The 114,816-nt window shown below is 72.0% G+C and carries 104 protein-coding genes (2 of these 104 cut by a window edge); 70 read left to right on the top strand and 34 right to left on the bottom strand.

Features of this window, described 5'->3' with window-relative positions:
• Both AB0F58_RS02410 and AB0F58_RS02405 read right to left on the bottom strand, forming a co-directional pair.
• Positions 1–306 carry the 5' portion of a Crp/Fnr family transcriptional regulator gene (locus AB0F58_RS02410; protein ID WP_357136753.1) on the bottom strand. It extends 396 nt beyond the left edge of the window, so 306 of the gene's 702 nt are visible here — the first part of the coding sequence; its start codon is at positions 304–306; the stop codon falls past the left edge of the window.
• Positions 307–379: 73 nt separating this feature from the next.
• Positions 380–853, bottom strand: a complete 474-nt coding sequence (locus tag AB0F58_RS02405; protein WP_357136750.1) for a hypothetical protein — start codon at positions 851–853, stop codon at positions 380–382.
• 270 nt (positions 854–1,123) lie between these two features.
• Between AB0F58_RS02405 and AB0F58_RS02400 the strand changes: the two genes are divergently transcribed.
• The 3 genes from AB0F58_RS02400 (at position 1,124) to AB0F58_RS02390 (ending at position 4,894) form a co-directional block, all read left to right on the top strand.
• A complete protein-coding gene (locus AB0F58_RS02400; protein WP_357136825.1) occupies positions 1,124–1,888 on the top strand; it encodes a hypothetical protein in 765 nt (254 codons plus the stop codon).
• 92 nt (positions 1,889–1,980) lie between these two features.
• Positions 1,981–4,071 carry a hypothetical protein gene (locus AB0F58_RS02395; protein WP_357136747.1) on the top strand — a complete coding sequence of 697 codons (2,091 nt, stop codon included), beginning with the start codon at positions 1,981–1,983 and terminating at the stop codon, positions 4,069–4,071.
• Position 4,072: 1 nt separating this feature from the next.
• A complete protein-coding gene (locus tag AB0F58_RS02390) occupies positions 4,073–4,894 on the top strand; it encodes a hypothetical protein (RefSeq protein WP_357136744.1) in 822 nt (273 codons plus the stop codon).
• 171 nt (positions 4,895–5,065) lie between these two features.
• Here AB0F58_RS02390 and AB0F58_RS02385 read toward each other — a convergent pair whose 3' ends face one another.
• Both AB0F58_RS02385 and AB0F58_RS02380 read right to left on the bottom strand, forming a co-directional pair.
• Positions 5,066–8,545 carry an AAA family ATPase gene (locus AB0F58_RS02385; protein WP_357136741.1) on the bottom strand — a complete coding sequence of 1,160 codons (3,480 nt, stop codon included), beginning with the start codon at positions 8,543–8,545 and terminating at the stop codon, positions 5,066–5,068.
• 134 nt (positions 8,546–8,679) lie between these two features.
• Entirely contained in the window at positions 8,680–9,972 is a 1,293-nt protein-coding gene (locus tag AB0F58_RS02380) for a serpin family protein (protein WP_357136739.1), read from the bottom strand.
• A 439-nt stretch (positions 9,973–10,411) separates the two neighbouring features.
• Here AB0F58_RS02380 and AB0F58_RS02375 point away from each other — a divergent pair, with 439 nt between their 5' ends.
• From AB0F58_RS02375 to AB0F58_RS02345, 7 genes are read left to right on the top strand one after another with little or no spacing between them, the layout of a single operon-like run.
• Positions 10,412–11,650, top strand: a complete 1,239-nt coding sequence (locus AB0F58_RS02375; RefSeq protein ID WP_357136736.1) for a hypothetical protein — start codon at positions 10,412–10,414, stop codon at positions 11,648–11,650.
• Between the two features lie 19 nt (positions 11,651–11,669).
• Positions 11,670–12,824 (top strand): hypothetical protein, encoded by a 1,155-nt coding sequence (locus AB0F58_RS02370; RefSeq protein WP_357136734.1) that lies wholly within the window; start codon positions 11,670–11,672, stop codon positions 12,822–12,824.
• Between the two features lie 45 nt (positions 12,825–12,869).
• On the top strand, positions 12,870–14,009 hold the full coding sequence (locus AB0F58_RS02365) for a hypothetical protein (RefSeq protein WP_357136732.1): 1,140 nt from the start codon (positions 12,870–12,872) through the stop codon (positions 14,007–14,009).
• Positions 14,006–14,947 carry an NAD-dependent epimerase/dehydratase family protein gene (locus tag AB0F58_RS02360; protein ID WP_357136731.1) on the top strand — a complete coding sequence of 314 codons (942 nt, stop codon included), beginning with the start codon at positions 14,006–14,008 and terminating at the stop codon, positions 14,945–14,947. The genes AB0F58_RS02365 and AB0F58_RS02360 overlap by 4 nt, the downstream gene beginning before the upstream one ends.
• A gap of 1 nt (position 14,948) precedes the next feature.
• Complete coding sequence (locus tag AB0F58_RS02355) at positions 14,949–16,322, top strand: NDP-hexose 2,3-dehydratase family protein (protein ID WP_357136728.1); 1,374 nt, start codon at positions 14,949–14,951, stop codon at positions 16,320–16,322.
• A gap of 30 nt (positions 16,323–16,352) precedes the next feature.
• Positions 16,353–17,327: a clavaminate synthase Cs1 gene (gene cs1 / locus AB0F58_RS02350; RefSeq protein WP_357136725.1), complete on the top strand. Its 975-nt coding sequence runs from the start codon at positions 16,353–16,355 to the stop codon at positions 17,325–17,327.
• 12 nt (positions 17,328–17,339) lie between these two features.
• A complete protein-coding gene (locus AB0F58_RS02345; RefSeq protein ID WP_357136723.1) occupies positions 17,340–18,287 on the top strand; it encodes a Gfo/Idh/MocA family oxidoreductase in 948 nt (315 codons plus the stop codon).
• Here the strand turns inward: AB0F58_RS02345 and AB0F58_RS02340 are convergent.
• Positions 18,238–19,665 carry a hypothetical protein gene (locus AB0F58_RS02340; protein WP_357136721.1) on the bottom strand — a complete coding sequence of 476 codons (1,428 nt, stop codon included), beginning with the start codon at positions 19,663–19,665 and terminating at the stop codon, positions 18,238–18,240. The genes AB0F58_RS02345 and AB0F58_RS02340 overlap by 50 nt on opposite strands.
• A gap of 19 nt (positions 19,666–19,684) precedes the next feature.
• Positions 19,685–21,094 carry a radical SAM protein gene (locus AB0F58_RS02335; protein ID WP_357136717.1) on the bottom strand — a complete coding sequence of 470 codons (1,410 nt, stop codon included), beginning with the start codon at positions 21,092–21,094 and terminating at the stop codon, positions 19,685–19,687.
• A 357-nt stretch (positions 21,095–21,451) separates the two neighbouring features.
• Here AB0F58_RS02335 and AB0F58_RS02330 point away from each other — a divergent pair, with 357 nt between their 5' ends.
• On the top strand, positions 21,452–22,051 hold the full coding sequence (locus tag AB0F58_RS02330; RefSeq protein WP_357136716.1) for an acyl-CoA dehydrogenase family protein: 600 nt from the start codon (positions 21,452–21,454) through the stop codon (positions 22,049–22,051).
• The gene (locus AB0F58_RS02325) at positions 22,039–23,193 is read left to right on the top strand and encodes an acyl-CoA dehydrogenase (protein WP_357136714.1); all 1,155 of its coding nucleotides are present in this window, start codon (positions 22,039–22,041) and stop codon (positions 23,191–23,193) included. The genes AB0F58_RS02330 and AB0F58_RS02325 overlap by 13 nt, the downstream gene beginning before the upstream one ends.
• On the opposite strand, the gene AB0F58_RS02320 is transcribed toward AB0F58_RS02325, so the two are convergent.
• From AB0F58_RS02320 to AB0F58_RS02310, 3 genes are all read right to left on the bottom strand, one after another.
• Positions 23,181–24,971 carry an ABC transporter ATP-binding protein gene (locus AB0F58_RS02320; RefSeq protein ID WP_357136713.1) on the bottom strand — a complete coding sequence of 597 codons (1,791 nt, stop codon included), beginning with the start codon at positions 24,969–24,971 and terminating at the stop codon, positions 23,181–23,183. The two genes, AB0F58_RS02325 and AB0F58_RS02320, sit on opposite strands and share 13 nt — an antisense overlap.
• Complete coding sequence (locus AB0F58_RS02315) at positions 24,968–26,803, bottom strand: ABC transporter ATP-binding protein (protein ID WP_357136711.1); 1,836 nt, start codon at positions 26,801–26,803, stop codon at positions 24,968–24,970. The genes AB0F58_RS02320 and AB0F58_RS02315 overlap by 4 nt, the downstream gene beginning before the upstream one ends.
• Positions 26,804–26,888: 85 nt before the next feature.
• Complete coding sequence (locus AB0F58_RS02310) at positions 26,889–27,716, bottom strand: TauD/TfdA family dioxygenase (protein WP_357136708.1); 828 nt, start codon at positions 27,714–27,716, stop codon at positions 26,889–26,891.
• Positions 27,717–28,036: 320 nt separating this feature from the next.
• Between AB0F58_RS02310 and AB0F58_RS02305 the strand changes: the two genes are divergently transcribed.
• The 3 genes from AB0F58_RS02305 (at position 28,037) to AB0F58_RS02295 (ending at position 31,835) form a co-directional block, all read left to right on the top strand.
• Positions 28,037–28,741, top strand: coding sequence for a 3-oxoacyl-ACP reductase family protein (locus AB0F58_RS02305; protein ID WP_357136823.1), 705 nt, complete (start codon positions 28,037–28,039; stop codon positions 28,739–28,741).
• 100 nt (positions 28,742–28,841) lie between these two features.
• Positions 28,842–30,788: a condensation domain-containing protein gene (locus AB0F58_RS02300; protein ID WP_357136705.1), complete on the top strand. Its 1,947-nt coding sequence runs from the start codon at positions 28,842–28,844 to the stop codon at positions 30,786–30,788.
• A gap of 126 nt (positions 30,789–30,914) precedes the next feature.
• Complete coding sequence (locus AB0F58_RS02295; RefSeq protein WP_357136702.1) at positions 30,915–31,835, top strand: aminoglycoside phosphotransferase family protein; 921 nt, start codon at positions 30,915–30,917, stop codon at positions 31,833–31,835.
• Here AB0F58_RS02295 and AB0F58_RS02290 read toward each other — a convergent pair.
• A complete protein-coding gene (locus AB0F58_RS02290; RefSeq protein ID WP_357136699.1) occupies positions 31,813–33,459 on the bottom strand; it encodes an acyl-CoA ligase (AMP-forming), exosortase A system-associated in 1,647 nt (548 codons plus the stop codon). The genes AB0F58_RS02295 and AB0F58_RS02290 overlap by 23 nt on opposite strands.
• A gap of 434 nt (positions 33,460–33,893) precedes the next feature.
• Between AB0F58_RS02290 and AB0F58_RS02285 the strand changes: the two genes are divergently transcribed.
• The 11 genes from AB0F58_RS02285 (at position 33,894) to AB0F58_RS02235 (ending at position 44,570) form a co-directional block, all read left to right on the top strand.
• Entirely contained in the window at positions 33,894–34,148 is a 255-nt protein-coding gene (locus AB0F58_RS02285; protein ID WP_357136697.1) for an acyl carrier protein, read from the top strand.
• Positions 34,145–34,270 carry a hypothetical protein gene (locus tag AB0F58_RS02280; RefSeq protein WP_357136695.1) on the top strand — a complete coding sequence of 42 codons (126 nt, stop codon included), beginning with the start codon at positions 34,145–34,147 and terminating at the stop codon, positions 34,268–34,270. Before AB0F58_RS02285 ends, AB0F58_RS02280 begins: the two co-directional genes overlap by 4 nt.
• Entirely contained in the window at positions 34,263–35,540 is a 1,278-nt protein-coding gene (locus AB0F58_RS02275; RefSeq protein WP_357136693.1) for a type III PLP-dependent enzyme, read from the top strand. Before AB0F58_RS02280 ends, AB0F58_RS02275 begins: the two co-directional genes overlap by 8 nt.
• 40 nt (positions 35,541–35,580) lie before the next feature.
• Complete coding sequence (locus tag AB0F58_RS02270; protein WP_357136691.1) at positions 35,581–36,525, top strand: transglutaminase domain-containing protein; 945 nt, start codon at positions 35,581–35,583, stop codon at positions 36,523–36,525.
• A gap of 67 nt (positions 36,526–36,592) precedes the next feature.
• The gene (locus AB0F58_RS02265; protein ID WP_357136688.1) at positions 36,593–37,780 is read left to right on the top strand and encodes a serine hydrolase domain-containing protein; all 1,188 of its coding nucleotides are present in this window, start codon (positions 36,593–36,595) and stop codon (positions 37,778–37,780) included.
• Positions 37,781–37,913: 133 nt separating this feature from the next.
• Complete coding sequence (locus AB0F58_RS02260; protein ID WP_357136685.1) at positions 37,914–38,177, top strand: MazG nucleotide pyrophosphohydrolase domain-containing protein; 264 nt, start codon at positions 37,914–37,916, stop codon at positions 38,175–38,177.
• A gap of 29 nt (positions 38,178–38,206) precedes the next feature.
• The gene (locus AB0F58_RS02255) at positions 38,207–38,989 is read left to right on the top strand and encodes a class I SAM-dependent methyltransferase (protein ID WP_357136684.1); all 783 of its coding nucleotides are present in this window, start codon (positions 38,207–38,209) and stop codon (positions 38,987–38,989) included.
• A gap of 26 nt (positions 38,990–39,015) precedes the next feature.
• Positions 39,016–42,015: an FkbM family methyltransferase gene (locus AB0F58_RS02250; protein ID WP_357136820.1), complete on the top strand. Its 3,000-nt coding sequence runs from the start codon at positions 39,016–39,018 to the stop codon at positions 42,013–42,015.
• Complete coding sequence (locus AB0F58_RS02245; RefSeq protein ID WP_357136681.1) at positions 42,012–42,488, top strand: (2Fe-2S)-binding protein; 477 nt, start codon at positions 42,012–42,014, stop codon at positions 42,486–42,488. Before AB0F58_RS02250 ends, AB0F58_RS02245 begins: the two co-directional genes overlap by 4 nt.
• Positions 42,489–42,555: 67 nt before the next feature.
• Positions 42,556–43,473, top strand: a complete 918-nt coding sequence (locus AB0F58_RS02240; RefSeq protein WP_357136679.1) for an FAD binding domain-containing protein — start codon at positions 42,556–42,558, stop codon at positions 43,471–43,473.
• Positions 43,470–44,570 carry a MupA/Atu3671 family FMN-dependent luciferase-like monooxygenase gene (locus tag AB0F58_RS02235; RefSeq protein WP_357136676.1) on the top strand — a complete coding sequence of 367 codons (1,101 nt, stop codon included), beginning with the start codon at positions 43,470–43,472 and terminating at the stop codon, positions 44,568–44,570. The genes AB0F58_RS02240 and AB0F58_RS02235 overlap by 4 nt, the downstream gene beginning before the upstream one ends.
• Here the strand turns inward: AB0F58_RS02235 and AB0F58_RS02230 are convergent.
• The 7 genes from AB0F58_RS02230 to rfbB form a co-directional block, all read right to left on the bottom strand.
• Entirely contained in the window at positions 44,561–44,854 is a 294-nt protein-coding gene (locus tag AB0F58_RS02230; RefSeq protein ID WP_357136674.1) for a helix-turn-helix transcriptional regulator, read from the bottom strand. The genes AB0F58_RS02235 and AB0F58_RS02230 overlap by 10 nt on opposite strands.
• A gap of 240 nt (positions 44,855–45,094) precedes the next feature.
• A complete protein-coding gene (gene pabB / locus AB0F58_RS02225; protein ID WP_357136672.1) occupies positions 45,095–47,179 on the bottom strand; it encodes an aminodeoxychorismate synthase component I in 2,085 nt (694 codons plus the stop codon).
• On the bottom strand, positions 47,160–48,560 hold the full coding sequence (locus tag AB0F58_RS02220) for a class I adenylate-forming enzyme family protein (protein WP_357136669.1): 1,401 nt from the start codon (positions 48,558–48,560) through the stop codon (positions 47,160–47,162). The genes pabB and AB0F58_RS02220 overlap by 20 nt, the downstream gene beginning before the upstream one ends.
• Positions 48,560–48,814: a hypothetical protein gene (locus AB0F58_RS02215; protein WP_357136668.1), complete on the bottom strand. Its 255-nt coding sequence runs from the start codon at positions 48,812–48,814 to the stop codon at positions 48,560–48,562. The genes AB0F58_RS02220 and AB0F58_RS02215 overlap by 1 nt, the downstream gene beginning before the upstream one ends.
• Positions 48,815–48,841: 27 nt before the next feature.
• Positions 48,842–49,618 (bottom strand): hypothetical protein, encoded by a 777-nt coding sequence (locus AB0F58_RS02210; protein WP_357136666.1) that lies wholly within the window; start codon positions 49,616–49,618, stop codon positions 48,842–48,844.
• Positions 49,619–49,664: 46 nt separating this feature from the next.
• Positions 49,665–50,825, bottom strand: a complete 1,161-nt coding sequence (locus tag AB0F58_RS02205) for a beta-ketoacyl-[acyl-carrier-protein] synthase family protein (RefSeq protein WP_357136663.1) — start codon at positions 50,823–50,825, stop codon at positions 49,665–49,667.
• A 179-nt stretch (positions 50,826–51,004) separates the two neighbouring features.
• A complete protein-coding gene (gene rfbB, locus AB0F58_RS02200) occupies positions 51,005–52,006 on the bottom strand; it encodes a dTDP-glucose 4,6-dehydratase (RefSeq protein WP_357136661.1) in 1,002 nt (333 codons plus the stop codon).
• An 84-nt stretch (positions 52,007–52,090) separates the two neighbouring features.
• On the opposite strand from rfbB, the gene rfbA reads away from it, so the two are divergent.
• Positions 52,091–52,969: a glucose-1-phosphate thymidylyltransferase RfbA gene (gene rfbA, locus AB0F58_RS02195; protein WP_357136658.1), complete on the top strand. Its 879-nt coding sequence runs from the start codon at positions 52,091–52,093 to the stop codon at positions 52,967–52,969.
• Positions 52,970–53,010: 41 nt separating this feature from the next.
• Here rfbA and AB0F58_RS02190 read toward each other — a convergent pair whose 3' ends face one another.
• The 3 genes from AB0F58_RS02190 to AB0F58_RS02180 form a co-directional block, all read right to left on the bottom strand.
• Entirely contained in the window at positions 53,011–54,120 is a 1,110-nt protein-coding gene (locus tag AB0F58_RS02190; protein ID WP_357136656.1) for an XdhC/CoxI family protein, read from the bottom strand.
• Positions 54,113–54,727, bottom strand: coding sequence for an NTP transferase domain-containing protein (locus AB0F58_RS02185; RefSeq protein WP_357136653.1), 615 nt, complete (start codon positions 54,725–54,727; stop codon positions 54,113–54,115). The genes AB0F58_RS02190 and AB0F58_RS02185 overlap by 8 nt, the downstream gene beginning before the upstream one ends.
• Positions 54,728–54,812: 85 nt before the next feature.
• On the bottom strand, positions 54,813–55,826 hold the full coding sequence (locus AB0F58_RS02180) for a glycosyltransferase (protein WP_357136652.1): 1,014 nt from the start codon (positions 55,824–55,826) through the stop codon (positions 54,813–54,815).
• Positions 55,827–56,232: 406 nt separating this feature from the next.
• Here AB0F58_RS02180 and AB0F58_RS02175 point away from each other — a divergent pair, with 406 nt between their 5' ends.
• The gene (locus AB0F58_RS02175; protein WP_357136650.1) at positions 56,233–57,552 is read left to right on the top strand and encodes a hypothetical protein; all 1,320 of its coding nucleotides are present in this window, start codon (positions 56,233–56,235) and stop codon (positions 57,550–57,552) included.
• A 93-nt stretch (positions 57,553–57,645) separates the two neighbouring features.
• On the opposite strand, the gene AB0F58_RS02170 is transcribed toward AB0F58_RS02175, so the two are convergent.
• A complete protein-coding gene (locus tag AB0F58_RS02170; protein WP_357136648.1) occupies positions 57,646–58,293 on the bottom strand; it encodes a formylglycine-generating enzyme family protein in 648 nt (215 codons plus the stop codon).
• Between the two features lie 175 nt (positions 58,294–58,468).
• Between AB0F58_RS02170 and AB0F58_RS02165 the strand changes: the two genes are divergently transcribed.
• From AB0F58_RS02165 to AB0F58_RS02155, 3 genes are read left to right on the top strand one after another with little or no spacing between them, the layout of a single operon-like run.
• Complete coding sequence (locus tag AB0F58_RS02165; RefSeq protein WP_357136645.1) at positions 58,469–59,392, top strand: NAD(P)-dependent oxidoreductase; 924 nt, start codon at positions 58,469–58,471, stop codon at positions 59,390–59,392.
• Complete coding sequence (locus AB0F58_RS02160; protein WP_357136644.1) at positions 59,389–59,865, top strand: nuclear transport factor 2 family protein; 477 nt, start codon at positions 59,389–59,391, stop codon at positions 59,863–59,865. Before AB0F58_RS02165 ends, AB0F58_RS02160 begins: the two co-directional genes overlap by 4 nt.
• A complete protein-coding gene (locus tag AB0F58_RS02155) occupies positions 59,862–60,692 on the top strand; it encodes an SDR family oxidoreductase (RefSeq protein ID WP_357136642.1) in 831 nt (276 codons plus the stop codon). Before AB0F58_RS02160 ends, AB0F58_RS02155 begins: the two co-directional genes overlap by 4 nt.
• A 145-nt stretch (positions 60,693–60,837) precedes the next feature.
• Here the strand turns inward: AB0F58_RS02155 and AB0F58_RS02150 are convergent, their stop codons facing one another.
• Genes AB0F58_RS02150 through AB0F58_RS02130 form a run of 5 tightly spaced genes read right to left on the bottom strand, consistent with a single transcriptional unit; the run spans position 60,838 to position 64,954 of the window.
• A complete protein-coding gene (locus tag AB0F58_RS02150) occupies positions 60,838–61,356 on the bottom strand; it encodes a nuclear transport factor 2 family protein (protein WP_357136639.1) in 519 nt (172 codons plus the stop codon).
• Between the two features lie 52 nt (positions 61,357–61,408).
• Entirely contained in the window at positions 61,409–62,305 is an 897-nt protein-coding gene (locus AB0F58_RS02145) for an LLM class F420-dependent oxidoreductase (protein WP_357136638.1), read from the bottom strand.
• Positions 62,302–63,438, bottom strand: coding sequence for a TIGR03617 family F420-dependent LLM class oxidoreductase (locus AB0F58_RS02140; RefSeq protein WP_357136636.1), 1,137 nt, complete (start codon positions 63,436–63,438; stop codon positions 62,302–62,304). Before AB0F58_RS02140 ends, AB0F58_RS02145 begins: the two co-directional genes overlap by 4 nt.
• Positions 63,435–64,310 (bottom strand): SDR family oxidoreductase, encoded by an 876-nt coding sequence (locus AB0F58_RS02135; protein WP_357136635.1) that lies wholly within the window; start codon positions 64,308–64,310, stop codon positions 63,435–63,437. Before AB0F58_RS02135 ends, AB0F58_RS02140 begins: the two co-directional genes overlap by 4 nt.
• Positions 64,307–64,954 (bottom strand): PaaI family thioesterase, encoded by a 648-nt coding sequence (locus AB0F58_RS02130; RefSeq protein WP_357136632.1) that lies wholly within the window; start codon positions 64,952–64,954, stop codon positions 64,307–64,309. Before AB0F58_RS02130 ends, AB0F58_RS02135 begins: the two co-directional genes overlap by 4 nt.
• A gap of 481 nt (positions 64,955–65,435) precedes the next feature.
• Here AB0F58_RS02130 and AB0F58_RS02125 point away from each other — a divergent pair, with 481 nt between their 5' ends.
• The 16 genes from AB0F58_RS02125 to AB0F58_RS02050 all read left to right on the top strand — a co-directional run bounded on the left by AB0F58_RS02125 (position 65,436) and on the right by AB0F58_RS02050 (position 84,366).
• Entirely contained in the window at positions 65,436–67,013 is a 1,578-nt protein-coding gene (locus tag AB0F58_RS02125; protein ID WP_357136629.1) for an ABC transporter substrate-binding protein, read from the top strand.
• A 74-nt stretch (positions 67,014–67,087) separates the two neighbouring features.
• Entirely contained in the window at positions 67,088–68,728 is a 1,641-nt protein-coding gene (locus tag AB0F58_RS02120) for an AMP-binding protein (RefSeq protein ID WP_357136627.1), read from the top strand.
• A complete protein-coding gene (locus AB0F58_RS02115) occupies positions 68,725–69,885 on the top strand; it encodes a CaiB/BaiF CoA-transferase family protein (RefSeq protein WP_357136625.1) in 1,161 nt (386 codons plus the stop codon). The genes AB0F58_RS02120 and AB0F58_RS02115 overlap by 4 nt, the downstream gene beginning before the upstream one ends.
• 91 nt (positions 69,886–69,976) lie before the next feature.
• A complete protein-coding gene (locus AB0F58_RS02110; protein ID WP_357136621.1) occupies positions 69,977–71,674 on the top strand; it encodes an AMP-binding protein in 1,698 nt (565 codons plus the stop codon).
• Positions 71,675–71,720: 46 nt separating this feature from the next.
• The gene (locus tag AB0F58_RS02105; RefSeq protein WP_357136618.1) at positions 71,721–72,905 is read left to right on the top strand and encodes an acyl-CoA dehydrogenase family protein; all 1,185 of its coding nucleotides are present in this window, start codon (positions 71,721–71,723) and stop codon (positions 72,903–72,905) included.
• On the top strand, positions 72,902–73,927 hold the full coding sequence (locus AB0F58_RS02100; RefSeq protein ID WP_357136616.1) for a MaoC family dehydratase N-terminal domain-containing protein: 1,026 nt from the start codon (positions 72,902–72,904) through the stop codon (positions 73,925–73,927). The genes AB0F58_RS02105 and AB0F58_RS02100 overlap by 4 nt, the downstream gene beginning before the upstream one ends.
• A complete protein-coding gene (locus tag AB0F58_RS02095; RefSeq protein WP_357136613.1) occupies positions 73,927–75,054 on the top strand; it encodes an acyl-CoA dehydrogenase family protein in 1,128 nt (375 codons plus the stop codon). The genes AB0F58_RS02100 and AB0F58_RS02095 overlap by 1 nt, the downstream gene beginning before the upstream one ends.
• The gene (locus tag AB0F58_RS02090) at positions 75,051–75,482 is read left to right on the top strand and encodes a MaoC/PaaZ C-terminal domain-containing protein (RefSeq protein ID WP_357136611.1); all 432 of its coding nucleotides are present in this window, start codon (positions 75,051–75,053) and stop codon (positions 75,480–75,482) included. The genes AB0F58_RS02095 and AB0F58_RS02090 overlap by 4 nt, the downstream gene beginning before the upstream one ends.
• Entirely contained in the window at positions 75,479–76,660 is a 1,182-nt protein-coding gene (locus AB0F58_RS02085; protein ID WP_357136608.1) for a lipid-transfer protein, read from the top strand. Before AB0F58_RS02090 ends, AB0F58_RS02085 begins: the two co-directional genes overlap by 4 nt.
• A gap of 142 nt (positions 76,661–76,802) precedes the next feature.
• Positions 76,803–78,380: an ABC transporter substrate-binding protein gene (locus tag AB0F58_RS02080; protein ID WP_357136606.1), complete on the top strand. Its 1,578-nt coding sequence runs from the start codon at positions 76,803–76,805 to the stop codon at positions 78,378–78,380.
• 145 nt (positions 78,381–78,525) lie between these two features.
• Positions 78,526–79,467 carry an ABC transporter permease gene (locus AB0F58_RS02075; RefSeq protein WP_357136602.1) on the top strand — a complete coding sequence of 314 codons (942 nt, stop codon included), beginning with the start codon at positions 78,526–78,528 and terminating at the stop codon, positions 79,465–79,467.
• Entirely contained in the window at positions 79,464–80,441 is a 978-nt protein-coding gene (locus tag AB0F58_RS02070; protein WP_357136599.1) for an ABC transporter permease, read from the top strand. The genes AB0F58_RS02075 and AB0F58_RS02070 overlap by 4 nt, the downstream gene beginning before the upstream one ends.
• Positions 80,442–80,468: 27 nt before the next feature.
• Positions 80,469–81,536 (top strand): ABC transporter ATP-binding protein, encoded by a 1,068-nt coding sequence (locus AB0F58_RS02065; RefSeq protein ID WP_357136597.1) that lies wholly within the window; start codon positions 80,469–80,471, stop codon positions 81,534–81,536.
• A complete protein-coding gene (locus AB0F58_RS02060) occupies positions 81,536–82,363 on the top strand; it encodes an ATP-binding cassette domain-containing protein (protein ID WP_357136595.1) in 828 nt (275 codons plus the stop codon). The genes AB0F58_RS02065 and AB0F58_RS02060 overlap by 1 nt, the downstream gene beginning before the upstream one ends.
• A 3-nt stretch (positions 82,364–82,366) precedes the next feature.
• The gene (locus tag AB0F58_RS02055) at positions 82,367–83,839 is read left to right on the top strand and encodes an MmgE/PrpD family protein (RefSeq protein ID WP_357136592.1); all 1,473 of its coding nucleotides are present in this window, start codon (positions 82,367–82,369) and stop codon (positions 83,837–83,839) included.
• A complete protein-coding gene (locus tag AB0F58_RS02050; RefSeq protein WP_357136590.1) occupies positions 83,836–84,366 on the top strand; it encodes a nitroreductase/quinone reductase family protein in 531 nt (176 codons plus the stop codon). Before AB0F58_RS02055 ends, AB0F58_RS02050 begins: the two co-directional genes overlap by 4 nt.
• Positions 84,367–84,415: 49 nt before the next feature.
• Here AB0F58_RS02050 and AB0F58_RS02045 read toward each other — a convergent pair whose 3' ends face one another.
• Positions 84,416–85,369 (bottom strand): zinc-binding dehydrogenase, encoded by a 954-nt coding sequence (locus AB0F58_RS02045; protein WP_357136588.1) that lies wholly within the window; start codon positions 85,367–85,369, stop codon positions 84,416–84,418.
• 28 nt (positions 85,370–85,397) lie between these two features.
• Entirely contained in the window at positions 85,398–86,663 is a 1,266-nt protein-coding gene (locus AB0F58_RS02040; protein ID WP_357136585.1) for a MaoC family dehydratase N-terminal domain-containing protein, read from the bottom strand.
• 230 nt (positions 86,664–86,893) lie between these two features.
• Between AB0F58_RS02040 and AB0F58_RS02035 the strand changes: the two genes are divergently transcribed.
• Both AB0F58_RS02035 and AB0F58_RS02030 read left to right on the top strand, forming a co-directional pair.
• Positions 86,894–87,691, top strand: a complete 798-nt coding sequence (locus tag AB0F58_RS02035) for a hypothetical protein (RefSeq protein WP_357136583.1) — start codon at positions 86,894–86,896, stop codon at positions 87,689–87,691.
• Positions 87,688–88,512, top strand: coding sequence for an SDR family NAD(P)-dependent oxidoreductase (locus AB0F58_RS02030; RefSeq protein WP_357136581.1), 825 nt, complete (start codon positions 87,688–87,690; stop codon positions 88,510–88,512). The genes AB0F58_RS02035 and AB0F58_RS02030 overlap by 4 nt, the downstream gene beginning before the upstream one ends.
• A gap of 73 nt (positions 88,513–88,585) precedes the next feature.
• On the opposite strand, the gene AB0F58_RS02025 is transcribed toward AB0F58_RS02030, so the two are convergent.
• Positions 88,586–89,800 carry an MFS transporter gene (locus tag AB0F58_RS02025; RefSeq protein ID WP_357136817.1) on the bottom strand — a complete coding sequence of 405 codons (1,215 nt, stop codon included), beginning with the start codon at positions 89,798–89,800 and terminating at the stop codon, positions 88,586–88,588.
• 113 nt (positions 89,801–89,913) lie between these two features.
• Here AB0F58_RS02025 and AB0F58_RS02020 point away from each other — a divergent pair, with 113 nt between their 5' ends.
• Genes AB0F58_RS02020 through AB0F58_RS02010 form a run of 3 tightly spaced genes read left to right on the top strand, consistent with a single transcriptional unit; the run spans position 89,914 to position 93,143 of the window.
• Positions 89,914–90,798, top strand: a complete 885-nt coding sequence (locus AB0F58_RS02020) for an SDR family oxidoreductase (protein WP_357136579.1) — start codon at positions 89,914–89,916, stop codon at positions 90,796–90,798.
• A 1-nt stretch (position 90,799) separates the two neighbouring features.
• Positions 90,800–91,984, top strand: a complete 1,185-nt coding sequence (locus AB0F58_RS02015) for an acyl-CoA dehydrogenase family protein (RefSeq protein ID WP_357136577.1) — start codon at positions 90,800–90,802, stop codon at positions 91,982–91,984.
• 10 nt (positions 91,985–91,994) lie between these two features.
• Positions 91,995–93,143 (top strand): acyl-CoA dehydrogenase family protein, encoded by a 1,149-nt coding sequence (locus AB0F58_RS02010; RefSeq protein ID WP_357136575.1) that lies wholly within the window; start codon positions 91,995–91,997, stop codon positions 93,141–93,143.
• Positions 93,144–93,231: 88 nt separating this feature from the next.
• Here the strand turns inward: AB0F58_RS02010 and AB0F58_RS02005 are convergent, their stop codons facing one another.
• Together AB0F58_RS02005 and AB0F58_RS02000 are read right to left on the bottom strand one after the other, a co-directional pair.
• Positions 93,232–94,038: an SDR family oxidoreductase gene (locus AB0F58_RS02005; RefSeq protein ID WP_357136571.1), complete on the bottom strand. Its 807-nt coding sequence runs from the start codon at positions 94,036–94,038 to the stop codon at positions 93,232–93,234.
• Positions 94,038–95,189: an acetyl-CoA C-acetyltransferase gene (locus AB0F58_RS02000; RefSeq protein ID WP_357136568.1), complete on the bottom strand. Its 1,152-nt coding sequence runs from the start codon at positions 95,187–95,189 to the stop codon at positions 94,038–94,040. The genes AB0F58_RS02005 and AB0F58_RS02000 overlap by 1 nt, the downstream gene beginning before the upstream one ends.
• Before the next feature lie 182 nt (positions 95,190–95,371).
• On the opposite strand from AB0F58_RS02000, the gene AB0F58_RS01995 reads away from it, so the two are divergent.
• Positions 95,372–96,976, top strand: coding sequence for an AMP-binding protein (locus tag AB0F58_RS01995; protein ID WP_357136814.1), 1,605 nt, complete (start codon positions 95,372–95,374; stop codon positions 96,974–96,976).
• A gap of 208 nt (positions 96,977–97,184) precedes the next feature.
• On the opposite strand, the gene AB0F58_RS01990 is transcribed toward AB0F58_RS01995, so the two are convergent.
• Entirely contained in the window at positions 97,185–98,261 is a 1,077-nt protein-coding gene (locus AB0F58_RS01990; RefSeq protein ID WP_357136566.1) for a phosphotransferase family protein, read from the bottom strand.
• Positions 98,262–98,366: 105 nt separating this feature from the next.
• Positions 98,367–98,954 (bottom strand): TetR/AcrR family transcriptional regulator, encoded by a 588-nt coding sequence (locus AB0F58_RS01985; RefSeq protein ID WP_357136563.1) that lies wholly within the window; start codon positions 98,952–98,954, stop codon positions 98,367–98,369.
• A gap of 198 nt (positions 98,955–99,152) precedes the next feature.
• Here AB0F58_RS01985 and AB0F58_RS01980 point away from each other — a divergent pair, with 198 nt between their 5' ends.
• The gene (locus AB0F58_RS01980; RefSeq protein ID WP_357136561.1) at positions 99,153–100,106 is read left to right on the top strand and encodes an SDR family NAD(P)-dependent oxidoreductase; all 954 of its coding nucleotides are present in this window, start codon (positions 99,153–99,155) and stop codon (positions 100,104–100,106) included.
• A gap of 33 nt (positions 100,107–100,139) precedes the next feature.
• Complete coding sequence (locus AB0F58_RS01975) at positions 100,140–100,952, top strand: TIM barrel protein (protein ID WP_357136557.1); 813 nt, start codon at positions 100,140–100,142, stop codon at positions 100,950–100,952.
• 4 nt (positions 100,953–100,956) lie between these two features.
• On the opposite strand, the gene AB0F58_RS01970 is transcribed toward AB0F58_RS01975, so the two are convergent.
• A complete protein-coding gene (locus AB0F58_RS01970) occupies positions 100,957–101,718 on the bottom strand; it encodes an enoyl-CoA hydratase-related protein (RefSeq protein WP_357136554.1) in 762 nt (253 codons plus the stop codon).
• Between the two features lie 176 nt (positions 101,719–101,894).
• Between AB0F58_RS01970 and AB0F58_RS01965 the strand changes: the two genes are divergently transcribed.
• From AB0F58_RS01965 to AB0F58_RS01895, 15 genes are all read left to right on the top strand, one after another.
• Entirely contained in the window at positions 101,895–102,755 is an 861-nt protein-coding gene (locus AB0F58_RS01965; RefSeq protein WP_357136551.1) for a CoA-transferase, read from the top strand.
• Entirely contained in the window at positions 102,752–103,579 is an 828-nt protein-coding gene (locus tag AB0F58_RS01960) for a CoA-transferase (protein WP_357136548.1), read from the top strand. The genes AB0F58_RS01965 and AB0F58_RS01960 overlap by 4 nt, the downstream gene beginning before the upstream one ends.
• Positions 103,576–104,691 (top strand): nitronate monooxygenase, encoded by a 1,116-nt coding sequence (locus AB0F58_RS01955; protein WP_357136546.1) that lies wholly within the window; start codon positions 103,576–103,578, stop codon positions 104,689–104,691. The genes AB0F58_RS01960 and AB0F58_RS01955 overlap by 4 nt, the downstream gene beginning before the upstream one ends.
• Positions 104,692–104,693: 2 nt before the next feature.
• Positions 104,694–105,569 carry an SDR family NAD(P)-dependent oxidoreductase gene (locus AB0F58_RS01950; RefSeq protein WP_357136543.1) on the top strand — a complete coding sequence of 292 codons (876 nt, stop codon included), beginning with the start codon at positions 104,694–104,696 and terminating at the stop codon, positions 105,567–105,569.
• Positions 105,562–106,359 carry an SDR family oxidoreductase gene (locus tag AB0F58_RS01945; RefSeq protein WP_357136540.1) on the top strand — a complete coding sequence of 266 codons (798 nt, stop codon included), beginning with the start codon at positions 105,562–105,564 and terminating at the stop codon, positions 106,357–106,359. The genes AB0F58_RS01950 and AB0F58_RS01945 overlap by 8 nt, the downstream gene beginning before the upstream one ends.
• 60 nt (positions 106,360–106,419) lie before the next feature.
• On the top strand, positions 106,420–106,893 hold the full coding sequence (locus tag AB0F58_RS01940) for a MaoC family dehydratase N-terminal domain-containing protein (protein ID WP_357136537.1): 474 nt from the start codon (positions 106,420–106,422) through the stop codon (positions 106,891–106,893).
• Positions 106,890–107,423, top strand: coding sequence for a MaoC/PaaZ C-terminal domain-containing protein (locus tag AB0F58_RS01935; RefSeq protein WP_357136534.1), 534 nt, complete (start codon positions 106,890–106,892; stop codon positions 107,421–107,423). The genes AB0F58_RS01940 and AB0F58_RS01935 overlap by 4 nt, the downstream gene beginning before the upstream one ends.
• Positions 107,420–108,208: an enoyl-CoA hydratase family protein gene (locus AB0F58_RS01930; protein ID WP_357136531.1), complete on the top strand. Its 789-nt coding sequence runs from the start codon at positions 107,420–107,422 to the stop codon at positions 108,206–108,208. Before AB0F58_RS01935 ends, AB0F58_RS01930 begins: the two co-directional genes overlap by 4 nt.
• 12 nt (positions 108,209–108,220) lie before the next feature.
• Positions 108,221–109,201: an NADPH:quinone oxidoreductase family protein gene (locus AB0F58_RS01925; protein ID WP_357136811.1), complete on the top strand. Its 981-nt coding sequence runs from the start codon at positions 108,221–108,223 to the stop codon at positions 109,199–109,201.
• A 19-nt stretch (positions 109,202–109,220) separates the two neighbouring features.
• Positions 109,221–110,471: an acyl-CoA dehydrogenase family protein gene (locus tag AB0F58_RS01920; protein ID WP_357136808.1), complete on the top strand. Its 1,251-nt coding sequence runs from the start codon at positions 109,221–109,223 to the stop codon at positions 110,469–110,471.
• 1 nt (position 110,472) lies between these two features.
• Complete coding sequence (locus AB0F58_RS01915; RefSeq protein WP_357136528.1) at positions 110,473–111,612, top strand: acyl-CoA dehydrogenase family protein; 1,140 nt, start codon at positions 110,473–110,475, stop codon at positions 111,610–111,612.
• A gap of 6 nt (positions 111,613–111,618) precedes the next feature.
• Positions 111,619–112,635 (top strand): acyl-CoA dehydrogenase, encoded by a 1,017-nt coding sequence (locus AB0F58_RS01910; RefSeq protein WP_357136525.1) that lies wholly within the window; start codon positions 111,619–111,621, stop codon positions 112,633–112,635.
• 90 nt (positions 112,636–112,725) lie between these two features.
• The gene (locus tag AB0F58_RS01905; protein WP_357136522.1) at positions 112,726–113,610 is read left to right on the top strand and encodes an enoyl-CoA hydratase; all 885 of its coding nucleotides are present in this window, start codon (positions 112,726–112,728) and stop codon (positions 113,608–113,610) included.
• Complete coding sequence (locus AB0F58_RS01900; protein ID WP_357136521.1) at positions 113,607–114,386, top strand: electron transfer flavoprotein subunit beta/FixA family protein; 780 nt, start codon at positions 113,607–113,609, stop codon at positions 114,384–114,386. The genes AB0F58_RS01905 and AB0F58_RS01900 overlap by 4 nt, the downstream gene beginning before the upstream one ends.
• 12 nt (positions 114,387–114,398) lie before the next feature.
• On the top strand, positions 114,399–114,816 hold the 5' end (the start) of the coding sequence (locus AB0F58_RS01895) for an electron transfer flavoprotein subunit alpha/FixB family protein (protein WP_357136518.1). It continues 542 nt past the right edge of the window; 418 of the gene's 960 nt are visible here — the first part of the coding sequence; it begins with the start codon at positions 114,399–114,401; the stop codon falls past the right edge of the window.

The raw sequence follows: 114,816 nt of genomic DNA, 5'->3' as shown, positions 1-114,816 counted from the left end.
GATCATGGATGGCCTGCACGCCGTGACCGTCGCGGTTCGCGGTGTGCCGTTGAGGGCGGAAATCTCGCCGACGATGTCACCGGGCACGCGGATGGCCAGGAGAGCGTGGCGGCCGTCTGTCATGGCGACGGTGACCTTCGCGAGAGCATCGTCGAGCAGGACAATGTGGGACTCGACGGCTCCTTCATGGAGGACGACCTGTGATGCGTCGACCGAGCGTCGGACGCTGATGGACAGCAGTCGACTGCGTGCCGCCGTGTCGAGGCGGCCGAGCAGGGTCCCGGGCAGCCACTGCTGGTCTGGCACGTGCGACCTCCTACTGGTGCGGCTCGGCGCTCACGGATGGCGCGGGTTTCGCTACAGGATGCTCTCACTCCGGTCATGACACCACGGACAGCACCAGTCTCATCAGGATCACCAGGCCAGCTGTTGTCAGGGACAGGACGAGCCACGGCAGACTCCTGCGGACCCGGGTGTGTTTGCCCATCGCGATCCGGGCAAGTGTCGAGACGAACTCCCACGCCTCGTTCCGTTGCTGACGCGCGCTGACTGCAGCTGGTCGCCGGCCGGCCCGCGCGAGATTGGGGAAGCCGAACCGGTTGTCACCGGCCACGCCGCCCACCTGCGGACGCATCGCACGGATGAGGTGCCAAGAGGCGATCGACAGCCCGGTCACCAGGCCGACCAGTAGCACCGTGCCCGCAACCGACCCGGTGGTCCCGGCGGACAGTAGCGACGCGGCGGGTTCGGTCACCGCAGTCGCCACCGCGCCTTCCGTCGCCAGGAGCGTGGCGGCCTTGGTGTCGGCGTGCCGGATGGACGTCTGTAGCGACGTGGCGGTGGCCAGCCCCACCTGAAGGTCACGCCAGGGGTCGAGGGCCGATGGTCTGCGCGGTTGACAAGAAGCTCCCATGTCCCCAGGGAACGGGACCACGACGGTGCGGAGGGCGTCCAAGTATCGGTTCTCCTTCCGCGGCCGGGAACGCGACAACCCGTACTTGTATGGGGTCTGCTCGTTGTGCGGCCGGTAGAGATGGACGTGACTGTTCGAGTTACTGACTGAAGGGTTGAACGGGTGGCCGACCTAGCAGATCCGCACCGGCGGGTTCTTGTCGCCGTGGACATGGAGAGTTACAGCATCCGAGACAACGTCCTGCAGTACCGGGCACAGCAGGCATTGCAGGAGATCATGTGGAACGCCTGCGACGAGGTGGGGCTCGACCGCGCCAAGTGGCACGTCCAGCAGGGCGGCGACGGTCAACTCGCGATCCTGCCCGCCGGGACCAGCGAGAGAGTCGTAGCTACCCGGCTCGCACCGCTCGTCGACCGGCTGCTCCGGGAGCACAACCGTGGCCTGGCGCCCGAGGCGCGGGTCCGGTTGCGTCTTGCCGTGCACGAGGGCCCGGTCCACCTCGACGGCGCCAACGGCTATCCCGGTGACGCCGTCGTTCACGTCTGCCGGCTGGTGGACTCGCCTCAACTCAAGAGCGCGTTGCAGCGCTTTCCCGGTTCGGAGGCGGCGCTGATCGTCTCCGACCGCATCTACCACGACGTCGTCCGGCAGTACCAGGACCTACGGCCGGAGCACTTTCTTCGGGTGACAGCCAGCCTGCCCGGCAAGAAGTTCGAAGCGGCCGCCTGGATCTACGTCCCTGGCGAGAACGCGGCTGGCCGGCCGCCGCTGGACCACGAACGTCGGGGAGCGACCGAAGACCAGCTCGACGACGGAGGCGTCGACCGTGAGGACCGTCCTGTGCCGCGCTCGACCGGCGGCGGTCAGGTGTTCCACCACATCACCTCCCACGGACCGACGGCCTACGGCAACGGCAACACCGTTTCCACGAACAGGCCTGACGATGTCGTCGATCCGCGGCGGCCCCGTCGATGAACGAGGAACCGCGGGCGTCAAACGCGGCTCCCGCCACGTCAGCCGGTGCGGGGGCTGAGCCCCCGGACGGTCTGGTCCCACAGTCCGCGGTCGTGCCGGAGCCTCCAGCCCCGCCACCGGATGACCGCGACACGGCAGGCGGCGATCCGGACGAGGCGATCGAGCCTGACTCGCTCTGGATGGATCCACAGGTCGGCGAGGAGTTGTACGGTGACCAGTTCGCCGGAAGTTCCTACGCTGACATCAACGCGCACGGGCCAACGGCGTTCGGAAACAACAACACCGTTTACGTGAGCTACGAGGGTCAACCAGCGGCCAAACCGATCATACGGCACCTTCCCGGAGTGCCCCACCTGCTGAGGGTGTACGCGTACAGCGCCGCTGACGAGCACCTCGACGCGGTCCTGAGCCACCGCTCCACGGCCTGCCTGACGGGAGTGTCGAACACCGGCAGATTCAGTACGGCGTGTGCCGCCCTGGCGAGACACCACAGTGCCGAGCGGGTTCGCGAGGTGCTGCTGCCCGCAGACATCGAGCCTGACGTCATCATTCGTGACCCGGACTGCATCGACAAGGATCACGGCTACGTCCTCCGCCTGGCCGGTGACAGACACGTCACCGTCATGCGCCGTCTCGCCGACGCCTTCCGCCAGCGCTCGGCTTCGCTCCTGCTGATCAGGGACGACGACTTTCGGGTGAAGGTACGACACAGCGCCGAGGTGCGCCACCAGCGACCCCTGCCCCGTGAGGTCTTCCGTCACCACCTGCGACACCTGTTGTCCGAGCGCTGGCGCCTGACCGGCGCGCAAGGCGATCAGCGGATCGACCGGTACCTCCAGGTCGCAGAGCTGGGCGAGGCCCTGGATGCGACCTACGGACCACGGGAAGCCGTCGCGATCGCCAGGGCCATCGCGGAGCGTCCTCTCGTCGACAGGTCCGCGATGGAGGAGATCCTGGCTCTGTCCCAGCCGAGGCGCCGCGAACAGGCGGCAGACATCCTGCAGTCGAGGCGTGCCGAGACAGACCGACGACATCGACGTGCCGACCAACACGAGCGCGCGTTCCGGATGTCGTACGCCGTCTTCCACCGCCTGCCGCTGCACTGCGTCTTCGAGGCGGCCGATCTGCTGCTGGAGCACGTCGACGGCGAAGCCAACCGGCCGGAGTGGGGCCGGATGGCATTGCAGCACCCGGTGTTCGAACTCCTCGGGCCGCTCGGGGAGGACTGGCAGGAAGGCCAAGAGAAGGCCCAGTCGCGCGGAGGCGCCTCCCGGGTGGCGTGGCTACGGGACCCCAAGATGCGCGGTGCCATCATCGACGTCGCCTGGCACGACTTCGACAGCACTCGACCTGCTCTCCTCAAGTGGCTGAACACCATGGCGGCATCCGACGACGACCTGGTGCGTCGGGCAACCGCCCAGGTGGCCGGTCTCCTCGCTCACCACGACTTCGATCGGGTGTGCAGCGATCTGATCGACGGGTGGGCGGCGTCGCCTCGCCCACGGTTACGTCAGGCCGCAGCCTGGGCCATCGTCACGGCGGACTTCGGCGGCCACGTCACCCACCGGGTACGGAGGAAAGTACGTCAGTGGGCCAACGGCCGACTCAACCACCACCGTGACGTCGCCGCGCTCGTCTACGCGAGCGGCCTGCAACAGCCCGACCTCAGCTGGAGCCTGGCGGATCTTCGCCGTATCGCCGAAGACCGGATGCAGCAGAACACGGGCTCGGTAGCCGAGGCCATCAGCCAGCTCTACGCCACCGATCGGACGCACCAGATCATCTCCGAGCTTGTCGACTGGGCACAGGCACCGCCGCTGCAGAGGCACGCCGCCAACGCCCTGCTCGCCCTGGCCGGCAAGAGCACCGGCGAGAGTACAGGTACCCCCGATCTGCTGGTACGGCTCGCCGCGAGCGATGTCGACGGCACGGCACTCGCCCGGCTCTGGCGGGTGGCACTGCTGATCCGCCAAACCTCCCCGGCCGGCTGGACGGTCCTCGGCGAGTGGGTGGCCCATGCGGACCTCGACGACAACCTCCGCAAAGCGGTAGGCGAGCTGGTCAGCGAGCTGGCGGGCGACGCCGCCGTCCGCCGTCGAATGCGCTTTCACGTGGCCCGACACCCCACGTTTCGCAACGGGGGCCTACCCGGCTGGATCGAACCCGCGATGAGGGACCGGTGACATGACAGACAACTTCCCTACGAACACCCTGTCCGTTGGCCTGTGGCACCGGCTCCGACGGTGGCTGTCGGCGTTCTGGCAGCGGCTCTTCCCCCCGCTGGCGCCACCGGACCCGGCGTTCGCTCCCATCACGCCTCCGCCTCCGGCACCGCCTGGTCGGTTGACCGAACGACGTCGCCTTGCACAACCCATCGTGGTGCCAGCCCGGGGCTACGTCTTCACCTTCCACCTCCACGTGACCTTCGTCTGGGCATCCGACGGCCTGCCCCGGGAGCTGCTGGGCAGCCTGGCGCAGTACTTCATGCCCTACGCCGTCCGGGCGATCACTCAGTTCGTCGCAGCCCGCGCCCGCAACCATCCCGCGCACCGGGCACGTGAGCTGGAGGCCGAGATCCAACGAGCGCTGGCCGACGGGGAGCCCTGGCGGTACGAACGCGGCGGCATGGAGGTCACCTGCCGACCCCACGTCTGGGTGGAGCTCGACGAACACGTCAAGCAGACCGTCCGCCCGTACTGGGAAGAGCTGATCAAAATCGATTGCGAACACGACGTGGATGTCAAACGGGCGCAGTACGCCGATCGGCTCAGTCGACAGTGGCTCACCGTCCTGGAGAAGCTCGTCGGTAGCCCCATCGCCGACGGGGCAGCCCAGATGACCAGCGAGAAACTCGCGAAGGTGGTCGAGAGGCTCGTGGCGGAGCAGAAGGCGGAGGCGCAGCGTGTACATGACCTCCTGAATGAGAAGATCCGTAACGGGGACCCCTTCGAACAGGCGACGGCGTTCGATGCCCTGATCGAGAGACATCGAGACGCATCTCGATAGAAAGTAGGCCGGGACGGCATCCGCGTCGGCCGAGCGCGGTTCGACCGGCTGCCGTCGCGGGCCAGATCGTCGAGGTCGCGGTTTCGGTGGTCGGTGACTACCGGCTGGGTACGCCTGGGCAGGTCCTGCCCACGAGGCACCGCCGATCGCGCCGCAGGGGACTCCTGGCGGTCACAGGTACTGGCCGACCGCGGGCGACCTGTCCTGGTCGCCGAACTCGGTCGGCAGATCCTCCGCCAGCAGCTTCCGAATGACCTCCGTAGGCGCGTCGGTCAGCTCGATGATCCGGGCCGCCTGCCGGGCGATGGTCGCCTCCAGCAGGTTGCGCACGGTGCGGCCGTTGCCGAACGACGACCCTCGGGAAAGCTGGGCCAGCGCCGTCCGCACCCGATCCCGCACGTTGTCGGCGAGCTGATAGCCGGCGTCGTCGGCGAGGACGGTGAAGATCTGCACCAGTTCGTCGAGGTCGTAGTCGGGGAACTCGAGGATCTTCGGGAAGCGCGATGCCAGACCGCTGTTCGCCTCGAGGAACTGCCGCATCTCACGGTCGTAGCCGGCCGCGATCACCACCAGGTCGTCGCGGTGGTCCTCCATCAGCTTGAGCAGCGTGGCGATCGCCTCGTGGCCGTAGTCCCTCGGCGAGTCGGACATCGACAAGGAGTACGCCTCGTCGATGAAGAGCACACCACCGAGCGCTCGCTCGAACGCCGCGTGGACGCGCGGACCGGTCTGTCCGATGTACTGGCCGATCAGGTCTGCCCGGGTCACCTCGACCAGGTGGCCGGAACCGAGCAACCCGAGGTCGGCGTAGATCCGGGCGATCATCCGGGCCACCGTGGTCTTCGCGGTGCCCGGATTGCCGACGAACACCATGTGCCGGGACCCGCCGCCCACCGCGAGCCCGGCCCGGGTCCGCAGGCTCTCCGCCCGAGCCTCCGCGACCAGCAGCCGCACCTGCGCCTTGACGTCGCGCAGCCCGATGAGCGCGTCCAGCTCCACCATCGGGTCGCCGCTGCGGGCGGGCGCGAGCACGATGGACGCCGGTGCTGTGATGTCCTCCACGAGCAGCTCGGCCAGCTGCTCGACCGTGGGTCTGGCCGACCGACTGATCCGCATCGCCTGGTGCGACGCGGATTCGTCGACGAGGTTGCGGACCACCCGGGCGTTGTCGAAGCCCGCGGCGCGCGGCATGCGGGTGACCAGGTTCCGGACCCGGTCGAGCACCCCGTCGGCGGGCCTGAACCCGGACGCGGTGGCCTCCAGCTCGAAGAGCCGCACCAGCTCGTCGTCAGTGAAGTCGACGAAGTTGAAGGTGTTGGGAAAACGCGCCGCCAGGCCGACCTCGCTGGACAGGAAGTCCGCGACGTCCCTGGGGTGACCGGCGATGACGACCACCAGATCCTCGCGGTGCTCCTCGATCATCCTGGTCAGCGTGGCGACAGCCTCGCGGGAGGCAGCGCTCTCCTGGACCGCCCGGCCGACGTTGATCATCAGGATGCCGCCGAGCGCGTTGAGTACGGCAGCGGTCACCTTGGCGCCGTTGAGCAGCTCTGCCCGGGCCACCTCGACCAGGTGCCCGGAGGCCAGCACGCCGTTCGCGGCATAGATCTGGCCGATGATCGTGGCGATGGTGGTCTTCCCGGTACCCGGATTCCCGGCGAACACCATGTGCCGCCGGTTGCGGGCTGGCGGCAGACCGGACTCGCGGCGTAACGCCTCGACTCTGGCCTCGGCACTCAGCCGGGCGACGCGCTGCTTGACCGGGGACAACCCGACCAGGTCGTCGAGGAGGCCGACGGCAACCTGCTCCGCCTGAACGCTCGGGGCGCCGCCGGGCCCGGCCGGCCGGGGGAGGGCGGGGGCGGGCCGCGTCGGCTTGGGAGCATCGGCGAGGGCGGACACGAGCGGGTTGATGACGGCGGGCCGCGGCTGGCCGAGCGTGCGCAGGCTACGTAGGTATCTCAGGCAGAAGAAGAGTCCGCTCGTCACGTCCTTGTGCGGGCCCGGCCAGCCGTTCAGCGCGGTGGCGCAGCTCCACTCCAGGCCCACCCAGATGCGCGCGGTCTCCGCCTCGCCCGCGATGATCGCGCGGTCCAGCCACGCGAAGACTCCCCGGTACCAGACCTCGTAGTCGAAGCGGGGCTTGAGCCTGTCGAACGCACGGAGGATGGCGTGGAAACCGTCCTGCCCCAGCCCGGTCGTGGCGATGACCGCGGGCACCGGTTTGCCGAGCTTCAGCAGCATGGCGGCGACCACCTCGTCGAAGCTGCCGGCCTCGGCGCCCACGGTGTCCACCAACCGCTGGTGGGCGGCGCGGAGGCCGGTCAGGGTCCAGGAAAGGTAGTCGGCCGGTCCGGCGTGGTCGGGAAGGGCGGCGCGCTCCGCGTCACCGAGCAGGGTGGACCGCCACTGGGCGGCGAGGTGCTTCCGTGACCCCGTCCGGTGCTGTTCCCGCAGCGCCGGGTCCTCGGCTATCCGGGTGTACAGCGCGGCCAGTGCGCTCCCCCGGTCCGCGAACGGTGGCGCCTCGACGAGGACCCCGAGGCAGTCGCGGTAGTAGCGGAGGATGCGTTCCCGGCGCTCCGGGCTGTCGGAGTCCGCGAAGAGGCGTCCGGGCGGGGCCGGCACGACCTGGGTCTGCCAGGTCGTCTCGGGGTCCGTCGTCGGCGTGAGTGGCGCTTGCAGGTGGTCGGCTACCAGCAGGTCGCCGAGCCGCCAGAGCGAGCCCGACGCGCTGGTGGACGCGCCGAGCGCGCCCTGCGCGAGCCACTTCACCTCCTCGACCGCCATCGACGTGCCGGGCTTGAGGCGTGGCGCCCGGGCGGGCAGGTCGGTGAGCCCTTCGCGCGAGGCGATGGCCATCAGTCGTGCGCGGGTGTCCTCGAGCCATCCCCGGGGCGGCACCCATGGGCGGATCGGCCCGAACACGTTGAGGTGCGGCGATCCGGTCAGCAACGGCACCAGGTCGTCGGGCAGATCGATCCGGCCACTGGTGGGCCGCGAGGCGACCGGGGCGGGAGCGGGCCTGCTCGGCGGCGACGCCTGATGGCGGTCCGGGTTCTGCCGCCGGAGCGCGGTCAGCAGCGTGTCGCCCTTGCCGATCTCCACCTGGCCCGAGTCGGAGATGCTCACCCGGCCGGAACGGATCAGCTGGGCGACGCGGGCGACGAAGTCCGCCACCGACACCGCGACCACGGCCCGGACGTCGCCCTCGGGACCCACGTTGATCACCTGGCCGACGGTGCCACCGGGCTCGGGTGCCAGGTCCACCGCGAAGCCGTTGCCGCCGCCGTCCCTGGTGAACTGCACCCAGCCGGATTTCCAGTGCCTGGCCGACACCGCGTCCGGGTCCAGCGACGTGACGGCCCGGTGGTGGTCGTGGTCAGGGTCGTCCGACCCGGCGACGGTTGCGTCCCACGACCGGCGAGCCGAGATGACGTGCTCGATGCTGAGCAGTTCGTTGTCCAGCAACGGCCCGCTGCCGATCACGGCGTACACCGCAGCCAGTTCGGCGGGGACATCCTCGCCGAATGCGGCACGGTAGCTGGCGAAGTGCCGCGCGGGGGCGGGTGGGGCGAACCGGGCCGGCGAGGCGCTCGCCCGGCCGTGGAAGGCGATGAGTGTCGACAGGTGCTGGTCCATCTCCGACATCCACATACCTCCCGATCCCGGGCGCAGCGTACCGTGGGACGTCGAGCCGCCCGGGCCCTCGGGGCGACGCCTGCGGGCCGTCGACCCGCCCGATGACGCTGCGGGATCTGCTGACCTACACCCGCGGGGCGGGATCAGGCCGGGCCGGTGAGCAGCGGGTCGTGGACCCGGCCGAGGAACAGCGGTACGCCGGTGAGCCGGTCGTGGATGACGTACAGGAACGGCCGGTCGGCGAAGAACTGCGGCCCCTGCGGGACCGACGGCGGCCGGATGATGACGGCCGACGCGGCTGCGGCCTCGGTGCCCTTCTCGTCCACCGCGATGAACGTCTCGTGCACCACGTCGTCGATGTGCAGGGCCGGGTCGGTGCTCATGGCGGTGAAGTCGGCCTGTGCGGTGAATGCCGTGGGCATGCCGAGGCTGCCCAGCGCGGCGCCCAGCTCGACGGGCAGGCGGAACGTCCACCGGGGCAGGCGCAGTTGGACGTCGGTGGGCCGGAACCCGGTCAGCAGCGCGGCGAGCCACGTCGCGTCGAGCTTCGCCTCGACCGCCGCGAGGTCGTCCCGGGTCGGCATGACGATGGCCATGGCGAGCCCATCGCCCGCGTACGGCACGTCGACCGCACGCCATCCGTCACCCTCGAGGTAGCCCATCCGGTCGAACGGCCCGCGCATCATCGGGACGGTGACGACGGTGCCGTCGTCCCGGGTGAACGGCGCCGTGGCGGTGGCCGTCGCGGTGAAGGGGTACTTCCAGGCCGCCTTGAGGTAGGTCGTGTTGGTGAGGATCAGGGTGGTGTCGGGGCTCACGGCGTCGGACCGCAGCAACTCCGGGATCTTCGCGTTGGTCCGGTCGGACACCCAGGTGTTGATCTCCTGGCGGGCCGCCTCCGGCGCGTTGCGGAAGTCGACCGGGTGCGGCGCGGCGCCGTAGTAGCCGGCGAGGGTGTCCCGGAACCCGGGTCGCAGGCCCAGGTCGAGGTGTGTCCACAGGGCGTTGGCCGTGGTCAGCCGGGGCTGTTTGACGCCGTCGCCGTCCTGGTACCGGCCGGCGAGCGTCTGGTCGACGGTGTTGAGTCCACTGTCGAGCGCGCCGGGTCGCGGATGCGGCGCGTGGAGTACCGCGTCCATCTCGTCCGCGGTGGTCGAGCCGGCGCCCGCCCTGGTCATCGCGAGCGCGAGCCCGACCGAGTACGGCGCGCACACCACGTTGCCGCCCGTGCGGGTCGACGCCACCGTGCCGTAGAGGTCGGCCGTGAAACCACGTACGGCGGTCACGGCGGCCTGCATCGTGGCCGGATCGGGCGGTACGCGTACCGTGTCCGTCGACGTGGACGTCGCGCCGAGCCGACGGGGATGACCTGGGGCGGCGGTGAGGGCAGCGGCCGCGAGCGGTACCGCCCGCAGGACAGATCGACGCGAGACCATGCGGCGACGGTAGAGCAGTCCTATGGGGAATCACCAGGCACAGGGTCGATAATTGTCGAAGCCTGACAATGTTGGCCAGGTATGAGGGGCAGGACGTCGTGCCCGGGAGGGCGGCCGGCACCGTGCCGCGCGCCCCCGACCGCGAGCCCGTGGTGATCCGCCGCGCCCCTCGCCGGAGGCGACGACGAGCGGCCGGTGCGCGTCGACCGGGTCCGGCGGCGCAGTCCAGTCGGTCGGGCTCCGGCCGTGCGTTCCGGGTCCCGCGACCGTCGACCGCGCGGGTCGGCCGATCCGCCGACGACGAAGAGTCGGTGGACAGCCTGTCGGGCGCCCAGAAGACTGGGCGGGCGCGCACAGAGCACGCGTGGATGTGCGGTTACCGATAGATGACGAGCAATCCCGAGATGGCCGTCGGACAAGCGACTCGCGAGGTTCGGAGATGACTGACATCAAGGACCTTCGCGTTGTCCTGGACCGATTCCGGGCCCAGCAGAGACGGTCGGATGTCGCCGTCAACCTCGTGCCGAGCGAGAACAGGCTGTCACCGCTGGCGCAGATGCCACTGAGCACCGACTACTACAACCGGTACTTCTTCAACGACGCGTTGGATCCGGGGTTCTGGCAGTTCCGGGGCGGCCAGGACGTTGCCGACGTCGAGACCGACCTGACCATCGGCCACCTGAGCCGACTCGCCGACGCTCCGTACGTCAACCCGCGACCCATCTCCGGGCTGTCGGCGATGATGATCGCGATGGCCGGCCTCGGTGGGGAACCGGGCGGAACGGTGGTGTCCGTCGAGGCCGCGTCCGGTGGGCACTACGCCACCGCCGGCATGGCCCGCCGGTTCGGCTTCGATTCCGCGACCGTTCCCGTCCTCCGGGGACAGGTGAACGAGGAACGGTTCAGCGAGATCCTCCGCGAGCGCCAACCCGATCTTGTCTATCTGGACCTCCAGAACAGCCGTCACGAGCTGGAGGTGTCCCGGGTCGCGGAACTCGTCCGGGCCCACTCGCCCCGGACCCTCCTGCACGTCGACTGTAGTCACACGCTGGGACTGGTCCTCGGCGGCGCGTTGGGCAACCCGCTCGATGCCGGCGCCGACACGATGGGCGGTTCCACCCACAAGAGTTTCCCCGGGCCGCACAAGGGCGTCCTGTTCACCCGGAGCGCGGAGCTGCACCAGCGGTTGAAGGACGCGCAGTTCACGATGCTCAGCAGTCACCACTTCGCCGAGACGCTCGCGCTGGGGCTCGCCGCTGCGGAGTTCCGCCACTTCGGCCCCGCCTACGCCGAACAGGTCCTGGCCAACGCGCGGCTGTTCAGCAAGCTGCTCGCGGCGGACGGGTTCGACGTCGCCGCGGACGAGGACGGTCACACCACGAGCACCCACCAGGTCTGGGTGACGATCGGGGACGCGGAGCGGACCGACCGCTTCTCGGCGTCCCTGTACGACCACGGAATCCGGGTCAACGTCCAGGTCGACCTCCCCGGGCTGCCGGGCCCGGTACTCCGCCTCGGAGTCAACGAGCTCACCTTCATCGGGGGACGTGAGCCCGCCGTGCACGCGCTGGCCCGGGAGTTCAGCAACGCGCGGGCCGGCGTCCGCCGGGACGGCGGCGGAAGCCGGCGCGTTCGCGAGCAGTGCGGCCCGCCGTTCCACTTCGTCGAGTTCTCCTGACTGGATGGTGCTCAGCGCGATGACCGACCAACCCATCGTCGTCGTCGACGCCGGTTCGTACTCCCTGTCCGAGACCTCCATCGCCGGTACGGGCCAGCGGCTCGTGGAGATCGCCCAGACCCTCGGCGAGCGGTACACCGTGCGAGTGATCGCCGCACCCGCCCCGGACACCGTCGACCTCGGTGCGGCGGAGCAGGTCGCGTTGGGCGACGAGGCGACCCGAGCCATCACGACGGCCGCCGCCGTCATCTTCTTCGACACCCCGGACCGGGACCGGATCGAGCTCGCCGTCGCCCACCGCAAGCTGATCGTCGCGGAATGCCGGGCCCCCATCGAGCACATGAGCTACCCCTCGGTGCTCGCCTGCGCCGACCCGACGGGCGAGCACCAGCGGTTCCTCGGCACCTTCCGGCGCCTGCTCCAGGTGACACACCACTTCCTCTGCCGCTCCCGGGTCGAGCGGGCGGCGCTCCTGTCGACGCTGTGCGCGTCCGGCCGGATGACTCCCGCCGACATCGCGCGGTCCTCGACGCTGGACCACCTGATCACCACCGTCCCGGTCGGGTTCAGCCGGCGCGGTCTCGAGGCGGCGGAGGCTGCCGAGCCGGTCCACCTGGCCGACTTCCTGTGGACCGGCGGCCTCTGGGCCTTCTTCGAGCCGCTCATGCTGGTGGAGGCCGTGAAGATCCTCCGCGATCGCGGCGTGGACGCCAGTGCCGCCTTCCTGCACGCCGCACCGACCGAGGACACCCGGTCCACCATCGTCGAGGTCGGCAGGGCGATCGACGCCCTTGCGCTCGGCGACCGCGTCCACCTGCACACGCAGCCCCTGGCGCTGTCCGAGCGCGACCAGTACGTCAAGGCCGCCCAGGCGTACGTCTGCATCGCCCGGCCGGGAGCGGAGAACGAGACCGGCACCCGGCTGCGCCTGCGCGACACCTGGTTGCACGGGATACCCACGATCATCGACCCGCACGGGATCTCCGGCGACCTGGTCGCCCGCGAGAACCTGGGAGTCGTCCTGCGGGAGCCCAGCGCCGACAGCCTGGCCGACGCGATGCAGCAGGTGACGTCCGGCGCGGTCGGCCGGCCCGGCCGGCGCATGGAGCGGCTCTACGAGACCAGCATGGCCACCTTCATGGACTGGTTCGACGAGGAACTGCGCCGTGGATGAGTCGCGCCTCCGCCCGAATGTCGTCAGGGGAACGGAAAACCACTCATGGAGTACCAGGATCTCGGTGTCACACCCGTCATCAGCGCCCAGGCCAACTCGACACCACTGGGTGGTTGCACGCTCAGTGAGGGCGTCATCGCGGCGATGGGGAACGCGGCACGGTTCCACGTCGACCTGGACCAGCTCTGGCGGGCTGCGGGCGACTTCCTCGCCGAGGTCACCGGCAGCGCGGACGCGTGCCCGGTCACCGGCGCGGCAGCGGGTATGGCCATCGCGGTGGCCGCCTGTGTCGCCGGGACGGACGTCCGGCGCGTCCAGCGCCTGCCCGACCCCGGTGACCAGCCCAACGAGGTCGTGGTGCAGAAAGGCCACTCCATCAGCTACGGGGGTGCCCCCATCACCCAGATGATCGCGCTGGGCGGCGGCCGGACCGTCGAGGTGGGCGCCGTGAACGAGACCCTGCGGAGCCACGTCGCCAGCGCCGTCACCCGGAACACCGCGGCCCTGGTGTACGTCACCTCCCACACCCACGCCGTCCAGAAGAAGAGCGTGTCGCTCGACGAGATGGTCGCCATCGGCCGGGAGCACGGGGTCCCCGTGATCGTGGACGCCGCGGGCGAGAGCGACCTGCGGGGCTGGGTGGCGACCGGGGCCGATCTGGTGATCTACAGCGGGACCAAGATGCTCGGCGCGCCCACCTCCGGGTTCATCTGCGGGAGCAGCGAGCTGGTCGCGGCGTGCCGGGCGCAGTACGCCGGTATCGCCCGGCCCATGAAGGTCGGCAAGGAGAACCTGCTCGGGCTGCTCCAGGCCGTCCGGGAGTACACCGCCGTCCCGGAGGCGGAGCGGGCGGCGGCGCAGCGCGCGCGGATGACCGACCTCGCGGCCCGGCTGGACAGGCTGCCCGGCCTCTCCGCCCGCCTTGTCGAGGACGAGTCCGGGCGTCTGATCTATCGCGTGCTGCTGACCGTCGATCCAACCGCGACCGGGCGGAGCGCCGCCAGCCTCGCCGAGGAGATGACATCGGGCACTCCTGCCATCTATCTCCGTGACTTCAAGTTGCACCTGGGTCATCTCGAGGTCGACCCGCGCGCGCTGAGCGCCGACGGTGAGGAGGCGGTCGTGCGGCGGCTGGAGCAGGTGTTGTCGAACGGCGCGTCGACCGACGTCACGGCAGCACGATGACCCGGATCACGGTGGTCGGGGCGGGATTCCTGGGGAACGCACTGGCCCTGGGTGCGGCGCGCCGGGGGTGGAGCACCACCGTGCTCAGCCGTTCCGACCCCTTCGCCACGCGGGACGCGGATCCCGGGCCGGGTCGGATCCGACTGCTGCGCGGCGACGGTGTCGAGACTCTGCCACAGACGTTCGACCAGCACGTGGACGCGATCGTCATCGCCGCCGGCGGTCGCTTTCCGGTGCCGTCGGCGGCGGCACCCGCAGCCGACGCGGTCGGGACACTCACGCTGGTGATCGGTGTCTGTGAGACGGTCCGTTCGGTCAGCCCCGGTACGAAGATCTTCTTCCTGTCCTCCGCCGGTGCCGTGTACTCGCCCGGGGAGGAGCTCAAGCGCGAGTCGGACCCCGGGGAACCCACGTCTCCCTACGGGATGTCACGACGCGTGGGCGAAGAGTACCTGGAGTACTACCGCAGGGTGCACGGCCTCTCCACCCACTCGCTGCGCTGCGCGAACGTCTACGGTCGCCTCCTGCCGCAGTCCCGGGGGCAGGGCGTCGTGTCGGCCGCGTTCTGGAGCGCGCTGACCGGGAAGCCCTTCACGCTGCACGGCGACGGGCGGCAGACCAGGGACTTCATCCACGTGGACGACGTCGTGACGGCGACGCTCGACCTGCTCGCCACCGGCCGGGCCCTGCCCGAGAGGATCAACATCGGCACCGGCGTGGGCAACTCCATCGTCGACGTGCTCGACGCGGTCGCCGCCGCCACGGGTTCCGTGGTCACGACCACCCCGGGCCCCACCGCGCACACCGACACCGGCAACCTGGCCGTCGACCTGTCGCTGCTCCGCAGCGTCGTCGACTTCCAACCGCTCGACCTCGTCTCCGGCATCACGCTCATGGCCCGCGCCATCGAGGCCGACGGTTTCCCCCGAGGGCGGTGACATGTCGTACCCGGAGGACTTCCTGACCTCGGCCACGACCGTGAACACCGCGCGGTCACCGGACCCCGACTCCTTCCTCCGGAAACGCTCGGCCTCCCACGACTTCCGCGTCGAAGAGGTGCCGCTGGACTCGCTGTCCGACTGGCGGATCGACGAGCGCCTCTCGCACAGGTCCGGCCGGTTCTTCACCGTGGAGGGGCTGTCGGTACACACGAACTTCGGGCCGACGCCCCGGTGGTGCCAGCCGATCATCGTGCAACCGGAGATCGGCATCCTCGGCATCCTCGTCAAGCGGATCGACGGTGTGCTGCACTTCCTGATGCAGGCGAAGATGGAACCGGGCAACAGCGAGCTGGTCCAGTACGCCGCGACCGTCCAGGCGACCCCCAGCAACTACCAACGCGTACACGGCGGCAGGCCCACCCCGTACCTGGAGTACTTCCAGGAGCACGCCGGACGACGCATCCTCTTCGACCAACTCCTGTCGGAGCACGCGTCCTGGTACCTGTACAAGCGCAACCGGAACATGATCGTCGAGGTCCCCGAGGACGAGGACGTCGCGGTGGCTGACGACTTCGCGTGGTTGACGCTCGGGCAGCTACGGCATCAGCTCGTGCGGGGCAGCCGCGTGAACATGAACGCGCGGACGGTGTTGTCAGGCATCTCGTACGCCACGGCGGACGACCCCACCTCCTGCGGCGACATCCGGGACGCGTTCCACCGCCAGCTGGTCGAGTCGCACCGCGCAGACCGCTCGTACGCCGACGTCTCCGCCGCGATGACCTGGCTCATCGACCAGAAGGCGACGTTCGGTCTGCACGTGCGGCGGATCAGCCTTCACGACATGGACAGCTGGGTGTGCGGCGCGGACAGCATCCGTCACCGCGACGACCGCTACTTCCGGATCGTCGGGCTGTCCGTCGCGGCGACGAGCCGGGAGGTCGACCGGTGGTATCAACCGATGCTCGAGCCGACGAGCGGCAACGTCGTGGCGATGATCTGCCAGCGCCGGTCGGGACTGCTCAGGTTCCTCGTCCAGGCGATGATCCAGCCGGGCCTCACGGACCGGCTGGAACTCGCCCCGACGGTGCAGCTCACCCCGGGAAGCTACCGCGGGCCGGAGGACGTCCCACCGCTCGCGGAGTACCTCGACGCACCCGACTCCTGGCTCCGTCTGAAGGTGTCACAGTCGGAGGACGGCGGACGGTTCCTGCGCGCGGACACCACGCACGTCGTCGTCAACGTCCCGGACGGGCACCACGTCGAGGCGCCGGACAACTACCGATGGATGACCCTGGGCCTGCTCAACCGCCTGATCCACGCCGGCTACTACGTCAACGTCGAGGCCCGCAGCCTCATCGCCTGCCTGCTCTGACGCACACCGCACCGAAGGGAGCCGCGTACCGTGTCCTCATCCACCATCGACTGCGCCCCGTACCGGGCGGAGCTGCTCGCTCTCGCCTCGACCCTGCCGAGAGTGCCGCGAGCCGACCCGTACGCCTTCTTCGAGGACGCGATGCGGCTGGCGGACCGCCTGCCGCACGAGCTGCGCGACGGTCTGGACGACTTCAACGCCAACGGCAACGTCACCGGTTACCTGCTCCTGCGGGGCCTCCCCGTCGAACCGGACGACGAGCTGCCGCCCACTCCTACGGTGAGTCCGCCGCCGGAGGACCGGCCACTGCTGAACATGGAGGCCATGCTCTGCATCGTCGGCGGGGCGTTGGGCCTGCTCACCGCCTACGACCAGGGCTATGGGAACCGCCGATCCATCACCGTCCTGCACGAGCTGTTCCCGACGCCCGAGGCGCATCCCCTGTCCGGGGCGACCTCCACGACCCAGCTCGAGTTCCACACGGACCTCTCGCACCACGCCCACCAGCCGAACTACATTCTCCTGTCCTGCTCCCGTGGCGACCACGAGGGCCGGGCCGCGACCCTCATCGGCTCGATCCGTAAGGCGTTGCCGCTGCTCAGCGACGAGGTACGGGACCACCTGTTCGACCGGGTGTTCACCCGACGGTTCGACGCCGCGGACCCGGGCGCCATCGCGCGCGTCAAGCCCCTGTACGGCGACAGGGACGACCCGTACGTCAGCTTCAACCGGTCGTTCCTCAGCGCCGAGACCCCGCAGGACGTCGCCGCCCTCGACGCGCTGTCGGCGGCCCTGACCGCTGTCACCGAGCCGGTCCTGCTGACCCCGGGAGACCTGCTGATCATCGACAATTTCCGGATCGCCCACGGACGCGCGCCGTTCACCGCGCGCTGGGACGGCAAGGACCGTTGGCTGCACCGGGCGTACGTCCGTACCGACCGCAACGGCCAACTGTCGGAGGCCGACCGCGCGGGCGACGTCGTTCCCTTCGTCCCCCGTCGCTGACCCCGCACGCCCATGGAACTGTTGCTGATAGGCATGTCGCGGTTCGCCCAGCGGCGGGTGCTGCCGGCCGCCGCCGCCCTCGCCGAGATCGAGACGATCAACGTGGTCAGCTCGCACGCCGGTCCCGGAACTCTCGGCCGGGTGGCGAAGCTCGGCAGGGTGTCCACCGACTGGCGCGAGGCGTTGGCCGTCGCCCGGCCCGGCCTGGTCTACGTCTCGCTGGTCAACAGCGACCACGCGCGGGTGGTCCGCCGTGCGCTCGAGCACGGGCACCACGTGGTAGTCGACAAGCCGGGCCTACCGGACCCGGACACCGCCGAGGAGATGGTGGCGTTGGCCCGGTCGTCGTCGCTCGTCATCGCCGAGGCCACCTGCTACTCGTTCCACCCGGTGTTCGCAGCGGTCAGGTCGGTTCTCGCGGACCTCGGCGCGGAGGTGACCAAGGCGCTGGCGGTCTTCACCCCGCCCGTCCCCGCCGACGACTGGCGGTACGACCGGGCCAGGGGCGGCGGGGCGCTGCGGGACACCGGACCCTACGCGGCGTCCCTGGGGCGGGTGCTGTGGGGCGAGGAGCCCGAACGCGTGCACGTCATCGTGGGCGACCGCACCGCCGACGCGCTCGAGACGTCCTACAGCGTGCTCGCGGGCTACCCGGGTGGCCGGACCGTGGTCGGTCAGTTCGGCTTCACGACCGGCTACCAGAACATCGTCCGGCTGATGGGAAAGGGGTTCAGCATCGAGGTCGAACGGCCCTTCTCCGCTCCGCCGGGGATGACCGTCGACCTGCGGGTCCAGACCGGCGACCAGGTGTACGTGCAGACCGTCGAGCCCGCCGACAGCATGCGGACGTTCCTGTCCGACGTCCTGGCCGCGACCGTGGAGGGATCGCGGGACTTCGACGTCGCCCTGCTCAGCGACGCCCGGACGCTCGCCCGTCTGACGCGGGCGGCCTCGGTCTGACGTCCCGCCCACGGTCGCGGGCCAGCGGAGGCGTCGCCCCGGCGGCGTAGCCGACCGTGCCCGGGTCGGCCGCGAGCACCTCGGTGAGCCGGTCGGCGAGGTCCACCTCGCGGACCAGTGCGCGGGCCTCCTCCAACCGGGACGCGTCGACCAGCGCGCGGATCTTCGCCCCGAGCAGGACCGGGCTGGCCGAGGCCGGTTCCGGGGCGAGCGACTCGAGCCACCGCAGGACGGTGTTCCCGTCGCCCCGGCCGAGGACGGCCGGTACCGCCTTCTCCACCACGCCCGTGGCGACGTCCGTGTCACCGACGGAGAGCAGCAGCTCGGTGGCTTCCTCGAACTCGCCGGCGGCGACGAGCAGGTCGGCGTGCCGGCGCTGCAGGTCGGCGAGGCGATCCGGCTCGTCCGCCGCCAACCGGTTGCGCAGGAAGTCGCGGAAACAGGAGTGGAGCACGACCGTACCGTCGGCCATCGTCGTCGCGGGCAGGTGGCGGAGCCGGACGGCCCGAAGGACGCTGCCCGCCTCCGGACCACAGAGTTCGGTGGCGGCCCTCGGTGAGATGCGGCCGAGGACCGCCGTGTCCAGGAGGAAACGACGCTCGGCCCCGGTGAGGCCGCCGAGGATCTCCGCGCCGAGGATCGCGAAGAAGTCGCGGCTCCCGGCCGCCCGGCTGCGACGACCGGACCCGACGAAGGCGACTGCCGCCATCCAGCCGTTGGTGCGGCGGCACCGCTCGGCGGCGTTGGCCGGGTCGTGACCCTGCGCCCGTGCGAGCGCGGTCGCCTCGTCCTCGGTCAACGCGAGGTCCTCCTGCGACACGCGCCCCAGGCGGCCGTACGCGAACAGCCGGCCCGCCGAGCCCGCATGCTCGGTCCGCCCCAGCAGGATCGCGTGCACCCCACCGGGAAGGTGGTCCAGGAAGCTCGCGAGCGATGCTTCCGCGGCGGCGTCGTCGACGAGCACCTCGCACTGGTCGATCACGACGAGAGCCCGGTCGGCGCTCACCTCCTCGGCGAGCAGCGCGGCGGTCTCCTCGGGCGGAAGCCTGCGGGCGAACCCCTCCTCGACGACGCGCCGCGCCCCCGGGGCGGCCGGTTCCAGCGCCTCGGCCAGCCAGGAGAGCATGCGGGACGCCGAGCGGTCGCGCGGATCCAGCGTCAGCCAGACGAGCGGCCAGCGGAGTCGCCTGGCGATCAACTGCGCCTGGACGGTCTTGCCGGATCCGGTCACGGCGGAGGCCCCGACGACACGGTGCTCCTCGAACAGGCTGGTGAAGATCGCGTCGACGCGCGGGCGCTCGACGACGATCGACGGTAGCCCGGGGGCCATCAGCTTGCCCCGAACCAGTGCGTCCTGACGGACATCCTCCACTGTCATGCGACCCACGTCCTTCGATCTACGGCGCGGGGCGGGCCGCGCGCAGCGTGGACGAGTGCGCCGCGGCGCGGGTGATCTGGGCGAGCAGTTCCCGCCAGGACGGATCACCCGCGCGATGGGCGATGAACACGCGATCGGCCAGGGACGCCGCGAGCCGGACCTCGGACTCGGTCATCGCCTCGCAGGTCGGATAGCGGTAGAAATTGACGTGGGGCTCGATGTCCTCCACCCGGACGGTGTCCCTGGTGCCGAACGACTCCCCGGGGAGCGGCGAGTAGACACTGAAATGGGCTGCGTGCAGGGGCAGGTCCAGCGCGTCGCGTACGGTGGCTGCCAAGCGCTCCCAGTCATCCTCGGGCAGTCCGACGATGAAGAGTCCACGGACGTTCAGTCCGGACTCCACCACCGCGCTGATTCGTTCCGCGAGGTCGGCCAGGGTCCGGCGGCGGGCCGCCCGCAGGACCTTCGGGTCGGTGGACTCGATGCCAATGATGATCTCGTCGCAACCGCCGGTGCGCAGTGCTTCCAGCACGGGTGCGGTGAAGCGGTCGAGATTGCCTTCGACCGCCCAGCGCATCCGGTTCTGGCTCGCCTCGGCGACGACGTGCGCCGCCTCGATCGCGTGCCCGGGATCCGACGGGAAATCTTGATCCCGGAATTGGATCCGGTGGACGCCCAGGTCGTCGAGGCGCCGGATGTCGTCGGCGAGTTCGTCGAGTCGACGGCCGGACCAGCGGCCGTGGATCCTGATGTAGGGACAGTATCGACAGGTCCGGTCACACCCTCGGCTCGCCTGAAGATGGAGCAGGGGCCTGCCTCGTTCGTCGCAGTAGAGGTCCACCGGGAACAATCGATAGGCCGCGCCCACCAACAGTCTTTCGCTACCCAGCACGTCACTGACCGCTCGCGTCGCGTCGCCGCGCACGGCGAGGCCGGGATCGATGCCGGGCAGGTAGGTGACGACAGCGCCGAACATCAGCACGGGCACGTCCGGCTCGGCCGCCCGCAGTTGCTCGACGTACCGTACGTCGTCGCGCCAGGTCGCCAGTTGCATCTTCACCATGCGCAGGTCGGGTGGACGCGCGGCGGCCGGAGCCGGACCCGCGTGCGCGTTCTCGTCGCGCACCCGTACCGTTCGACCGGCAGCCTCCAGCGCCGCGGCCACGCTCACCATCGTGAGGTCCGGTCGCGGGGCGCCGCCCGACACGGCGATGCCCAGGTCGCCGTTCATGTCCCCGTGCACGAGGACGCCGTGGTACGGGCGGATCAGTTCGACCACCGCCGCCGCGGCGAGGAGGTCGGCGGCGGCGGGACCGACCGTCGGTTCGACCGCCAGGACCCCGGGAGCGGTGTGGTGGCGAAGCGGATCGTAGCCGCCATGGGGAATCGGCGGACCCAGCGGTATCTGTGCGGAACGGGAGTGTGCCATCGGCCCTCTTTCGGCGTGAGATCAACGTCGACGGTTGCATCTCGCGGGCGTTGCTGATCGCCCGGCGCGTGGCTCGTTCGCTGGAGCGGCCCTACTGCGGACCACCACGACCCTGTTCCCTGAACAGCGCCGGCATCCATCGATGAACGACAGAGTGTGGCGGGCCTGTCGGGGGAGCGTGGGAGTGCCTAACATATACATGTTGATCGAAGCGACGCAACCCGGCGGCGAGATCGGAACGCATTTTCATCGATCGGAATGTCGCATCTTGTTCCGGGCGGCGAGCCTTGACACAACCATTATTGACGCGCAAACCTCGTGGCACGTCGATACGTCGACCGGCAGGACGGAGATGCGATGCGGGACACCATCCGAGAGTGCGAGCACGCAGGCCACACCGACGGTCTCGCCGTCGGCCTCGGGAAGGCGCTGAGCGGGACGGCGATCAGTGCCGCCCCGGGCGGTATCGCGGCCGTGCCGTCCATTCTGGTCGCGGAGGGCGCACCGGTGATCCCGCACGAGATGGCGTCCCGCGAGGGAATCAGCTTCGTCCGGTCCGGCCCGTCGCCGGCGGCGCCGGCCGAACTGACCGCGCTCGGCGCCCGGCTGGGCGCGGTCCGGTTGGGCGTCACCCGCCGCCTGGTCGAGCGGGTGGTCGAGCACCTTGCCCACCGGATCGTCGGCGGGGAACCGACGCTGCGCAAGCAACTCGTCCAGGGCACCCTGGCCGACGCGCGGCTCGGCATCGAAGCGGCGCGCCGGTGCCTGCTGGTCGCGGGCCACCTCGGTGTGGCCGTCGCCGACGTGCACGACCGGCTGACCGCCCTGGACTGGGAGCTGGCGAAGCTGCTGGGCGCCAGCGGGTACGTCGGCCAGGGGCCGGCGTCCAGCGCCTACGTGTCCCGGCTGACCGCGAACTGCTGGATCCGCCGGGAAGGGGTGTCGTGCCCGAGCTGAGCACCGCGTTACGGCAGCTACGCGACCTGGGCCGCGAACTCGGCACCGAGCTGCGCTCCCTGGCCCTGGCGGTGGACGCCGATCCGTTCGACCGCGCCCGGTTGGAGCGTTCCGCTGCCCTCGACCTGGTCCGGGTCATGGCCACGCCCCACCGGTTCCGGCCGCGGGACGTGCCGTCCCGCGCCCGGCCGTACACCGAGAGTTGCCTGGCCCGCACCGTGGCCAACCTCGAGCTCGCCCACGGCGACGCCGGGGTGCTGAACGCCTGCGCCGCCCCCGGCCTGGCCGGTCTCGCCGTGGACGTGCTCGGCAGCCGGGAGCAGCAGGAGCTGTTCTACCGCGAGCTGGCCGAGCACCGGCTCTGGACCTTCTTCGGCATGACCGAACCGATGCACGGCAGCGACGCGACCGCCATGTCGACCCGACTCGATCCGGACCCGGACACCGGCCTGCGCCTGAGCGGGGTCAAACGGTACGTCGCGAACGCCGCGCGCGGCGGGATCGGAGTGGTGTTCGCCCGCACCGGCCGCAGCGCCCTGTCGATCCGGGCCGTCCTGCTGCTCCGCCGGACCTCCTCCTTCCGGAGCAGCACCTTGGAGATGATCGGCCTGCGCGGGGCCTGCATCGGCGAGATGTCCTTCGACGCGGTGCCGGTCGGTGCGGACCTGCTGCTCGGCAGCCACCTGCCGGCGTCTCGGCGGGGCATCTGGGGAGCCGGCCGGGCCTTCAACATCATGCGGCTACAGATCGGGGCCCAGGCGCTCGGCGTGGCGTTCGCGATCCGCGACTACGTGTGCGCCGAGCGGACGGGGTGGTCCGGGCACGAGGTGGTGTCGGCGCGGCTCGACGCGGCGCGGGAGCTGCTGTACGACAGCTCGGTCGAGGTGGACCACCACCCCGACGACCGCCGGGCACCGTGTGTCGCCAAGGTGCACGCCACCGCCCTGGCGGTCGAGGTCTCCCGGTGGGCGGAGTCCTCGCTCGGCCCGGGTGGCCTGCTGGCACACCCGCTGCTCGAGAAGTGGTGCCGCGACGTCTACGCCTTCGAGTTCATGGACGGCACCTCCAACTTCCTGCGGTTGGCCATCGCGGCGGACCAGGCGCCCCGCCAGGGGTCGGGGCGTCCTCCTCAGGCGCGGTAGGCTGCCGCCTGGATCCCGTACAGGGCGGCGTAGCGGCCCCCGTCCAGGGCGCCCAGGTGGGCGTGGGTGCCGGATTCGACGAGCCGGCCCTGGTCGAGGACGAGGATCAGGTCGGCGCCGGCCACCGTGGAGAACCGGTGCGAGACGATCACGGTGATCGCCCCGGTCCGCTCGGCGAGCTGCCGGGCGCGTTCCATCTGGCGCTGGAAGATGGCGTGCTCGCTGGGGGCGTCGAGGGAGGCGGTGGGTTCGTCCAGGACGAACAGCAGGGGGCCGTCGCGCATGACGGCGCGTGCGAGCGCGACGCGTTGCCACTGGCCCTCGGAGAGGTCGACGCCGCCGAGATCGCGCCCGAGTCGGGTGTCCATGCCGTGCGGCAGCCGCTCCACCAGGGTGGTGGCGTCGGCCTCCCGCACCGCACGGGTGATCCGCTCGCGGTCGGCCAGGTACGGCAGGTCGCCGAGGCCGACCCCCTCGGCGAAGGTGGTCCTCAGGCGTCCGAAATCCTGGAAAGCGGCACTGACGTGTGAGCGCCAGTCGGCGGTGTCGAGGTCGGCGAGGTCCGTGTCGTCGACCACGATCCGGCCCTCGTCCGGCCGGTGGAACTTGGCGAGGAGCTTCACCAGGGTGGTCTTGCCCGACCCGTACTCGCCGACGATCGCGACCACGGTCCCCGCCGGGAGGTGGACGCTGACGTCGTCGAGGGCGAGGCGGTCCGTGCCGGGGTAGCGGTAGGAGACGTGCTCGAAGGTGATGCCCCTGTCCAGCCGGGCGGGCGCGGGGGTCCTGCCGACCGTGCGGGCCGCCTCGGCGGCGGCGTACTCCCGCAGCCAGAAGTACGACTCGATGGCCGTCCTCGTGGCGAGCGTGCTGGCCGTGCGGCCCACCGCCTGCTGCACGGTCTGCCGGAGGCCGGACGCGACGGTGACGGCCATCACCACGTCACCGGGGGTGCTCCGGCCGTGCGCCGCCTGGTAGGCGACCAGGGCGAGCGCTCCGACGAACCCGCAGGCGAACACCGCCCAGCCGCCGAACTTCCACCCCGCCGCACGCATCCGTGCCCGGTAGCGCAGGTGCACCGCCTCGTCCCAGGCGGCGGCCTGCCTCCGGGCGATCTCCTCGCCGGCGCCCGCCACGCGGATGTCCTTGCCGCTGTCGGCCTGGGTACCCAGGTGAAAGAGATGACGCTGTAGCCGGAACACCTCGGCGGTCGCCATCTCGGTGTCGACCACCGCCTGCTTCCCGCGGTGGTCGAACCACAGCGGAAGCGCGGCGATCGGCAGGAGGAACAGCAGCCAGGGGCTGACGGTGCCCAGGATGACCAGGGTGACGGCCAGTTGCAGGCCGGAGCGCACCGCCATCACCATGTGCCACAGGCTGACGGAGATCTGCCAGCCGTTGTCGCGTGCTCCCTCCAGTCTGTCCAGGAAATCGGTGCGCTCCAGGTGGTCCAGGCCCTCGATCCCGGCGATCCACCCCTGGATCCTCGGTCGCAGCTCGAGGTTGACCGTGTCCGACAGCAGGGGGAGCAGATCCCAGATCGTCTGGTGGAACGCCACGGACACGGCGTAACAGACAGCCGCGACGCAGGCCGCCGCGACGGCCGTGCCCAGTGCGCGGTGGGCGCTGGCGTCGATCACCGTACGCAGGGACAGGGCGATCCCGGCGGCGGCCGCGATGGTCACCGCGCAGACCCCGAACATCGCCGCCGTGGCGACCGGATCCCGCCGCCAGGAGATCCTCAGCATCTCGGCCCAGAGTGCCAGGTAGCGCCTCACCGCAATTCGTCCTCCTCGGTCGCGTGCCGGTAGCCCTGCTGGAAGCGCCTCGCCTGGGTCCGGAACATCGTGGCATAGCTGCCGTTCGATGCGATCAGCTCGTCGTGCGTGCCGGACTCGGTGATCCGGCCGCCGTCGAGCAGCACGATCCGGTCCGCCTGACGCACCGTCGACAGACGATGCGAGATCAGGACCACCCCGGCCTCGTCGCGCCGTTCGGCCAGCCGCTGGAAGACCTCGAGTTCGGTACGGACGTCCAGGTGGGCGGTCGGCTCGTCGAGGACGAGGAGTTCCGCCCCGGTGCGCAGCGCGTACAGTGCTCGGGCCAGCACGACCTGCTGCCACTGGCCACCGGACAGGTCCACGCCACCCGTGCGGGAGCGTGCCAGCGGTGTTTCCCAGCCGTCGGGGAGGCGGTCGAGGACCGGTTGCAGCCCCGCCTCCCGGGCCACCGCCGCCAGTGCGCCCGGCTCCGGTACCCCGCCGGGACGGCCGAGAGTGACGTTGTCGGCGGCGGACAGCTCGTACTTGACGAAGTCCTGGAAGACGACGGCTATCCGCTCCCGCCAGGCGTCGGCCCTCAGGTCGGACAGGTCCTGGCCGTCGCGGACGAGAACGCGCCCACGGGTCGGCTCGTACAGTCCGGCGAGCAGCTTGATGAGCGTCGACTTGCCCGCTCCGTTCAGCCCGACGATCGCGAGCAGCTCGCCGGGGCGGATCTCCAGGTCGAGTCCGTCGAGCACGGCGCGCGTCGTTCCGGGGTAGCTGAAGCCGACCTGCTCGAAACGGACAAGAGCCGAGGAGTCGGCCGGGGCCGGGGCCGGGGCCGGGGGACGACGTCGGGCGCCCCTCCCGATGAACTCGGTCAACTCGTCGTACGCCCGGACGGCTTCGAGTCCCGCCAGCCGGGTCAGTGCGGTCTCGCCCGGACCCATCATCGTGAACAGTGCCGCCGCGGCCGTCACCACCGCGGTCTCCGTCGCGATCGAGACCTGCCCCCGGACCGCGCCCGCCGCCACGGCCGTGATCGCGATCAGCAACGGCGGGGCCACCAGCAGCAGGATCCACGACTGGCCGCGGATGCTGCGCTTCCACAGGGCGAACATGGGCTCACAGCGGACCACGTGCTGCGCCAGCAGTCGACGTACGGCCCAGTCGCCGAAACCGAAGACCCGCAGGTCCTTGCCCACTCCCGGCGAGGTGAGCATGCCCTGCCAGCGATCCGCTCTCAGCAGGTCGTCGAGCTGCGCCCGCCAGAGCCGGATGAACGTCCGTCGCTGCCGGTAGCGCAGCCGGAGGCAGAGCAGCGCGGGAACCAGCAGCAACGGCACCAGCCACCAGGCGAACTGGGCGACCACGAGGCAGGCGGCGGCCACCCCGACGGCATCCGCCGTCTGGTCGAGCTCGGCCAGGGCGGCCTGCCCCGGCGTGCGTTGCGTGTACTCGTCCGGGTCCGCCTTGGCCAGCCGGATCAGGCGCTGCGCCTCGGGCTGCTCCAGGACGTCGATGGTCGGGCTGCCCGCCACCAGGCGGGTCACCGCCGCGCGGTGTGCCCCGTCGATCCGCTGCTGGGTGAGATAGGCCAGCGGCTCCACCACCGCCTCCGCGGCGTGGCTCACGAACAGCACCACACCGAACGCCACCAGCGGCACCAGCACGATGCCGAGACTTCCGGTGCCGTCCAGCGCCGTCACCCGGCTCACGAACAGCCCCACCACCATGGCGGTCGCCGCCGGAACCAGCCTCTCCACCAGCCGGATGACGGTGATGGCGACCGTGGTCCCTTTCCCCGCGGACCACAGCGCCCGCCACAGACGGAGCGTGTTTCCCATGCGCTGTCCTCTCGCCGGTGCGTGTCCCGGAGCGGCTCGCCGGTCCCGACCCGGTCGCGGGCCCCGGCTGGTGCGGGCGGACCGGTCAGGTGGGTGCGGTGGGGCCCTCGGTGTAGAGCGCTCTGACCAGGTGGCGACGCCCGTTCGGCCCGTCCTCGTAGGACTGCCGGCCGTGGGAGAGACGGTCGTTACGGAAGACCAGAGCCTGGCCGGCTGCCAGGCGCAACGCCAGTCGGTACCGCGGGTCGTCGGTCGCCGCGCGGAGGAAGGCCAGTGCCCTGCGGAGGCCGCCGGGTGGGCCGGCCGAGAAGTTCCACGTACAGGTCTCGTTGTCCGTGTACCGGGTGACGAGGTCACCGCGTCCGTCCACCGAGAACACCGGGCCGGTGGTGCTGACGTCGATGGCGGGGATGGTGGATCGGCGACTCAGCGCGTCGGGGGAGCAGAGTGCGTCCGCTGCGGCCGGGTCCTTGTCGCGCAGCTCGGCGAAGGCGGCCACCGCGTTGAAGAGCAGGGTGTCCCCGCCCCGGTGGGCGGGGCGGACGCAGTACAGGATGGTCGTCCTGATGTGGCCGATGGCGTCGAGCAGGCCGTCCACGTGCCAGGACTGGCCAGCCGTGGTGCTGAAGGCGGGGTGTCGGTCCTTCGGGTCGCTGCGGATGTCGCTGTAGGAGGCGGAGTGTTCCTTCGTCTCCGCGAAGCGGTAGAGAGCCGGAACGTAGGGACTGCCCAGCCGGAGTGCCGCGGACAGTGCTGCGAGTTTGGCCTCGGGCGGACCCGGCTCCGCCATCGCGACCACGGCGAAGCCGCGTTCGTCGAGACTGCCCACGACCCGGTACGGGGCGTCGGGCTCTGCGAAATCTACCGGCCGGGCGCACCGTGGATCCCGGAAGTCGGCTTGCAACTGCTGCACGGACGCCTCCCGTGGGCTCGTGCCGGCGAGTGTCTCCGGCTGCTCTCTGCGTGGCGGTTCGGGCGATCGAGGGACGCTGTGTGATCTACCGTTCTGCGAGCTCATCGGCATGATCCGTGCGGAGTTCCGGTCAGCAAGAAAACTGTCGACGTCGATGTTACGTGCTACGTCCCGGCCGAGCGATCACGTGTCGGGTCCGGTGTGGTCGGTTGCGGCGCGCGGGCCGGTCGACGAGGTCCGGTGCGGGTTGCCACGCCCACGGGTAGCTGGGAGCATGCGGTCGACCCGTGACCGTCGGTGCTGACAACGGAGGGTGTCTCGTGCGGCGTTCGGTACTGGTGACTGGTGGCAGCCGAGGCATCGGTGCGGCGATCACCCGGGCATTCCTCGCCCAGGGGGACCGGGTCGCGGTCGCCCAGCGAGGCTCCGACGTTCCGGACGGTGCGCACGCGATCAGGTGCGACGTGTCCGTTCCCCAGGACGTGTCCGCCGCTTTCAAGAAGGCGCGCGAACTCCACGGCCCCGTCGAAGTCCTGGTGAACAACGCGGGCATCGCCGACAACATGCTTCTCATGGGAATGCGCGACGAGCAGTTCTTCCGTGTCCTGGAGACCAATCTGGGCGGTTCCTTCTACGCCACCCGCTGCGCGTACCCGGACATGGTGAGGATGGGCCGGGGGCGGATCGTCTTCATCTCGTCGGTAGCGGCCCTCCGTGGTTTCGAGGGCATGGCCAACTACGCGGCGAGCAAGGCGGCGCTGGTCGGTCTCGCCAGATCGCTGGCCAGGGAGATGGGCCCCCACAACGTCACCGTGAACGTCGTGGCCCCGGGGCTGATCTCCACCGACCTGGCGAAGGACCTCCCCGAGCGACGACGGGACCGGATCGTCGGCGAGGCGGCCCTGCGCAGGTTCGGCACTCCCGAGGAAGTGGCCTCGGCCGTCACCTGGCTCGCGTCGGAGGGCGCGGGCTTCGTCACGGGAGCGGTCATACCCGTGGACGGCGGTGTCGGGATGGGGCACTGAGGTGTCCACCGGCCGGTGACCATGGGGCGTCGCCCGGTCGCCGGTGGTTCCGCACCGATCGGGGCCGTCACCCGGTCCGACTCGACGGAAGGGGCGCGACATGGAGGATCCGGACGGGGGCCGACTCACGCCGGTCGTCAGGGACGGCCCCCTGACCTGGAGCCAGGAGTTCCTCTGGTTCGGGTACAACTCACCACCACCTGCGGACCGGTCCGCCCTCAATCTGCCCGTGCTCGTCCGGGTGCCGACGCGGACGGACGTGGCGGCAGCCGAGGCCGTGCTGGCGGCGCTGGTTGCCCGGCACGAATCGCTCCGCACCACCTACACCCTGGACACCGACGGCCGTCCCCGCCAACTGGTCCGAGCGCCCTACCGGCCGGCGGTGCGGCTGGTCCCGGTCGGCGGCACGGCGGAGATCTACCGCGCCAGTCTCGACTTCCAGCGGGTCGCCATCGACGTCGAGCGGGAGTGGCCGGTCCGGGCCTATCTTCTCGCCGGCCGGGACGTGCGGATGCTGCTCCTGGTGTGCAGCCACCTCGCCACCGACGGAACGGGACTGACGGTACTCGCGGAGGCCATTTCGCGGGGTGTCGCCGGCACGCTCGACCCGGACGAGGAGACGCCGGTCAGCCAGCCCCTCGACCAGGTCGCCTTCCAGGAATCCGCGGCGGGGCAGCGCGTCCTCCGGGCCGGGCTCGCGTACGGCGAGGAGGTCTACTCCCGCTCCGCGGCGTGGACGTTCGCCGGCCTGGCCCAGGGGCGCTCCCTGTCGGCAGGTGGCCACGTCAGGGCGACGCTGCACTCGGAGCGGCTGCCGACAGCCACGTCGGGCCTGGCCGACCGGCTCGGGGTGACGCGGTCGGTGGTGTACCTGGCCGCGTTCGCCGCGTTGCTGCGCGACCTCTCGGGCGGATACGGGCTGACCCTCCACTCGGACTTCAGCAACCGCCTCGACCCGGCGACCCGACGCTCGGCCGCCTGCCTGTTCCAGCCGGCCCTCCTGTGGTTGCCCCTTCCGGCCGGGACCACGGCACGCGAAGCCGTCCTCGTGGTGCGCCGGGCCATGCTGGCCGGCTTCCGCCGCGCCCGCTGCTCCTTCATGGACAGCCGGGACATGATCGCGCGAACGCAGGTACGACGCGGTCTGCTGATCCGGATCTGCGTCAACTTCGACTTCAACGAGTCCCAGCAGACGCAGAGCACGGCACCGGGGGACCGGCCGGCGGCGCGCGCGGTGACGGTCAAGCCGCTCGACATCGGGCACTCGAACCTGGACGTCCGCCTCGACGTGCGACCCGGCTCCGGGGTGGACGAACTCGTACTGGTCGCCCACGGGGTCCTGGTGCCCCCCGAGCAAGCTCGCTGTCTCGTCACCGGGATCGAGGCGATCCTGCTCATGCTCGCCGGGGATCGGACGGCCATCGACCGTGATCTCACGGATCTCGTCGAGGCGGCGGGCATCTCCCGCCCGGAGTACGGTCCGCAGTGGTCGTGGGTCGACGGATGTCTCGTCAACCGCGATCAGGTGGCAGCCGTGCTGGAGACCCACCCGGCCGTGGAGCGGTGCGTCGTGACCGTGGAGCAGGCGGACGGGCGGGACGTCCTGGCGGCGTATCTGGAGTGCCGTCGAGGGACACCGTCGCTGGCAGGTCTTCGCCGACACGTTCTCGACCGGCTCGACACCGAGGCTGCCGTCATCGTCCCGCACCGGTTCGTGGTCTGCCGCCAGCTTCCCGCCGAGCCGGGAGGCGTGGACGCGTGGCGTGACGTGCCCGTCCTCGCCAGCGGCGACGGGGTCGGCCCGATGCACGACACGCCACGCACGCCAGCGGAGGTCGCGCTGTGGCGGGCGATCACGCGGTACGCGGACGACCTGGTGCCCGACATGTCGTCGAGCTACGTCTCGGTGGGCGGCCGAGCGGCGACTGCGACCGCCGTGGTCCGCGCGCTGGCCGACCGAGGGTACGGCGGCATCGGCCCGCACGACCTGCTGCGGCCCGTCTCGCTCACGCACCTGGCGACCCACCTCACCCGACGCCGTCGGTGAGACGAGCGCGCTGGAGCGGCTGCCGTGCCGGGAGGCCGCCGGTGGTCAGCGGGCGTCGAAGTCGACAGCGGGCCCCGACAGCCGGCCAACCGTACTGGCTGAACGCGTTGCCACTAGAGTGCTGCTGTGACGGATCCGAAAAATGAGATCACCGCAGAGGTGATCGCGGAGTTGCTCCGTGCACAGCATCCCGACCTGGCCGACCTGCCGCTGACATTCGGTGCCCGTGGTTGGGACAATCAGTTGTGGCGGCTCGGGGACGATCTCGCCGTCCGAATGCCCTGGGCCACGTCGGACGCGGACGAACTGCTCCTCAAGGAACACGCCCTGCTGCCGGGAATTGCGTCTCGCCTTCCTTTGCGGATACCTGTTCCACAGCGTCTGGGGCTGCCCTCCGCGCAGTTTCCGCACCCTTGGATCGTCACCACCTGGGTCGCTGGCGAGCCGGCCGATCGTGCCCCCGTGACGCGCGACGCCGAGGCAGCCGACACCCTGGCGGCTTTCCTGACCGCCCTGCACCAACCCGCGCCCGCCGACGCCCCGGTCGGCCGGAACCGGCGTGGTGGTCCACTGGCCGCTGTCGACGAGGGCTTCAGGTACTCCCTCCGGGAGGCGACCGATCGCGGGTTGATCCCCGACCCGGCGGCGGTGCGGGAGGTCTGGGACGACGCGCTGGCAGCGCCGGAATGGACCGGCCCGGCCCTGTGGCTGCACGCGGACCTGCACCCGGCAAACCTGCTGACGAGTGACGGCGACTTCTGCGGGGTGATCGACTTCGGCGACCTGTGCGCGGGGGACCCGGGGTGCGACCTGGCTGCCTGCTGGGCGCTCCTGCCCGAGGCGGTCGTCGACCGCTTCTACCAGGGTTACTCGCCGGCCGCTGACGCGGCGACCCGGCGCCGCGCGCGCGGCTGGGCGGTGTGGAAGGCACTCGCCTGCCTGCTCGTCGGCGACAACGGAGTCCACGGCCGTCCGGGCGGGAAGGCCACCTGGGCGCCGCCGGCAGCCGCAGCCCTCCGACGCCTCACCGCGACTCGGGCGGGGTAGACGCCGGCGGCGGTGCCGTCGTGGGCGACACGGTGCGCGCGTCCGCGACGGGCGCCGCCGGGGCGACCGGTCGGGCCAGACCGTCGAGGATCATGCGGCGGAGGGCAGGTCGGTCGTACTTGTCGTTCGGGGAGCGCGGCAGCCTCGGCACCGTGACCACGGTGCCCGGGACCTGGTGGTGGGGAAGGATCTCCCGGAGCGCCCGGGTGAGCAGCTCGGTGTCGCAGGGCGACGGCACCGCGAGGACGATCCGCTGGCCCTGCTTCGGGTCGTCGACGCCGAACGCGGCCGCCTCGGCGGTCAGCCCGGTGGCCAGTGCGGCTGACTCGACCTCGGTCGGGCTGACGCGGTAGCCCGACGTTTTGATCATTTCGTCGGTCCGGCCCACGAAGTAGAGAAAGCCCTCCTCGTCGCGGTAGGCCAGGTCGCCGGACCAGACCGCGACGTCACCGCGCAGGCCGGGGTTGCGGTCCGGCACCGGGCGGAACCGGTGGGCGGTGGCCTCCGGGCTGTTCCAGTACCCCAGGGCCACGGTGGGGCCGCGGTGGACCAGTTCACCGTGCTCACCGGGCTGGCACTCGGTCCCGTCCGGCCGTAACACGCGCACGTCCGCGTTCGGGATCGCCTTTCCGATCGATCCCGGCCGTCGGTCGACCTCGGCGGGATCCAGGTACGTCGAGCGGAAGGCCTCCGTGAGCCCGTACATGAGGAAGGGCTGCGTCCGGGGGAGGCGGTGGCGCAGGCCGTCCAGGGTGGTCCTCGGCATCGCGCCGCCGGTGCTGGCGAAGTACCGGAGGCTGGCGGCGGCCTCGGGCGGCCAGTCGGCGGACGCGAGTTCGCACCAGGTCGGCGGCACGCAGGTCAGCCCGGTGACCCGGTGCCGGGCACACAGCAGGGGCACCTGACCGGGCCGGAGGTAGGTCGTGAGCACCAGGTGGGCGCCGGCGGTGAGAGCGGTGGTGACCTGGCTGAACCCGGCGTCGAAGCTGAGCGGGAGCACGGACAGGATCACGTCGTCGGCCCGGTGGGCCAGGTAGCCGGCCACGCTCTCGGCGCCGGCGACCAGGTTCCGGTGCGAGACGACAACCCCCTTGGGGGAGCCGGTGCTGCCGGAGGTGTAGAAGATCGCCGCAGGGTCGTTCTCGACGGTCCCGGCGCCGGCTGCCGCGACGGCCGGGTCACCGCCGGCCGGCCGGCCGGCGGTGACGTCGTCGAGCGTCACCACGTGTGCGACGCCGTTCCCGCCTGCCGCCCGGACGATGCCCACGCGCTCGGCCACGGTGACGACCACCCGGGGCGTGCAGTCGCTGACGACGTGCCGGAGCTGACGTTCTCGAAGGTGTGGGTTCACCGGTACGAGCACCGCGCCCACCCTGGCGACGGCAAGCATGACGACCACCGTGTCGATCCGCTTGTCGGTGTAGACGACCACCCGGTCGCCGTGGCCGACCCCCAGTTGCAGCAGTCCGGCGGCGGCGTGGGTGACCCGGCGCCGCAGGGTGGCGTAGGTGACGGTCTCCCCACGGTGGGTCACCGCCGGACGGTCGGGGTCGCCCCGCTCGGCCAGGTGGTCCACCCGAATGCCGGGGTACGCCGCAGCCCGGCGATCTGGATCACTCTGCATGGATGCCAATCGTTGCGACGTCGCGCGCCGACCTGCGCCGAGAACGATCTTTGCCGCGCCTGGTCGAGGGGTATTGCGGGGTGCGGTCGCACGCGATGCTATGCGGGCCGGATGGGGATCGCAAGCCTCTTGACGGTCGCTGGTGCGACGGTTAGCCTACTGATCAAGTTACATGTATCTATGTGTTGCCACTGAACCTGTCATCGCGACAAAAAGAGGTGCGCTTTCTGTGCGGGCTTGATTCGGAGCGGCTTCTCGGAAGTCACACGAACTGTTGATCCGTCGCAATTACGCCACCTGTCACTGGCCGGGCTCAGTCCGTCCGGTCGGGCACCGCGCGACGGTCGCCTGCCTCGACTGCGCCGAGCCCGGCGGATCCAGGACGGCGGCGAGTCTCGCCCCGGGCGCTGGCTGGCTGAAGGGACGACATCCGCATGACCGATGACAGCCTGGACCCCGGCTTCGAGCGGATCCTCCGGAACGTCCTGCCCTTCCTGGGCGAGGGGCAGCTCAGGCCGGACACCGATCTGCTCGCAGCGGGGCTCGACTCGATGAAGGCGGTACAACTGCTCACCGAGATCGAGGACACGTACGAGGTGATCATTCCCGACGAGGCGGTGCTGGGCGACGTCTTCGCGACTCCGGGCGACCTGTGGCACCTGGTCCGCGAGCAGCGGGAGTCGGTGTGACCGCAACCGGGGCGGTCGTCGTCGGCCGCTCCGCCGACGAACCGCTGACGATCATCGTCGAGGCGCCGGTGCGCCACGGTGACCCTCCGGCGCCGGCCGCGGCGACCACCACCCATGGTTGAGCCGTCTGCGGAAGCGCTCGTCGCCGCGTACGGCAGTCCGCTGTACGTCTACGACCTGGCCCGGGTGGAGGCGGCGTACCGCGACCTGCGGGCGGCGTTGCCCGCACCGTCGAGCCTGCTGTACTCGATGAAGGCCAACCCGCATCCGCTGATCGCGGCCCGGTTGCGGCAGGCCGGCTGCCGGTTGGAGGTCAGCTCGCCGGGAGAGCTCTCGGCCGCGTCCCGGGCCGGCGCCGACGGCCACGACGTGCTCTACACCGGCCCCGCCAAGGGGCTGGCCGAACTGGACCGCGCGGTGGCCGGCGGGGTGCGGTCCTTCTCGGTCGAGTCGTTCGCGGAGCTGCGGCGCCTGGGGCAGGTGGCGGCACGGCGGGGTGTCGACCTGACCGCGCTCCTGCGCGTGAACGGTGGCGGTGCCGTCGGCGCGCCGGGCCTGCGCATGACCGGAACCGCCACGCAGTTCGGCATCGACGCCGAGACCCTGGCCGCCGAATGGTCACCGGATCTGGTGCCCGACCGCGTTCGGGTAACCGGTCTGCACCTGTTTCCCGTCACCAACGCCCGCGACGAGGACCAGCTCCTCGACGAACTCGCCGCGGCCGTCGACACGGCGGTCGAGATCGTCCGGGCCTGTCGGCTCGATCCCGAGGTACTCGACCTCGGCGGCGGGTTCGGCGCCCCCTATGCGGCGCCCGGCTCCCGACCCGCTTATCCCCGGCTGCGCGCGGAGGCGGCGAAACGGCTCGACGAGGCGTTCCCGGGCTGGCGGACGGGCAGCCCGGAGGTGACGTTCGAGTCCGGCCGGTACCTGGTCGCGGAGTGCGGCACGTTGCTGACCACGGTCGTCGACGTCAAACGGACGCGGGGCAGGACCTACGCCCTGCTCGATGCCGGGATCAGTGTCCTCGGTGGAATGACCGGGCTGGGCCGGCTGCTGCCGATGCGGGCAGCGCCGGTGGCCCGACCGGGGAGCCCGGGTGACGTGCCCGTGGTGGACCTGGCCGGTCCGAGCTGCACCCCGCTCGACGTGCTCGGCCGCAACGTGCCGCTGCCGGGAGCCCGTCCGGGCATGGTCCTCGCCATCCCCAACGTCGGCGCCTACGGACTGTCGGCCAGCCTGATCGGGTTCCTCAGTCGGCCGATGCCCGCCGAGGTGCTGCTCGACGGAGAGCAGGTGGTCGCGTGCAGCCGTCCCGAGATCCACCACGTTCCGGTGACCCCGGCGCGGAGCGGGCCGGACAGCCGTGGCCACGACAGTGCCACCGGTTGAGCGTGACGACGCCGGGCACGTGGCGGTGACAGGAGGAAGAGTGGGCCAGGTATCGCCGCGGACCGTCGTCGCCCGCGTCCGGACCGTCGGCGACCGGCATCGCGCATTCTCCGTCGCGCGGGCCGACCTGCGGCACCAGTACGGCATCGACGACGACCTGGCGGAGACGCTGCTCGGCCTCGGGCTGCCTCATCGCCGTACCGGTGGCGGGCTGTCGTTCGACCCGCTCGACCTGGCGAACGTCGCGTCGGGCCTGGACCTCGAGTGCCCGGAGCGGGTGCTCCTGAGGCGGTGGAGCCGGACCTTCGGCGCCGGCCTGCACCGTGACCGTGGGGCCTACGAGATCAAGCTCAACTGGCGGTGCCCGGCGCCGGGGCACGTCGGGGCCTGCCGGTTCACGATCGGATCCATGGCGGCGGCCATCGTGCCGGGCGACCTGCCCGCACTGCTCACCGGAAGCTCGCTGAGCGGGCGGGCCGAGCCGCTGAGTCAGGCCCACGACTTCGGATCGACCCTGGACGAGGTGGTGGCGGCGGCGCGCCGCCTGACGTTCCACCGGCTTCCCGAGGCCCTCGTGGCGGACCTCGGCTACCTCGCCGACACCGGACTGGCCGACTGCCGACTGGCCAACCTGTACCTGCGGAAGCTGTCCGAGGCCGCCGGCCTGACCGTCCGGCCCGCTGCGGGGCTGCTGGTCGGCGTGCCGGTCCCGGCTCGGCACGTCTGGTTCGAGGTGCTGGTCGGCGACCGGTGGACGGCGGCCGACCCGTTCTTCCTGCACACCCTGGCGAGCTGGGGCATCATCCGGGAAGACGAGTGGCCACCGCACCACTCTCCCCGCAACGTCCTGGTCCGCCTTGCCGTGCTGCCCACGGTCGGCGGCCCCCTGGTCCTCCATGACGGTCGGCCCGCGCCGGTACGGATCCTGGCGCGATGGGTGCCGGCCCCGTCCGGCACCGGGTCGACCGGCGAGGACGAGCGATGACGCGGGCCGGCGCAGGGGCCGACGAGCGCGGCGTTCCCGAGCGAGAACGGACCACAGGGGAGGGGAAGTGACCACAGGCGGCTTCTCGCCGAAACGCCTGACCCGGGTGCGGGACGTGCTCGAGCGTCACGTGGATGCCGGCCACGGTCCAGGGGCGGTCGCCATCGTCGCCCGTCGCGGTGAGGTCCACGTCGAGGCGACGGGCACGCTCGCCTTCGAGGGCGAGGGCTCGACGACACCGATGGCCGCCGACACGATCTGCCGCATCGCGTCGTGGACGAAGTCGATCGTCGCCGCCTGCGCGATGACCCTCGTCGAGGACTGCACCCTGCGGCTCAACGACCCGGTCGACGCGTTCCTCCCGGAGCTGGCGGACATGACCGTACTCGTCGATCCGAACGGGCCGCTGGACCACACCGTCCCGGCGAAACGCCCGGTGACGCTGCGGGATCTGCTCACCTGCCGGCTCGGCACCGGCACGATCCTGGCCGAGCCCGGAACGGTCCCGATCGCCGACGCGCTGATCGCGCTCGAGAGCGCGGACGACCCGGACGAGTGGATCCGCCGCCTCGGCGCGCTGCCGCTCGCCTACCAGCCGGGTGAGCGCTGGATGTACTACATCCCCAACATCGCGTTGGGGGTGCTCGTCACCCGCGCCACCGGCATGTCGCTCGACGACGTCCTGCGGGAGCGGATCCTCGGACCACTCGGGATGAGGGACACCGCCCTCAGCGTCGGCCGCGACAGCGCCGGCCGGCTGGCGAGCGCCTACGTGCGCGACGCCGCCACCGGCGCCTTCGTCGTCGAGGAGACGACCGACGGGCTCTGGAGACGGCCACCGGCGTTCAAGGCGCCGGCCAGCGGCTTGGTCTCCACCGCCGACGACTTCCTCGCCTTCGCCACGGCCCTGCTCCACGGCGGCACCCACCGGGGCGTACGGATCCTCTCCCGGCCGTCGGTGACGCTGATGACCACCGACCACCTGACGATGCGGCAGAAGGCGAGTTCCCGGTTCGTCTGGCCGCCGGGGTTCTTCGACGACTTCGGCTGGGGGTTCGGGCTGGGCATCACCACCCGACGCACCCACCTCGGCCCCTCGGCCGGGAGCTACGGGTGGTACGGCAAGTACGGCACGACCTGGTTCAACGATCCGGCCGAAGACCTGACGACGATCCTCGTCGTGCAGTCCGAGTCGTGGTGGCTGCCGGTCTACCTCGACTTCTGGACGGCCGCCTACCAGGCGATCGACGACTGACAGCGGCGGCGCCCGCCGGACCGACCCGGCGGGTGCCCCATGGCCGAAGGGCCAGTAGGCAGGACACCGTCCCGACAGGAGTATGGAGCCACATTTCGACGAGCACCGATCCCGTCCGGACACGGAGGAAAGCATGGACCTGGCTTCCCTGCAACGAATCGCCTGGGACAACAAGGTGCGGAAGGGCTACAACACCACCGACGTGCCGCTGGAGTTCTGCATGCTCCAGGAGAAGGCCGCCGCGTCCTTCACCGCGTGGCGGAGGGGGAAGGAGATCCTCGGGGAGGAACTGGCCGACGTCGTCCTCTACGTGTCGAGCATCGCCGAGATGACCGGCCTCGATCTCCAGGAGGCGGTCAGGACGAAGGTCGCCAAGAACGCGGCGCGCGCCACCTGAGGGGACACCGGCGACGGAGGGTGACGGCCATGACCGAGATCGGAACGCGCGGGCTCTCGTTCGGTGAGATCGCCGACCGGTACGACCGTTTCCGGCCCGGCGTGCCGACGGCGGCCCTGGACTGGCTCCTCCCGGACGACTGCGAGACGGCGGTCGACCTCGCTGCCGGCGCCGGCGCGCTGACCCGGTGCCTGGTGGACCGGGTGCGGTACGTCGTCGCCGTCGAGCCCGACCCGCGCATGCGTGAACTCCTCGCCCGCAACTGCCCGCAGGCGCGACTGCTGCCGGGGACCGCCGAGGAGATGCCCCTGCCCGACGGCAGGGCCGACGCGCTGCTGATCTCGATGGCGTGGCACTGGATGGATCCGCAGCGCGCCATGCCGGAGATCGCACGGGTGCTCCGAGAGGGCGGCACCTTCGGCGTCCTGTGGAACCACCGGGACCTCTCCGTCCCCTGGGTCGCCGACCTCGACCGCTTCACCCGCGCGCTGCGGGCCCGCGCGAGCGGCCCGGGTGCCACCGCCGCGGCACCGAGCCGTGACGTCCCGGACCCGCCGACCGGGTCGCTGTTCAGCCCTCTCGTCGAACGGCGCTTCACCTGGTCGATGCCGGTCACCGCCGGGGAGATCGTCGGGCTCCTGGGCACCGACGCCAGCGCGATCGCGCTCTCCGTCGAGGCCCGGCACGCCGTGGACGAGCGGGTGACCGGGTACCTGCACGACGAGCTGGGCCTGTCGGGCGACCGGACGATCGAGCTGCCGGTGGCGTGCCGCCTGCTGCGCGCCGTCAGGAACCCGGGCGTCGTACCGTGAGCGCCTTCGGTTCCCGGGTGAACCGGATGGAGGACCTGCGGCTGCTCACCTCGGGCGGCACCTACGTCGACGACCTGCGGGTACCCGAGCTGGTCGGGGCGGCGTACGTGACCTTCGTGCGGTCCCCGGTCGCGCACGCGGCCATCACCGGCGTCGACACGTCCAGGGCGGCAGCCCATCCCGGAGTGGTGGCCGTCTACACGGCTGCGGACCTGGCCGGTCTGCCCGCACCCCAGCCCTTCCGGCGACCGGGGCACGACCGCGGGTTCTTCGCCGAACCCCTGCTCGCGGGGGAGAAGGTCCGATTCGTGGGCGAGCCGGTCGCGGTGGTGCTCACCGGCACCCGGTATGCCGGCCAGGACGCCGCCGCGCTCGTCGACGTGCGCTACGAGCGGCTCCCCGCCGTCGTGGGGCCCGCGCGGGCGCTCCTCGACGACACGCTCCTGTTCGAGGAGGCGGGCACCAACCTCGCCGACCAGCGGGACCGCGACACCTACGACGACGCCGCCTTCGCCGACGCGGAGGTGGTCGTCGAGCGGGAGGTCGTGAACCACCGCGTCGCCTGCGTCCCGATGGAGTGCCGCGCCACCGCGGCAGCCTTCGACGGCACCCGGCTCACCGTCTGGCACAGCACCCAGAACGCCCAGCGCTGCCGGAGCACCCTGGCCGAGTCCCTGGGCCTCCCCCCGGACGTGATCCGGGTGGTCGTCCCCGACGTCGGCGGTGGGTTCGGCGCGAAGATCGGCATCGACCGGGACGCGATCGTCGTCGCCTGGGCGGCGTGGAAGTCGAGAGGCGCGGTGCGGTGGGCGGAGAGCCGCGCCGAGAACCTCGTGGCCATGACCCAGGGCCGTGCCCAGCTCAACCACGTCACGATCGGCGGCAGACGCGACGGCACGATCACCGCCTACCGGCTCGACGTCGTCCAGGACGCGGGTGCCTACCCGCGCACCAGCACCCTCGCCCCCGTCACCTGCACGATGGCTCCCGGCGTGTACGACATCCCGCACGTGCAGACCGGCTACCGCGTCGTGGTCACCAACACGACCCCGGTCAACAAGTACCGTGGCGCAGGCCGGCCGGAGGCCACGGCCGCCATCGAGCGGGCGGTGGACCTGTTCGCCGCCGAGATCGACATGGACCCGGCCGAGGTCCGCCGCCGCAACCTCATCGCGCCGGACGCGTTCCCGTTCCGCACCCGGACCGGAGCCCGGTACGACTCCGGTGAGTACGAGAAGGCCCTCGACCAGGCCCTCGCCGCAGCCGGCTACCCCCACCTCAGGAAAGAGCAGGCCGCCCGCAGGGCGGACGGCTGCGGGCGCGTGCTCGGCATCGGCCTCTGCGTCTACGTGGAGATGACCGGCGGCGGTGGGGAGACCGGCGCCGTCGCCGTGGACGCCGACGGGCACGCGACGGTCCTGACCGGTAGCTCGACGCAGGGCCAGGGACATCACACCGCCTGGGCGATGCTGGTCGCGGCCGAACTCGGCATCCCGATGGACCAGGTCACCGTCGTTCACGGGGACACCGACCTGATTCCGAAAGCCGTCGGCACGTACTCGAGCCGATCCCTGCAGCTCGGCGGTTCCGCGGTCCACAAGGCTGCCACCGAGGTCAGGGAGCAGGCCCGGCAGCACGTCGCCGACCTTCTCGGAGCCGGTGTGGCCGACGTCGTCCTCGATACCGGTTCCGGGACGTGGCACGCGGCAGGCGACCCCGGCCGCTCCGTGACCTGGGCCCAGGTCGTCACGCACGCCGGGGTGGAGCGGATCGGTGCCGACGTCGAGTTCGAGGCGGACCGGCCGACCTTCCCGTTCGGCGCGCACGTCTCGGTCGTCGAGGTCGACACCGAGACGGGGGCCACCACGGTGCTGCGCCACGTGACCGTCGACGACGCGGGGCGGATCCTCAACCCGGTCCTCGCCGAGGGCCAGCGCCACGGCGGCATCGCGCAGGGGATCGCCCAGGCGCTGTTCGAGGAGGTACGCCACGACGAAGCGGGCCACCCGCTCGACGCGACGCTCACGGCCTACCGGACCGTCACCGCCGCCGACCTGCCCGACTTCGAACTCGAAGCCAGCGAGACGCCCACCGACGTGAACCCCCTCGGGGTCAAGGGAATCGGCGAGTCGGGCACGATCGGCGCCACTCCCGCGGTGCAGAACGCGGTCGTCGACGCGGTCGCTCACCTCGGTGTCCGGCACGTGGACATGCCGATGACGCCGAGCCGCGTCTGGGCGGCGATCGAGGCGGCAGGCTCACCGGTCGACGGGACCGCACCGACCGGCCCGCAGGGCGAGAGCGAGGTTGTCATGGTCCGTCCGGCACCGGGTGACGTGCGGGACCTCCCGGCGTGCACCGAGAACCTGATGACGTCCCAGGAGCGGCGCCGCGTCCTCCTCCGGGACGTCGACGTGGTCATCGACGGCGGTGCGAACGGCGGTCAGTACGCGAAGTGGCTGCGCCAGTGCGGCTTCGGCGGGACGATCATCTCGTTCGAGCCGGCCTCCGACACTTTCGCCGTGCTGTCCGAAGCCGCCCGGTCGGACGACGACTGGCACTGTCACCACGCGGCGCTCGGGCCGGAGGACGGCCAGGTCCTGCTGCACCTCACCCGGACGTCACTCGGCTCGTCGGTGTTCCGGCGTACCGACCTCCCCTCCCGCCTGTGGCCGGACGACGTCGACGTCGGCACGGAGCTGGTGCCGATGCGGGCGCTGCGCTCGCTCTGGTCCGAACTCGGCTGCGACGGCCGCCGGGTGTACCTGAAGCTGGACGTGGAGGGCGCGGAGCTGTCCGTCCTCGAGGGCGCGGGTCCGGTCCTCGACCGGGTCGCGCTGCTCGAACTCGAACTGCCGTTGGTCGCCGTGCACCAGGACGCGCCGACGCTCACCGAGATGCTGAGCTTCCTCACCGAACGGGGCTTCTCGGCGGTCGCCCTGGAGCAGAACCACCGTGGCGACGAGGCGACCGGTCAGATGTTGATGGTCGACGGCATCTTCCGGCGAACGGGCGGAAACACGTGAACCGCATCCGCGTGCGGGTGGACGGCACCGAGTACGAGGACGAGGTGGAGCCCCGGCTCCTACTGGTCAGCTTTCTGCGGGACCGGTTGGGCCGCACCGGCGCCACGATCGGATGCGACACCGGCGACTGCGGCTCGTGCACCGTCGACCTGGACGGGGCGAGTGTCAAGAGCTGCTCGGTTCTGGCGGTCCAGGCGGACGGGTGTGCGGTGACCACCATCCACGGGCTCGCCCAGGACGGCGAGTGGCACCCGCTGCAACGGGCGTTCCACGAGCAGCACGCCCTCCAGTGCGGCTTCTGTACCCCCGGCATGATCATGAGTGCCCGCGATCTGCTGCGGCGCAACCCCGACCCCAGCCCGCAGGAGGTCCGGGAGGCGCTGAAGGGCAACCTCTGCCGCTGCACCGGTTACCAGAACATCGTCCGGGCCGTGCTCTCCGCGGCGTCGGGCCGGGAAGCGGGACGGGCGTGACCGCCCCGCGACGAGGCATGGCGGTCCCGCGCCGTCCGAGCGCCCGGCAGGGCCGGCGGGGTGCGGCATGATCCCCGCGCCGTTCGACTACACCCGCCCGGCGCGCCTCGGGGAGGCCGTCCGGGCGCTGGCGGCGGGCGGCGGGGAGGCGACGGTGCTGGCCGGCGGTCAGAGCCTGCTGCCGATGCTGCGACGGCGACTCACCTCGTCGAGCCTGCTGGTCGACGTGGGCCGGGTGCCGGAGCTGCGCGGCGTTCGGGAGACGGCCGGCGCGCTCGTCGTGGGCGCCATGAGCACCCTCCACGACATCCACCACGACCCGCTCGTCCTCCGGCACGCCCCGCTGCTGGCCACCACGACGGCGATGGTCGGCGATCCCGCCGTACGCCATCGCGGCACCCTCGGCGGCGCCGTCGCCCACGCCGACCAGGCGGGCGACCTGAACGCGGTGGTGCTGGCACTGGACGGCGAGCTGGTGGCGGAGGGCCCGCGCGGGCGGCGCACCATCCCGGCTGTCGAGTTCTTCGTCGACCACCTGACGACCGCGCTGGAACCGGACGAACTGCTCGTCGAGATCCGGCTGCCCAAGCTGGGGGAGGGGTGGGGGTTTCACTACGAGAAGTTCCAGTTCTCCGCGCAGACTCCCACGACGGTCGGCGTCGCCGTGGCGGTGCGCCGGGAGAACGGCGGTGTCGCCGAGGCGCGTATCGGGCTGGCGAACATGGGCGGCACGCCGCTTCGGGCGTCCGTGGCCGAGGCGGCGCTGGCCGGTGCGGACGCCACCGAGGCGGCCGTGGCGCGGGCCGCCACGACGGCGGCCGAGGGCACGTCGCCGGGGCCCGATCCGGGTGCCCCACCCGGATACCGGGCCCACCTGACCCGGGTGCTGACGCGCCGCGCCGTCCTCGCGGCAGCCGGCCTCCGGCAGCGCCGCACGTCGCTGCGCACCGGGTCCCCGCTGGCGGAAGAGGAGGGTCAGGGATGACCGAGCAGCAGCACGAACCCGAGGCTCGGGGTGGTGGTGGGGGCGAGACGGCCCGTGCGGTGGGTCTGTACTTCTTCTCGGCTCTCCAGGAGGAGTCGGACGACGCCGCCGCCTTCGATCTGCTGCTCGACGCGGCCAGAGCGGCGGACCGCGCCGGTCTCGACTTCGTCTGGGTACCGGAGAGGCACTTCACCCGGTTCGGCGGCGGCCACCCCAATCCGGCGGTGCTCGCCGCGGCCATCGCCGTGGTCACGCGCAACCTGCGCATCCGTGCGGGCAGCGTCGTCCTGCCGCTGCACGATCCACTGCGGGTCGCGGAGGAGTGGTCCGTGGTCGACAACCTCTCCCACGGCCGGGTCGAGATATCGGCCGCGACCGGCTGGAACCCGCGGGACTTCGTGCTCGCGCCCGGGGACTACCGGCGGCGGGCGGCGCGGGCCACCGAGCACCTCCGGACCGTGCGGCAGCTGTGGAGTGGTGGGGAGATCACCCGAGAGGGGCCGGACGGGGCCGAGTACCGGGTGCGCACCTACCCTCGTCCCGTCCAGCCGGTGCTGCCCTACTGGATCACCGCCGCGGGTAACCCCGCCACCTTCGAGTACGCGGGCGAGGCCGGCGCCAGCCTGCTGACCAGCTACGGCCTGTTCAGCCACGACGAACTCGCCGAGCGCATCGGGCTCTACCGGCGGGCCTTCGCGGCGCATCACGGCGGGCACGGGCGGGTCTGCCTGATGGTGCACGCCGCCATCGGAGGCCAGGGCGCCGACACCCGCCGCCTCGCCCGGGAGCCACTGCGCCGCTATCTCGCCTCCTACCTCGGTCAGCAGGACTCCGCGACCGATCCGGCTCTGGCGGCGAAACGGCTCGACTTCGCCGTCCACCGGTATCTGCGGGGTCGTTCGCTGATCGGGGACCGTGCCGAGGCGACGCCGATTCTCACCAGGATCTTCGAGGTGGGCGCCGACGAGGTGGCCTGCCTGGTCGACTTCGGCCTGCCGCGCGACTCCGTGCTCGAGACGGTCGCCGCGCTCGCGGAGCTTCGCGCGGAGTTCCGTCGCGGGACTGGCGGGACGGTCCGCCCGGCTGCTCACTCCTGAACGATCCGGGACCTCAGCCAGGCAGGCGGTAGCCCCGTGAACAGCTCCCACTTGGTGGCGATGACGGCTATCTCCACCCGCGAGCCCACTCGGAGCTTGAGCATGATGCGCGCGATGTGCTCGCGTGCCGTTCTCTCGGAGATGCCCAGCTCCATGCCGATGCTGTAATTGGTCATGCCGGTGGCGACGAGGCGGATCACCTCGGACTCCCGGGCACTCAGGGCAGACATCATCGAGCGAATTTCATCGATCTCGTCAACTGTGTCGGTGCTGTTCCTGGACATCGTGTGCCTCCATGGCGGAATGCCTTGTCCCCGTAGCCGGCCATTACCCTGTCAGTGCGTCGGTCCCGTGACGCGGATCCCCCTTCTTCGTGGAAGTCCTGCCGGGCCGGTCGGGGGACAGGTGGCCACGCCCGCGACGGCGTACGTCGGGACGTGATCCCACTCCCGGCCGTGCGTGCAACTGGACGACGGGCCGCCCCGACCGTCCCCGCTGATCCGGACACGCTCCCTTGGCCCGGGTCATCGGTCGTCGCCCCGGGTCGCCGGGTCGCCCTCGCCCGTGGGGAACTCCGTGCCGAAGAGGCGGAGCAGGGGGGTCGCCTTCACCACGATCTCCTCGAACTCGGCGTCCGCGTCGGAGAGCGTGGTGATGGCTCCTCCGGTTCCGAAGGAGACCTCGTTCGCGGTCATGACGATCGTCCTGATCACGACGCTGAGATCCGCGGCTCCGGTCAGCGAGAAGTAGCCCAGGGCACCGGAGTAGATGCCGCGCGGCCCGCCTTCGAGCCGGTCGATGATCTGCATCGTGCGGATCTTCGGCGCGCCGGTCATGGAACCGGGCGGGAAGGCCGCGCGTACGCAGTGCACCGCGGTGCAGTCCGGCCGCAGTTGCGCGTGCACCGTACTCACCAACTGGTGCACCGTCGTGTAGCTCTCGACCTCGAAGAGGGGGTCGACCCGCACGGAGTGGGCCTCGGCGCACTGACTCAGATCGTGCCGGACCAGGTCCACGATCATCAGGTTCTCCGCGCGGTCCTTGGGGTCGTTCGCCAGTTCCACGCGTAACCGCTCGTCCTCGGGCGCGAACGGCGACCGTCGCCGGGTGCCCTTGATCGGTTTGGACTCCACCGCCCCGTCGGCGCCGATGCGCAGGAACCGCTCGGGCGAGGAACTGAGCACCGAAACCGGGCCGAACCGGAGCAGGGCGCCGAAGGGTACCGGATTCTGGCGGCGCAGGAGCCGGTAGGCCGTCCCGGCGTCGAAGGTGCCGGTGCCGTGCACCATGTTGGTCAGGCAGATCTCGTACGACTCGCCCGCGTCGATCTCCTTCTGGCAGGAACCGATCAACTCCAGGTAGTGCCCCCTGTCGTGCCGCAGTCGCCCCTCGTCGAGCGTGCCGGGCGATCCCGGCGGGACGGCCGCGTCCGCGCCGTCGTCTGGCGCCGACGCGGCCAGGTCCTCCAGGCTGCGCTGCGTCCGGTCGAACCACTCCGTCGCCGGGGCCGTGTCGCCGTCGCCCACCAGGGCCAGCAGGTACGTCTCGTGCCGTTCGTGGTCGAACGCGACGGCCCGGTCAGCGAAGATCATTTCCGCGTCGGGGTGGGGCGAGCGGTGTGCCGGCTCCCCGCCGCACTCCGCCTTCAGCTCGTACCCGAGGTAGCCCACCCACCCCAGCGCGAAGTCGAACGGGAGGTCGAGCGCCTCGATCCGATGGGCGTGCAGGTCGTGATCGAGCCAGTCCAGGAACGGTCCCGCCACGACCTCCCGTCCGGCGGCGGAGGTGACGACGACGCGCTGGCGGTCGACCCGGGCCTCGGCCACCCGGGCCAACGGGCCGTCGGCGTCTCCCATGAAGGAGAACCGCGCCCGCTGCTGGCCCACCCGGCTGCTGTCGAGCCAGAAGGCGTGCCGGGCGTCGGCGTGCAGCGTGGCGAACGCCCGCTCGGCCGGCACCTCGAACGCGAGCTTCCGTACCACCACGCGCCGGGCGGGGCGCTGCCGCGGGATCCCGGCCGCGCGTAGCCGGCTCGCCTCGTGGGTGAGCCGCATGAAGTTGCGCAGGATGCGCGGCCCGTGGGCGGTGCCGATCGACTCGGGATGGAACTGCACTCCCCACAGCGGACGGCTCCGGTGCCGCACCCCCATGAGCACGTCGTTCTCCGTCCAGGCGATGGCCTCCAGTTCGTCGGGCAGGTCAGCCACCGTCAGCGAGTGGTAGCGGACCGCGGCGAACGGCGAGGGCACGCCGGTGAACAGGACGTCCCCGGAGTGCGTCACCAGGGACTCCCGGCCGTGGAAGATCCTGGGTGCCGGAACGACCCGGGCCCCGTAGAGGTGACATATCCCCTGGTGGCCGAGGCACACGCCCAGCACGGGGATCCGCGCCCGGCGGATGACGTCCGCGCAGATGCCGAAGTCCTCGGCGTCCGACGGGTTGCCCGGACCCGGCGAGATGACGACGTTGTCGAAGTCGTCGAGCATCGACAGCTCCCAGCCCGGCTCGTCGTTCTTGACGACGGTCGGGGCGACTCCGCTCATCGCGCCCACGTAGTGGGCGATGTTGTGCGTGAAGGAGTCGTAGTTGTCAATGATTATCGTACGCATCGGTGTCCTCTCGCCGTCGAAGGATCTCCCGATCGCGGATCACCTTTCCGTTCGCGTTGCGCGGCACCGCCGGGGAAAGCCGGAAGAGCTTGGGAACCTTGTAGTCGGAGAGGCGGGACCGGCACCAGTTCGCCAGGTCGGCCGCGGTCAGCGCGACGTCGCCGCCGACGTACGCTTCGATGACGTCACCGAAGACCACCACCGCTTCCCCTACCTGCGGGTGGAGCAGGAGCGTCTGCTCGACTTCGATCAGGTCGACCTTCAGGCCGCCGATCGCCACCATCGAGTCGGCTCGACCCCGGTACGTCAGAAGCCCGGTCGCCGGATCCCGGTCACACCGGTCGAACGTCCGAAGCCACCCGTCCTGGAACCGGTCGGCACGGTCGGACCAGAGGTACGGCGTGCGTGCCATCCGTACCCGCAGTTCCCCGGCCACGACGTCCACCTCCGTTCCGGTGGTCGGCCGGCCCAGCACCGGTGGTTCCGCGCCCGAGACCAGGTCCGCGGCGATGATCCCGGTCTCGGTCGTGCCGTACACCGGACTGATCGGCAGCCCGTACCGCTGGCGGAACTGGGTCCAGACCCGTAGGGGCAGAAGTTCACCGGCGGAGACCGCCAAGCGCAGCGACGGGACGGCACCCGGTGCGGAGCGCGCCAGGAGAGCGAAGTGCACCGGCACGCCGAAGATCGCGCTCGACTCGGTGGCCCGCGCGGTCTCCACCATCGTCTCGGCCCGCATGCGGGCCGGGAACACCATCTGCGCCCCGGAGTTCAGCCCGTGCAGCACTCCGCCGACCAGGCCCATGCTGTGGATGACGGAGTTCAGCAGCAGGACGCGCTCCCCGGCTACCGGCATGCCCTCCAGCGCCGCGTACCGGTCGAGTTCCGCGAGCAACGCGGTGGGACTCCGGCCGATCACCTTCGGTTGCCCGGTGGAACCGGAACTCGCCTGGACGAGACAGACGTCCGGTGCCGCCGGACGCCCGGTGGCGCGGCGCTCCGTGGTGAACGGCACGTCCTCCGCGAGGTACCTGGCCATGGGCGACGAGGGCGGTGCGGTGAGCACGAACTCGGGTTCGCAGATACCCAGCAACCGGTCGACTTCGAAGGCCGTCGACCGGGCCTCGACGAGCATGACCTGGGCCCCGCGGCTCCAGGCGGCGAGCAGGGCGTACAGGAGGGTGAGGCTGGGCGGCATGCGTAAGGCGACCGAGGAACCCCGACCGACTCCCTCGGCGGCCAGCGTCGCAGCCAGCGACCGGACCTGTTCCCGTAACTCCCCGTAGGTGACGGCGCGGTCGGCCAGCACCCACACGTCGTCGTCGGGCCATCGTCGGAGAAGTCTCTCCCCCCACCAGGAGGGCGCGCCGCCGGCAGCCATCAGCTCTCCCGGGAGACGCGATCGGGGAACGTCGTGGCCAGGTACCCGTGGAACTCCCGGACCGACATGGACGAGGGGAAATCCGCCTGTTCGGGCGCGATCTCGATGTCATGGCGCTCTTCGAGCAGGTGCAGAATCCAGACCAGGGTGAAGGAGTCGATCACGACCGGGCTGTCGAGATCGATCGTCGCGGGCCCGTCGCTCATGCTCAGGCATTCGGTCATGATGCTCCTGGCGTCCTCAACAGTGATCATCTGGTTGCCTCCGCTGGTAGGTCCGGGTCACCGGGAAAGCTCGTAGACGTAGGTGCCGTGCCGCCTGGCGCCGGCGTCGGCGCACAGCCCCATGAACCTGCCGAGCCAGCCGAACGCCGACGCCGGGTCGTCGCTGCGGGCGGGGGTCGGCCCGGGGTGGGCCTCCGCGAGCGTGAGCCGGGCGGCTGCCGGATCGTTCTCGAACCGGCGCAGCAGCAGGGCGGCAGCGGCATCTCCGGCGGGTAGCCGCGCCTCCCGGCCGGCTGCCGCGGCCGACTCGTGCACCCGGCGCACGCGCTCGTTCGGCTCGGTTTCGACGCCGATGACGAGAACCTGCTGCAGCTCCGGGTCGTCGAGCAGCGCGTCGGCGACCCTCAGCGCCTCCCCGGCGGGGTCGGCGACGGCCGAGACGCAGGTGAGCGGTCCACGGATCCCGTAGTGCCGGGTGAGGTGGCTGAGGATGGAGGTAGTGACCGACTGGAAGAACAGCAGTGCACCCGGCTGTTTGCCCGCGACCGTCCGTCGGGTCGCCGCGTCCGTGGTGACCGCGTCACCGAACACGGTGGCGAGCACGACGGCGGTGCCAGCGCCGTGTCGTCCCACGTGGTTGCCGGAGGATTCAGCGGGTCCCAGACAGTCGGCTGCCACCGCGTGCACCAGCGGACCGAACCGCGAGATCGCGAACCCGGTGACCGGGGGAAGCTCCCGCGGAGCCGCTCCCGGCAGACCGGACGCCTCGTCTCCCCAGGGGGTCAGACAGGCGGCATCGACGATGGCGCGGTGGGACACGAGCGCTGACGGCATGGGATTCCTCTGTGGCTGCTGCCTTCACGGATAGGCGGTGGCACCCTCAACGGGACTCCGGAGCACCCAGTACGAGGGCCGCGTTGGCGCCGCCGAACGCGGCGTTGAGCGACAGCGCCCGGGAGACCGGCGAGGGCCTGGCGGTGTGCGGGATGCAGTCGACGGGGCATTCGGGGTCTGCTTCGAGGAAGCCCGCCGTCGGTGGGAGCAGTCCTTCCCCGAGTGCCAGAAGCGTGATGACGGCCTCGACGGCTCCGGTCGCCTCCAGCATGTGGCCGGTGGTGCTCTTGGTGGAACTCACCGGGACCGCGCCGGCCCGGTCGCCGAACACGTGGCGCAGCGCCGACGACTCGGCGGGGTCGTTGCGTGCCGTGCCCGTGCCGTGGGCGTTGACGTAACCGATCTCCTCGGCGGCGACGCCGGCACGCCGCAGGGCGGTCCGGGCGGCGGTCGCGAGGCCGCGGCCCTGCGGGTGTGGCTGCACCGGGTGGTGGGCGTCCGCGGCCAGGCCCCACCCGAGAACGCTGCCGTACGAGACGGCGTCGCGCTGCCGTGCGTGCCGCGCGGACTCCAGCACGAGTACCGCGGCGCCGTCGCCCTGCAACAGTCCCTTCCTGCCCAGGGAGAAGGGACGCATCTGCGCCTCGGTGGTCAGGGCCTGGCCCGAGTCGAAGATCGCGAACACGTCCTCGTTGACCACGTACGCGCCCCCGCAGACCACGGTCTGCGCCCGTCCCGTACTGACGAGCTGTGCTCCGTGGGCGATCGCGTTCGTCGCCGCCACACACGCGTTGACGAACGCCAACCGTGGCCGCCCGAGACCGAACTCCTCGCCGATGACCTCTGCCAGCAACCCGGGCGAACCGTGCACCACAGCGGCTGCCTCGGGCTGGCGCCCCGTGGCGTGAGCCGCCCAGAAGTCGATGTTCGCCGCGTGGTCCCCGTCGGTGCCCAGGAGGACGGGCGCATGGGCTCCGTTCTGGCCCGCGACGCGGAGCGCCTCCTCGACGCACGCGCGCAGCACGGTCAACTGGGACAACGCCCCGCCCCGGTACTCGGCGGCATACTGCGCCCGGTACCGGGACGTGTCGAACCGGGTGACCTTCGCGAAGGCCGGCTCTGCGGAGAAGACCCCTGCTCTGAGTGCCTCCGCACCGAACCCGAACGCCGTGAACACGCCGTAGCCCGTGACGACGACCTCGTCCACGCTGCGACCTCCAGGTAGTAGGTCCTTGGCACCCTCAGCAGTGCGGTCCCCGGCTTCACCTCCATGTTTGATCTACTGTAGATGTCCTCCTCGGCCCAGCGCCATAGTCGATCGTCAATGAAAAGCGGCCCGTGGCGGCATCGGGGGACGCCGCCCGGCAGCGGTGACCGGTGGTCGGCTCATGGCGTGGCGCCCGCTTTCAGCGGCTCCCACCAGGACCGGTTGTCCCGGTACCACTGCACGGTCTGCGTCAGGCCGCGCTCCAGGTCGATGCGGGGCGCGTACCCGAGTTCACTGCTGGCCTTGCTGGTGTCCAACGAGTAGCGGCGGTCGTGGCCCTTGCGGTCCTCGACCCGCACCACCCGGTCCGGTCCGACGGCGCAGGCCTCCAGTAGCCGGACGGTGAGCTCCCAGTTGGTCAACTCGGTACCGCCGCCGAGGTGGTAGACCTCGCCGGCGCGGCCCTTCTCCTGGACCAGCGCGATCCCGACGCAGTGGTCGTGCACGTGCAGCCAGTCCCGGACGTTGCCGCCGTCGCCGTAGAGGGGCACCGTGCCGCCGTCGAGCAGGTTGGTGACGAAGAGCGGGATGATCTTCTCGGGGAACTGGTAGGCCCCGTAGTTGTTCGAGCAGCGGGTGACCACGACGTCCAGGCCGTGAGTGCGGTGGTAGGCCAGGGCCAGCAGGTCGGAGCCGGCCTTGGACGCCGAGTAGGGCGAGCTCGGCGACAGGGGCGTGTCCTCTGTCCAGGAGCCCTCGTCGATGGAGCCGTACACCTCGTCGGTGGAGACGTGGACGAATCGGCGCGCCCCGTGGCGCAGCGCCGCGTCGAGGAGGGTCTGACTGCCGACGACATTGGTGGTGACGAATGGCTGTGCATCGTGGACGGAACGGTCAACGTGGGTCTCCGCAGCGAAGTGCACGATCACGTCGTGGCGAGCCACGACCTCGTTGACGAGGTCGGTGTCGCAGATGTCGCCCCGGACGACCCGGAGCCGTGGGTCGTGACGCACCGCTGCCAGATTCTGCAGGTTCCCCGAGTAGGTGAGCTTGTCCAGCACGGTGACCGCGACCGGTCCGACCGAGGGGTCGTCCGGATGAGTGCTGCCCGGCACCGACAACAGCATGCGCACGTACTCGGAACCGACGAATCCGGCTCCCCCGGTGACGAGGATCCTCATGGGTCCATGAGTCTACGCAGGGCATACGTGGTTCGGATATTGATGACGCTACCCGGTCTGGGTGGCCGCCGCTAGCCTCTCCCCATGCGCGGAATCCTGCTCGCCGGCGGCACCGGGACTCGATTGTGGCCGGTCACCCGTGCGATCTCCAAGCAACTCATGCCGGTCTTCGACAAGCCGATGGTGTACTACCCGCTCTGCACCCTCGTGATGGCCGGGGTGCGGGAGATACTGATCATCACCACCCCGGAGGACCAGGATCAGTTCCGCCGTCTGCTGGGTGACGGGGCCCAGTTCGGGCTGCGCCTCGACTACGCGGTGCAGCCCCGCCCGGAGGGAATCGCGCAGGCCTTCCTCATCGGCGCCGACTTCATCGGTGCGGAGTCGGTCGCGCTGATCCTCGGCGACAACATCTTCCACGGCGTCGGCCTCGGCCAGCAGCTCTCCCGCCCCGGCAGGCTGGCCGGCGCCCGGATCCTGGCCCAGGAGGTGACCGATCCCGCAGCGTACGGCGTGGTGGAACTCGACGGGACAGGCAACGTGCTGTCCATCGAGGAGAAGCCCATCCGTCCCCGGTCCCGGTACGCCGTGCCCGGCCTCTACTTCTACGACAACCGCGTGGTGGACATCGCCCGCACGGTGCGGCCGAGCGCGCGGAGGGAGCTGGAGATCACCGCGATCAACGACCACTACCGGAGGTCGGGTGAGCTCTTCGTGACCGTGCTGGACCGGGGCACCGTCTGGCTGGACGCCGGCACCTTCACCTCCCTCATGCAGGCCGCCGAGTTCGTCAGAGTGATCGAGGAACGGGACGGCGTGAAGATCGGCTGCATCGAGGAGGTGGCATGGCGGTGCGGCCTGATCAGCGATGGGCAACTGCGGCGGCTGGCCGAACCGTTGACCAGGAGTGGATACGGTGAGTACCTGCTCGGCCTGCTGGCCGATCGGCGCGTGGAGCGGTAGGACGATCCCGGCGGCCCGGTTCCGGTCGGTCCGGACCGGCCTCAGCGGTGGAGGGAACCCGTCGTCCCGGACAGGCGCGCCCCACCGCCACCCCACCGCACGGCCACGATCTCGGCGGCGATGCTCACCGCCGTCTCCTCCGCAGTACGGGCGCCGAGGTCGAGCCCGATGGGTGAGGAGAGCCGGGCGAGTGCCGCCTCGGGTACCCCGGCGTGCCGGAGCCGGCCCAGCCGCTCGTCATGGGTGCGGCGGGAGCCCATCGCACCCACGTACGCCAGGGGCAGGTCGAGGGCGACCTGGAGGGCGGGCACGTCGAACTTCGGGTCGTGGGTGAGCACGCAGACCACCGTGCGACCGTCGACGCGGCCCGCGGCGGCCTCGGCGGCGAGATACCGGTGCGGCCAGTCGACGACCACCTCGTCGGCCGCCGGGAAACGGCGGGCGGTGGCGAAGACCGGGCGGGCGTCGCAGACCGTCACCCGGTAGCCGAGGAACCCGCCGATGTGCGCCACCGCCGCCGCGACGTCGGTCGCCCCGAAGACGATCATCCGAGCGGCCGGGGCGTACGCGCGGACCAGCACCGCCACACCGCTGCCCCGGCGCTGTCCGGCCACCCCGTAGTGCAGCAGGCCGGTCCGTCCGGCGGCGAGCATCGCGCGGCCGTCCTCGTCGGCCGCGTCGTCGAGGCGGGCGCTGCCGAGCGAGCCACGCCGCCCGTCGGTGGCCAGCACCATCCGTTGGCCGAGCTGCTCCGGCGGACCCTGGACGCAGGTCAGCGCAGCGACGGGCCGGCCGGCGGCGAGGTCGGCCGCGATCGCCCCGAGGTCGGGAAAGCCCGCCCGGTCGACCCGCTCGACGTACAGCTCCATGGTCCCGCCGCAGGTCAGCCCGACATCCGACGCATCGTCGTCGCTCACCCCGTAGCGCACCAGGGTCGGCTGCCCGGACGCCATGACCTCCTGGCACAACTCGTAGACGGCCGCCTCGACGCACCCGCCGGACACGCTTCCGACCACCGTGCCGTTCGGGCCGACCAGCATGGTCGCGCCCGGCTGCTGCGGGGCGCTGCGCCAGGTGGCGGTCACGGTCGCCATGCCTACCGCGACGTCGGCACGCCACCAGGACAGCAGGTCGTCGAGGACGTCACGCACCGGAGACCCCCTCCGGCACGTCCTGATCCGCGTCGTCGGCCACGTCCCCGCACGGCACGACACGTACCCGGTCGGCGTGCGCCCGCAGGTAGGGTCGTGCCCCGACGTCCCCGATCGCTGCCGCGGCGACCCCGGCCCAGTGGTCACGGCCGAGCAGCACGGGATGTCCGCGCCGGTCACCCACCGGGCCGTCGGGATACCCAGCCATCACCAGGTCGGCCGGGACCGCGTCGGCGGCGACCCGGCGGATCGCGGCGGCGGTGAGGCGGAGCTGGTCGACCAGGATGACGACGACCGCCACGACACCGTCCGAGTCGACCGTGGACCGGGTGCCGCCGGCCAGCGCGGCGAGGCCCGCCCGTAGCGACGATCCCATGCCGGTGGCCCAGTCGTCGTTGTCCACGACACGAGCGCCATCGAGGTGGGCGGCGGCTCTCACCTCGGCGGCCGCCGCACCCAGCACCACCACCGTGGGCGTGCAACCGGCATCCCGCAGGATGCGGAGACCGCGGTCGACGAGCAGACCTCCGCCGTGCCGGACGAGTGCCTTCGGACATCCGTAGCGGCGGCCCGCACCAGCGGCGAGGAGCAGCCCGGCGACGGTCATGCCGGGCATGGTAGTGCTTCCGCCAGTCGATCGCCGGCTACCGGACTCCCCTGTGGAGCCCCCGACCGCTGCCCGTCGGGTGCGGTCAGGCGGTGGCCCGGAAGCGGGGGGACCACCACTGTCCCGGCTCGTCGGCGTGGCGTTCGGCGTGGAACTCCTCGAACCGTCCGGCGGCCAGGAGCCGCACGCGGCGCAGGTGCTCGTGGGGGAGCCGGGTCAGCACGTGGGGGTCGACGCGGCGGAGGAAGCCGTCGACCAGGTCGACGGCGGCGGCGAGGTCGTGGGGCGAGTTGAACCGTGCGGCGAGCATGGCGATCCGGACGTCGCCGAGGAGCATGTCCCGGGCGTAGCCGGCGGAGAGGCTCGGGGCCAGTTCCTCGATGATCTTTCCGGTCTCCACCATCATCCGCATGCGGGCGAGGACGTTGTCGGGTTCGTACGGACGCTGGGTGATCGAGGGTTCGCCGGTTTCCCGGATCCGCCAGTAGTAGACCGTGCGGGCGACCACGTCCACGCTGGCGGCGGTGATGTGGGCCCGGATGGTCAGCGGTGCGTCCTCGTACTGGCGCAGGGTGAAGGTGAGGGCCTGGGCGTCCCAGAAGGAGCGGCGGAAGACCTTGTTCCAGACCATGCGGTCGGCGATCAGCATCTCGTCGCGGGTGATGTGGGTCCTCTTCCGGTCGGTGGCGAAGACGTCGCCGTATCCGCCGTAGGAGTGCGTCCCGCCCGAGTGGAGCCGGCGGACGTCGCCGGTGGCGAGGTCGGATCCGGTGTCGTCGAGCGATTCGACCAGCGTCCGGTAGGCCGATCCGGCGACGACGTCGTCGGCGTCGGCGAAGGCGAGGTACTGGCCGCGGGCCACCGCCGTGCCGGCGTTGCGTGCCTCGCTGATGCCCCGGTTCTCCTGACTGATCAGGCTGAAGCGGCGGTCCTGCCGGACGCGGGACGCGGCGATCCGGGGGCTTCGGTCGGTGGAGCCGTCGTCGACCAGGATGAACTCGGTGGCCGGCAGGTCCTGGGCCGCCAACGAGTCGAGCAGGCCGGGAAGGTAGGACTCCACGTTGTAGATCGGCACGACGACGCTCAGTTTGACGGTCATGTTTCCTCACTGCGGCTCTGGAGGCGACGTGGGCGTCCGCGACGGCGGGTGTGGTGGGTGGGCGTGGTCGTCCGGGCGGCTGGTTCTTCCGGGCGGCCGTCAGCGGGTCGGTGCAGCGTCTGATCGAGCATCCCGGGTCCTCTCGATTTCACCTGTTCCCCGACGGGGCACCGTCGACGACATAGGCATCGACAATCTTCACTTCCCGTCCGGCGCAGCGTAGGACGGCGCGACCGCGTCCGGCAACGGCGCCCAGCCCCGCGGTGTCGGCGACCACGGGCCGGCGGCCGGTCGCCGACGCCGGGCCCGCGACCGGGCGGTGGTCGCCTTGTTACGGTCGGTCCCGGCGCGTACGGTCTCACCGCCGGCCCCACCTCGTCCTGCTCCGCGACGCAAAGGAGGCACCGTGGTGGAACTGCGAGCGTCCGTCGGTGTGCGCGGTGACCGCACCGCCTCCCGGCAGTTGCCGTTGACCTGGGCGCAGGCGAACATGTGGGAGAGCATCCAGGCGCTGGGCAGCGGCACCCGGCGGCTGAACCTGGTCGCGTTCAAGCTCCTGCCGGCCGGAACCCTGACCGTCGAGCGGGCGGTCGCGCGGCTCGGCACCTTCGTGTCGGGTTTCGACATCGCCCGTACGACCTTCGACGCGCACGGCCCGTCCCAGGTGCTCTGGCCGGACATCGAGCTCGGGCTGCGACTCGTGGAGGCCGGCGAAGACCCGTCGGTGGCCCTCGACGCCCTGTCCGCCACGGTGACGGCCGAGCCGTTCGCGCTCGACGAACCGCCGATCCGACTCGGGCTCGTGGTGGACGACGGGCAGGTGCGTGGCTTCGCCGCCGGTGTCTCCCACCTCGCCTTCGACGGCAGGAGCATCCGTCCCCTCCGCCGGCTCGTCGACGCCGCGCTGAGCGGTACCGACACCGCTGCCACCCTCCAGACCGGGGAACTGGTCCGGCTGGAGACCTCGCCGGACATGCGCGCGTGGAGCACCGCGACCCTGGACCGGTGGCTGGCGGCGCTCGCGTCGCTGCCGGTGGGAGGCGGACTGCGGCGTACCGCCCCGGGCGCGTTCACCGAGAGTGTTCTCCGGTCGCGGGCCCTGGCCGTCGCCGCCCGGACCGTGGCCGTGCGGGCCAGCGTCAGCAGCACCAGCGTCCTCCTCGCGGCCCTGACGACGATCCTGCGCGAGGCCGTCGCGGAGCCCCCGTCGGCGCTGCTGCTGGTCAGCGACAACCGTCACCACCGTCAGCTCGCCGACTTCGCGGGGATCGCGGCGGGCAACGCGTTGTACCGGATACCGCACCGGGCCCCAGGGAGCGACTTCGACACCTACGTCAGGCACGCGCACCTGTCGGCGGCCCGTGGTTACGCCAGGGCGCGCTACGACAGCCACCGGTGGCGCGAGCTGTTGTTCGGGCTGACCTCCCGGGGCTCCGCCCCGGATCTGTCGTACTACTTCAACGACGCCCGCGCCGACCCCACCGCCTGGGACGGGTTGGAGGACCACCTCGACGAACTGCGGGACCTCGACCGGACCGGGGGAGAGGTGGTCACGCGTGGTCACCGTGACATGAACGACGCCACCATGTTCGTCTCGGTCGAGGAGGCAGGATCATCCGCTCAGCTCGCCGCGACGAGCGACGACGCGGTGATTCCACCGGAGCTGGCACGCGCGGTACTGCACGGGGTCGAGCGGTTCCTGGTCCGGGCGGCCCTGGCCGCGTAGGGCGCTTCCACCCGACGACCTGTCCTGTTCGGCCATTGCCTCGTCGGTCCTCGTTCTCGGGAAACCCCCACCACACCGCAGCGGCGACCGGTGTCAGCGCCGGCCGGAACGCGCAACACGGAACCCCACGTCGTCGACGCGGAAGGTCGGATGACTGCGGCGCCGCACGGAGGCCCGGCAACTCCAGTGCTCGTCGAACCAACCGCCGCCACGAAGCACGCGATAGGTGCCGTAGACCTCGGCGTCGTAGACGTCCCAGCACCAGTCCCACACGTTGCCGAGCATGTCGTACAGGCCCCACGGGTTCGGTCGCCTGCCGCCCACCTCGTGAATCCGTTCCCGCGAGTTGCCGCGGTACCAGGCGATCTCGTCGAGCGGCCCGTAGCGCGGGCCCGTCGTGCCGGCGCGGCACGCGTACTCCCACTCGGCTTCGGTCGGCAGCCGGTACCCATCGGCGGAGAGCCGCCACTCGATGTCGTCACCCCCGAGGAGCCGGTAGGCCGGCGTCAGCCCTTCGCGGTGCGACAACGCGTTGCAGAACCGGACCGCGTCCCACCACGACACCCCCTCGACCGGAAGCCGAGCTCCGTGCGCCGCACTCGGCCGCTCGCCGGTGACCAGGGCGTACTGCGCCTGGGTGACCGGGAAGGCCCCGAGTTCGTACGGCTCGAGCGCGACGGACCACCGGCGCTGCGTCCGCCGATCCGAGAGCGTCACCTGCCCCGGCCCGACAGCGATCATCGAAATCCCCGGATTCAGGTCCACGAGGAGCCGATCTTACCCGTAGCCGTCCCGATGGCCGGAAACTGCTGCTCAGGCGATAACCAACCTATCGCTTGATTGGTAAGCTCCGAGGTCACGGTGGCTCCCGGACCCGCCCGAGGAGAGTCGCCTCCCTAGGCAAGGAGACCTCACGATGAAGGTGCTCGTGGTCGGTGGAACCGGCATGATCGGGGCGCACGCCGCCCGCTACCTGCGGGACCGCGGAGACGACGTCACCGTCGCCGCCCGGGGGGCGGTCGATGCGGACTCGCCCGTCGCCGACCTGCCCTTCCTCCGCGGGGACTACACCCGCCAGGAGATCACCCGGGAGGACCTGGCTCCCTTCGACGCGGTCGTCTTCGCCGCCGGGCAGGACGTGCGTCATCTGCCCCGGGACGCGGACGAGACGCAGTTCTGGAAGGAGACCCAGAGCGTCGGGGTGCCGGCCTTCGCCGCGCTCGCCAAGAGCGCGGGCGTCTCCCGCTTCGTCCAGGTCGGCAGCTACTACCACCACCTGCGACCCGCCCTGGCCGACGCCAACGCCTACGTCGCCGCCCGCCGCGCCGCCGACGAGGGAGCCCGCGCGCTGGCTGACGCCTCCTTCACGGTCTGCACCCTCAACCCGCCCTCGATCATCGGGGCCATCCCCGGCATCACGGCCAAGCGTTACCGCCGCATGGTGTCCTGGGCAGCCGGCAACGAGCCGCAGATCCCCGACCACGCGCCGGCCGGCGGCACGAACTACCTGTCGGTCCGGTCCCTGTCCGAGGCGATCGGCGGCGCGCTCGACCGCGGTACGGCGGGCACGGCATACCTCGTCGGTGACGTCAACCTCACGTTCGCGCAGTTCTTCCAACTGCTCGTCGACGCGGCCGGAGGCAACCGCACCATCGCCGAGCTCGACGAGCCGCACCCCTTCATGCCCGACTCGATGATCGTCCAGGGTCGTGGGAACGTCCTCGCCTACGAACCGGATCCGGCCGAGACCGCACTGCTCGGCTACACCCGCGGTGACTGCGAGCGTGCCGTCGCCGAGCTGGTCGAGGTCGTGCGCACCTCGACCGCCCGCGCGGCGTGACCAGCCTCGACGCAGCCGACCTCAGCGCGCTGCGGGTACTCTCCGCGACGTATGCCGCGGCCGTCGACGACCGTGACGCAGCCGCGGTCGGCGCGCTCTTCGTCCCGGACGGCGTCCTCGTCGTCCCCGAGCCGCCGGCTCACCTCGACTCCCGCGTGTCCCACGTCGGCCGTGCCGCTGTCGTGGCCGCGCTCGGGACCCTCGCCGGCACCCTGGCGACGACCCACGTCGTAGCCGGGGCGCGCTACCTGCCGGCGTCGACCGGGGCCCGTGGTCGGGTCCGCGGCATCGCCCACCACCTGCTGCCGGGTCGAGAAGGGCCCTCGGACGTCGTCTGGTTCCTGCACTACGACGACGAGTACGCGCGCACCGACGAAGGATGGGCCTTCACGCGACGTGCGGTCACCATCGACTGGATCGAACGCCACCGCGTCTCCGTCACCGGGACCGACGGGGAAGGAACCGGCGGGTGAGCGCCCCCCGCAGGCTCGCGGACCAGATCGCGGTGGTCACCGGCGGCGCCCTCGGGATCGGCGGCGGCATCTCCCGCCGTCTCGCCGCCGCGGGCGCGCAGGTCGTCCTGGTCGACATCGACGGGGCGGCCGCCGCCGACACCGCCGCCGACATCCGTGGCGCCGGCGGCGAGGTCGAGGTCGTCCTGGCCGACGTGCGCACCGCTGACGGTGTCGCCACCGCGGTCGCTGCCGCGTCGGCCCTCGACTCGGGGCGGGTCGACGTGCTCGTCAACAACGTCGGCGACTTCCGTCCGGCCGCCAGGACCTTCCTGCACTCGACCCCGCAGCAGTGGCAGGCGCTCTACGAGATCAACCTGTGGCACGTGCTCGCGATGACCCATGCGCTGCTGCCCGGCATGGTCGAGCGGGGCCGTGGTGCCATCGTCAACAACTCGACCGTCGAGGCCTTCCGGGGTATCCCGGCGTGTGCCCCGTACTCCGCCTACAACGCCGGGGTCAGCGCCTTCACCAGGAGCCTCGCCGTCGAGGTCGCCGGTTACGGGGTGCGGGTCAACGCGATCGCGCCCGACCTCGCCGACACGCCCCAGACGCCGGCCGCGGCGATGCTGCGCGGACGTGACCCGGAGCTCGTCCGCACGTGGATCCCGGTCGGGCGCTTCGGCGCGCCCGACGACTACGCCGCCGTGGTCGAGTTCCTCGCCGGTGACGACGCCCGCTTCGTCACCGGGCACACGATCCCGGTGGACGGGGGGACCCTGGCCGCCTCGGGCTGGTACGCGCGGGCCGACCGCAAGGGCTGGTCGAACCTGCCCAACGAGGCCTGACCGTGGGCGCCGGGACCCGGGCCGGGCTCCCGGCGCCCCGGGCCGGGCTCCGTCGCGGCGCTCGAAGAACTCGGCTGCCGCCGCGAGCTGGTCGAGGCACCCGGAGTCGGCCAGGACCGGAGCGCTGAGGCCGATGCCGACGGGCTCAGGCCTCGGACCCGACGGCGCGGGCGAGGAGGTCGCGGCCCTCGTCGGTGCCGTCGAGCTGGCGGTTCCAGCGGTGGGTCACCTTCCAGCCGTCGTCGGTGCGGGTGAACTCCCACCGGTTTGCGCCGGTGCGCCAGATCCGGTAGCCGTTCTCGTCGGGAGCGTTGAGCACGAGCTGCGAGTAGTTCGTCACCACGGCCCGGTCGCCGTCGACGACGATGTGCGGCAGGCCCATCAGGTGGGCGGCACCGGCCTGGATCAGGGCCTGGTGCCGCGCACCGGTCACCATGCCGCGCAGCGCGTCCCGGCCGTGCAGGACGACCGGGTAGGTGTCGTACACGCCCTCCTCGGTCCACATCTGGGCGGTGGCCTCGGCTGAGCCGCTGTCCACGGCGGGGCCGTAGCCGGCGACGACGTGCCACAGGGCGAGCTGGTCCTCGGCGACGGCGAGGCGCCGTTCGGCCCGGGCGAGGCGCGCTTCGAGCAGGGTGAGCCGGTCGGGCTCCGAGTCGGTCATGGTGGGTGCCTTTCGATCGGGCTTCTCGCGGGCCGATCCGGCCGGTGGCCGGTCAGGTCGTGGAGGCGTTCGTCTCGAAGCGTTCCGGGGTCAGCTCGCGCAGCGCGGCCATCTGTTCGACGTGATGGGTCGCCGAGGTGGCCACCAGGCTCGCGTTGACCGCGGTCGCCCCGACGGCATCGGCGGTGCGCAGGTGCTCGCGGGCGCCGTCCGGGTCCCCGAGCGGGTCGAGCGGCGGGATCTGGAGCACGAGGTCGAACGCGTCCGGGCGCTCCACGGAGGTCCACAGGCGGGTCAGCTCCTGCGGCCCGAGGCCGAACGGCGCCCACCCGGTGCCGTGCGCGACGGCGCGGCGCAGCGAGCGGCGGGTGCGCCCACCGAACCACAGCGGCACCGCTGTGCGCGGCGCGTGCGGTTCGACGACGAAGTCGGTGAACGTGAAGCGGGGCCCCTCGTGGTGCGGCACGGCCCTGCCCCATGCGGCGCGCAGGGCCACGATCGCCTCGTCCGCGACCGCACCGCGCTCGGCGAACTCGGCGCCGAGCAGGTCGAACTCCTCCTCGAGGCTGCCCACCCCGACGCCGAGGATGACGCGACCGCCGCTGAGCAGGTCGAGGGTGCCGTAGGTCTTGGCGAGGGACAGCGGGTGGTGGTAGCCGATGACGAGGACGTTCGTCGCGAGCCGGACGCGGCGCGTCGCCGAGGCGAGGAACGACAGCGTGGCCACGGGGTCGAAGTACGTCGCGCCCCGCTCGACGGCGATCGGGGTGGGCACGGCGACGTGCTCGCTGCACGTCAGGTGGTGGTAGCCCAGGTCGTCGGCGGCACGGGCGATGGCCAGCAACGTGCCGCCGACGTCGGGGCCGGTCAGGACGTCCCGTTCCCAGCCGGCCGCGGTGCGCGGATGCTGGACGACGACCGGGGTGAGCAGCCCGACGCGTGCGGTCATGATTCGCTCTCCGATCCGGCGCCGCGGGGCGTCGCGCTGGTGGTCCTATCGGTCGCGGGCGGTTCGCCGGCCGCGGCACCGGTGGGGATGAGCCGGAGGCGGGCGAGCAGCGCGCCGAAGTCCTCGTCGTCGTCCGGGTCGAGCGGCAGCCCGAGGCCGAGCCCGTCGGCGAGCCCGCCGTAGGCCTGCTCGAGCACGTCCGGGAGTTCGGCATAGGTGCCGTGCGGGATGAGCGTGGCCATAGTCTCGTCGTCGAGGGTGTCGGCGAGTCCCGCCCAGCGCCCGGAGGCGGCCATCTCGGCGAGCCGTTCGCCGACCCGGCCCAGGCCGAGCCGGTCCAGGGTCGTGCGGTAGGCCGGAGTGGAGAAGAGGAACGCCAGCTCCTGACGGGCGGCGTCGCGGCTCGCGGCGAGCGCGGCCGGCGTCCGACCGGTGATCGACTTGGACACCACGACGACCCGTGGGATGCCGGCGCGTCCGGCCCGCTCGGCCCCGGCGCGGAGTCCGGGGAGCACGACCGTGCGCAGGTGGCTCGGGTGCGAGTTCGTCGCGTGGGTGACGAAGCCGTCGGCGAGTTCGCCGGCCACCTCACAGACGCGCCGGTTGACCCCGCCGGTGTAGAGCGCCGGGGCCGCGGTCGACAGCGGGCCGGGGTTGAAGTAGGGCTGGAGCCGGGTGAAGCGGTAGTGGCTGCCCTCGTGCTGGAGAGGCCCGCCCGTGGTGAACGCGGCGAAGATCGCCCGGATCGCGGCGAGGTAGTCGCGCAGCTGTGCGGCTGGTCGGTCCCACGGCACCGAGAAACGGCCGACGATGTTGCCGCGTACCTGGGTGGCCAGACCGAGCTGGAAGCGCCCCTCGGAGAACCGCGCGAGGTCCCACGCGGCGTACGCGGTCACCATGGGGCTGCGGGGGAAGGCCAGCGTCATGCTGGTGCGCACGGTGATCCGGCTGCTGTGCTCGGCGGCGAGCAGGGCGACCGCCAACGAGTCGTGCGTCGTCTCGGGGACGTGCACGGTGTCGAAGCCGAGCCGTTCGATGCGCGCCACGACCGCGGGCACCTCGCGCAGCGCCGTCGTCGTCGGCAGCGTCGTGGTCAGCTCCATCCGGGTGGCGGGCACCTGCGGGGCCGTCATGTGATGCGGCCGGCCAGGGCGGCGTCGACGACCTCGTCGCCACTGACGATCCGGGCGAGTTTCTCCAGCCGGGGCGCGCGGCGCAGGTGTGCCCCGCCCTCGACCGGCAGGTACGCGCCGGTGATCCACGAGGACTCGGGACCGCACAGGAAGCGGACCGCGCCGGCGACGTCCTCGGCGCGCCCGACCCGCGACAGGGGCTTCTCGGCGACGGTCGCGGCGGCCAGCTCGGGGTCGGCCAGCAGCAGGCCCGGGTTCTCCCCGTCGGTGGCCACGATGCCGGGCCGCACGACGTTGACCCGCACCCCGAGGTGGCCCAGCTCATCGGCGGCGACCCGCACGAGCGCCTCGAGCGCGGCCTTGCTCACCGAGTACGACGGCATGAACGGGAAGGAGTGCCCGCCCGCGCTCGAGGAGGTGCACACGATCGAGCCCCCACCCTGCGCGGCTAGGGCCTGTCCGCCGTGCCGGATCGCGTGCAGCGCCGTCGTGACGTTGCGCCGGAAGTCGTGCTCGAGGGTCTCGGCGTCGAGGGCGAGCACGGGACGGAAGGTGCCGCCGCCGACCGTCGTGACGACGGCTGCCAACGGGGTCCCGTCGGCGACGCGTACGGCGGCGGCCACGTCCTGCTCGACGGTGGAGTCGCCGACGCTGATCCGCACCGGCAGCGCCCCGGGAGCGGCTGCGGCGATCGTCGCGGCCGCCGCCCGCAGCGTCGCCTCGGTACGCCCCATGATCGTCACGGCGGCCCCGTCGGTGGCGAGTGCGGCGGCGATGGCGCGGCCGAAGCCACCGCCCCCGCCGATGACGAGTGCACCGCGGCCGGCGAGCGGACCGGGTGCGGCGGTGGCCGGTTCGGGACCCGTGCTCATGCCTGCTCCCTCGAGAGCCGTCGGAACCTGTCCCGCGTCGACGGGTCGTCCATCAGCACGAAGGTGCCGGTGGCCGTGACGCACGTCAGGCCACCGACGCGCAGCTCGCCGGAGCTGCGCACCTTGCGCCCGTCGCGCCCGTCGTGCCGGGCCAGGATCGTGATCGTCGAGCCGATCGGGATGGCCGCGCGGAAGGAGACGTCGAGCCCGACGGTCACCGCGGCAAACCCGGCGCGGGCGTTGGCGATGCCGAGGGCGTGGTCCATGAGCATGGCCGAGGTGCCGCCGTGCACGTGCCCCGGCGGCCCCTGGAAGGCCAGCCTCAGGGTGACCTCGCCGCGAAGCGAGCCGTCCGGTTCGACCCAGAGACTCACCGGCGGCGACAGCGGGTTCTCGGTGCCGCCGGCGGGGTCGAATCGGCCCGGACCGGGCTGGCGCCACATCGTCGCGATCCGCTCGGAGAGGGCCGGGGCGTGGGCGTCGATCCGGGCGGTGAGCACGTCGAGGTCGGCCACGATCCGGTCGGCGTCGGCGTCGACGGCTCCGCCCGCGCGGGTGATCGCGTCGACGAGCCGGCGGGTGGCGGAGGCGACGGCATCGATGCCGGCGTCGCGGGGCTGTGCCGTGGCGAGGATGGCTTCCACCGTGCGGACTCCTTTGACCGGACCGGGCAACCAAGCGCTTGCTTGATCGAACTTTAGCGACCCGGGGGCGTGCTGGCAACGGCTGCGCCCGGAGTCGTTCCCCGGGTGGTCGCGGCGTCGTTCCCCGGGTGGTTGCGGCGTCGTTCCCGGTCGGTTGCGGCGTCGTTCCCCGGTGGGCCGCGGTGCCGTCCGGCTATTGACGCACCTGCGGCCGGCCCCTACCGTTCCCAAGCGAGCGCTTGGTTGGATGACGGCGCGGCGTCAGGCCGGAAGTCCTCGGGGGATGCCGACCCGATCAGCTCCAGCCCCGCGCCACCCCGCCGACACCTGCCTTCACCCGCCGCCACCACCGCCCCTCACCGGCCACTGCCGAACGACACGCCGGCAATCCCGGCCACCGGGACCCCGCCGACGGCCGCGTAGCCGCTCCCGGCTCGGACCGCAGGTCAGCACTCGGACCGCAGGTCAGGAAAGGAACACCGTGCCCCGTCGTCCGCACCACCGACGCCTCGCCGTCGCCGTCACCCTGTTCGCCACGCTCGCCGTCGGAGCCTGCACCGGCACCCCGGGCGGCAACCCCGGCGCCACCGGTGCCGCCACGGGCACGGTCGATCCCGACGCCGTGCTGCGGGTGACGGCCTCGTCCCCGTTCCAGAACCTCGACCCGGCCCAGCCGGCCCCCGGCGGCTATCCCTACCTCACGCTGATCTACGACCGGCTGACCATGGTCGACGCCAAGGACGAGATCGTCCCCGGCCTGGCGGTCTCGTGGACCTACGCCGAGGACGGCTCCTACCTTCAGCTCGCCCTGCGTGACGACGTCACCTTCCACGACGGGACGCCCTTCGACGCCAACGCCGTCAAGGTCAACATCGAGCGCGGCCAGACGCTGCCGACGAGCACCGTCAAGCAGGACCTCGCCGACATCACCGGGGTCACCGTCGTCGACGCGCACACCGTGCGCCTCGACCTCAGGCCCGGCACCGGCGCGGTGCTCCCCTCGGCCCTCGCCACCGCCGCCGGCATGGTGGTCTCGCCCAAGGCGATCGCCGACGGCGTCGACCTCAAGCTCGCCCCCGGCAACGCCGGCTCCGGCCCGTACGTCGTCACCGAGTTCGTGCCCAACGAGAAGTACGTCGTCAAGCGGGCCGAAGGCGCCTACTGGGACCCGGCCGCCGGGCGTCTCGCCGGGATGGAGATCACCCGTGTCCCCGAGGGCGCGACCCGACTCAACGGCGTCATCAGCGGTCAGACCGACCTCAGCTTCGTCTCCTCGGCCAACGAGGTCGTCCAGGCCCGCCAGCTCGGCGAGGCCGGCCAGCTCAGGGTGACCACCCGCCCGTACCGCAACGTCCTCGGCATCCTGCTGCGCGCCGACATGGGCGACCTCAGGGACAAGCGGGTCCGTGAGGCCATCGCACGCTCGGTCGACCCGGCCGCCATCCGCGCGCTCTTCGCCGACACCTGCACGCCCACCCGCAGCATCTACCCGAACAGCCCGTGGGCGGACCCGGCGGCGACCTACCCGTACGAGTACGACCTGGCCAAGGCCAAGGCGCTCATCGCGGAGGTCGGCGGGGCCAAGGTGTCGATCAGCTTCTCCGCCGGCACCAACACCGAGCAGCCCGCCACCGCCATCCAGGCCGCCCTGTCCCAGGCCGGCATCGACGCGAAGCTCAACCCGACGCCGAACTCCGAGACCGAGGCCCGCTTCATCGCCGGCGACTTCGAGCTCGAGGTGTCCAACACCTTCAACCCGCGCCTCGACCCGGCGGGCACGGTGAACAACTACCTCACCGGCAACTACAAGCTCGCCACCGATCCCGAGACCATCGCCCCGCTCGCGGCCAGGGCCGCCGACCCCCGCTCCGGCGTCGAGCAGCGGGCCAAGCAGTACCACCAGCTGTGGGAGCGGCTGTTCACCGAGGCGTGGTTCATCCCGGTCTGCAACCTCACCAACGCCACCATCGCCTCCCCGAAGGTCCTCGGGGCCGAGCAGCTGCCGTGGACCAACCTCGGGCTGTTCGACCTGCGCACCGTCGCGATGACGAAGGGCTGAGCGCCCGGTCCCCTCCGTGGAACGGCGGGTCGCCCCCCGCGACCGGTCGGCCCGAAGAAAGGTAGCCAGAGCCCGTGACCCGTCCCACCGCTGCCACCCCCCTCCTGCCCGCCCTGTCCCGCGTGCTCGACGAGCAGCCGGACCTCACCCTCACCCTCGCCCGCACCCCGTTCACCGTGGCGGAGCTGGAGGCCGCGTCGCGTCGCCTCGCCGGGTTCCTCGCCGACCGCGTCGCTCCCGGCGACCGCGTCGTCATCCTCGCCCGCAACGGCCGCCCGGCCCTGCTGGCCTGGTGGGCGACGACGCTCTGCGGTGGTTTCGCCGTCCCGCTCAACACGAGCAACCGCGGCCCGGTACTGGCCCACCAGGTGCTCGACGCCGGCCCGGTCGCGATGATCGTCGAGGACGAGTTCGTCCCCGTCCTGGACGACGCACTCGTCGGCACGGGGCTACGGGTGCCGGTCCTCGTCGGCGGCCCCGGGGCCGGGCGGCCCTCCCCGGGCCCGGTACCCGCCTGGGCCACCGAGGTGATCGACTTCGACGCCGCCGTCTCCGGGGGCCCGGCGGTGACGACCACCCCGGACCTCGACGCGTACGCCACCAGCCACCTCATCTACACCGCCGGCACGACCGGACCGTCCAAGGCGTGCATGGTCAGCCACGGCTTCGTGGCGAACATGGCCCGCCAGATGCACGAGAACCTCGAGCGCCACTCCGGTGACGTCCTGTGGTCGGCGATGCCGTTGTTCCACATGGCCGCCGTCGGGCACGTCATGGGCTCGCTCCAGCTCGGCTCGGCCATGGACGTCGCGCAGCGTTTCTCGGTCAGTGGCTTCTGGGACGAGATCCTGCGCTCCCGCGCGACGATGGCCGCGCTCATGGGCTCGATGCTGCCGATGATCGTCGGCGCCCCCGAGTCCGAGGCTGCCCGCAGGGCCTTCGGCCAGCTGCGCGTCGTGTCCGGCTCGCCGGTCACCGCCGACCTCGCTGCCCGCTGGACCGAGCGGTTCGGCGTCGAGCGGGTCGGCTCGGGCGCCTACGGCCTGACCGAGGCCAGCCTGATCACGCTCACCCCGCCGGGGGGCTACCGCGCCGGGGCCGCCGGCAAGGTCAACGAGTCCTTCGAGGTGCGCATCGTCGACGAGCACGACAACCCGCTGCCCGTCGGCGAGGTCGGCGAGATCGTCGCCCGCCCCACCCGCCCCGCGATCATGTTCAACGGCTACTGGCGCCAGCCGGAGAAGACCCTGGAGGTCTTCCGGGGCCTGTGGTTCCACTGCGGTGACTACGGCCGTCTCGACGAGGACGGCTACCTCTACTTCGTCGACCGTGGCAAGGACTACCTGCGCCGCGGCGGCGAGAACATCTCCAGCTTCGAGATCGAGGGCATCGTCGCGGCCCACCCGGCCGTCGGCGAGGTCGCCGTGCACGCGGTCCCGTCCCCGCTGGCCGAGGACGACCTCAAGGTGACGGTCGTGCCCGCGCCCGGCGCGCGGATCGATCCCGCGGAGCTCTTCGAGTGGCTGCACCCGCGGATCCCGCGGTACGCCGTCCCCTCCCACATCGAGGTCCGCACCGAGCTGCCCAAGAACGCCGTCGGACGGGTCCTCAAACGGGTCCTGCGCGACGAGGGCGTGACCCCGCGGACGTGGAGCACGGACCCCCGTGCCGTGACCGGCACCCGGGTCCCGGCCGGCGCCGGGGAGCAGGCGTGAGTGCCGCCCCCGGCCCGGCCACCGGCCAGCGGTCCGAGGGGCCGCTGGCCGGCCTGCGCCTCGTCGAACTCGGTGGGCAGGGGCCGGTGCCGTTCGCGACGATGATGCTCGCCGACCTCGGTGCCCAGGTCGTGCGGGTCGACCCGCCCGGTGAGCCCGACCGGCGGGAGCGCGCGCAGGTCAACGCGATCGACCGCAGCCGTACGACCGTCACGCTCGACCTGAAGTCCGAGGCCGACCGGCTGCTCGTGCACCGGCTGCTCGCCGACGCGGACGTGCTGCTCGACCCGTTCCGTCCCGGGGTGCTCGAACGTCTCGGCCTGGACCCGGCCGACCTCACCGGGCGGTACCCACGCCTTGTCGTGGCGCGGATGACCGGCTGGGGCCAGGACGGTCCCCTCGCCGCAGCCGCCGGGCACGACCTGAACTACATCGCCGTCTCCGGGGTGCTCGACACGATCGGCCTGCCCGAGCACGGACCCGTCGTGCCGCCGATGTACCTGGCCGACTTCGCCGGCGGCGGCATGGTGCTGGCCTTCGGCGTCCTGGCCGCCCTGCACGAGCGCGCCTCCTCCGGGCGTGGGCAGGTCGTGGACTCCTCGATGATGGAGGGCAGCGGGCTGCTCACCGTCGTCGTCCACTCGATGCTCGCGCGCGGCGCCTGGAACCTCACCCGGGGGACGAACTACCTCGACGGCGGGGCGCACTTCTACCGGGTGTACCGCACCGCCGACGACAGGTTCATGTCCGTCGCGGCCATCGAGGCGAAGTTCTACCGCACGTTCCTGCTCACTCTCGGTCTCGACCCGGAGGACGGGCCGGGGCAGTTCGACACGTCGGGGTGGGCCGGCTGGGCCGAGCGGATCGCGACGGTCTTCGCGGGACGCACCCGGCAGAGGTGGATCAGCGTTTTCGAGGGCATCGACGCCTGCGTGCACCCGGTGCTGGACGTCGCCGAGTCGGCCGAGCACCCGCAGGTGCGGGCCCGGCGCGCCGTCGTCGAGGTCGAGGGGGTCGCCCAGCCGGCTCCGGTGCCCCGCTTCTCGCGGACGCCCGCCGGGATCCCGCGGGCCCCGCGCCGTCGTGGCGAGGACACCGACCGGGTGCGTTCGGCGCTCGCCGAGGACTGCCCATGGGAAGCCTTGTCAAGGCCTTGACCTGCGTCACACCTCACCCTACGCTCTCGACCAAGCGCTTGCTTGCTATTGCTGATCCGCAGTCGACGACGAACGAAACGGAGCGACGTCGATGACGCCCCAGACCCCGGTAGCCCGAAGCTCGGGACCCGCCGTCTTCGCCGACATCGTGCGCGGGCGCATGGGCGACGACCACCCGGGCCTCCTCTTCGAGGGCCGCACGATCACCTGGGGCGAGGTCGTGCAGGAAGCCGCCGACCGGGCCGCCGCCCTGGCCGACGTGCCCCGGCCCGAGGGCAAGCCGCTGCACCTGGGGGTGCTCCTGGAGAACACCCCCGACTACGTGTACTGGATCTGCGCGGCCGCGCTGTCCGGTGCCACCGTCGTCGGGATCAACCCGACCCGACGCGGCGCCGAACTGGCCCACGACGTACGGCACACCGACTGCGACCTGCTCATCACCGAGAACCGCCTCGCTGGTCTCGTCGACGGGCTGGACCTGGGCATCCCCGCCGGGCAGGTGCGCAACGTCGACACCCCGGAGTACGCCGACTGGCTGGCCCGGCGCGCCGGCGCGCCGGTGCCCGTCGACGCGGTCGACCCCGGCGCCAACCTGCTGCTCATGTTCTCCTCGGGCTCGACCGGGGCACCCAAGGCGGTCATCTGCTCGCACGGGCGGCTCGCCGCGATCTCCGAGGCGCTGCTCGCCCGCACCGAGCTGACCCGCGACTCGGTCAGCTACCTGTCGATGCCGCTGTTCCACGGCAACGCCGTCATGCTCAACCTCGGGCCCGCCATGGTCTGCGGCGCCACGATCTGCATGGTCCGCAGGTTCTCCGCGTCCGGCTTCGTGCGCGACGTGCACGAGCACGGCGTCACCTACTTCAACTACGTCGGCCGGGCCCTCGCCTACGTCCTGGCCCAGCCGGTCGACCCCCGCGACGCGACGAGCACGCTGCGCCGCGCCGTCGGCACCGAGGCCTCGGCCGCCGACATCGCCCGCTTCGGCCGGCGTTTCGGCGTCGTCATCTCCGAGGGCTACGGCTCCAGCGAGGGCGTCATGCGGATCAACCGCACCCCCGGGACACCCGACGAGGCGCTCGGCGTGGCCGTCGCCGGCGCCGAGATCAAGGTCATGAACGAGACCACCGGGCTGGAGTGCCCGCCGGCCAGGATCGACGCGACCGGACGGCTCGTCAACGCCGAGGAGGCCATCGGCCAGCTCGTCGGAGTCGGCATGGCGGCCCGGTTCGAGGGCTACTACAAGAACCCCGAGGCCGCCGCCGAGCGGATCCGCGGCGAGGACTTCTGGTCCGGGGACCTGGCCTACCGCGACGCCGACGGCTACTTCTACTTCGCCGGCCGCTCCTCGGAGTGGATCCGCGTCGACAGCGAGAACTTCGCCGCCGGACCCGCCGAGCGGATCATCGAGCGCTGGGACCGGGTGGCGGTCGCGCCGGTCTTCGCCGTGCCCGACCCGCGCACCGGTGACCAGGTCATGTGCGCGCTCCAGTTGCGCGCCGGCGCCAGCTTCGACCCCGAGGCGTTCACCGCCTTCCTCGACGAGCAGGCCGACCTCGGTACGAAGTGGCGGCCCCGCTTCGTACGGATCGTCGCCGAGATCCCCACCACGGGCAACAGCAAGGTCGCCAAGCAGGTCCTGCGGCGTGCCGCCTGGGTCACGACCGACCCCGTCTACGTCCGCGACGGTGCGTCCACCGCGTACCGCCCGCTCACCACCGAAGACGTCCGGGACCTCGAGAAGCAGTTCGCCGACAACGGGCGCACCGCGCTCTTGCCAGCCACCTGACCGCCCGGCCACGACTGGCGCCGCACGCTTGCGAGAAAGGACATCCATGTACCTGGAGTACACCCCAGAACAGCGCGAGCTGAGCCGGGAGCTGCGCGCCTACTTCGCGCGCCTGCTCACGCCCGAGGTCCGCGAGGCGCTCGGCGGCACCAACGAGGACCGTCCGGCGTACCGCGAGATCATCCGGCAGATCGGCAGGGACGGCCTGCTCGGGCTCGGTTGGCCCAAGGAGTTCGGCGGCCAGGGCCGCCCGGCGGTCGACCAGTACATCCTCTTCGACGAGATCAATCGCGCCCAGGCGCCGTTCCCCTTCGTCACCATCAACAACATCGGCCCGATGCTCATGCGCCACGGCACCGAGGAGCAGAAGCGCACCTACCTGCCGGGCATGCTCACCGGCGACGTCATCTTCGCCATCGGCTACAGCGAGCCGGGCTCCGGCACCGACCTCGCCTCGCTGCGCACCAGGGCCGAGGCCACGCCCGAGGGGGGCTGGGTCGTCAACGGCCAGAAGGTCTTCACCAGCGGCGTCAGCCAGGCCGACTTCGTCTGGCTGGCCGTGCGCACCGACCCCGACGCCCCGAAGCACAAGGGCATCACCATCCTCATCGTGCCGGCCTCGGGCCCCGGCTTCAGCTGCACGCCGATCGCCACCAGCGGCATCACCCACACCAACGCCTCCTACTACGAGGACGTGCGCGTCGGCCCCGAGGCCCTCGTCGGCGAGGTCAACGGCGGCTGGCGCCTCATCACCGGCCAGCTCGGTCACGAGCGGGTGGGCCTGGCCGCCATGGGCGGGCGCACCGAGCAGCTGTGGACCGACGTCGCCGCGTGGGCCGCCGAGCCCGACGCCGACGGGGTCCGCGTCCTCGACAAGCCGTGGGTGCGCACGGAGCTGGCCCGCGACTACGCCGAGCTGACCGCGATGCGGCTGCTCAACTGGAAGATCGCCGTCGTCGGGGAGGGCGAGAACCCGGCCCCCGCCGCCGCGTCGGTCGCCAAGGTCTACGGCACGGAGACCCACGACCGGGTCTGCCGCAACCTCGTGTCCGTCGTCGGGCCCCGCGCGACCCGGCGCCCCGGTGCCCCGGACGCCGTCCTCGGCGGACAGCTCGAGGCCTACACCCGCGGCTCCTACATCAACACCTTCGGCGGCGGCACCAACGAGGTGCTGCGCGACATGATCGCGGTCGCCGGCCTCGGCATGCCGCGCAAGGGACGGTCCGCATGAGCACCACGACGCGGCCCCCGGCCCCCGACGCCACCGACGAGCAGGCCTTCCTCGACCGCCTGCGCGAATTCGTCGGCCTGGAGGCCACGCCCACCCGCTACGCCCAGGACGCCGTCAACCAGGCGATGATCCGCCACTTCGTCGAGGCGATGGACGACGAGAACCCCGTCTACGTCGACGAGCGGGCCGCCCGGGACACCGGCCGCGCGGGTGTCGTCGCCCCGCCGCCGATGCTGTCCACCTGGCTCATGGTCGGCTACAAGGCCCACCGGGCCGCCGCCGCGGGCACCACGTCGGACACCCCCATGGCCCGGCTGCTCGCGATCCTCACCGGGGCCGGCTTCGTCGGGGTCGTCGCGACCAACGACGAGCACGAGTACCTGCGCGAGCTGCACCTGGGCGACGAGATCAAGATGACGACCGTCATCGAGGACGTCTCCCCGCGCAAGACCACGGGGCTGGGCACCGGCCACTTCATCACCACGCTGCGCGTCTACACCGACCAGGACGACGAGGTCGTGGCCCGCCAGCGCTTCCGCATCCTGCGCTTCGACCCGTCCCGCGCCAAGCCCGCGACGCCGGCCGGCGCCGACCCGGCGCTGCGGCACAGGCCGTTCGTCCTGCGCGACAACGCCTTCTGGTTCGAGGCCGCCGCGCAGCGTCGCCTCGTCATCCAGGCCTGCACCGACTGCGGCACGCTCCGCCACCCGCCCGGCCCGGCCTGCCCCTCCTGCCACTCGTACGCCTGGCACGAGGTCGAGGCGAGCGGCCGGGGCACGGTGCACAGCTACGTCGTCAGCCACCACCCGAAGGCGGCCGGGTACGACTACCCGCTCACCGTGCTGCTCGTCGATCTCGAGGAGGGCACCCGCCTCGTCGCCGACTTCGCCGGGGACGCCGCCGAGGTCGAGATCGGCATGCCCGTGCAGGTCGACTGGCTCGACTACGGCGAGCACCTCACCCTGCCGCGTTTCCGGGCCGCGCCCTGCGCGTCGGAGCCCGCCGAAGAGGAGAAGGACTGATGGACTTCCAGCTCGCCGAGGACCAGGTCACGGTCAACGACCTGGCGCGCGACATCTTCTCGCGCAACGGCGACCCGCAGCGCCTCTTCGACATCGAGGCCGGACCGGACCGCTTCGACCGCGTCCTGCACCGCGACCTGGCCGAGTCCGGCGTCCTCGGGTTGCTCGTGCCCGAGGAGCACGGCGGCGCCGGGCTGGGCATGGGGGAGGTCGCCGGGGTCTTCGTCGAGCAGGGCCGCACGCTGGCCACCGTCCCGCTGTGGGAAACCCTCGTCGGCGGCGTCCTGCCGCTGGTGCGCTACGGCGACGCCGGGCAGCAGGCCGCCTGGCTGCCCCGCGTCGCCGCCGGGGACGCGGTCCTCACCGTGGCCGTCGACGACCTGGCCGACGCCCGGCCGTACGGTGCCCGGGTCCGCGCGCGGTCCGGCGCCGAGCCCGGCGGTGCGGGGGTCACCCTGAGCGGCAGCGCCGTCGGCGTCCGCTCGGCGCACCTCGCCGACGCGATCGTCGTCCCGGCCACCGACGAGGCGGGCACGGTCGGGCTCTACCTCGTGCCGACCGCTGGCGCCGGCGTGCGCCGCGACACCTTCGAGCGCACCGACCGCGGCCTCGCCTCCGACGTGCACCTCCAGGACGCCGCCGGGGAGTTGCTCGCCGAGGGACCGGAGGAGGACCGGATCGACTGGCTGCTGCGCCAGGTCTGGATCGCCGTGGCCGCCCTGCAGACCGGCATCAGCCAGGCCGCCGTGCGGCAGGCCGCCGACTACACCTCCGGCCGCGAGCAGTTCGGTGTGCCGATCGCGACCTTCCAGGCCGTCGCCCACCAGATCGCCGACTGCCACATCGACACCGAGGCGATGGAGGTCACCTACCTCAACGCGCTCTGGCGCGAGACGACCGCGCGGTCCTCCCGCGCGGCCGTACACGTCGCGAAGTACTGGGCGGCCGAGGCGGGCGACCGCGTCGCCCGCACCGTGCAGCACGTGCACGGCGGCATGGGCGCCGACGTCACCTACCCGATCCACCGCTACATGCTCTGGACCACCCAGCTGGCCAACACCGCCGGCTCGGGGCCCTGGCACCTGCAGCAGCTGGCGGACATCGTCGACGCGGGGGAGCCGCTGTGAACGGCACGCACCTCACCATCGAGCAGGTGAGCCTCGGCGACACGCTGCCGGGGCTCGAGATCCCACTGACCCGGACCCTCATCGTCGCCGGCGCCCTCGCGACCCGCGACTACGAGGACGTGCACCACGACCCGGCCCAGGCCGAGCGTCGCGGCACCCCCGACACCTACATGAGCATCAACCACACCAACGGGCTCGTCGGCCGCTACGTCACCGACTGGGCCGGCCCCGCCGCGCGCCTGCTGCGCCTGAGCACCCGCCTCGGGGCGCCGAACTTCCCGGGCGACGCGATGCGACTGACCGGAGAGGTCGTCGGCGTCGAGGAGGACACCGTGCGCGTCGCGGTGCGGGGCACGAACAGCAGGGGCGCGCACGTCGTCTCCGAGGTGACCGTGCGCCTGCCCCGGCGGAACGGAGCAGTGACGTGACGTCCACCTTCCTGTCGGGCCGCACCGCGGTGGTCGGCATCGGCGCGACGGAGTTCTCCAAGGACTCCGGCCGCAGCGAGTTGCAGCTGGCCGTGGAGGCCGTCTCGGCCGCCCTGGCCGACGCGGGCCTGCGCCCCGCCGACGTCGACGGCATGACGACCTTCACCATGGAGACCAACCCGGAGAACATGGTCGCCCGCAGCCTGGGCATCCCCGAGCTCACGTTCTTCTCCCGGATCCCCTACGGCGGGGGCGGCGCCTGCGCTCCCGTCCAGCAGGCCGCCATGGCCGTCGCGAGCGGCATCGCCGACGTCGTCGTGACCTACCGCGCCTTCAACGAGCGCTCCGGCGTCCGCTTCGGGCAGGGGCCCCCACCGGCGAAGACCCAGGCCACCTCGGACAACGAGTACCGCTCCTGGATCAATCCGTACGGCCTGCTCACCCCGGCCCAGCACACCGCGATGTTCGCCCGTCGCTACATGCACGAGTACGGCGCGACCAGCGAGGACTACGGCCGGGTCGCCGTGCTCGCCCGCAAGCACGCCGCGAACAACCCCCGGGCGTGGTTCCACGGCAAGCCGCTCACCCTCTCCGAGCACCAGGCCTCCCGCTGGATCGCCGAACCGTTGCACCTCTTCGACTGCTGCCAGGAGACCGACGGCGGTCAGGCGATGGTGATCGTCAGCGCCGAGCGCGCCAAGGACCTGCCCGCCACCCCGGCCTACATCGTCGGGGCGGCCCAGGGCCTCGGACCGGACCAGTACCAGATGGTCAGCTACTACCGCGAGGACCTGACCCGGATCCCCGAGGTCGAGCTCTGCGCCCGGCAGCTGTGGGCCCAGTCGGGCCTCGGGCCCGCCGACATGGACGCGGCGATCCTCTACGACCACTTCACCCCGTACGTGCTCAACCAGCTCGAGGAGTACGGCTTCTGCGGTCGCGGCGAGGCCAAGGACTTCGTCGCCGACGGCAACCTCGAGGTCACCGGCTCGCTGCCGACCAACACCCACGGTGGCCAGATCGGCGAGGCCTACCTGCACGGCACGAACGGCGTCGCGGAGGGCGTCCGCCTCGTCCGGGGGACCTCGACCAACCAGCCCGACGGCGTACGCCACGTCCTCGTGACGGCGGGCGTCGGAGTCCCGACCAGCGCACTGATCCTCTCCGCGGAGGGCTGAGCCGCCGAGCGCCCGGTGATCCCCACCGCACAGACCCTGAAGGCCAGCACACCGACCCACGGATCCCGCCCGGCAGCCGTCGGGGGGCAACACCACCTCTCGATCGGCCGGAGCGATTCGGCTCGTGTTTGGAAGGATGAGAATGGGCGTCAAATACCGGACCAGGGCACGTGTGGTCGCGCTGATCGCCATCGGGGCTCTCGCCGTGACCGGCTGCACCGCACCGGAGGGCTCCGACGACAACACCGACGCCGGCCAGGGCGAGATCGACACCTCGGCCGTGCTCACGTTCGCGTCGGCGGGCCCGCTGCGCGACCTCGACCCGGCCGTCCAGACGAGCTACGGCGCCTGGGGCTACCTGTTCCTCGTCTGGGACCGGCTGACCATGCTCGACAAGGACGACAAGATCGTCCCGGGTCTGGCCAAGGAGTGGACCTTCGTCGAGGACGGCAGTGTCCTCGAGCTCAAGCTGCGGGACGACGTGAAGTTCCACGACGGCACACCGTTCGACGCCGAGGCCGTCAAGGTCAACATCGAGCGCGGCAAGACCCTCGCGGGCTCGACCCTCAAGAGCGAGCTGGCCGACATCGAGTCGGTCGAGGTCGTCGACAAGACCACCGTGCGCCTCAAGCTGGTCAAGGGCAAGGGCGTCCAGCTGCCCGCGTCCTTCACCGGCACGGCCGGCATGATGGTCAGCCCGAAGGCCATCACCGACGGCGTCGACATCAGGAACAAGCCCGGCACCGCCGGCTCCGGCCCGTACATCGCCACCGAGCTGGTGCCCCAGGAGAAGCTCGTCCTCAAGCGGGCCGACAGCTACTGGGACCCGAACGCCGGACGCCTCGGCGGCATCGAGCTACAGCGCGTGCCGGACGCCGCGGCCCGCCTCAACGGCCTGCAGAGCGGCCAGGTCGACCTGGCCCCGCTCAGCTCGGCCGGTGAGATCGCCACGGTCGAGAAGATCGTCACCCCGGGCAGCGGTCTGCAACAGCACCAGGTCAAGTTCAAGAACCTCGTCGGCGTCTACCTGCGCGCCACCAAGGGCGACGTCGCCAAGCCCGAGGTCCGCCAGGCCATCGCCCACGCGGTCGACCCGGCGGCGATCAGCGCGCTCTTCAGCGGCTACTGCGCCCCGACGCGGCAGCTCGTCGGGGAGACGGACCCGAGCCGCATCCCGGACTACACCTACCCGTACGAGTTCAGCGTCGACAAGGCCAAGGCCCTGGTGCAGCAGGCCGGCGGCGCCAAGGTGTCCATCACCTTCGCCGCAGGCACGAACGCCGAGCAGCCGGCGAACGTGGTGCAGGCGTCGCTGAAGGCCGTCGGCATCGACGCGACGCTCAACCCCGTGCCCAACACCGAGAACGAGCCGCGCTTCATCGCCGGCGACTTCGAGATGATGGTCGCCACGTCGTGGAGCCCGAAGGCCGACCCGGCGGCGACGGTGAACACCTACCTGCTGAACACCTACAAGCTCGCCGCGGACCCCGCACTCGTCGCGACCAAGGCCGCCGAGGCCGGCAACCCCGCGCTGTCGATGGACAAGCGCGCCCCGCTGTACCACGACATCTGGAAGACGACCCTCGAGCAGGCCTGGTACGTGCCGCTGTGCAACCAGACCAACGCGACCGTCGCCAAGGAGAACGTCGTCGGCTTCGACAACATCCCGATGTCGAACATCGGCATCTGGGATCTGCGCTACATCGCCGTCAAGAAGTGACCGGCCGCTCCTGACCACCCGGTGATGTCGTCGTCGGACCCACCCGCTGTGGCGGGGCCGGCGGCGGCACCGCACCGGCCCCGCCCGGCACCGGGCCGTGCGACCGGCCCCGTCCCAGGCACCACGCCCAGAGTCGAGGTAGGACATGCTCCGCTACGCCGGCAGGCGACTACTCGCGGCAATACCCCTGCTGTTCGTCGTCCCGCTGCTCGTCTTCGTCCTGATCGAGTTCGCCCCGGGGGACCCGGCCGCCGTCCTCGCCGGTGACGAACCGACCCCGGAACGCGTCGAGGCGATCCGGGAGGAACTCCACCTCGACGATCCGGTCCTCGTGCGCTACCTCAGCTGGGTCGGCGACGTCGTCCGCGGCGACCTCGGCACGTCCTTCCTCTCGGACCAGACCGTGACCGACCTGCTGACGCGGCGGATGGCCACGACGATGTCGCTGGTGCTCGTCGCGATGATCTTCGCTGTCGTGCTCGGGGCCACCCTGGCGCTCGTGGCCACGCTGCGCTCCGGCGGCATCGTCGACCGGGTCGTCAACTGGTTCGCCTCGATCTCGATCGCCATCCCGGGCTTCTGGTTCGGCCTGGTGCTCGCCTCGGTCTTCGCGGTGGGGCTGCAGATGTTCCCGGCGTTCGGCTACCAACCGCTCTCCGCCGGTCTCTGGCCGTGGCTCTCGCACCTCGTCCTGCCGGGCATCGCCCTCGGTCTGCTCCCCGCCGCCGAGGTGACCCTGCAACTGCGCTCGGCGCTCGGGCAGGTGATGAAGACCGACTACATCCTCAACGCCGAGGCCAAGGGCCTGTCGCGCGCCAGCGTCGTGTTCAAGCACTCCCTGAAGAACGCGTGCATCCCGGTCATCACCGTCCTCGGCTTCCGCGTCGCGGAGGTCCTCGCCGGGTCGGTGACCATCGAGATGATCTACAACATGCCGGGCCTCGGGCGCACCGCCGTCGAGGCCGTGCAGGGGCGTGACGTGCCGGTGCTGCTCGGCTTCGTCCTCTTCAGCACCACGATCGTGGTGCTCGTCAACCTCATCGTCGACATCTCCTACGGCTACTTCAACCCGAAGGTGCGGTCATGAGCGCGCATCGGCCCCCCGCGTCCCCGGTGCCGGGGAGCGACCCGTCCGACGTCGGCCCGCCCGCAGGCGGCCTCGCCGAGACCGTCCTCACCGAGGTGCCCACGGCGGCCCTCGGTACGGGTGCCCCGGAGCCGGTCGCCGCCCCCGGCATCCTCGAGAGCATCGTGCGTCGCCCCACGACGATCGTGGCCGGCGTCTTCCTGCTCGTGCTGACCCTCATCGCGATCTTCGCCCCGGCCCTGGCGCCGTACGACCCCGACGTGCAGGACCTGGTGCAGCGGCTCAAGCCGCCGAGCGCGGAGCACTGGCTGGGGACCGACGACTACGGCCGGGACGTGCTGAGCCGGCTCATCTTCGGGGCGCGGGTCTCGCTCTGGGCGGCGCTGCAGGCTGCCACCGTCGCGCTCGTGCTCGGCCTGCCGCTCGGCATGATCGCGGGCTACCGCGGCGGCTGGGTCGACACGATCCTCACCCGCATCATGGACGCGCTCATGAGCGCTCCGTCGCTCGTGCTGGCCATCACCATCGTCGCGGTCCTCGGCTCCGGCATCACCAACGCGATGCTCGCCATCGGCCTGGTCATGGCCCCGCGCTTCTTCCGGGTGGCCCGCGCCGGCACGATGGACGTGCGACACGAGACCTACATCGAGGCCTCGATCGCCCTGGGCTGCAGCACCCTGCGGACCGCGGTGCGGCACGTGCTGCCCAACGTGCTGCCGCCGATCATCCTCGTCATCTCGGTGTCGCTGGGCAGCGCCGTCGCGGCCGAGGCGAGTCTGAGCTTCCTCGGGCTGGGCGTCACGGCCCCCACGGCCAGTTGGGGCTCGATGCTCTCGACGGCCTCGTCGAACATGCGCCTCGCGCCGTACCTCGTCTGGCCGCCCGGCGTGATGATCTTCCTCGCCGTCCTCGCCTTCACCTACGTCGGTGACGGTGTCCGTCGCGCCCTCGTGCGCACCCGGTCGGGCAACTGACCGGCCCGGCCTCCACCAGGAGCTGACATGGCACGTGAAACGGCACCCGGCGGGACCGCGGGCCCCCGGACCGACGCCACCGACCCGGCGGCGGACCTGCTGCGCGTGGAGAACCTCACCGTCGAGTTCCCCGCCCCCTCCGGCGGATGGCAGACGACCGTCCAGGACGTCTCGTTCTCGCTCGAGCCGGGAGCGTCGGTGGCGCTCGTCGGCGAGTCCGGGTCGGGCAAGACGGTGACCTCGGTCGCGGTGATGGGTCTGACCGAGGCGACCGGTGGGCGGATCGCCTCGGGCCGGATCGTCTTCGACGGCACGGACCTCACCGCGGGCACGCAGAAGCAGTGGCGGAGCCTGCGGGGCCCCGGCATGGGCATGATCTTCCAGCAGCCGATCCGCAGCCTGAACCCGGCCTTCACCGTCGGGGACCAGATCGCCGAGTCGGTACGCAGGCACCTGGGCATGAACCGCAGGCAGGCACGGGCCCGCGCCGTCGAGATGCTGGAGCTGGTGCAGATCCCGCGGGCGGCGCAGCGGGTCGACGAGTACCCGCACGCGTTCTCCGGCGGCATGTGCCAGCGGGTCATGATCGCGATGGTCATGGCGTGCAACCCGCGCCTGCTCATCGCGGACGAGCCGACGACGGCGCTCGACGTGACGGTGCAGGAGCGGATCCTCGAACTCCTGCGCGACCTACAGGAGCAGACCGGTGTGGCGCTGCTGTTCGTCAGCCACGACCTCGCGGTGGTGGCCGAGCTGTGCCAGCAGGTCGTGGTCATGTACGCCGGCGAGGTGGCCGAGAACGCGCCCTCGGAGCAGATCTTCTTCAACCCGCGACACCCCTACACCTCCGGCCTGATCGGGTCGATCCCGAGGCCGGGGCTGAGCACCGGCCGGCGGCTGCGTTCGATTCCCGGCGGCATTCCGGCACCGGGCGCCTGGCCGCACGGGTGCCGGTTCAGCAGCCGGTGCGAGTTCGTCCAGCCGGGCCGGTGCGACGCGGTCCACCCGGGCCTGGTCCGGGTCGACGGCGCCGCCGGGCACGACGCGCGGTGCGTACGCGTCGCGGAGCTCTCCCTGGAAGGAGTGACGGTCTGATGAGCCTGCTCGAGGTCGACGGCCTCACGAAGTCGTTCAGCTCCGGGCGGGACTGGCTCGGCCGGCGCACGAAGTGGTCGCACGCGGTCAAGGGGGTGAGCTTCACCCTGGAGCGCGGTGAGTGCCTCGCGGTCGTCGGCGAGTCCGGCGCGGGCAAGTCGACGGTCGGGCGCATGGTGCTGCGCCTCATCGAACCGGACGCCGGGTCGGTGACCTTCGACGGGATCGACGTGCTGGCCACGAAGCGGATGCGCGAGCTGCGCCAGCGGATGCAGATGATCTTCCAGGACCCGTACAGCTCGCTCGACCCGCGGATGACGATCAAGGACGCGGTCGCCGAGCCGATCCTCGTGCACACCGACCGGGACCGGGCCACGCGGGAGCGGGAGGCCGTCGAGCTGCTCGACCGGGTCGGCATCGGCTCGCGCTACCTGGAGCGCTACCCGGCCGAGCTGTCCGGCGGGCAGCTTCAGCGGGTCGCGATCGCTCGGGCGCTGACGATGAAGCCGAGCCTCATCGTGTGCGACGAGCCGGTCGCGGCGCTGGACGTGTCGGTGCGGGCACAGGTGCTCAACCTGCTCCGGGACCTACAGGAGGAACGGGGTCTGGCGTACCTGTTCGTCTGCCACGACCTCGCTCTCGTCGAGGTCATCGCCGACCGGGTCATGGTGATGGCCGCCGGTGAGGTCGTGGAGACGGACACGACGGAGCAGATCTTCGCCAACCCCCGGCACGAGTACACCCAGAAGCTGCTCGCGGCGATCCCGGTGCCGCTGCCCCGCGACGCGCAGGGCAACCGGCTCGTCGCACCCGGAAAGGTGGGCTGAACGGTGACCGACGCGACGGAACCGACCCGGACGCAGCTTCTCGCGCGGTTCGCCACGACGACCCGCGACGAGGACGTCCCCGAGTCGGTGCGCGACTACGGCAAACTCGTCCTGCTCGACTCGCTCGTCTGTGGCCTGGCGGCGGTGCGGTTGCGGCGCAGCCGCATGGTCCAGCAGGTCGCCGCCCGGTTCGGCGGCCCGACCGAGGCGACGGTGTTCGGGCTGCGACAGCGGGTCGCGGCGATCAACGCCGCGCACGCCAACGCGGACATGATGAACGCGTTGGACGCCGACGACACCTTCTTCAACTCGGCGCACTTCGCGGTGTTCGGGGTCGCGGCCGGACTGGCCGAGGCCGAGCGGCGGCACGCCGACGGGGCGACCCTGTTGCGCGCGAGCATCCTCGCCTTCGAGATCAACGCACGGCTGAACCTGTCGACCTCGCTGATGGCCTTCGAGGACGGGCAGTTCCGCTGGTCGCCGCTGTCGTCCCACGGGTACGCCTCGATGGGCACGGCCGCGGCGTGCGCCGTCGTCGGCGGCTGGGAGCCGGAGCGGCTGACCCATGCGCTCGGCCTGGTCGCCTGGCTGGCCCCGCCGGCGAAGAACTCCTACATGGCCGAGCGACGCTCGTTCAACGCGTTCAAGTACGGCCCGTACGGCGCGATCGCGCACGCCGGGATGCTCGGCGCGGCGCTGGCCGAGGAGGGCTACACCGGCGACCTCGACGTGCTGGACCGCACCCCGGGCTTCATCGAGGCGATGGGCTTCCTCGGCGGTGAGCGGCACGAGATGGTCGCCGGCCTGGGGTCGACGTGGTGGATCAGCGAGACCTCGCTCAAGCCGTACCCGACGTGCCGCTTCACCCACGCCGCGCTCGACGCGATCCGCGCGTTCCCGAGCACCCACGGGGTGCCGGTGTCGCAGATCGAGTCCATGGAGATCCGGCTGAGCCCGGCGGCCTACCGCACGTCGCAGTTCCGCGAGCCGGCTGCGCAGATCCCGGACACGCTCGTCGCGCCGCTGGACGGTGCCTTCAACATGCCGTACGCCGCGGCGCTGGCGTTGCTCGGGCACCCCCCGGGGCCGCAGTGGTACGACCCGCAGCGGCTGGCCGACCCGGCGGTGTGGGACCTGGCGCGTCGGATCACGACGGCGCCCGACCCGGTGCTCGACGCCGAGTGGCAGGCCGACCTCGAGGCGCACCCGGGGGGTCAGATCCGCCGGACGCGGGGCGCGCTGACGATCCGGGCCGGTGGCCGGGAGTACGTCGTCGAGTCGGACTTCGCCCAGGGCGACCCGTGGCATTCCACGACCCGGGCGGACTGGGACTTCGTGGCCGGCAAACTGGCCACGTTCTGCGACGGGATCCTCGACGCGGACGCGCAGGCGCAGCTCGTCGAGGTGGTCCGGGGCATCGAGGACGTCGCCGACGTCGCCGAGACGCTGTCACCGTTGCTGGCTCGGGCGCGATGAGCGGGGAGGATCGGATCGGCGCGGAGACGAGGTCGTTCGCCTCGTACGGCCGGCCGTGGCTGGTCGTCATCCGTGGGCCGCGCGGGATGGCGTTCGACCGGTTCCTCGTGCGCAGGACCGGGTTCTCGCTCGTGTCGTTGCAGTACGCGCTGGCCGGCGGGTTCCCGTACCACCCCACGCTGCTGCTGACCACGGTGGGCCGGCGGTCCGGGCAGCTGCGCGACGCGGCGTTGCCGTACGTGCCGCACGGGCCGGACCTGGTGGTGGTCGGCTCCAAGGGGGGCGGCCCCAGGGACCCGGCCTGGGTGGTCAACGCCCGTCACCACGACCTCTGCTGGATCGTCCTGCGGCGCAGGACGATCGCGGTGCGGGCGCGGGTGACCGACGGGGAGCGGGACCCGGAGCTGTTCGCGCACGTCGTGGCGCACAAGCCGAACGTGGGGCGGTACGCCGAACGGGCGGCGGGCTTCGGGCGGCAGATCCCGCTCGTGGTGCTGTCCGCCGTGTCGGGGGAGTCGCTCACCTGACGGTCCCCTGGCGTGCGGGCGTGGCGTGCGGTCCTGCCGGGTGGCGGGCTCAACCGGTCGTGAGGACGATCCGCCCGACGAAGTCGGAGGCCTCCAGCCGGTCGTGCGCGGCTGCGGCCTGCTCGAGCGGGTACGTGGCGGCGACCGTCGGGGCGGCGGCGACGGCCGAGAGGGCGAGCGCCTCGCCCAGTTGCCGGGCCACCGCCTCGGGTCCGGGCCGGCCGATGCCACGCAGCGTCCAGCCCTTGACCATGAGACGGCCCAGGTGCAGGTGGGCGTGGCTGTCGGCGGTGACGCCGCAGGTGACCAGCCGCCCGCCGGGGGCGAGGACCTTGAGCACGTCGGACCAGAGGGTGCCGCCGACCGACTCGACGATCACGTCGGCCTCGCCGCCGGGCAGGGCGGCGCGCAGGGACCCGACGACGTCGGGGCGGTAGTGGTCCACCACGTCGAGGGCACCGAGGGCGCGCACGGCGTCGGCCTTCGCCGGGGCGCTGGTGCCGACGACGCGTGCGCCCAGGTGGCGGGCGTACTGGACGGCGAAGGTGCCGACGGCGCCGGCGGCGGCGACGACGAGGACCCGGTCCCCGGGGCGCACCCCGCCGAGGTTGACGACCGCGTCGTAGGCGGTGCGTCCGGCGGTGGGTACCGCGGCGGCGTGCACGGCGTCGAGCGCGGCCGGTCGCGGGAAGCAGTGCGTGGCTCCGACGACGGCGAACTCGGCGTGGGTGCCGGTGGTCAGTCCGACGACCGCGTCGCCGGGAGTGCAGCCGGTGACGCCGGGACCGGTCCGCACGACGGTCCCGGCGACGTCCCGACCGAGGATCGTCGGCCCGGTGACCGCCATTCCGTGGGTACCGCGACGGATGTAGGTGTCGACCCGGTCCAGGCTCGCCGCCCGGACCCGGACGAGCACCTGACCGGGGCCGGGCGTCGGGGCCTCGAGCTGGCCGAGACGCAGGCTGTCGGGCGAGCCGGAGTCGAGGACGTAGCTGGCGAGCATCGGGCTCCTCTCGGGGCGGGGCGAGTCCTCAGGGCAGGGCGAGGGTGGCGGAGGCGATGACGTGGTCGCCGAGGCTGTTGGTGCCCCGGACGTCGACGGTGACGTGCGTTCCGCCGATGGCCTCGGGCGCCGGCCTCAGGCCGGTGACGACACCGTCGAGGGTGACGGTGTCGCCGGGGTGGTTCTGCGCGGCGAGGCGGGTGCGGAAGTCGACGACGCGGGCCTCCGGTCCGGCCCAGTCGGTGAGGTAGCAGTTGACCAGTGCGCTGGAGCCGAGGATGTTCATGTAGACGTCGCGGGCGCCTCGTTCGAGGGCCGCGTCACGGTCCAGGTGTACGTCGTTGAAGTCGAAGGTCGCGGTCGCCAGTGCCGCGATGGACAGCTGGGTGACGGGGACCGGCCACGGGGCGAGGCGCTGCCCGGTGCTCACGTCGGCCCCGGTGCGGGTGCTCGTGCGGCGTTCGGGCCGCGCCGCGGTGAGTACCGGCAGGATCTGGCCGTCGCGGGTGCGTCGGTGGACCACGACGACCGGCATGCCGTCGTACACGAGGTCGGGGCGCAGGTCCACGACGTCCCCGCTGAACCGGGTTCCGCCGGCCAGCTCGGCGGTGCCGACGAGGTAGGGGCGCTCGTCGAGGGGGGCGGCGGCGTAGCCGGGTTGCAGGTGCGCGGTCAGGGTGCCGGTGGTGCCGGCGGGCGGTGGGTCGGTCGGGGCGGCACCGACCGGGCGTACCGGCCGGGCGAGGCGGTCCCCGGGCGTCGCCGGCGTCTCGGCCCGGGTCGCCGGGTTCCAGCGGAGCATCCGCAGGACGACGCGTCCGACCGGCTCGCCCTCGACGGTGCGGTAGTCGCTGACGAGGTCGACGAAGTGGCCCCGGCCGAGGCGGGTGGACTTCTCCGGGGAGACCGCCCCGATGGAGGGGAACTGTTCGAGGTGGTCGCCGGGGCGCAGCGGGCGCAGGTAGGTGTGTTCCGTCTGCACCGCGGCCACCGAGGTGAAGCCGCGCTCGGCGAGGACCGCGTTGACCCGGTCGAGGCTCTCGGCGTGGCGGTGGCTGCGCCGGTTGCCCGGCAGGGTCCACATGTTCAGCGAGGTCGCCGGGGCCACGATGCCGCCCCAGGCGGAGCGGGCGGCCCACTGCGGGTCCTGGTAGGCGGGGTTCTCGTCACCGACGGCGTCGCACCAGATGCGGATGGCTGCTCCGGTGACCGCGTCCTTGGCCCGGCGCGGCGGGTCGGTGAGGCCGGTCAGGGCGTCGAGTCGGGCACGGAAGTCCGCGTCGCTGGCGGTCATGGGGCTCCTTGTCCGGACAAGCGGCGTCAACCAAGCGCTTGCTTGACGATAGGGGTGGTGCGGTCCTAGGGTCAAGGGCCCGCGGCCGAGCGGGGCCGCCACCCGGCCACCGACGCCGTCCCGACCGGCGCACCGGGCGCCGCCACGGACGCCGGGCCAGTGTCGGGCCGGGCCACCTCACCGGCCGGACCGCGCGCGCTCCACCAGCGCCCCACCCGTGGAGGGCCGAGATGATCCCGAGCACCCCAGCGACCGCCACCCGCGCCTTCTTCTCGTTCCCGAAGGTGACCGACCCCGCCCGCCACCGCGACTACAACGCGTGGCACCAGCTCGACCACCGTCCCGAGAACCTCGCCCTGCCCGGCGTCGTCCACGGCGACCGCTGGGTGCGCACCCCCGCCTGCGAGCGGCTCGGCAGCTACCCCGACACCGCCCTCGCCGGCAGTCAGTACCTGGCGATGTACTGGTTCGCCGAGCCGACCGCGGACTCGGTCCCGGAGTGGAAGGACCTCGGCGACCGGGCGATCCACCAGGGCCGGCGTCCGGAGCTGGCCTGGACCGAACGGCCGATGACCGGGATGTTCCGTCCCGTCCAGGGCTACGTGGCCCCCCGGGCCCTCGTCACCCTCGCCGCGCTGCCGTTCCGGCCGCACCGAGGGGTGCACGTCGAGGTGAGCCGGGTGGGGACCGCCCTGCACCCCGAGGTGGCCGACCTGTCCCGGTTCGAGCACGCGACCCGGATACCCGACCTGCTGGCGCGGGACGGCGTCGCGGGCGTGTGGACCTTCCGCAGCGCCCCGAGCCGCAGCCACCCGGACGGACCGGTCGTGCGGATCCGTCTCGTCTACCTCGAGACCGATCCGGTCGCGTTCACGCGGGCCCTGGCCGCGGACCCGCTGCCGGCTCCGCCCGCAGCGCTCGCCAGCACGGCCACCCTGTTGCTCACCGGGCCCCTGGCCACCATCACCCCCTGGGAGTGGGACTGGTTCGACGAGCCCGACGCCACCGTGGCGGGGGCATCAGCGTGACCGACCTGCTCGAGCGGTACGGGCCCTGGGCCCTGGTCGTCGGCGGCTCCGAAGGGGTCGGCGCCGCGTTCGCCGAGCAGCTGGCCAGGGCCGGCCTCGGCGTCGTGCTCGTCGCCCGCAAGCCCGAGGTCCTCGAGGAGGTCGCCGACCGGGTCCGGGCCCACGGGGCCCGGTGCCGCGTGCTCGCACTGGACCTGCTCGACGCGGACGCGACCGCCCGGATCGTCGAGGCCGTCGCCGACCTCGACCTCGGCCTGCTCGTCCTGAACGCGGGCGCCAACACCTACCGCAGCCGCTTCGTCGAGGCGGACCTGGCCCGGGTCCAGGCCGTCGTCGACCTCAACGTCACCCGCCCGCTCGAACTCTGCCGGGAGTTCGGTGCCCGGCTCGCCGCACGTGGCCGGGGCGGCATCCTCGTCGTCGGCTCCTCGGCCGGCTACCTGGGCCACGCCGACATCGGCGTCTACGCCGCGGCCAAGGCCTTCGCCCGGATCTTCGCGGAGGGCCTGTGGCTCGAACTCGGGCAGGTCGGCGTCGACGTGCTGCACCTCGTGCTCGGGCTCACGGCCACCCCCGCCATGGAGCGAGCCGGTCTCGACCTGACCGACGCGGCCGACCCGGTCGACGTCGCCGCCCAGGGGCTGGCAGCCCTGGGTGCCGGCCCGGTACACGTCGTGCGCCAGCAGGCCGAGGTCGCCGCGCGGCGCTCCGGCCCGGACCGGGCCGCGCTCGTCGCCGGCAACTACGGCGGGATGCACGCGATGCTCGGCGGGTCGCGCCTCGATCCGAGCCGACGGGCCGAGTCCGACGATCCGCACTGACGTCGCCGCCCGCGTGGCCGCCTCACCTGCGGGGCGGGGTGACGCACCGTCGGCGCGGTCGTGATCGCCACGGTCACGTCACGGGCAGGGGGTCGCTGCCCCCTCGGCGCAAGCGCACGAGCACCGTGGTCGCCATCGCCAGGGCCGCAGCCGCATACAGCAGGAAGGCGATCGCGGAGCCGAACCACGTGCTCAGCCCGCCGAGCAGGAGGGCGCCGAACGGCATCCCGCCCCAGCCGAGGAAGTAGAGGCTCATCGCCCGGCCGCGCTGCGTGTCGTCGACGACCCGCTGCACCACCGTCTGCAGGATCACCATGGCGCCGATGCTGAACGAGCCGCACAGCAGCGCGGCCCCCGCGAGCAGGGGCACTGTCGTCGCCGCCCCGAACAGTGCGGTGCTCACGGCGAGCAGGCCGAGGGTGACCGCGGCGTGCCACACGGTCGCGACGCGCCCGGAGAGCCGGGCCACGACGAGGACGCCGAGGAACGATCCCACCCCGGTCAGGGCCACGAGCATGGGGAACACGGTGTCCGGATGCTCCGAGGTCGCGGCTGCCCGGATGGCGAGCTGGCTCGTGAAGGCGCACCCGAAGAACGCGTTGACCCCGACGATGGCCAGGCAGAGTGCGGCCGGGGGCCGGTCCCGGGCGTGCCGGATGCCGGCACGGACCTGCCCGACGAGGCTCTCGCGGACCACCGGGGCGACCGGCGGGACGCGACGGGTGCGGATCGCGAGCGCGGCTGCGGCCGCGGCGAGGCTGAGCGTCGCGTACATCACGAACGTGCCCAGCGGCCCCCACGCCACCAGGATCAGCCCGGCGACCGCGGGACCGATCGAGCGGGCGAGGTTGAGCCCGGCGGCCTGGATCGGGACGGCGTGGCCGAGCGCCTCGGCCGGGACGGTGTTGGCCACGAGGGCCTGGGTCACCGGGGACAGGAAGCTGATCCCGGTGCCGGCGAGGAAGGCGAGGACGAGCAGGACGGGCAGGTCGACGACCCGGGCCGCGACCGTCGCCGCGCAAACCCCGGCCAGGGCGCTGGTCGCCAGGAGCACGCCGATCTGTAGTCGCCGCCGGTCGAAGGCGTCGGCGAGCACCCCGGCCGGGATGGAGAAGAGCGTGAACGGCACGAGCAGGCAGAAGAAGAGCGCCCCCATCGTCGCCGGGGTGCCGTCGACCTCGGTGAGCACCGACTGAAAAGCGATGTTGCAGCCCCAGTAGCCGGCCTGGGACAGCACCAGGGTCAGGAGCACGAAGCGGAAGTCTCGGAATCGCAGGGCCGAGAACATTGTCACGTCGTCGCCATTCTGTCGTTTCCCGCACCCTACCAAGCGCTTGCTTGCATAACCAGGGTCGGATGTGATTTTCTGGCCCCGCACCTCGAGCAGGGAAAGGGCGTGTCGTGGGCGGCTTCTGCGTAGGACGAACGGTGATCGTGACCGGTGCGGGACAGGGGCTGGGCCGGGCCCACGCCCTCGCGTACGCCCGCCAGGGCGCCGACGTCGTCGTCAACGACATCGAGAGCAACCGAGCGGCGGCCCGGGCCGTCGTCGACGAGATCCTGGCCGCCGGCGGTCGAGCGGTCGTCAGCACCGGCGACGTCAGCGACTGGGCCTACGGGGAGCGGCTCGTGCGCGAGACCGTCGAAACCTTCGGCGGGCTGCACACCCTCGTCAACAACGCCGGCATCAACCGCGACCGGATGCTGGTCAACATGAGCGAGCAGGAGTGGGACCTCGTCCTGCAGGTCGACCTCAAGGGCCACTTCGTCCCGATGCGCCATGCCGCCGCCTACTGGCGGGACGCGGCCAAGGCCGGCCGCCGGGTCGCCGCGCGGGTCGTCAACACGTCCTCCGGCGCCGGACTCATGGGCAGCGTGGGGCAGGGCAACTACGGCGCCGCCAAGGCCGGGATCGCCGCCCTGACCCGGATCGCGGCCGCCGAGTGGGCCCGCTACGGCATCGTCGTCAACGCGATCGCCCCCTCGGCCCGGACCCCGATGACCGAGGCCGTCTTCGCCGAGGCGATGGCCGCCCCCGAGACGGGCTTCGACGCGATGGACCCGGCCAACGTCGCCCCCCTCGTGGTCTGGCTGGGGTCCGACGCCGCCCAGGCCGTCACCGGAGCCGTCTTCGAGGTCGCCGGCGGCGAGGTCTCGCTCGCCGACGGCTGGCGCCACGGGCTGTCCGCCACCAAGGGCGAGCGGTGGGAGCCGGAGGAACTCACCGACGTGATCGCCGACCTCGTCGCCCGCTCCGCGCCGCCGACCCCCGTCTACGGCGCCTGACATGGGTACGGGCACGGCGCAGGCCACCGGTGCGCCGGAGAGCGACGAGCAGTTCCGGGCCGAGATCCGCGGCTGGCTCCACGCGGCCCTCACCGGGCCGTTCGCCGAGGCCGCCGGCACCGGCGGCGAGGGGCGCGAGCACGAGGCGCACGAACTGCGCCGCGAGTGGGAGCGCCACCTGGGCCGGGCCGGCTGGATCGGCCTCGGCTGGCCCCGCGAGTACGGCGGTCGCCCGGCGACCCTGGCCCAGCAGGTCATCTATCACGAGGAGTACGCGCGCGCCGACGCCCCCGGCCGGCTCGGGCACATGTCCGAGCAGCTGCTCGGCCCGACCCTGCTCGCCTTCGGCACGCCGGAGCAGAAGGCGCGCTTCCTGCCCGGCATCACCAGCGGCGAGGACATCTGGTGCCAGGGCTACTCCGAGCCCGACGCCGGCTCGGACCTCGCCGGGGTACGCACCCGCGCGGAGCGCCGGGGCGGGAGCTACGTGATCACCGGGCAGAAGGTGTGGACCTCGCTCGCGCACCTGGCCGACTGGTGCTTCGTGCTGTGCCGCACCGACCCCGACTCGACCCGTCATGCGGGCCTGTCCTACCTGCTCGTGCCGATGGATCAGCCCGGCATCACGGTGCGCCCGATCACCCAGCTGACCGGCACGAGCGAGTTCAACGAGGTCTTCTTCGACGGGGCCGTCGCCGCCGTCGAGCACCGGGTCGGTGCCGAGGGCGAGGGCTGGAAGGTCGCCATGGGCACCCTGGGCTTCGAACGTGGCGTGTCGACCCTCGGCCAGCAGATCGGCTTCCGTCGGCGCCTCGACGCCGTCATCGCCCGCGCCCGCGAGAACGGCGCCTGGCAGGAGCCGGCGCTGCGGGAGCGCCTCGTCGAGGCGTACATCGGGCTCGAGGTGATGCGGCACTCGGCGGTGCGACTGCTCGCGTCCGCCGGTGCGGGTCTGTCCGGCCTGGAGGCGTCGATCTCCAAGTTGCAGTGGGCCAACTGGAACCGCTCGCTCGGCGAGCTCGCGGTCGACGTCGAGGGGACCGGCGCGCTGCTCACCGGGCCCGAGTACGAGCTGGACGATGCCCAGACCCACTTCCTCTTCAGCCGCGCCAACACGATCTACGGCGGCTCCGACGAGATCCAGCGCAACATCATCGCCGAGCGCCTGCTCGGCCTGCCCCGATGAGGTAAGGACGATGACCGAAGCGAGCGCCGACCGCCGGCCGGTGGCCGAGACGGTGGGTCCCGAGGCGGCCGAGGAGCTGGCCCAGATCCGCGCCTCCGTCGTCGAGGTGCTCGACGAACGGGCCGGCCTGCGCCGCACCCACGAGCTCATGGTCGGTACGCCGGGCCACGACCCGCAGCTGCACGAGCTGCTCACGGCTGAGCTGGGCCTGCTCGGCCTCGTCGTGCCGGAGCACCTCGGCGGGCTCGGCCTCGACGTGTCCGCCGCGACCGCCGTCGTCGAGGAGCTCGGGGCCCGGCTCGTGCCCGGCGCGCTCGCGACGAGCCTCACCGCGATCCTCGCCGCCCGTGCCCTCGGCCCGAGCGCCGAGCCCCTGCTGGCGCGGGTCGTGGACGACCAGCTGACCCTGGCCGGTGCCCTCGCCGAGGACGGCGCGGGTTGGGACCTCGCGCAGACCGCCACCCGGGCCACCGGCACCGGGGCCGGATGGGCACTGACCGGGACCAAGACCCTCGTCGCCGGAGTCGAAGCCGCCCGGGTCGTCCTCGTCACCGCCCGGGACGGGGGCGGTGAGGTCGGCGTCTACGCCGTGGACGTGGCGGCCGACGGGGTGGGCGTGCGGACGCACATGACGCTCGACCAGACCCGGCGGCTGAGCACGGTGCACCTCCGCGAGGCCGCCGCCACCCGGGTCGACGCCCCCGGCGGCGAGGGCGGAGCCCGGGTGCTGCTCGACCACGTGCGGGCCATGCTCGCGCTGGAGTCGGTCGCCGCCGCCCGCGCCTGCCTCGACCGCACCGTCGAGTACCTCAAGGTCCGCGAGCAGTTCGGCCGTCCGATCGGGTCGTTCCAGGCCCTCAAGCACCGCTGCGCCGACCTCGCCGTCGCGGTCGCCGGAGCGCGGGCCACGGCCGACCACCTCGTCACGACGCTGCGCACCGGGGCCGTCACCCGTTCGCACGACGCGGCACTGGCCAAGCTGGTCTGCACCGACACGCTGATGACCGTGGCAGCCGAGGCGATCCAGCTGCACGGCGGCATCGGGTTCACCTTCGAGCACGATGCGCACCTGTTCTTCAAACGCGGTAAGTCGGCGCAGCTGCTGGCCGGTTCCCCGGCGATGGTCCGGGCCGACGTGGCAGCGCTCGCCGGTCTCTGAGCCCGGCTGCCGACATCCATGGCAGGCAACGGCGCCCGACTCGGGCTCCGCACCGACCGGTGCGGACCCGAATCGAACCCCGCGGCGCTCAGCCGAGCGGACCGGTGCCGGGCGGCTGGGCGGCCAGGTGCCGCGACGGGATCTCCCCGCCACCGGCGACGACGATCTCCGTACCGGTGACGTAGCCGGCCAGCGGCGAGGCGAGCAACAGGCAGGCTGCGGCGACGTCGGCCGGGGTGGCCATCCGCCGCATGGGGATCGTCCGGGCCACGCGCTCCTGTCCCGCCTCGTCGCCGTAGTAGAGGTGCGACAGTTCGGTCTGCACGAGACCCACCGTCACCTGGTTGACCCGCACGGCCGGCGCGAAGTCGATCCCGAGGCACCGGGTCAGCATCGTCAGGCCTGCCTTGGCAGCGGCGTACGCGGCGGTGTCCGGGGCCGGGTTGACCCCGGCGACCGAGCCGATGTTGATGATCGTCCCGCTGCCCTGACGCTGCATGACCTCGTTGGCCTGCTGGGCGAGGTAGAACGGCGCGAGCAGGTTGAGCGTGACGATCGCCGAGACGAAGCGCGGGGAGACCGTCGCGGTGTCGGCACTCGGCGCGCCACCGGCGTTGTTGACCAGGATGTCGAGCCGGCCGAACCGGTCCACCGTCGCGGCGACGAGGGCCGTGGCCTGCTCCGGGTCACGCACGTCCGACCGGACGAAGACGGGCGTGCGTCCGTCGACCTCGGGCAGCTGCTCGGGCTCGCTACGGCCGCACACCAGCACTCGCGCCCCGGCCCTGAGGAGGGTGCGGGTGATCTCGGCGCCGATGCCACGGGTGCCTCCGGTGACGATGGCGACCTGACCGGCCAGGTCGACGCCCTCGGGTGTGGCGGGGGAGGGGGTCATCAGAGCTTCTCGATGATCGTCACGTTGGCCTGGCCGCCACCCTCACACATGGTCTGCAGGCCGTAGCGGCCGCCGGTGCGCTCGAGCTCGTGCAGCAGGGTGGTCATGAGCCGGGCGCCGGTGGCGCCGAGTGGGTGGCCCAGGGCGATCGCGCCGCCGTTGACGTTGACCCGCTCCGGGTCGGCCCCCGTCTCCTTGATCCAGGCGAGCACGACCGAGGCGAACGCCTCGTTGACCTCGAACAGGTCGATGTCCTCGATCGACAGCCCGGTGCGCTCGAGCGCGTGGGCGGTGGCCGGGATCGGGGCGGTGAGCATGAACACCGGGTCGTCGGCGCGCACCGACAGGTGGTGGATCCGGGCGCGCGGCTGCACCCCGTGCTCGGTCATGGCCCGCTCGCTCATGACGAGCAGGGCGGCCGCGCCGTCGCAGAGCTGGCTCGCGGCGGCGGCGGTGACCCGGCCGCCCGGGGTGAGCGGGGCGAGAGCGGCCATCCTGTCCAGGCTCGTGTCGGCGCGCGGACAGGTGTCGGTGTCGACGTCGCCGACGGCGCGGATCTCGCGGGTGAAGCGGCCCTCGGCGATGGCCCGCAGGGCCCGCTCGTGGCTGCGCAGGGCGAAGCGCTCCATCTCCGCACGGCTGATGGCCCACTTCTCGGCGATCATCTCGGCCGAGCGGAACTGCGAGATCTCCTGGTCGCCGTAGCGCTCGCGCCAGCCGGTGGACCCGGAGAAGGGATCGCCGAAGCCGTACTGCTGACCCGCGAGCATCGCGGCCGAGATGGGGATGGCGCTCATGTTCTGCACGCCTCCGGCGACGACGACGTCGTTGACTCCGGCCATGACGGCCTGGGCCGCGAAGTGCACCGCCTGCTGGCTCGAGCCGCACTGCCGGTCCACGGTGACCCCCGGCACGTGCTGCGGGAGGCCGCCGGCGAGCCAGGCGGTGCGGGCGACGTCACCGGCCTGCGGGCCGATGGTGTCGACGCAGCCGAACACGACGTCCTCGACGGCGTCGGGGTCGACCCCCGAGGAGCTGATGAGACTGGTGAGCGCGGCGGCGCCCAGGTCGGCGGGGTGGACGCCCGCGAGCGCGCCACCGCGTCGCGTGACGGGGGTGCGGACAGCGTCCACCAGGTATGCCTCTGCCACCGGATTCCCTTCCTCCAGATGCTTCGCCGGTCGGTGCCGGACGTCGGATCGGTCGAGTCTGCGTGGCTCGCTGACGGGGGAGCGGGCATCGCCGCGACTAGTCTAGCAAGCGCTTGGTTGGTAGTCTGTGGTCCGGTCCGGACAGCTGACCGGCTCCGCGTGAGGAGATGTGCGTGAGTGACGTGTCGACCACGATCCCCGCCCTGCTGCGGCAGGCCGCGCAGGACGCTGCCGCGCTCGAGGCCCTGGTCGACGGTGACCTGCGGATGACCTTCGCCGAACTCGACGCGGCCGTCACCCGGTTCGCCCGGGCTGCGGTCGCCCACGGTCTCGAGCCGGGGGACCGCGTCGTCGTCTGGGCCCCGAACAGCGCCGACTGGGTCGTCAGCGCCCTCGGCGTGCTGGCCGCCGGCGGCGTGCTCTGCCCCGTCAACACCCGTTTCCGCGGAGCGGAGGCGCGGGACGCCATCGCCAAGGTCCGGGCCACGATGGTCATCCTCGACGACACCTTCCTGCGCGCCGACTACCTGGCCGCGCTGCGCGGCGACGGGCCACCACCGGCCGTCGGGCACCCCGTGCCGCTGCTGCCCTCGGTGCGCACCGTCGTCGACCTGTCCGGCGCCGGCCGCGAGCAGGCCGGTGACGGCGTGTGGTCCCTGGCCGACTTCACCGCGCTGGCCGACCAGGTCGCCCCCGGCGTCGTCGACCAACGGATCGCCGCCCTCGACTCCGAGGGCATGGCCGACATCCTGTTCACCTCGGGCGCCACCGGCTACCCCAAGGGTGCGATGGTCTCGCACGCCTCGAACCTGCGCGTCAACCGGGAGTGGGCCCGGCTCGTCGGGCTGCGGCGCGGCGACCGCTACCTCATGGTCAACCCGTTCTTCCACAGCTTCGGCTACCGGGCCGGCATCCTGGCCTGCCTGCTCATGCGTGCCACGATCATCCCGGTCGCCGTGTTCGACGTCGGGACCGTGCTGCGCCTCGTCGAGCGGGAACGCGTCACCGTCTTCCCCGGCGCGCCCACCGTGTACACCTCCCTGCTCGAGCACCCCGACTTCGGCGCCCACGACGTCAGCTCGGTGCGCCTGGCCGTCACCGGGGCCACGGTCGTGCCGGTGCCGCTGCTGCGCCGGATGCGCGAGGAACTCGGCTTCCGCGACGTCATCACCGCCTACGGCCTGACCGAGACGTGCGGCACCGCGACCGTGTGCCCGCCCGACACCGACCTCGAGCGGATCTCGACCAGCTGCGGACGGGCGATCCCGGGCACCGAGCTGCGGATCGTCGGTCTCGACGGACAGCCGCTGCCGACCGGTGAGGCCGGCGAGATCCTCGTGCGCGGCTACAACGTGATGCTGGGCTACTTCGAGGACCCGGTCGCCACGGAGCAGGCCATCGACGAGGACGGTTGGCTGCACACCGGTGACGTCGGCTGGGTCGACGAGGACGGCTACCTGCGCATCACCGACCGGATCAAGGACGTCTACATGGTCGGGGGCTTCAACGTCTATCCCGCCGAGGTCGAGCGCGTGCTGCACGAGCACCCGGCGGTCTCCGACGTCGCCGTCGTCGGGGTCCCCGACGCGCGGATGGGCGAGGTCGGCAGCGCCTTCGTGCAGACCGTGCCCGACTGGAGCGGGGACGAGTCGGTGCTCGTCGCCGAGCTCGACGCGTGGTGCCGGGACCGGCTGGCCAACTTCAAGCGCCCCCGCAGCTTCAGCATCGTCCCGACCCTGCCACGAACCCCGAGCGGGAAGATCCAGAAGTTCAAGCTCACCGGGTGAGCCCGGCGCTCGCGGTCCCGCCACCGGGGCCTCGAAGCAGGCCCTCGTACGGCCGGCGGCCGGGGTACGGCGATGGTCGTCGAGCGGCTCTCCCGGCGCCCTGGCTCTCCCGGCGCCCCGGCTCTCCCCGCGCCCCGGCGCCCGGTCCCGGCGCCCGGTCCCGGTCCCGGTCCCGGTCCGGGTGTGCGGGTCCACGGCCGGGCGCGGGTCAGTGCCGGCGCAGCGCCGCCGCGAGGGTCGCCGCCCGGCCGGCGAGGGAGGCCGACTGCTCGGCGAACGAGGCCGCGGTGCGGTCGCCACCGCTCATCGCGCCCTGCGCGACCCTGGTGTGCACGCCCTCGACGATGCACGCGGTCTTCCACCAGTTGTAGGCGACGAAGTAGTCGACTCGCGCCGGGTCGGCGCCGGTGGCGAGGCAGTACCGGGCGAGCAGCTCGTCCCGGGTCGAGAAGCCGGGCAGGACCGTGGCCGGGTCGTGCAGCGCACGGGCCGCGTCGTCGGCCTGCGCCCAGTAGACGAGCAGCTGGCCGATGTCGGCCACCGGGTCCCCGACCGTGGCCAGCTCCCAGTCGAGCACGCCCCGCACCCGCCACCGGGAGTCGAGCATGCAGTTGTCGAGGCGGAAGTCCCCGTGCACGATTCCCGAGCGGGACTGCTCGGGAGCCGTGGCCACGAGATGCTCGTGCGCGGTTTCCAGATCGGGCAGGTCGCGGATCCTGGTCCGGTGCCAGTTCTCGTGCCAACGCCTGAGCTGGCGGGTGACGTAGTCACGACGACGGGCCAGCCCCGCGAGGCCGATGACCTCCGGTTCGAGCCGGTGCAGGGCCACGAGGGCGTCGACGAGCGTGGGGCCGATGAGCGCGCGGTCGGCCTCGGTGGTGAGCCGCTCGACGTCGGCGGGGCTGCGCAGGATCGTGCCGTCGAGGTGCTCGAGCACGACGAGCGGGGCGCCGGCCACCTCGCCCGTCTCCTCGGCGGCGAGCACTCGCGGCACCGGGAGGTGGCCGTGCAGGCCACGCAGGATCCGCGCCTCGCGCAGCACGTCGTGCGCGGTGGCCGGGTGGTCCCCGAGCGGTGGACGCCGCAGGACGACGACATGGCCGGCCTGGTCGGTGGTCCGGTAGGTGAGGTTGGAGCGTCCCCCGGCGAGGAGCTCGTGTCGCAGGTTCCCCTGTAGCTCGGGTACGGCGCGGCCGAGCCAGGCGTCGACCTCCGCCGGGAGTCCGGCGGGTTGGGTGGTGCCGATCGGGGCCGGACCGGTCCGCGCGTGACCTGCTGCCGTCATCGGAGCGCCTCCTCGCCGTCGGAACGACGAGCGTAGCAAGCGCTTGGTTGATTTGCCGGGTCGTGCGCCGAGGCGTGGGCGCCCTTTGGCGCGGGCCGGCCGTGCTCAGGCGCGGGTGAGGAACCCGTCGAGGTAGACCGAGACGAAGTCGTCGGCGAAGGCCGCCCGGGAGTACGACGGGGTCGGCCGGAACCAGCGGACGGAGAGCCACAGTGAGTCACGCAGGAGGCCGTGCAGCACGCGCACCGGGATGTCGTCGCGGAAGTCGCCGCTGGCGATGCCGGCCTCGAGCACCTGGATCCAGGCCTGCTGGATCGACGTGGCCGACTCGCGGATGCGCTCGTAGCCGTCGATCGTGGGCAGGTAGGTGCTCAGGTTCTGGTAGATCTCGGTCGCGTGCGGGTGGGCCTCGATGGTGGCCAGTGAACTCGTCACGAGCTCGCGTAGTTGGGTCGCCGGGCTCCGGTCGGACGCCAGCACCGTGGCGTAGCGGGAGGCCAGGTCGGTCAGGTAGTCCGAGATGATCGCGTCGACCATCTCGTCCTTGGACTTGAAGTGGTGGTAGAGGCTGCCCGAGAGCATGCCGACCGAGTCGGCGATCTCGCGGACGGTCGTGGCGACGATCCCTTTGGCCGCGAAGAGGTGTGCGGCGTTGTCGAGGATGACCGAGCGGCGGTCCTGGGTCACCGGCATCTGGGGTACTCCCGGTTCCTCGATCGTAGTTGGTCAAGCGCTTGTTTATACCACTTCGACGGCTCCCGTAGCCGGCACGGGCATGGATGTCTCTTGACCGGGAAAACCGTGCCGTCTATGGTGCAGCCAACCAAGCGCTCGTTCGGTCGCGTCGGGGGCCGCGCTCCGGACCCCGATCCGCCGGAAGAGGCTGCCCGCATGTCCGATCCGAGGACCGCACCGGTCCCCACCGTCCTGCCCGGCAACGGGCCTGGTGGTCCACCCGCCTCCCGGGCGGCGGACGGGGAGGCCGGTCTGCTCGCCGGCCGCGTCGTCCTCGTCACCGGCGCCGCCAACGGGTTGGGGGCGGCGTACGCGCGCGGCATCGCCGCGGCCGGGGCCCACGTGGTCGCCGTCGACCTCGACGCACAGGGACTCGAACGGCTCAGCGGGCAGCTCGCCGCAGCCGGTGGCCGCAGCTCGACCAGGGTCGCCGACATCGCCGACTGGACGACCGCGCACGACCTCGTGCGTGACTGTCTCGCCGAGTACGGCCAGCTCGACGGCCTGGTCAACAACGCTGGCGTCTTCGCCATGGCCCACGCCGGCACCGAGTCCGAGGCCACGGTACGCCGGATGATCGAGGTCAACGTGCTCGGCACCATCGCCTGGGGCAACGCCGCGATCGCGACGATGCGCACCCAGGGCCACGGGGTCCTGGTCAACGTCACCTCGGCTGAGCAGATGGGCCGTGCCGAGACGGCCGTGTACGGGGCGACGAAGGCCGCGATCGCCACGCTCACCTACGCGTGGGCTGCCGAACTCGCCGGGGCCGGAATCCGGGTGAACGCGATCTCCCCGAACGCCCAGACCCGGATGGCCGAGGTGCTCGAGCAGTTCCGCGGTGCCCCGAGCGGGCAGAACGCGGCGATCGCGCCGGAGGCCAACGTGCCGCTGCTGCTCTACCTGCTCTCGGACCTCAGCGCCGAGCTCACCGGTCAGGTGCTGCGCTCCTGCGGTCCCGAACTGATGCTGACCACCCACCCGGCGCTCGCCGACCCCGTGCTGCGACATCCGGCGTGGACCCCGGAGCGGATCGCCGAGGCCGTCACCACGCGGCTGCACCTGGCGCCCCTCGGGGTACGCCGGGTGCGCATCGAGTACCTCGACTGACCCGACGGCCGATCCCGAACCGACAGGAGTCCGATGTCCGCGATCAACCCGATCTGCGTCAGCGGCATGGCCGCGACGTCCTGGGCCCTGCCCGAGGAGATCGCGATGTACCGGCGTGCCGGCACCGACCTCGTCGGCCTGCAGTGCGGCAAGGTCGCCGCCTTCGGCGTGCCGGCCCTCGGCGATCTGCTCGCCGAGCACGACGTGCGGCTCGGCTACCTCGTGCACGGCTTCACCGCCCATCCGGACGACGAGTCGGGCTGGGCGCAGCAGGTCGCGGCACTACAGGCCGGCGTCGTCGACGCCGGTACGCTCGGGGCCGACCTCGTCTACCTCACGTCGGGCCCGTCGGCACACCTGACGTGGGAGGAGGCGGCCGACCGGTTCGCCGCGCGGATCAGCCCGGTCGTGGCCACCGCCCGGGAGCACGGCGTACGCCTCGCCGTGGAGAACACCCTGCCGGTCAGGTGCGACCTCAGCTTCACCCACAGCGCGCGGGACGCCTTCGCCCTGGCCGACCTCTGCGGCATCGGCAGCTGCCTCGACCTCTACTGCTGCTGGCAGGAGCGGGGCCTGACCGACCTGGTCCGTGAGCGGGTCGCGCAGATCGAGCTCGTGCAGGTGTCCGACTTCCGGGTCGGCACCTCGACCTTCCCGAACCGGTGGGTGCCCGGGGACGCCGACCTGCCGGTGGCCGGCCTGCTGGGGACCGTGCTGCGGGCCGGCTACCCCGGCATCGTCGACGTCGAGTTGCTCGGCCCGGCCATCGAGGCCGAGGGTGTCGAGTCGGCGGTGACCCGCTCGGTCACGTGGACGCGCGAGCAGATCACGGCGGCGCGACCCTGAGCGCTCAGGGCAGGTCCGCCCACCGGGGCGCGCGCCTGGCGACGAACGCGGCCGCGCCCTCGGCGGCATCCGGTCCGGCCAGCAGTTCGAGGGTCGCGAGTCGGTTGGCCGCGGCGAGGTCGCGTTCGCGGGTGTCCAGGCTCAGGTGCATGAGCCGTTTGGTCGCCTGCACCGCTGCCGGGGAGTGGGCCGCGATCCGGGCGCCGAGCGCGAGCGCGCGCGGGAGGACCTCGTCGGCGGGGGCCACGACGTTGACCAGGCCCAGTTGGTAGGCCCGGGCCGCCGGAAGCGGCTCGGTCGTCAACCCGAGTTCGAGGGCGACGGCGACCGGCAGGCGGCGGGGCAGGTCGGTACCGCCCTCGGAGGCGGCGATGCCGCGTCCCACCTCGGGCAGGGCGAAGTAGACGTGCTCGGCCGCCACCACGAGGTCGCAGGCGAGGGCGAGTTCGAAGCCGCCGCCGACGGCGGGCCCGTTGACCGCGGCGACGACCGGCTTGCGGTAGCCGCCGCGCAGCAGCGTCAGCGGACTGCGGGCCACGTCGACGAGGCGCCCCTGCGCCGCGGCGCGCAGGTCCATCCCGGCGCTGAAGGCCAGCTCGCCGGTGCCGGTGAGGACGACCGCGCGCACGCCCGGGTCCGCGTCGTACCCGAGCAGGGCGTCGGTCATCGCCAGGAGGGTTTCGGGGTCGAGGGCGTTGCGCACCTGCGGCCGGTTGATCCTGATGACCCCCACCGCATCGACGCGCTCGCATACCACGTTCTCCATCGTCCCGTCCTCCCAGCCGCCAAGGGCTTGACCCTCTCCTGGAGGCTGCCTAGGCTACCAACCAAGCGCTTGCTACATGGTCACCGGCCGCGGACACTCCGGCACGCGACTCGCCCTTCGCACCGCTCGCCGCCGCGCTCGAGCAGTACCCCGACAGACGCAACGATGAGGGACACATGGCCGACAAGACTCTGACTACCCGCGACGTCGTGTCGCGGCTCGAATCCGGCATGACCATCGGTATCGGGGGATGGGGCTCACGGCGCAAGCCGATGGCCCTCGTGCGCGAGATCCTGCGCTCCGACCTCAGGGACCTGACCGTCGTCAGCTACGGCGGGCCGGACGTCGGCCTGCTCTGCGCCGCCGGCAAGGTCAGGAAGGTCGTCTTCGGTTTCGTCTCCCTCGACAGCATCGCCCTCGACCCGCACTTCCGCGCCGCGCGGCAGAGCGGCGCCGTCGAGGTCGCCGAGTACGACGAGGGCATGCTCCAGTGGGGGCTGTACGCCGCCGGCATCCGCCTGCCCTTCCTGCCGACCCGCGCCGGCCTCGGTTCGGACGTCATGACGCACAACCCCGACCTCAAGCTCGTCCAGGACCCGTACGGGACCGAGCAGCTCGTGGCCATGCCGCCGCTGCGCCTCGACGTGGCCCTCGTGCACATGAACCGCGCCGACGCCCGGGGCAACGGTCAGTTCCTCGGGCCCGACCCGTACTTCGACGACCTCTACTGCCTCGCCGCCGACCAGGCCTTCATGTCCTGCGAGCGGATCGTGCCCACGGCCGAGCTCGGCGCCGCCGGGCATCCGGCGACGATCAAGATCAACCGCCAGCTCGTCACCGGCGTCGTCGAGACCCCGAACGGCGCGCACTTCACCTCCTGCGCCCCCGACTACCCGCGCGACGAGGCCTTCCAGCGGGAGTACGTCACGGCCGCTGGCGACCCGCAGGCCTGGGCCACCTTCGAGAAGCGGTACCTGTCCGGTACCGAGGACGACTACCAGGCGGCCGTCGCCGCCCGAGCCGAGGAGGTCGCATGAGCAGCACCGTCACCGAGCCCGCGGACCAGCCCACGAGCGGCGCCACCACTGCCGACGCGCCGGTGACCCGGGCCGAGTACTGCGCCGTCGCCGTGGCGGACGCGTTCGCCGGCGACGGTGAGTTCATCGCCAGCGCCTTCGGCACGATCCCGGCCATCGGCGTCCGCCTCGCCCGGCTCACCGTCGCCCCCGACCTGCTGCTCACCGACGGTGAGGCCACCTTCGTCTCCGGCACCTGGCAGATCGGCGCGGACCCGCACGCCACCGAGGGCGTCGTCGTCGAGGGCTGGAGCCCGTTCCGCACGATCTTCGACCTCGTCTGGCACGGCAAGCGGCACGTGATGATGATCCCGAGCCAGATCGACGGGCACGGCAACACCAACATCTCGGCCATCGGCGACTACGCCCAGCCCAAGGTCCAGCTGCTCGGCGTGCGCGGCGCCCCCGGCAACAGCGTCTACCACCCGACCAGCTACTGGGTGCCCAAACACTCCACCCGCACCTTCGTCCGGACCGTCGACATGGTCTCCGGCGTCGGTACCGACAACGCCCGCGCCGCCGGCCCGGCCGCCAGCGCGCACCACGACCTGCGCCGGGTCGTCACCAACCTCGCGGTCCTCGACTTCGGCGGCCCCGACGGCACGATGCGCCTGCTCAGCCTGCACCCCGGTGTCACGCTCGAGGAGTTCCGCGCGGCCACCGGCTGTGACGTGCACGTCGAGGGTGAGGTGCCGGCCACCCGCGAGCCGAGCGCCGAGGAGCTGCGCCTGATCCGCGAGGTCATCGACCCCCGCTCGCTGCGCGACCGCGAGATCCCCGCATGAACCGGGCCCCGGGGCCGCACCCGGCGCTGCGCACCCGGGCGACCGACCTGTTCGGGGTGCGGTACCCGATCGTCCAGACCGGCATGGGCTACGTCTCCGACGTGCGCCTGACCACCGCGACGGCCAACGCCGGCGGGCTGGGCATCCTCGCGGCCGGCCTGCTCTCCTACGACGAGCTCGTCGTGGCCGTCGAGCAGATCCAGGCCGGCACGGACGCGCCGTTCGGCGTCAACATCCGCGCCGACCAGCCCGACGTCGTCAAGCGCATCGACCTGCTCATCTCGGCCGGCGTCAGGGTCGCCTCCTTCGCGCTGGCCCCCAAGCAGGAACTCCTCGCCAGGTGCAAGGACGCCGGCCTCGTCGTCGTCCCGTCGATCGGCGCGCGCCGCCACGCCGAGAAGGTCGCCGCGTGGGGCGCCGACGCCGTCATCGTCCAGGGCGGTGAGGGCGGCGGCCACACCGGCGGCGTGCCCACCAGCCTGCTGCTGCCCCAGGTCGTCGACGCCGTCGACATCCCGGTCATCGGCGCCGGTGGCTTCTTCGACGGCCGCGGCCTCGTCGCCGCGCTGGCCTACGGTGCCGAGGGCATCGCCATGGGCACCCGCTTCCTGCTCACCAGCGACTCGCCGGTCCAGCCGTCGGTCAAGGACGTCTACCTCGCCAAGACGGTCAACGACACCGTCCTGACCCTGCAGGTCGACGGCGTGCCGCAGCGCGTGCTGCGGGCCGGCACGATCGAGGAGCTGGAGCGCACCTCCACCGTCGGCCGGCTGCTGCGGGCCGCGCGCAACGCCGTCGCCTTCCAGAAGCTGTCCCGCACACCGTGGGGCGAGATGGTCCGGGAGGGCCTGGCCATGCGCAAGGCCCACGACCTGACGTGGAGCCAGGTCGTCATGGCGGCCAACGCGCCGATGCTCTACCGGTCGGCCCTGCTGGAGGGCAGGACGGACGTCGGCGTCATGGCCACCGGTCAGGTCGTCGGACTCATCGACGACATCCCGAGCGTCGCCGAACTCATCGACCGCATCATCGACGAGGCCACCCGGACCCTCGACCGGCTCGGCGTGCCCGCGCCGGTCGCGGCGACCCCGGCCGGGCACAAGGAGGACTAGTCATGGGAGCACTGCAGGGACGGGTCGTCGTCGTCACCGGCGCCGGCCGCGGCCTCGGCCGTGAGCACGCGCTGCTCGCCGCCGCCGAAGGCGCCTCGGTCGTCGTCGCCGACACCGGCGCCGCCGCCAACGGCACCGGCAGCGACCCCTCGGTCGTCGAGGCCGTCGCCGCCGAGATCACCACCGCCGGCGGGCAGGCCGTGGCCAGCACCGCGGACGTCGCCACCACCGAGGGCGCCGGCGAGCTGCTCGCGCTCGCCCGGGACACCTACGGGCGCGTCGACGGCCTCGTCAACAACGCCGGAATCCTGCGGGACCGGATGTTCGTCAACATGAGCGAGGACGACTGGGACGCGGTGATCCGTGGCCAGCTGCGCGCGACGTTCGCGCCGTGCCGGGTGTTCGCCGACCACTGGCGCACCGAGTCCAAGGCCGGCAACCCGCCGGTCGCCTCGATCGTCAACGTCTCCTCGACCTCGGGCCTCGTCGGCGCCGTCGGGCAGACGAACTACGGCGCGGGCAAGGCCGGCATCGCCGCCCTCACCGTCATCCTCGCCGAGGAGATCGGCCGCTACGGCGTGCGCGTCAACGCGATCGTCCCGGTCGCCCGTACCCGGATGACCCAGGACCTGCCCGGCATCGGCGAGCTGGTCGCCGCACCGGCCGACCCCGCCGCGTTCGACGTCTACCACCCGGGCAACGTCTCCCCGCTCGTCGCCTGGCTGCTCACCGCCGACGCGCCGGTGACCGGCGAGGTGTACTACGCCAAGGGTGGCGAGATCCGTCGCTTCGCGCCGTGGAGCTACGACTGGACCGTCGACAAGGGCGCCCGCTGGACCGTCGAGGAGATCGCGAAGGAGATGGCTGCCCGTGTCTGACACCGGTCACACCGACGTCGGCGACTGGGCCGGCCCCGCCCACGGGCTGCTCTCCGGGCGCTCGGTGCTCGTCACCGCCGCAGCCGGCACCGGCATCGGCTTCGCGACGGCGCGTCGCGCCGCCGAGGAGGGCGCGCGGGTCGCCACCAGCGACCGTCACGAGCGCCGCCTCGCCGAGTCGGCCGACGAGATCGAGCGGCTCACCGGCACCCGGCCGCTCGCGGTGCCCTGCGACGTCACCGACCAGGCCCAGCTCGACCGCCTCATGGACACCGTCGCCGCCGAGTTCGGCGGCATCGACGTGCTCGTCAACAACGCCGGCCTCGGTGGCACCGCGGCCGTGCAGGACATGACCGACGACCAGTGGGACTCCGTCCTGTCGGTGACCCTGACCTCGACGTTCAAGGCGACCCGGTCGGTGCTGCGACACATGATCCCGGCCGGCAGGGGGGTCATCGTCAACAACGCCTCCGTCATCGGCTGGCGCGCGCAGAAGGGGCAGGCGCACTACGCCGCGGCCAAGGCCGGCGTCATGGCGCTGACCCGGTGCTCGGCCCTCGACGTCGCCGAGCACGGCATCCGGGTCAACGCGGTGTCGCCGAGCATCGCGATGCACGCCCACCTGGCCAGGGTTACCAGCGACGAGCTGCTCGCCGAGCTGTCGGCCCAGGAGGCCTTCGGCCGGGCCGCGACGCCGTGGGAGATCGCCAACGTCATCGTCTTCCTCGCCAGTGACTACTCGTCGTACATGACCGGCGAGGTCGTGTCCGTCTCGAGCCAGCACCCGTGACCACCCGGTGCGTGCCGGCGGCCCGTGCCGGCGCGCACCGACCACCGAAAGGAGCCTGTCGTGGCCAACCCCGACGCGCAGGGCGTCACCGGCGCCCCCTTCCGGCTCGACGTCGAGCGCGGCAAGATCCGCGAGTTCGCGCTGGCCACCGGAGCGGCCGACGCGGCCTACCTGCAGGAGGAGGACCCGGTCGTACAGCCGACGTTCCTCACGACGACCTTCTTCTGGCAGGGCGAGGACGCAAACCCGTGGTCCGCGGTCGAGCTCGACCAGCAGCGCGGCCTGCACGCCGAGCAGCAGTACACCTTCTTCGGCGAGCCGCCCCGCGCCGGGACCAGGCTCACCTGCCGGTCGCGCATCGGCGAGATCTACACCAAGGTGGGACGCCGTGGCGGTGAGATGACCTTCGCCGTGATGTACACCGACTTCCGCGACGAGAGCGGGCGTCTCGTCGCCCAGGCCAAGCTCACCGGTGTCGAGACGGCCCGCCCGCCGGACACCGGGGCCGCGACGCAGGACGGAGCGTCCGCATGAGCGACTCGACCGCCACCACCCGGCCCGGCACGACCGAGGTCGACCTGCCCGTCCCGGCGACCCCGCCGGTGCGCGTCCACGGCCCGGTGACCCGCACCGACTTCGTGCGCTACCAGGGCGCCTCGGGTGACATGAACCCGATCCACCACGACGAGGTCTTCGCCCGCGCCGCCGGGTTCCCGAGCCCCTTCTCGGTGGGCATGTGGCAGGCCAGCCTGCTCGGCACCTACGCCACCGACTGGCTCGGCGGCCCCAACGTACGGGACTTCCGCATCCGCTTCCTGGCCCAGGTGTGGCCGGGCGACACCCTCACGCTCGAGGGTGTTCCGCTGCGCACCTACGTGCTCGAGGGGGAGGACGGTCGGCAGGCCCGCGTCGACGTCGAGCTGACCTGCCGGCGTCAGACCGGTGACACGGCGGTCACCGCCTGGGCGACGTTCGTGCTGCCCGAGGCCGCCCTCGACACCGCCGTCGGGGGCGCGACACCCGAGACCACCGAGCCGCCCGAGACCACCGAGGAGCAGGGATGACCCCCACGACCCACCCGTCGGTGACGGCGACCACCCACCCCGACGGGATCGCCGAGATCGTCGTGGACAATCCACCGGTCAACGCGCTGCCCGTGGCCGGCTGGTTCGCGCTCGCCTCCGCTCTCGACGCCGCCGGCGCCGACGAGTCGGTGCGGGTCGTCGTGCTGCGCGCCGAGGGCCGCGGTTTCAACGCCGGCGTCGACATCAAGGAGATGCAGCGCACCGACGGCTTCACCGCGCTGCTCGGCGCCAACCGCGGCTGCTACGCCGCGTTCAAGGCCGTGTACGAGTGCCCCGTCCCGGTCGTCACCGCCGTCAACGGCTTCTGCCTCGGGGGCGGCATCGGCCTGGTCGGCAACTCCGACGTCATCGTCGCCTCCGACGACGCCACCTTCGGCCTGCCCGAGGTCGACCGCGGCGCCCTCGGCGCCGCGACCCACCTGTCCCGGTTGGTGCCCCAGCACCGGATGCGCGCCATGGTCTACACCTCGGCCACGGCCACCGCCCAGGAGCTGCACGCCTACGGCTCGGTGCACACCGTCGTACCCCGCGAGCAGCTGCGCGGGGCGGCGCTCGCGGTCGCGACCCAGATCGCCGGGAAGGACCCCACCGTCATCCGGGCCGCCAAGGCCTCGCTCAACGGCATCGACCTGTGGGACGTCAACCGCAGCTACCGCTTCGAGCAGGGCTTCACCTTCGAGCTCAACCTCTCCGGGGTCGCCGACCGGGCCCGCGACGAGTTCGCCGGTACCGAAAAGGCGGCGCGTCCGGGCAGCGAGGGCTGAGCCGTGCGTGCGATGGTGGTCCGGGCGCTCGGAGGGCCCGAGGCGCTCACGGTCACGGACGGGCCGCAGCCGCAGCCCGGCCCCGGGCAGGTACTCGTCGACGTCGTCGGTGCCGGGGTGAACTTTCCCGACGGCCTCATCGTCGCCGGCACCTACCAGACCAGGCCGGAGCTGCCGTTCGTGCCCGGCTGCGAGGTCGCCGGCACGGTCGCGGCGCTCGGCGACGGGGTGACCGGCCCGCCCGTCGGCACCCGCGTCATCGGCTTCTGTGGACTCGGCGGCTACGCCACGCAGGTGCTCGTCGACGCCCGCATGGTCCACCCGTTGCCCGAGGGCATCGACCTCGTCGAGGCCAGCACGGTGCCCGTCGTCTACGGCACGTCCTACCACGGGCTCGTCGACCGGGCCGGCCTCGCCGCCGGCGAGACGCTGCTCGTGCTCGGCGCCTCCGGCGGCGTCGGCCTCACCGCCGTGCAGATCGGCAAGGCTCTGGGCGCGACCGTGATCGCGGCCGCCTCGACCGAGGACAAGCGTGCGCTGTGCCGGGCGCACGGGGCCGACCACGCCATCGGCTACGACGACCTGACGGCGACGGTGCGCGGGCTGACCGGCGGCGCCGGCACCGACGTCGTCTACGACCCGGTCGGTGGCGACGCCGCCACCGCGGCGCTGCGTGCCCTCTCGTGGGCCGGGAGGTTCCTCACCGTCGGCTACGCGGCGGGCGAGATCCCGCAGGTCAAGCTCAACCGGCTGCTGCTCACCGAGGGCGCGGTGCTGGGGGTCCTCTGGGGCGCCTGGGCCAAGCGCAACCCGGAGGCGAACGCCGCGAACATGACGACGCTGCTCGAGTGGATCGCCGCCGGCCCGCTGAGGCCGCACGTCAGCGAGGTCTTCCCGCTCGAGGAGGCGGCCCGCGCACTCGGCACGGTGCTCAACCGCGGCGCTCGCGGCAAGATCGCCCTACGCACGCAGGCAAGGAGTGACGGTGGCTGACGCGACCGATCCGACCCGGATGGACCTCGGCCCCGGCCCGCGATCGCGCGAGCTGCTCGCGACGTTGCGCACGTTCATGGCCGAGCACGTCTACCCCGCCGAACGGGTGTACGCCGCCCAGCTCGGTGCCGCGGCCCGCGAGAACGGGGGAGTGTCCCACGTCCTGCCGCCGGTCGTCGAGGAACTGAAGGACACGGCGCGCAAGCTGGGCCTGTGGAACCTCTTCCTGCCCGACCTGTCGGGCCTGACCAACCTCGAGTACGCCTACCTCGCCGAGGAGACCGGACGCTCGCCCTACCTCGCCCCCGAGGCGCTCAACTGTGCCGCGCCGGACACGGGCAACATGGAGCTGCTGCACATGTTCGGCACGCCCGCGCAGAAGCAGCGGTGGCTCACCCCGTTGCTCGAGGGCACGATGCGTTCCGGCTTCTCGATGACCGAGCCGGACGTGGCCTCCTCCGACGCCCGCAACATCTCCACCTCGATCGTGCGCGACGGCGCCGAATACGTGATCAACGGACGCAAGTGGTGGACGACCGGCGCGGCCGACCCGCGCTGCGACATCCTCGTGCTGATGGGCAAGACGGACCCGGAGGCGGTCGTCTACCGGCAGCAGTCGATGGTTCTCGTGCCGGTCGACACCCCCGGGGTGACGATCGTGCGCTCCCTGCCGATCTTCGGCTACCACGACCAGCACGGCCACTGCGAGATCCGGTTCGACGACGTGCGGGTGCCGGTGACGAACCTGCTCGGCGCCGAGGGCGACGGTTTCGCGATCGCCCAGGCCCGCCTCGGTCCGGGCCGTATCCACCACGCGATGCGCTGCCTCGGCATGGCCGAGCGGGGCCTCGAACTCATGGTGCGCCGGACGATGGCCCGTGAGGCGTTCGGCGGCCCGCTCTCCGAGCAGGGCGTGGTGCGCACCTGGATCGCCGAGTCCCGCATGGAGATCGAGCAGGCCCGCCTGCTCGTGCTCAAGGCGGCGTGGCTCATCGACCGGGTCGGGATCCAGGGCGCCGCGACCGAGATCGCCGCGATCAAGGTCGTCGCGCCACGGGTGGCCCGCAACGTGCTGGACCGTTCGATCCAGGCACACGGCGGCGGCGGGGTCACCGACGACTTCCCGATCGCCCGGATGTGGGCCAGCGCCCGGATCCTCGGCATCGCCGACGGCCCGGACGAGGTGCACCTGCGGACGGTGGCGCGCACCCAACTACGCCGCTACCGGGACGCCGCGCCAACGGCCGTCGCCGAGACAGGGCGGGGCTGAGATGGATCTGACCTGGTCGGCGCAGGACGAGCAGTTCCGGTCCGAGGCCCGCGACTGGCTGGCCGCGAACGTGCCGCGGCAGCCGTTGCCCTCCGGGGACACCGCGGAAGGCTTCGCCCGGCACCTGGAGTGGGAGCGGGCGCTGCACGCGGACCGGTGGTCGGTCGTGTCGTGGCCCAGACGGTACGGCGGTCGCGAGGCCTCGATCTGGCAGTGGCTCATCTTCGAGGAGGAGTACTACCGGGCCGGTGCGCCGCAGCGGGTGACGCAGAACGGCATCTACCTGCTGGCCCCGACGATCTTCGAGTTCGGCACCGAGCAGCAGCAGGACGAGCTGCTGCCGCGGATGGCGGCGGCGCAGGACCTGTGGGCCCAGGGCTGGTCGGAGCCGGGCGCGGGCAGCGACCTGGCCGGGATCCGATCCCGGGCGGTGCGGGACGAGCAGGCCGGCGGCTGGCGCCTGAGCGGGCAGAAGACCTGGTCGACCCGGGGCGCGTTCTGCACCCACCTGTTCGGGTTGTTCCGCACCGACCCGCAGTCCGAGCGCCATCGGGGACTGACCTACTTCCTCGTGCCGCTGGACACCCCGGGCGTGACGGTGCGCGGGTTCGACCGGCTCGACGGTGACCAGGGCTTCGCCGACGTGTTCTTCGAGGACGCGTTCGTACCGGACTCGGCGGTTCTCGGCGGTGTCCACCAGGGATGGTCGGTCGCGATGGCGACGACCGGGTCGGAGCGGGGCCTGACGCTGCGCTCGCCGGGGCGCTTCCTCAAGGCGGCCGACGCGCTCGTGGCGCTCGCGGGCGGGCGGGCCGAGGCGGCGACCGATCTGCTCCGCGACCGGGTGGCGCGCTCGTGGATGCAGGCGCACGCCTACCAGCAGTTCACGCTCGCGCAGGTCACCGACATCGTCGAGGGGCGTCCGGCCGGTGCCCGGTCGAGCCTCAACAAGGTCTTCTGGTCCGAGCTGGACATCGCGTTGCACGAGACGGCGCTGGAACTGCTCGGTCCGGACGCGCTCGTCGACGGCCCCTGGACCCGCGGCTACCAGTTCTCGCTGTCGGGCCCGATCTACGCGGGCACCAACGAGATCCAGCGCAACATCATCGCCGAGCGCCTGCTCGGTCTGCCGAGGAGGTGACCGGACGTGCGATTCGCGCCGAGTGACGAGCAGCGTGATCTCGAGGCGGTCGTCCGTGAGGTGCTCACCGACCGGTGCGCGCCGGAGACGGTACGCGCCGGAGCGGGGTCGGCGCAGGTCGTCTCGCTGGCCGAGGGCCTGACCGGCCTCGGCATGGCGGGGCTGCTCGTGTCCGAGGACGACGGAGGGCTGGGCCTGGACGAGAACCATCTCGTGTCGGTCTTCGAGCAGATCGGGTACGCCGCTGCCCCGCTGCCGCTCACGGCGACCCTGGCGGTCGCTCCGGTGGTGCTCGTCGCGGGCGCCCCGGACCTGCTGGCGAGCCTGGTCGAGGGGGCTCTCCAGGTCGGCGCCGACCCTGCGGCGACCGGGCGGGTCGCGTTCGGTTCCGGTGTCGACCTGGTGCTGAGCGGCGGCTTCGGCGGCACCGGGCGGATCGAGGTCCTCGACGTGTCCGAGGCGACGTCCTCGGCGGTGCCGTCGGTCGACGGAGGGCTGGACCTGACCGAGCACGCGGACGCGCGGCTCGTGACGACCGTGGACGACCCGCAGGTGGTGCGGCTGGCCTGGGAGCGGGGAGTGCTGGCGGCCTCGGCCGAACTCGTCGGGCTGGCCCGACGGATGCTCGACCTCACGGTCGAGCACGTGCGCACCAGGAAGCAGTTCGGGGTGCCGATCGGCAGCTTCCAGGCGGTCAAGCACCACCTCGCCACGGCGCTGCTGCAGCTGGAGTTCGCCGCGCCGGCGGTGGCGGCGGCCGGGTTCGAGCTGGCCGCGGACGCTCCGGGCCGGCTGCGCTCGCTGGCGACGGCCAAGGCGTTGGCGTCCGAGGCGGCGCACGTGGTGGGCCGGGCCGCTCTGCAGTGCCACGGCGCGATCGGGTACACGACCGAGTACGACCTCCAGCTGTTCCTCAAGCGGTCGTGGGCTCTGGAGTCGTCGTGGGGCAGTGCCCCCTGGCACCGGGCGGCTCTGCTCGAGGAGCTCGGTATCGGCCTGACCGGTGCGCGCCCCGCGTCCTGACCGTGTGCCCGGTAGTCACTCGGCCCTGCCGCACCGGCGGCCCGTGACCCGCACGACGTACCCCCGATCCGGGGCGAGAAGGAGACCCAGATGAGCGAGACCAACGGCGCGGCCCCGCACCACGCGGAGGTGGAGGTCGTCCGGTACGAGACGCGGGGGCCGGTGGCCGTCGTGACGATGAACCGGCCGGAGTACCGCAACGCGCAGAACTCCGCGATGACCTACGCCCTCGACGACGCGTTCTACCGTGCGGCCGCCGACGACGAGGTGAAGGTCATCGTCCTGGCGGGGGCGGGGAAGCACTTCTCGGCCGGTCACGACATCGGCACGCCGGGTCGTGACGTCGACCAGTCGTTCGACCGGCGGGCCGGCCTGTGGTGGGACCATGTCGGAAAGGCCGGGGTGGACAGCCGGTACGCCCGCGAGTCCGAGGTGTACCTCGGGATGTGCCGCCGCTGGCGTGAGCTGCCGAAGCCGACGATCGCCATGGTGCAGGGGGCGTGTATCGCCGGTGGCCTCATGCTCGCCTGGTCGTGCGATCTCGTCGTCGCCGCGGACGACGCGTTCTTCGCCGACCCGGTCGTGCGGATGGGGATCCCCGGGGTCGAGTACTTCGCCCACCCGTGGGTGCTGGGTCCACGCTTCGCCAAGGAGTTCCTCTTCACCGGCGACCGGATGCCGGCGGCGCGCGCAGCCGAACTCGGCATGGTCAACCGGGTCGTCGCCCGGGACGACCTGGAGGCGGAGGTCATGGGGCTCGCCGCCCGGATCGCACAGATGCCGCGGCTGGGTCTCGCGCTGACCAAGAAGGCGGTCAACCAGGCCGAGGACCTCATGGGCCTGCGGGCGGGGATGGACTCGGTGTTCGGGCTGCACCACGCGGCCCACGCGCACAACGCCGAGGTGGGCAATGATCCCCTCGGCGGCCAGGACGCCCGGAGCATGCGCGACGCCGCGAAGAGGGAGGCGCGATGAACATCGTCGTACTCGTCAAGCAGGTGCCTGATTCGGGCGCGGATCGGAATCTGCGTAGTGACGACAACACCGTCGACCGTGGTTCGGCGAACAATGTGATCAATGAGATGGACGAGTACGCCATCGAGGAGGCGCTGAAGATCAAGGAGGCGCACGGTGGTGAGGTCACGATCCTGACGATGGGTCCGGATCGGGCGACGGAGTCGATCCGTAAGGCGTTGTCCATGGGTCCGGACAAGGCGGTGCATGTGGTGGACGACGCGTTGCACGGTTCGTGCGCGGTGGCCACGTCGAAGGTTCTCGCGGCGGCTCTGGGCACGCTCGGCGCGGATCTGGTTCTGTGTGGGGCGGAGTCGACCGATGGTCGGGTTCAGGTGTTGCCGCACATGCTCGCGGAGCGGTTGGGTGTCGCGGCGCTCACCGGTGCGCGGAAGCTGACCGTGGATGGCGGGTCGTTGACCGTCGAGCGGCAGACGGAGGAGGGTTTCGAGGTGGTGACCGCCTCGACTCCGGCGGTGGTTTCCGTGTGGGACACCATCAACGAGCCGCGGTATCCGTCGTTCAAGGGGATCATGGCGGCGAAGAAGAAGCCGGTGCAGACGTTGTCCCTGGCGGATCTGGGGGTCGCGGCGGCCGAGGTGGGTTTCGACGGGGCGACCAGCACGGTGTTGGAGCACAGTAAGCGTCCGCCGCGCTCCGGTGGGGCGAAGGTCACCGACGAGGGCGAGGGCGGCGTGCAGCTGGTCGAGTTCCTCGCCGCCGAGAAGTTCGTGTGAGGGGTCGGGTAGATGTCTGAGGTTCTCGTCGTCGTCGAAGCCACTCGGGAGTTCGGCGTCAAGAAGGTCACTCTCGAGATGCTGACCCTGGCCCGTGGGTTGGGTACGCCGGCTGCGGTGGTGTTGGGTGGTCCCGGTGCGGCCGAGGCGCTGGGCGGCAAGTTGGGGGAGTACGGCGCGGAGAAGATCTACGCGGCGGAGAGCGAGGAGATCGACGGCTACCTGGTGGCCCCGAAGGCCACCGTCCTGGCGGAGTTGGTGACGCGGGTCCAGCCGGCGGCGGTGTTGCTGGCCTCGGCGCAGGAGGGCAAGGAGATCGCGGCTCGTCTCGCGGTGAAGCTGGACAACGGGATCCTGACCGACGTGGTGGGTCTGGCCGCTGACGGTACTGCCACGCAGGTGGCCTTCGCCGGTTCGACCATCGTGACGT

The sequence above is a fragment of the Micromonospora sp. NPDC023956 genome (assembly GCF_040639195.1).
Classification (GTDB): domain Bacteria; phylum Actinomycetota; class Actinomycetes; order Mycobacteriales; family Micromonosporaceae; genus Micromonospora.
The sequence above is the reverse complement of the archived record's forward strand: the minus strand, read 5'-3'. Positions and strand labels throughout refer to the sequence as shown.

Coding starts and splice junctions, on each gene's coding strand:
- AB0F58_RS02035 (WP_357136583.1), top strand. CDS start 86,894: ATGATCCCGAGCACCCCAGCGACCGCCACCCGCGCCTTCTTCTCGTTC.
- AB0F58_RS02260 (WP_357136685.1), top strand. CDS start 37,914: ATGGACCTGGCTTCCCTGCAACGAATCGCCTGGGACAACAAGGTGCGG.
- AB0F58_RS02015 (WP_357136577.1), top strand. CDS start 90,800: ATGGGTACGGGCACGGCGCAGGCCACCGGTGCGCCGGAGAGCGACGAG.
- AB0F58_RS02235 (WP_357136676.1), top strand. CDS start 43,470: ATGACCGAGCAGCAGCACGAACCCGAGGCTCGGGGTGGTGGTGGGGGC.
- AB0F58_RS02315 (WP_357136711.1), bottom strand. CDS start 26,803: ATGGGAAACACGCTCCGTCTGTGGCGGGCGCTGTGGTCCGCGGGGAAA.
- AB0F58_RS01975 (WP_357136557.1), top strand. CDS start 100,140: ATGTCCGCGATCAACCCGATCTGCGTCAGCGGCATGGCCGCGACGTCC.
- AB0F58_RS02105 (WP_357136618.1), top strand. CDS start 71,721: ATGTACCTGGAGTACACCCCAGAACAGCGCGAGCTGAGCCGGGAGCTG.
- AB0F58_RS02360 (WP_357136731.1), top strand. CDS start 14,006: ATGACCCGGATCACGGTGGTCGGGGCGGGATTCCTGGGGAACGCACTG.
- AB0F58_RS02220 (WP_357136669.1), bottom strand. CDS start 48,560: ATGGCTGCCGGCGGCGCGCCCTCCTGGTGGGGGGAGAGACTTCTCCGA.
- AB0F58_RS02050 (WP_357136590.1), top strand. CDS start 83,836: ATGAGCGGGGAGGATCGGATCGGCGCGGAGACGAGGTCGTTCGCCTCG.
- AB0F58_RS02140 (WP_357136636.1), bottom strand. CDS start 63,438: ATGACGGCCCCGCAGGTGCCCGCCACCCGGATGGAGCTGACCACGACG.
- AB0F58_RS02170 (WP_357136648.1), bottom strand. CDS start 58,293: ATGATCGCTGTCGGGCCGGGGCAGGTGACGCTCTCGGATCGGCGGACG.
- AB0F58_RS02335 (WP_357136717.1), bottom strand. CDS start 21,094: ATGGCACACTCCCGTTCCGCACAGATACCGCTGGGTCCGCCGATTCCC.
- AB0F58_RS01985 (WP_357136563.1), bottom strand. CDS start 98,954: ATGCCGGTGACCCAGGACCGCCGCTCGGTCATCCTCGACAACGCCGCA.
- AB0F58_RS02070 (WP_357136599.1), top strand. CDS start 79,464: ATGAGCGCGCATCGGCCCCCCGCGTCCCCGGTGCCGGGGAGCGACCCG.
- AB0F58_RS02215 (WP_357136668.1), bottom strand. CDS start 48,814: ATGATCACTGTTGAGGACGCCAGGAGCATCATGACCGAATGCCTGAGC.
- AB0F58_RS02065 (WP_357136597.1), top strand. CDS start 80,469: ATGGCACGTGAAACGGCACCCGGCGGGACCGCGGGCCCCCGGACCGAC.
- AB0F58_RS02375 (WP_357136736.1), top strand. CDS start 10,412: ATGACTGACATCAAGGACCTTCGCGTTGTCCTGGACCGATTCCGGGCC.
- AB0F58_RS02365 (WP_357136732.1), top strand. CDS start 12,870: ATGGAGTACCAGGATCTCGGTGTCACACCCGTCATCAGCGCCCAGGCC.
- AB0F58_RS01920 (WP_357136808.1), top strand. CDS start 109,221: ATGGACCTCGGCCCCGGCCCGCGATCGCGCGAGCTGCTCGCGACGTTG.
- AB0F58_RS02330 (WP_357136716.1), top strand. CDS start 21,452: ATGCGGGACACCATCCGAGAGTGCGAGCACGCAGGCCACACCGACGGT.
- AB0F58_RS01955 (WP_357136546.1), top strand. CDS start 103,576: ATGAACCGGGCCCCGGGGCCGCACCCGGCGCTGCGCACCCGGGCGACC.
- AB0F58_RS02150 (WP_357136639.1), bottom strand. CDS start 61,356: ATGACCGACTCGGAGCCCGACCGGCTCACCCTGCTCGAAGCGCGCCTC.
- AB0F58_RS02095 (WP_357136613.1), top strand. CDS start 73,927: ATGGACTTCCAGCTCGCCGAGGACCAGGTCACGGTCAACGACCTGGCG.
- AB0F58_RS02340 (WP_357136721.1), bottom strand. CDS start 19,665: ATGACAGTGGAGGATGTCCGTCAGGACGCACTGGTTCGGGGCAAGCTG.
- AB0F58_RS02045 (WP_357136588.1), bottom strand. CDS start 85,369: ATGCTCGCCAGCTACGTCCTCGACTCCGGCTCGCCCGACAGCCTGCGT.
- AB0F58_RS02255 (WP_357136684.1), top strand. CDS start 38,207: ATGACCGAGATCGGAACGCGCGGGCTCTCGTTCGGTGAGATCGCCGAC.
- pabB (WP_357136672.1), bottom strand. CDS start 47,179: ATGCGTACGATAATCATTGACAACTACGACTCCTTCACGCACAACATC.
- AB0F58_RS02135 (WP_357136635.1), bottom strand. CDS start 64,310: ATGAGCACGGGTCCCGAACCGGCCACCGCCGCACCCGGTCCGCTCGCC.
- AB0F58_RS02390 (WP_357136744.1), top strand. CDS start 4,073: ATGACAGACAACTTCCCTACGAACACCCTGTCCGTTGGCCTGTGGCAC.
- AB0F58_RS01930 (WP_357136531.1), top strand. CDS start 107,420: ATGACCCCCACGACCCACCCGTCGGTGACGGCGACCACCCACCCCGAC.
- AB0F58_RS02165 (WP_357136645.1), top strand. CDS start 58,469: ATGAAGGTGCTCGTGGTCGGTGGAACCGGCATGATCGGGGCGCACGCC.
- AB0F58_RS01915 (WP_357136528.1), top strand. CDS start 110,473: ATGGATCTGACCTGGTCGGCGCAGGACGAGCAGTTCCGGTCCGAGGCC.
- AB0F58_RS02345 (WP_357136723.1), top strand. CDS start 17,340: ATGGAACTGTTGCTGATAGGCATGTCGCGGTTCGCCCAGCGGCGGGTG.
- AB0F58_RS02380 (WP_357136739.1), bottom strand. CDS start 9,972: ATGGTCTCGCGTCGATCTGTCCTGCGGGCGGTACCGCTCGCGGCCGCT.
- AB0F58_RS02370 (WP_357136734.1), top strand. CDS start 11,670: ATGACCGACCAACCCATCGTCGTCGTCGACGCCGGTTCGTACTCCCTG.
- AB0F58_RS02060 (WP_357136595.1), top strand. CDS start 81,536: ATGAGCCTGCTCGAGGTCGACGGCCTCACGAAGTCGTTCAGCTCCGGG.
- AB0F58_RS02285 (WP_357136697.1), top strand. CDS start 33,894: ATGACCGATGACAGCCTGGACCCCGGCTTCGAGCGGATCCTCCGGAAC.
- AB0F58_RS02275 (WP_357136693.1), top strand. CDS start 34,263: ATGGTTGAGCCGTCTGCGGAAGCGCTCGTCGCCGCGTACGGCAGTCCG.
- AB0F58_RS02355 (WP_357136728.1), top strand. CDS start 14,949: ATGTCGTACCCGGAGGACTTCCTGACCTCGGCCACGACCGTGAACACC.
- AB0F58_RS01905 (WP_357136522.1), top strand. CDS start 112,726: ATGAGCGAGACCAACGGCGCGGCCCCGCACCACGCGGAGGTGGAGGTC.
- AB0F58_RS02080 (WP_357136606.1), top strand. CDS start 76,803: ATGGGCGTCAAATACCGGACCAGGGCACGTGTGGTCGCGCTGATCGCC.
- AB0F58_RS02210 (WP_357136666.1), bottom strand. CDS start 49,618: ATGCCGTCAGCGCTCGTGTCCCACCGCGCCATCGTCGATGCCGCCTGT.
- rfbA (WP_357136658.1), top strand. CDS start 52,091: ATGCGCGGAATCCTGCTCGCCGGCGGCACCGGGACTCGATTGTGGCCG.
- AB0F58_RS01990 (WP_357136566.1), bottom strand. CDS start 98,261: ATGACGGCAGCAGGTCACGCGCGGACCGGTCCGGCCCCGATCGGCACC.
- AB0F58_RS02075 (WP_357136602.1), top strand. CDS start 78,526: ATGCTCCGCTACGCCGGCAGGCGACTACTCGCGGCAATACCCCTGCTG.
- AB0F58_RS02230 (WP_357136674.1), bottom strand. CDS start 44,854: ATGTCCAGGAACAGCACCGACACAGTTGACGAGATCGATGAAATTCGC.
- AB0F58_RS02400 (WP_357136825.1), top strand. CDS start 1,124: ATGGAGAGTTACAGCATCCGAGACAACGTCCTGCAGTACCGGGCACAG.
- AB0F58_RS02010 (WP_357136575.1), top strand. CDS start 91,995: ATGACCGAAGCGAGCGCCGACCGCCGGCCGGTGGCCGAGACGGTGGGT.
- AB0F58_RS02240 (WP_357136679.1), top strand. CDS start 42,556: ATGATCCCCGCGCCGTTCGACTACACCCGCCCGGCGCGCCTCGGGGAG.
- rfbB (WP_357136661.1), bottom strand. CDS start 52,006: ATGAGGATCCTCGTCACCGGGGGAGCCGGATTCGTCGGTTCCGAGTAC.
- AB0F58_RS02300 (WP_357136705.1), top strand. CDS start 28,842: ATGGAGGATCCGGACGGGGGCCGACTCACGCCGGTCGTCAGGGACGGC.
- AB0F58_RS01970 (WP_357136554.1), bottom strand. CDS start 101,718: ATGGAGAACGTGGTATGCGAGCGCGTCGATGCGGTGGGGGTCATCAGG.
- AB0F58_RS01960 (WP_357136548.1), top strand. CDS start 102,752: ATGAGCAGCACCGTCACCGAGCCCGCGGACCAGCCCACGAGCGGCGCC.
- AB0F58_RS01950 (WP_357136543.1), top strand. CDS start 104,694: ATGGGAGCACTGCAGGGACGGGTCGTCGTCGTCACCGGCGCCGGCCGC.
- AB0F58_RS02385 (WP_357136741.1), bottom strand. CDS start 8,545: ATGTCGGAGATGGACCAGCACCTGTCGACACTCATCGCCTTCCACGGC.
- AB0F58_RS02005 (WP_357136571.1), bottom strand. CDS start 94,038: ATGACCCCCTCCCCCGCCACACCCGAGGGCGTCGACCTGGCCGGTCAG.
- AB0F58_RS02040 (WP_357136585.1), bottom strand. CDS start 86,663: ATGACCGCCAGCGACGCGGACTTCCGTGCCCGACTCGACGCCCTGACC.
- AB0F58_RS02110 (WP_357136621.1), top strand. CDS start 69,977: ATGACGCCCCAGACCCCGGTAGCCCGAAGCTCGGGACCCGCCGTCTTC.
- AB0F58_RS01935 (WP_357136534.1), top strand. CDS start 106,890: ATGAGCGACTCGACCGCCACCACCCGGCCCGGCACGACCGAGGTCGAC.
- AB0F58_RS01925 (WP_357136811.1), top strand. CDS start 108,221: ATGGTGGTCCGGGCGCTCGGAGGGCCCGAGGCGCTCACGGTCACGGAC.
- AB0F58_RS02025 (WP_357136817.1), bottom strand. CDS start 89,800: ATGTTCTCGGCCCTGCGATTCCGAGACTTCCGCTTCGTGCTCCTGACC.
- AB0F58_RS02250 (WP_357136820.1), top strand. CDS start 39,016: ATGGAGGACCTGCGGCTGCTCACCTCGGGCGGCACCTACGTCGACGAC.
- AB0F58_RS01980 (WP_357136561.1), top strand. CDS start 99,153: ATGTCCGATCCGAGGACCGCACCGGTCCCCACCGTCCTGCCCGGCAAC.
- AB0F58_RS02180 (WP_357136652.1), bottom strand. CDS start 55,826: ATGACCGTCAAACTGAGCGTCGTCGTGCCGATCTACAACGTGGAGTCC.
- AB0F58_RS02145 (WP_357136638.1), bottom strand. CDS start 62,305: ATGACCGCACGCGTCGGGCTGCTCACCCCGGTCGTCGTCCAGCATCCG.
- AB0F58_RS02290 (WP_357136699.1), bottom strand. CDS start 33,459: ATGCAGAGTGATCCAGATCGCCGGGCTGCGGCGTACCCCGGCATTCGG.
- AB0F58_RS02185 (WP_357136653.1), bottom strand. CDS start 54,727: ATGACCGTCGCCGGGCTGCTCCTCGCCGCTGGTGCGGGCCGCCGCTAC.
- AB0F58_RS01900 (WP_357136521.1), top strand. CDS start 113,607: ATGAACATCGTCGTACTCGTCAAGCAGGTGCCTGATTCGGGCGCGGAT.
- AB0F58_RS02100 (WP_357136616.1), top strand. CDS start 72,902: ATGAGCACCACGACGCGGCCCCCGGCCCCCGACGCCACCGACGAGCAG.
- AB0F58_RS01965 (WP_357136551.1), top strand. CDS start 101,895: ATGGCCGACAAGACTCTGACTACCCGCGACGTCGTGTCGCGGCTCGAA.